The organism is Streptacidiphilus sp. EB103A, from assembly GCF_041261405.1.
In the GTDB taxonomy this organism is placed as follows: domain Bacteria; phylum Actinomycetota; class Actinomycetes; order Streptomycetales; family Streptomycetaceae; genus Streptacidiphilus.
Genome location: NZ_JBGCAQ010000001.1, coordinates 680,777 through 794,554, shown reverse-complemented (window position 1 = coordinate 794,554; position 113,778 = coordinate 680,777). Strand labels below are relative to the sequence as shown.

The window sequence follows — 113,778 nt, the reverse complement described above, 5'->3', positions numbered from 1 at the left end:
GCTACACCGGGGGGTTCGCCCTGCTCGCGGTCCTCTGCCTGGCCGCCTCGCTGACGGCCCTGCTGGTCCCGGCCCGCACCGTGGTACGGCAGGCCGCCGCCGAAATACAGCCCACTCTGGTGTCCGAGGTCGCTGGACGGTAACCGTCGTGCATGGCTTGTCGCGCAGTTCCCCGCGCCCCTACACGTTTGCAACTGAGCCAGTTGCAGACCCCTAGGGGCGCGGGGAACTGCGCGACAAGCCAGCTACGGCCCGCACTCAACCCCCGACACCAACCATGTCCTGCAACCCCACCACCCGCAGCAACTGCAGCCGCTCCGCGGCCTCACTGCCGGGCCGCGCCGTGTAGACGATCAGCCGCTGATCGTGGTTGGCGCTGAGCATCACCTCGCAGTCCAGTTCGAGCGCTCCCACCACCGGGTGAAGCACCGTCTTGGTGTCAGCGCGCCGCACGGCGACATCGTGCTCGGCCCACAGCGCCGCGAACTCCGGTGAGGCCGCCAGCAGCCGCCGTACCAGCGCCGCCGCTCGCGCGTCCTCCGGCCGGGCCGCGACCACCGAGCGCAGCTGCGCGGCGTGGACCCGGCCGAGGTGCTCGTGTTGGTCCGGGGCCAACCGGTCCCGCGAACCGGGGTCGGTGAACCAGCGCCAGACGATGTTGCGCTCGCCCGGCGGGCGGCCGCTGTTGTCCCCGAACACCGCCATCGCCAGCGGGTTCTGCGCCAGCACGTCGCCGATGTCGGAGGTCACCTGCGCGGGGGTGTCGTACAGCCGGTCCAGGATCAGCAGCAGTCCGGGACGGACGTGCCCGCCTCCCGCCGTCGCCCGCGGCGGGGCCTGTCCGGCCAGGTGGTACAGGTGGTCGCGCTCGTCGTCGCTCAGCCGCAGCGCCCGGGCCAGCGCAGCCAGCAGCTGCGCCGAGGGGTGCGGCCCGCGCTGCTGCTCCAGCCGGGTGTAGTAGTCCGCCGACATGCCCGCGAGCTGGGCGACCTCCTCGCGCCGCAGCCCCTGCGTGCGCCGCCGCGCCCCCGCGGGCAGTCCCACGTCGGCGGGGGTGAGCCGGTCGCGGGAACGGCGGAGGAAGTCGGCGAGCTGCGGGCGGTCCATGGATCCAGCATCCCCCGGCCGCCGCACGGTATCCAGGGATCGCCGATCCCCCGATCGACGGGTCTCTCCCGCTGCCCGCAGGCCGTCCGCATGCTGGAGTCAGCAACCCGGCGAGAGGACGAGAACGATGACGACGATTCTGGTGACCGGAGCGACCGGGCAGGTCGGCCGCCGACTGGTGCCCAGGCTGATCCAGTGGGCGGCCGAGGGCGAGCGGCTGCGGGTGCTGGTCCGCGGCGAGGCCGCGGCCGAACGCTTCACCGCGCTCGGCGCCGAGGCGGTCCTCGGCGACCTGCGCGAGGAGGGCGACCGGGCCAAGGCCCTGCAGGGCGTGGACGACGTGGTCAATGTCGCCGCCGCCTTCCGCGGCGTTCCGGACGAGGAGGCGCTGGCCGTCAACCGGGACGCGGCGATCGCGCTCGGCCGGCAGGCCTTGGACGCGGGCGTCCGCCGCTTCGTGCAGACCAGCACCAACCTGGTCCACGGCTTCGGCCACGGCCGCCCCGCCCGCGCGGACGACCCGCTGGAGCCCGTGCCCTGGGGCGTCTACCCGAGGTCCAAGGCCGAGGCCGACACCGCACTGGCCGAACTGCACACCGGGCACGGCCTGCCGCTGGTGACGGTACGGCTGGCGTACGTGTACGGCGAGGGCGACCCGCACCTGCGCGACGCGGCGGCCCGCTCCGCGGACTGGGCCGCGCACCAGCGGCTGCCGATGGTGCACCACGCGGACGTGGCCCAGGCCCTGCACCGGGCGCTGCGCACCCCCGGCATCGAGGGCCGGATCTACCACGCCACCGACGACGCCCCGGTCACCGCCTACGACATCCTCCGGCTGGCCGGGCTCCCGATCCCGCCGGAGGCCGCCGGAAAGCAGGACCCGCATCCCTGGATGGGCGTCACCGACAACCTCCCGCTCCGCGACGAGCTGGGCTGGCGCCCGCTCTACCCCTCGGTGTGGACGGCCCGCGACGCCGGAGCGCTGTGACGGCGGGCTCCATGACCCTCTGCGTCATCGCCCGGACGGCGGCTCGCCGTCCGGGCGATGACCCGTCACCCTGGACCCCATGGCACCAGGAGTGGCACCGGCCGTCCCGGCCGTCCCGGCCGACGAGGTAGCGGCGATCGTCGCCCGGCTGCGCACCCTGCTCGCCGCGCTGCCCCCGCAGGACGGTGTCGCGGCCTTCGCCACCGCCTATCTGACCGTCACCGAGTCCCTGGCCGCGCATCTGGCCGCGGGCGGCTTCTTCAAGAACCCCGTCGAGGTCGCCCGGCTCGACGTACTGTTCGCCGGACGCTTCCTGGACGCCCTCGCCGCCCGCCGCGCCCCGGCCTGCTGGCGGCCGCTGCTGCAACTGCGGCTGCACCCGGGCGTGCTGCCGGTGCAGTTCGCGCTGTGCGGGATGAACGCCCATATCGAGCACGACCTGCCGCTGGCGGTGGTGGACGCCTGCGTCGTGCTCGGCTGCTCCCCCGACGAGCTCTCCGGCGACTTCCACCGCGTCAACGACCTGCTGGCCCAGGTCGAGGAGCAGGTCAGGGACCGGCTGATGCCGGTCGTCGACGGTGAGCTGGCGGTGGCCGAGCCGCTGCTGCACCTGCTCAGCGCCTGGAGCATCGATCGGGCCCGCGACGCCGCCTGGGCCTCTGCGGTCACGCTCTGGGAGCTGCGCGACCGCCCCGAGGCCTACCGGGTCGCCGCCGACGCCCTGGACGACGCGACCGGCCTGGTCAGCCGCTGCCTGCTCACCCCGCTCGGCCCACACGGGAGCGGATGAGCAGGCAGCGGGTCAGAACTGACTACCAGCTGGCGTGCAGCGGCTTGCCCTCGGCGTAGCCGGAGGCGCTCTGCACGCCGACCACGGCGTTCTCGCGGAACTCCTCCAGCGAGTGCGCACCGGCGTAGGTGCAGGAGCTGCGGACGCCCGCGACGATCGAGTCGATCAGGTCCTCGACGCCGGGGCGGGCCGGGTCCAGGAACATCCGCGAGGTGGAGATGCCCTCCTCGAACAGCGCCTTGCGGGCCCGGTCGTAGGAGGACTCCTCGGAGGTCCGGTTGCGCACGGCGCGGGCCGAGGCCATCCCGAAGCTCTCCTTGTACTGGCGGCCGTCGGCGGTGGTCTGCAGGTCGCCGGGCGACTCGTAGGTGCCGGCGAACCAGGAGCCGACCATCACATTGGACGCGCCGGCGGCCAGCGCCATCGCCACGTCGCGCGGGTGCCGCACCCCGCCATCGGCCCAGACGTGCCTGCCCAGCCTGCGGGCCTCGGCGGCGCACTCCAGCACCGCGGAGAATTGCGGGCGGCCGACGCCGGTCATCATCCGGGTGGTGCACATGGCGCCGGGGCCGACACCGACCTTGAGGATGTCCGCGCCGGCCTCGACCAGGTCGCGCACACCGGCGGCGGCGACCACGTTCCCGGCCACGACCGGCACCTGCGGGTCCAGGGCGCGGACCGCCTTCAGCGCGCTGATCATGGACTCCTGGTGCCCGTGCGCGGTGTCGACGATGAGCACGTCGGCGCCGGCCCCCAGCAGCGCCTCCGCCTTGCCCGCGACGTCGCCGTTGATGCCCACGGTGGCGGCGATCCGCAGCCTGCCCTGGCTGTCGACGGCCGGGCTGTAGAGGGTGGCCCGCAGGGCGTTCTTGCGGGTCAGTATGCCGACCAGCTGTCCCTCGCCGTCCACGACCGGGGCCAGCTTGCGGTGCGCGTTGGTCAGCCGGTCGAAGGCCTCGCGGGGCGCGATGCCCTCCTCCAGCAGCAGCAGGTCGGCCGACATCACCGCGGACAGGCTGGTGAAGCGGTCCACCCCCTGGCAGTCGGACTCGGTGACCACGCCGACCGGCCGGCCCTCCGCCACGACCACCAGGGCGCCGTGGGCGCGCTTGGGCAGCAGCGACAGCGCGTCGGCGACGGTGGCGCCCGGGGCGAGGGTGAGCGCGGTGTCGTGCACCAGGTGGCGCCGCTTGACCCAGTCGATGACCTCGGAGACCACGTCCAGCGGGATGTCCTGCGGGATCGCCGCCAGGCCGCCGCGGCGGGCCACGGTCTCGGCCATCCGGCGTCCGGCGATGGCCGTCATGTTGGCCACCACCAGCGGAATGGTGGTGCCGGTGCCGTCCTCCGAGGAGAGGTCCACGGCCTGCCGGGAGCCCACCGAGGAACGGCTGGGCACCATGAACACGTCGTCGTAGGTCAGGTCGTACGGCGCCGAAGGGCGCTCGTCGTGGCTGCCGGTCTGGGGGTTCAAGAAGCGCATCTGGGTGCTCTCTGCTGCGGCGGGGGTAGACCTCGGGTGCGGCGGGGAGCGCGTCAGGGCGCCCTGCACCCAACGTTCGATTCTCGTACATCGGACGAGAAGGATCCAGCTCAGCGGTGTTTCCTGCGCTTCCGCACAGGCGTCGGCGGCGCGGCGGGAACGGGACTTGTAGTTTCCCACAAGCCCGGTCCGCATGCCTTCAGTGGCGGTGCACCCAGGGTGCGTTCTCAGTCGCCGCGGCGGCCTGCGCACGCAGCTTGCGGACGGCCTCGGCCGGGTCCTCCGCCCCGTACACGGCCGAGCCGGCCACGAAGACGTCCGCGCCGGCGTCCGCGCAGCGCTCGATGGTCTCGGCGGAGACCCCGCCGTCGATCTGCAGCCACAGCTGCAGGCCGTGCCGGTTGATCAGCTCCCGGGTGCGGCGGATCTTGGGCAGCATGATGTCCAGGAAGGACTGGCCGCCGAAGCCCGGCTCCACGGTCATGATCAGCAGCATGTCCAGCTCGGACAGCAGGTCCTCGTAGGGCTCGATCGGCGTGGCCGGCTTCAGCGCCATCGAGGCCCGCGCACCGAGCGAGCGGATCTCCCGGGCCAGCCGCACCGGCGCCGCGGCCGCCTCCACATGAAAGGTCACCGAACCGGCCCCGGCCTCCGCGTACTGCGGGGCCCAGCGGTCCGGGTCCTCGATCATCAGATGGCAGTCGATCGGGATGTCGGTGGCCTTGCGCAGCGACTCCACCACGGGCAGGCCCAGGGTCAGATTGGGCACGAAGTGGTTGTCCATGACATCGACGTGCAGCCAGTCGGCGCCGCGCACGGCCTCCGCCTCGTCGGCGAGCCGCGCGAAGTCCGCGGCCAGGATGCTGGGGCTGATCTGAGGGCTCATGGCGCCTAGTATCCCGTGCCTGTTCAGGGCTTCTTGCGCAGCAGCGCCAGATACATGGCGTCGGTGCCGTGCAGATGCGGCCACAGCTGGACGTCCGGCCCCTCGCCCAGGTCCGGGACGCCCGGCAGCAGCGGCCGGGCGTCGACCAGCTCGACGTCGGAACGCTTGCGCAGCACGTCCTGGACCACCATCCGGGTCTCGGCCAGGTGCGGGGAGCAGGTGGCGTAGCCGACGACTCCGCCGGGACGGGTGGCGTCGATCGCCGACTCCAGCAGGCCGCGCTGCAGCTGGCCGAAGTTGGCGACGTCCTCGGGCCGCCGCCGCCAGCGCGACTCGGGCCGGCGCCGCAGCGCGCCGAGCCCGCTGCAGGGGACGTCCACCAGCACCCGGTCGAAGCTCTCCGGACGCCACGCGGGCCGCAGGCCGTCCGCGGTGATCACGGCGTAGCGGCCCGGGTTGCCGTGCAGGGCCTTGGCGACCAGGGCCGCGCGGTGCGGCTGCGACTCCGAGGCGACCAGCGCCGCGCCGCGCCGCGCGGCCAGCGCGGCCAGCAGCGCGGCCTTGCCGCCGGGGCCGGCGCAGCCGTCCAGCCAGAGCTCGTCGCGGCCCTCGACCGGCGCCGCCGCCAGCGCGGCGGCGACCAGCTGGCTGCCCTCGTCCTGGACCCCGGCGCGGTTCTCCGCGACGGCCGGGACCACGGCGGGGTCGCCGCCCTCGACCAGCCGCACCGCGTAGGGGGACCAGCGCCCGGGCTCGCTCTCCTCCGCGGGCAGCGAGTCGCGCACCTCCTGCGCGGTGGAACGGCCCGGACGGGCCACCAGGGTCACCGCCGGGCGCTCGTTGTCGGCGGCCAGCAGCTCGGAGACGGCGGCGCGACCGCAGTGCTGCGGCTGCCAGACGCCCAGCGCGTCCCAGAGCGCGGCGACCACCCAGCGCGGATGGGAGTACAGCACCGCGAGGTGGTCCTCGGCGTCCTCCTCGTAGGGCGGCGCGACCTGCTCCAGCCAGGTGTCCAGGTCCTGGGTGCTGATCTTCCGCATCACCGCGTTGACGAACTTGGCGCGCCCGTCGCCGAGGACCACCCGGGCCAGCTCGACGGTGGCGGAGACCGCGGCGTGCGGGGGGATGCGGGTTCCCAGCAGCTGGTGCGCGCCCAGCGACAGCACGTCCAGCACATTGGGGTCGACCTTGCTCAGCGGCCGGTCGATGCAGGCGCCGATGATGGCGTCATAGCTGCCGCGCATCCGCAGCGTGCCGTAGACCAGCTCGGTGGCGAAGGCCGCGTCCCGGCGCTCGAAGCCCTCGTTCTTCTCCGCCTTGCGCAGCAGCGAGGGCAGGATCAGGTTGGCGTAGGCGTCGCGCTCGTCCACGGCCCGCAGCGCGGTGAAGGCGACCATCCGGGCCGGGTCCTTCTTGGGACGGCGGTGCGGACGGGGCGCGGACTTGCCGCCCGACTTGGGCGCGGACTTGGGTGCTGGACCGGTCATGTGGTGCCTCGCAAAGGTGCTGACGTTGGTTATGGGTCGTGCTGATGTTGCTGGAGAACCGCGGGCCTACTGGCCCAGGCGCTCGCCGGGCTCCAGGCGCGAGCCCCGCGCCCAGTCTCCCGCCGGCATCCGCTTCTTGCCCTGCGGCTGGACCTCGACCAGCTCGATCTCATGGCTGCCGGTGCCGACCCGCACGGTGTTCTTGTTCACCGCGATCTCCCCGGGCGCCAGCTCCGAGCGGCCGGCCGCGAGCCGTACCGGGCCCAGCTTGAGCCGCTCGCCGCGGAACAGCGTCCAGGCGCCGGGGGCCGGGGTGCAGCCGCGGACCACCCGGTCCACCCGCAGGGCGGGGGCGTTCCAGTCGACCCTGGCGTCCTCGACGCTGATCTTGGGGGCGAGGCTGACGCCGTCGGCGGGCTGGGGGCGCGGGCTGAGCCTCCCCTCCTCGATGCCGTCCATGGTCGCCACCAGCAGCCGCGCGCCGGAGCGGGACAGCCGCTCCAGCAGGTCGCCGCTGGTGTCACCGGGGCGCACCACCTCGGTGACCGTCCCGTAGACCGGTCCGGTGTCCAGTCCCTGCTCGATCTCGAACGTCGAGGCGCCGGTCACCTCGTCCCCGGCCAGCACCGCGTGCTGCACCGGGGCCGCGCCGCGCCAGGCCGGCAGCAGCGAGAAGTGCAGGTTGACCCAGCCGTGGCGCGGGATGTCCAGGGCCGCCTTGGGCAGCAGCGCACCGTAGGCGACCACCGGGCAGCAGTCCGGGGCGAGCTGCGCCAGCCGCTCCAGGAACTCGGGCTCGCGCGGGCGCCCCGGCTTGAGCACCTCGATCCCGTGCTGCTCGGCCAGCTGCGCCACCGGGCTCGCGACCAGCTTGCGGCCCCGGCCGGACGGCGCGTCCGGACGGGTGACCACGGCGGCCACCTCGTGCCGGGAGGCGATCAGCGCCTCCAGCGCGGGCAGGGCGGGCTCGGGCGTACCGGCGAATACCAGCTTCACTCAGCTTCTCCTCGGGATGTGTCTCGGACGTCAGAGCGCGCGGCCGAAGGTGCTGTGCGGGGAGACCTTGACCTGCGGGGCGGAGTCCCCCGCCCACTCGGCCTCGCGGACGGCCCGCAACGCGGCCTTGCGCTGCTCGCGGTCCAGCCGGTCGATGAAGATGATGCCGTCGAGGTGGTCGGTCTCGTGCTGGATGCAGCGCGCCAGCAGCTGGGTGCCCTCGATGGTGACCGGGTCGCCGTACTCGTTGAAGCCCTTGGCGACGACCCCGTAGGCCCGCTTGCAGTCGAAGGTGAGCCCGGGCAGCGACAGGCAGCCCTCCGGTCCGTCCTGCTCCTCCTCGGTGAGGTCCAGCCTCGGGTTGACCAGATGCCCGACCACGCCGTCCACGTGGTAGGTGAACACCCGCAGCGAGACGCCGATCTGGGGCGCGGCGAGGCCCCTGCCCGGGGCGTCCTTCATGGTCTCGGTGAGGTCGCCGACCAGCGTGCGCAGTTCCTTGTCGAACACCGTCACCGGTTGCGCCGCCAGCCGGAGCACGGGGTCGCCGAAGATGCGGATGGGCTGAATCGCCACGGAACGGGCTCCCGTCGTCAGGGTGGAGGCGTGCAGCAACAAGAAGTGCACAGACACGCCAGTCTACTGAGGTGTCGGAGACCTCGGCTCCCAGGTCGCACGCCCCACCCGCACGGCGTGCGCATGCCTCCGCACGCCCCCGCCGTGACCAGACGGGCACTTCGGCCGTTGGTCAAAGGAGATTGACCGCCGGTTCCGAGAGGCTCCCCACACCATGGCCGACCACGCCACCCACGACGCCCGGGCAAGGGCCAGTCTGCACCTGCTGGTGCGGGACATCGAGCGGGTGCGGCGCCAGGTCGACGCGCTGCGTACGCTCACCGCACAGCTCGGCAACGTCTACCGCCCGCGCCGCCCCACCACCGCCGCCGGATTCGTCGTCTACGGACGCGCCCCCGCGCCCACGGTACGGCTGGCGCAGGAGCTCAGGGACAGCGTGGAGGGACTGGTCGCCGCCGCGGTCGAGTTCGACCGTTCGCTCGGCTTCTCCTGGGACGCCGTCGGCTCCGCACTGGGCGTCACCAAGCAGGCCGTGCACCGCAGGTACGGCGTGCGCCGCAGCGCCGACGGCTCCGTGGGCGGCGTCCCCGAGCAGGGCGGCACCCGCAGCAGCACACCGGCCGAGGCCCTCGCCGAGGTGCTCGACGCCTCCGGCGGGGTGCAGATCCCTGGCGGCTTGTCCCGCGCCATCCCCGCCGCGCGGCGGGATCATGTCGCCCCTACCGAAGCGGCGGAGCAGGTGGAGGACGTCCGGCGCTGAGTACGGCATGTGCATGGTTGGTCGCGCGCGCTGTTAAATCAGGCGAGCCCCGCGCCCCTGAGCACGTGCAACTGGCCCAGTTGCAGACCCCCAGGGGCGCTGGGAACTGCGCGACCAACCATCTACGGTCCGCAGCTGAAGATCCGCCTCAGCCGATGTCCGGCGGGTCGATCCGCACGCGCACGGGCTCGGCCGACCGCCGGACCAGTTGCGCGACCTGAGCCGCCTTCAGCGCCGCCGCCAGCGCCGCCCCCCGGCCCGGCTCGACCCGCAGCAGCACCCGTTCCAGCGGCTCCGTCTCGACACCGCCCCGGCCACCCCCGCCCGGAGGGCGACCCCGTACCGGCACCGGCCCCAGCACGTCGCCGCCCTCCGGCAGCCGCAGCAGGCCCAGCAGATCCTCCACCGAGGCGGCGCTGCCGGTCACCGACGCCATCCGGGACACCGGCGGGAAGTGCAGCTCGGCCCGCTCGCCCAGCTCCTGCGCCGCGAACCCGGCCGGGTCCCACCGCACCAGGGCCTGCACCGGGCGCAGGGTCTCCTCCGCGACGATCACCACCGTGCCGCCCTCGTCGCGCGGACGCACCAGCCCCGCCGCGTTGGTCCAGCGCCGCAGCGCGTCCTCGCCGGCCCGGAGGTCGGCCCGCCCCAGCAGCGCCCAGCCGTCCAGCAGCAGCGCCGCCGCATAGCCGCCCTCGGCCACCGGCTCCGCCCCCGGCGTGGACACCACCAGCGCGGGCGAGTCCGGCACCGAGGCCAGCACCTCGGCCCGCCCCGAGGTCCGCACCGGGACCAGCGGGAAGGCCCGCCCCAGCTCCTCGGCGGTGCGCCCGGTCCCGACCACCTGTGCCCTGAGCCCGGTCCCGCCGCACTCCCGGCAGTGCCAGTCGGCCTCGGTCCGCCCGCACCAGGCGCAGGTCAGCACGCCGTCCGAGCCCGGCAGCGCCAGCGGTCCGGCGCAGTGCCCGCAGCGGGCGCTCTCCCGGCAACGGGTGCAGGCCAGCCTCGGCACATAGCCGCGCCGCGGCACCTGCACCAGCACCGGGCCGCGCTCCAGCGCCTCCCTGGCCACCCGCCAGGCGTGCGAGGGCAGCCGGGCCGCCCGCGCCGCCGCGTCGTCCGACTGGTCCCGGTCCGAGACCGTGCGGACCAGCGGGGCGCTGCGCCGCACCTGCTCCCGGTCGGCCGCCAACGGCCTGGCCCAGCCGGTGCGCAGCAGCTGCGCCGCCTCCACCGTCGTGGTCAGCCCGCCGATCAGCACCGCCGCGCCGACCTCGGCCGCCCGCAGCAGCAGCACGTCGCGGGCATGGGGATAGGGTGCGCGCTCGTCGCTGAGCCGGTCGTCCCCGTCGTCCCACACCGCCAGCAGCCCCAGGTCGCGCACCGGCGCGAACATCGCGGCCCGGGTGCCGACCACCGCGCGCACCGAGCCGCGGCTGACGGCCAGCCAGCGACGGTAACGCTCCTCGGCGCCGTGCTCGGCGGTCAGCGCCACATGGTGCCCGGAGCCCAGCAGCTCCAGCAGCGCCAGGTCCAGCTGCGCCACCGAGCGGCCGTCGGGCAGCACCACCAGGGCGCCCCGCCCCGAGGCCAGCGCCGCAGCGACCGCCACCGCCAGCTCCGCCGGCCAGCTCCCGCCGGGCAGCGCCGTCCACACCGCTCTCGGCGACCCGCCCTCCGCCAGCGCCGTCAGAAAGGCCGGACCCTGCGGATAGCGGGACCAGGAACCGGCGGCCGGCGGCCCGGGCGCGGGCAGCGGCTCCGGCGAGGGGGCCGCCTCGGCCCGGCCGTGCTTGGGCGGCACCGCCAGTTGCAGCACGTCCGCCAGCGTCCCGGCGTAGCGGTCCGCGACCGCCCGGCACAGCCGCAGCAGCTCCGGCGAGAGCACCGGCTCCGGAGACAGCACCTGACTGAGCGGCGCCAGCGGCCCCGCGTAGTCCGACGCCGCCAGCCGCTCCACCACGAAGCCGTCGATCAGTGTGCCGCCCTCGCGGCGACCCTTCACCACCCGTGCCCCGAACCGTACGCGCACCCGGACACCCGGTTGGGCGGCCTCGTCCAGATCCACCGGAACGGAGTAGTCGAAGTACTGGTCGATCACCAGCACACCCTTGTTGACGACCACTCGGGCGACCGGAAGCCGGTCGGTGGTCGCCTTGGGATTGGTCCTCGGCTTGGCCCTGGCCCTGGCCTTCTTCAGCTCGGCACGGACCAGCTCCAGCTGCTCCCCCGCCCCTTCGGAGGCGGGAGCGCTGTCGGGGGAGCCGGTGGTGCCGTTCATGCCCCAAGTCCTACCAGAGCCGACCGACACATCCCCATCCTGGGCCGACGGGTCCGCAGACGTCGACGGCCCCTCCGGATCACTCCGGAGGGGCCGTCAGCCGTTCTGGGCCGCTGTCAGCTCTCGACTGCGCGCTTCAGCGCCTCGGCGCGGTCGGTGCGCTCCCAGGTGAAGTCCGGCAGCTCGCGGCCGAAGTGGCCGTAGGCGGCGGTCTGGGAGTAGATCGGGCGCAGCAGGTCCAGGTCACGGATGATCGCGGCCGGACGCAGGTCGAAGACCTGGGTGACGGCCTCCTGGATCTTCAGCACCGGGGCGGTCTCGGTTCCGAAGGTCTCCACGAACAGACCCACCGGCTCGGCCTTGCCGATCGCGTAGGCGACCTGAACCTCGGCGCGGCGGGCCAGGCCCGCAGCGACGATGTTCTTGGCGACCCAGCGCATCGCGTACGCGGCGGAGCGGTCGACCTTGGACGGGTCCTTGCCGGAGAACGCGCCGCCACCGTGGCGGGCCATGCCGCCGTAGGTGTCAATGATGATCTTGCGGCCGGTCAGGCCGGCGTCGCCCATCGGGCCGCCGATCTCGAAGCGGCCGGTCGGGTTCACCAGCAGCCGGTAGCCCTCGGTGACCAGGGTGATGCCCTCGTCGGCCAGCGCCTTCAGCTCCGGCTCCACCACGAACTCGCGGATGTCGGGGGCGAGCAGCGAGTCCAGGTCGATGTCGGACGCGTGCTGCGAGGACACCACGACGGTGTCCAGGCGCACGGCCGTGTCGCCGTCGTACTCGATGGTGACCTGGGTCTTGCCGTCGGGACGCAGGTACGGGATGGTCCCGTTCTTGCGGACCTCGGACAGGCGCTTGGCCAGCCGGTGCGCCAGGGTGATCGGCAGCGGCATCAGCTCGGGCGTGTCGTCGCACGCGTACCCGAACATCAGGCCCTGGTCGCCGGCCCCCTGCTTGTCCAGCTCGTCGTCGTCGCCCTCGACCCGGTTCTCGTAGGCGTCGTCGACGCCCTGGGCGATGTCCGGCGACTGGGCGCCGATGGACACCGACACGCCGCAGGAGGCGCCGTCGAAGCCCTTCTTGGACGAGTCGTAGCCGATCTCCAGGATCTTCTCCCGGACCAGCTGGGCGATCGGCGCGTAGGCCTTGGTGGTGACCTCACCGGCGACGTGGACCTGGCCGGTGGTGATGAGCGTCTCCACGGCGACCCGCGAGGTGGGGTCGTCCTTGAGGAGGGCGTCGAGGATGGTGTCGCTGATCTGGTCAGCGATCTTGTCGGGGTGACCCTCGGTCACGGACTCCGAAGTGAACAGGCGGCGAGACACAGCGCTCCCTGAGTTGCAGCGGCTGCTGACTGAACCGCCGGGTCGGTGGGGACACCGGCGGTCCGGAAAGACTTATGGAGGACTACTGCGGGGAGTGTAACCAAAAGAATCCGCACAGGACCCCCAGGGTCTCATTCTTCGGCCAACCTGGTGGGCGTTCCCGGGGGCCCGGCGTGGTCAGCGCAGCCGCTGCGCGACCAGGTCCCACAGCAGATCCGCCAGTGCCGCCTTGGGTCCGAACGGCACCGCGGTCTCCGAACCTTCCCTCGAAAGGATGATCGCCTCGTTGTCGGCGCTGCCGAAGGCCAGGCCCCCGCCGACCTCGTTGACAACCAGCAGGTCACAGCCCTTGCGGGCCAGTTTGGCCCGGCCGTTGGCGAGCACGTCGTCGGTCTCGGCCGCGAAACCGACGACGACCTGGCCGGGGGCCTGCCGGTGCTGGGAGATCTCAGCGAGGACGTCGGCGTTGCGCACCAGCTCAACCGGCGCAGGCAGCTCGCCCTCCACCTTCTTGATCTTCACGTGGTTGTAATGGGCGGGGCGGAAGTCCGCCACGGCGGCCGCCATCACCACGGCGTCGGCGTCGGCCGCGGCGGCGAGCACCGCCTCCCGCAGCTCGGCCGCGGTGCCGACCCGGACCAGGTCCACCCCGGCCAGATCCGGCAGATCGGTGTTGGCCGCGACCAGGGTGACCCGCGCCCCCCGGGCGGCGGCGACCGCGGCCAGCGCGTAGCCCTGGCGCCCGGTGGAGAGGTTGCCCAGAAAACGCACCGGGTCCAGCGGCTCACGGGTGCCCCCGGCGGAGACCACCAGATGACGGCCGGCCAGGTCGGCCTGCCCGGCGTCCGCGCCACGGGTCAGCACCCGCCGGCACAGCTCGAAGATCGCGTCCGGGTCCGGGAAGCGGCCCTTGCCGGTGTCCACGCCGGTCAGCCGACCCACGGCGGGCTCGATCACCACGGCGCCCCGGCGGCGCAGCGTGGCGACGTTCTCCTGGGTGGCCGGGTGCTCCCACATCTCGGTGTGCATCGCCGGGGCGAAGACCACCGGACAGCGCGCCGTCAGCAGGGTGTTGGTCAGCAGGTCGTCGGCGATGCCGTGGGCGGCCTTGGCCATGATGTCGGCGGTGGCCGGCGCGATCACCAGCAGGTCGGCGTGCTGCCCGATCCGCACGTGCGGGACCTCGTGCACGCCCTCCCAGACCTCGGTGGAGACCGGCTTGCCCGACAGCGCCGCCCAGGTCGCGGCTCCGACGAAGTTCAGCGCGGACGCGGTCGGCACCACGCGCACCTCATGGCCGGACTCCGAGAAGCGCCGCAGCAGCTCGCACGCCTTGTAGGCGGCGATGCCCCCGCTGACACCCAGGACGACGTTCACCGTTGCACCACTCCCTGCTCAATCCAGTACGCGGGCACGCAAAAGCCGCGGCCCGAGCATGCTACGGGCCGCGGCGGCGAGCTGCTGTGCGAGGGGGGCGACCCTACTGGGCGTCGATCGCCTCGGCGGTCAGCATGCCGGCGTTGATCTCGCGCAGCGCGATCGACAGCGGCTTCTCGTGGACGTGGGTGTCGACCAGCGGGCCGACGTACTCCAGCAGGCCCTCGCCCAGCTGCGAGTAGTAGGCGTTGATCTGCCGCGCGCGCTTGGCCGCGTAGATCACCAGGCTGTACTTGGAGTCGGTGGCCTCGAGCAGCTCATCGATCGGCGGGTTGATGATGCCTTCGGGCGCTGTCATCGAAGAGGACACGCGTGAACCTTCCGGAGAAAATGATCAGACTACGTTGAGCAAGGCTAGCAGTTCGCCCGCTACACCCTCGACCGAGTGGTTGACCAGAGTGGTGTCGAACTCACTTTCAGCGGCGAGCTCCACCTTGGCCGTGCGCAGCCGCTCGTCGATGACCTCCTGCGGCTCGGTCCCGCGGCCGGTGAGCCGGCGGACCAGCTCCTCCCAGGAGGGCGGGGCCAGGAAGACGGACTGGGCCTCGGGCATGCTCTCCCGCACCTGGCGGGCGCCCTGCAGGTCGATCTCCAGCAGCACCGGCTCGCCGAGCGCCAGCTTGTCCAGGACCGGCCGGCGGGGCGTGCCGTAGTGGTTGCCGGCGAAGACCGCCCACTCCAGCAGCTCGCCGTTGGCGACCATCTTGGCGAACTGGTCCTCGTCGACGAAGTAGTACTGCACACCGTGCTTCTCGCCCGGCCGCGGCTTACGGGTGGTCGCCGATACGGAGAGCCATACTTCGGGATGCTTTGCTCGCATAAAGCTGACGACCGTGCTCTTGCCGACCCCTGAGGGACCGGAGAGCACGGTCAGCCGCGGACGTTCACTCATGTACCGATTATCCAGGAACCGGGACGGTTCTCGAACCATCGGCACGGATCAGGCCGGAGCACCGCCGAACTCGCGCTCCAGGGAAGCGATCTGGTTGGTACCGAGACCGCGGACCCGGCGGCTCTCGGAGATCCCGAGACGCTCCATGATCTGCTTGGCCCGGACCTTGCCGACGCCGGGAAGGCTCTCGAGCAGCGCCGAGACCTTCATCTTCCCGATGACGTCGTTCTCCTGGCCGGCCTTGATGACCTCGTGCAGCGAAGCCCCGGAGTGCTTGAGCCGGTTCTTGATCTCGGCGCGCTCCCGGCGAGCCTCAGCTGCCTTGGCGAGCGCAGCGGTGCGCTGCTCAGGGGTAAGGGGCGGAAGTGCCACGCCGTTCACCTCAGTGATTCGAACGAATAGGACAGGACTGGTTGTCAGCCGCTGAGGAACCTAGTAGCTCTGACCTGCAAGAGCAACGTGGAACACGCCCCTCAGTGGACTTACCGCCGGACACTACCCCTCTGCGCGGTCCACGTCAGGAAAAAGCACAGAAAAGTCCTGGTCAGACTCTGCTGATCAGGACTTTTCCGGACATAATCACCGCTTCGGAGAGGGCAATGCGCCGACCTGCCGCGCGACCTCGTCCCTGGGAGCTACCTTCCGATCAAATCCGCTGATCAGGAGCACACAAGGTGTTCACGAAAGCATCACACGAACGAGCGATCCTGCGATCGCTCAGCCGATCGCGCCACGCACCTCGTCCACGAATCGGGCGGACACCTCGCGCAGCGCCGCAACCGAGGGGCCGTGCTTCAGGACGTCCCGGCTGACGCTCGGCAGCACATTGGGCGCCGCCGCGCCGAACACCGCGGGGAGGTCGGCCGGGGTCGCGCCCTGGGCGCCGACGCCGGGGGCGAGCAGCGGGCCGTTGATGTCCAGGTCGGCGTCGATGTCCCGGAGGGTGGCGCCGACGACCGCGCCGAAGCTGCCCAGCGGGTGCGCGTCGGCGTTCTCCGCAGCGAGCTGACGCAGCACCGACTGGGCGACGGTGCGGCCGTCCTCCCCCACGGCGTGCTGGACCTCGTGCCCCTCGGGGTTGGAGGTCAGCGCCAGCGCGAAGACCCCGGAACCGCTCGCCCGCGCCGCGTCGAAGGCCGGGCGCAGCGAGCCGAAGCCGAGGTACGGGGACACCGTCACCGCGTCGGAGAACAGCGGACTGGTCAGCGCGAGGAAGGCGTCCGCGTACGCGGCCATGGTCGAGCCGATGTCGCCGCGCTTGGCGTCCATCAGCACCAGCGCGCCCGCCGACCGCGCGTCGGCGACGGCCTGCTCCAGCACCGCGATGCCCCTGCTGCCGAAGCGCTCGAAGAACGCGCTCTGCGGCTTCAGCACGGCCACCTCGCCCGCCAGCGCCTCCACCACGGTCCGCGTGAACCGCTCCAGCCCGGCGACGTCGTCGCCCAGCCCCCAGGCCTCCAGCAGCGCCGCGTGCGGGTCGATGCCCACGCAGAGCGGGCCACGCTTGTCCATGGCCTGGCGCAGCCGGGTGCCGAACGGGGATGTCATCGCTGAACTCCTTGTTGGTGGTGGGCGAAGCCGATGGCGTCGATGAACTTGGCGAAGCCGCGCTCGGCCAGGGCCTGGCGCAGCTCGGTGAGGACCCGCAGCGGGGCCGAGGGGTCGTTGAAGACGGCGGTGCCGACCGCGATCCCGGAGGCGCCGGCCAGGACGAACTCCAGGGCGTCCAGCCCGGTCCTGATGCCGCCCATGCCCAGGATCGGCACCACCGGTATCGTCCCGGACCGCATCGCGGCGTGCACCTGGTAGACGCAGCGCACCGCCACCGGGCGGACGGCGGGCCCGGAGAGGCCGCCGCTCAGCCCCGCGAGGGCCGGGCGCATGGTGGTGGTGTCGATGGCCATGCCCAGCAGCGTGTTGATCATCGACAGGCCGCCCGCACCGGCCCGGACGCAGGCCGCCGCTATCTCGGTGATCGAGGTGACGTCCGGGGTGAGCTTGGCGTAGACCGGCAGCGCGGGGTCGGTCACCTCGCGGATCGCCGCTATCACGTCGTACGAGGTGGCCGGGTTGACGGCGAAGACGAGGCCGCGGTTGGCGAGGTTGGGGCAGCTGAGGTTGGCCTCGATGCCGACCACCCCGGGCCGTCCGTTCAGCGCCTGCGCCGTCTCGGCGAACTCCTCGACCCGCTCCCCCGCGATGGACACCAGCACCCGCGCGCCGCGCTCGGCCAGCCAGGGCAGCTCGTGCTCGACGAAGTGCCCGATGCCCGAACCCGGCAGGCCGACGGAGTTGAGCATCCCGCTCGGCGTCTCGGCCAGCCGCGGGGTCGGCTGCCCCGCGCGGGAGTACGGCATGATCGTCTTGGTGGTGATCGATCCCAGCTCGGCCAGCGGCTGGAACCTGGCGAGCTCCCGGCCGTAGCCGGCGCAGCCGGAGGCCGTGGACACCGGATTGGGCAGGGTGCCGTTGCCGAACGGCGCGGTGAGGTCGACGTCATGCGCATCCACGGTTCAGTGCACTCCCATCGCTGCGGCACCGTCCAGGTCCGTGGGGATCGTACCGACGTCGGTCCAGCGGACCCTGGCCCCGTCGAAGCAGGGGCCGTCGACGCAGGAGCGGACGAAGCGGCTGATCCCGTCCTCGCCGACGACCGGCAGCACACAGCTCATGCAGGCCCCGACGCCGCAGGCCATGCCCTGCTCGACGGCGCAGAAGCTGCGCGCCCCCTCAGCCGTGGCCACCGCCGTGACAGCCTGCAGCATCTCCCGGGGACCGCAGGAGTAGACCGCCTCGGCCCCGATGGCCTTGATCGCCTCCGCCAGCGGCAGGGTGGCCCGGCCCTTTATCCCGGCCGAGCCGTCGTCGGTGGTGACCAGCACGTCCGCGGTGAGTGCGCGGGCCGCGTCGACGCCGAACAGATGCTCCGCGGTGGCTGCGCCGAGGATGAAGCCGACGGCCCCGCCCTGCGCCGCGATCAGCTCGGCCAGCGCGAACAACGGCGCGCTGCCGTAGCCGTCGGCCACGAACAGCGCCGTCATCGGCCCGGCCGGCTGCGGGAACGCCGTCCCGAGCGGCGCGACCAGGTCCACCGTCCCACCGACCCGGGTGCGCAGCAGCTCCCTGGTGCCGCGTCCGCGCTCGACGATCACCAGCGAGACGGTCTCGACCGCGGGGTCGGCCCGGTGGATCCAGAAGGCCCGCCGCCGCAGCATGGACGAGTCCTCGCCGCCCACCGCCAGCGCGGCGAAGTGCCCGGGACGCACCCGCGCGGCAACACCGGGCGCGCGCAGCAGCACCTGCTGATAGGCCCCGACCGATTGGACGGCGAGGACCTCCGCCCGGATCTGGAGGGGGTGCGCCATGCGATCACCTTCCGTTGGACGCGCCGACTGCTTCGCTCAGAGTGGCATGTCCGCTCGCGCGGAGTCGTGTTACCAGACCCTGGTGCAGCTTTCTGCACCAGAAGGGTCCTTCGTAAATGAAGGCACTGTAGCCCTGGATCAGCGTGGCACCCGCAGTGATGCGCTCCCAGGCGTCCTCGGCGGTCTCGATGCCGCCGACGGACACCAGCGTCAGCCGGCCGCCGGTACGGGCGTACAGGCGGCGCAGCACCTCCAGCGAGCGCGCCTTGAGCGGCGCGCCGGAGAGGCCGCCGGCCCCGGCCGCCTCGACCTTGGCGGGGTCGGCGCGGAGGCCCTCGCGGCCGATGGTGGTGTTGGTGGCGATGATGCCGTCCAGACCGAGTTCCAGCGCGAGGTCCGCGACCGCGTCGATGTCGGCGTCGGCGAGGTCGGGCGCGATCTTGACCAGCAGCGGGATGTGCCCCTGCGGGGACTTGGCGTCCAGCGTTTCGCGTACTGCGGTGAGCAGCGGGCGGAGCTGGTCCACGGCCTGGAGGTTGCGCAGCCCCGGGGTGTTGGGCGAGCTGACGTTGACGACGAAGTAGTCGGCGTGGCGGGCCAGCCGCTCGGTGCTGGTGACGTAGTCGGCAACCGCCTCCGCCTCCGGCACGACCTTGGTCTTGCCGATGTTGACGCCGACGATGGCCCGCGAGCCGGGCGGACGGGCCGCGAGCCGGGCCGCGACGGCGGCGGAGCCTTCGTTGTTGAAGCCCATCCGGTTGATCAGCGCCCGGTCCTCCACGAGGCGGAACAGCCGGGGGGTGGGGTTGCCCGGCTGCGGCTGGGCGGTGACGGTGCCGATCTCGACATAGTCGAACCCGAGCATCGACAGCCCGTCGATCCCCACCGCGTTCTTGTCGAACCCGGCCGCAAGCCCGAACGGACCGGGCAGGTCCAGCCCCAACGCCTTGGTCCGCAGGGCGGGGTGCTGCGGAGCGAGGACGCTCCGCACGAGCGTGCGGAGGCCCGGAATCGACGACGCAAGCCGGATCCAGAAGAACGCCAGGTGATGCGCGCGCTCCGGATCCAATCGCTTGAAGACGAGGTTGAAGAACAAGCGGTACAAAGCTTCGCCTTTCAGCGGACCTTGGCTCTTTAGGGGCGCGGGGAACTGCGCGACCAGCCCTCTACGGAGGTGCATGGTTGGCAGCGCAGTTCCCCGCGCCCCCAGGTGGTTTCTCGTCAGCGACTTGCGTTGAGCTGGGCGGCGTGTTCCTGCAGGGAACGGACGCCGATGTCGCCTCGGAGGAGGGAGTCGATCCCCTGCACCGCCGCGCCCATCGCCTGAACCGTCGTCAGGCACGGCACCGACCGCGCGACAGCCGCCGTGCGGATCTCGTAGCCGTCGAGCCTGCTGCCGGTGCCGTACGGGGTGTTGATGATGAGGTCGACCTCGCCGTCGTGGATCAGCTGCACGATGGTGCGCTCGCCGTCCGCTCCAGGACCTTCGCTGTGCTTGCGCACCACCGTCGCGTCGATCCCGTTGCGGCGCAGGATCTCCGCCGTGCCCGAGGTGGCCAGGATCTCGAAGCCGAGGCCGACCAGCGCCCGGGCCGGGAAGACCAGGTTGCGCTTGTCGCGGTTGGCGACCGAGACGAAGACCCGTCCGCTGGTCGGCAGCGCGCCGTACGCACCCGCCTGCGACTTGGCGTACGCGGTACCGAAGGTGGTGTCGATGCCCATCACCTCGCCGGTGGAGCGCATCTCCGGGCCGAGGACGGTGTCCACCCCGCGGCCGTGGATGTCGCGAAAGCGGCTCCAGGGCATGACCGCTTCCTTGACCGCGATCGGGGAGTCGATCGGCAGCGTGCCGCCGTCGCCCTCCTTGGGCAGCATGCCCTCGTCGCGCAGGTCGGCGATGGTCGCGCCGAGCGAGATCCGGGCCGCGGCCTTGGCCAGCGGCACCGCCGTCGCCTTGGACGTGAACGGCACGGTCCGGGACGCGCGCGGGTTGGCCTCCAGCACGTAGAGGATGTCCCCGGCCATCGCGAACTGGATGTTGATCAGCCCGCGCACGCCCACGCCCCGGGCGATGGCCTCGGTGGAGGTCCGCAGCCGCTTGATGTCGAAGCCGCCCAGGGTGATCGGCGGCAGCGCGCAGGCGGAGTCGCCGGAGTGGATGCCGGCCTCCTCGATGTGCTCCATCACGCCGCCGAGGTAGAGCTCCTCGCCGTCGAACAGGGCGTCGACGTCGATCTCGATGGCGTCGTCCAGGAAGCGGTCGATCAGCACCGGGTGCTCGGAGATCAGCCCGGCGTGGCGCTTGAGGTAGTCGGCCAGCGAGGGCTCGTCGTAGACGATCTCCATGCCGCGGCCGCCCAGCACGTACGAGGGGCGGGCCAGCACCGGGTAGCCGATCTCGTCGGCGATGGCCTTGGCCTCGTCGAAGGAGAAGGCGGTGCCGTGCTTCGGGGCGGGCAGTCCGGCCTCGCGCAGCACGCGGCCGAAGGCGCCGCGCTCCTCGGCGAGGTCGATGGCCTCGGGCTGGGTGCCGACGATCGGCACGCCGTTGTCCTTGAGCGCCTGCGCCAGCCCCAGCGGGGTCTGCCCGCCGAGCTGGACGATGACGCCCGCGACCGGCCCGGCCTGGGTCTCGGCGTGGACGATCTCCAGCACGTCCTCCAGGGTGAGCGGCTCGAAGTAGAGCCGGTCGGAGGTGTCGTAGTCGGTGGAGACGGTCTCCGGGTTGCAGTTGACCATCACGGTCTCGTAGCCGGCGTCGCTCAGTGCGAAGGAGGCGTGGACGCAGGAGTAGTCGAACTCGATGCCCTGGCCGATGCGGTTGGGGCCGGAGCCGAGGATCAGCACGGCCGGCTTGGTGCGCGGGGCGACCTCGCTCTCCTCGTCATAGGAGGAGTAGAAGTACGGGGTCTTCGCGGCGAACTCGGCGGCGCAGGTGTCCACGGTCTTGAACACCGGGCGGATACCGAGGGCGTGCCGTACCTCGCGGACCACGTCCGGGCTCAGCCCGCGGATCTCGCCGATCTGCAGGTCGGAGAAGCCGTGCCGCTTGGCGTGGCGCAGCAGTTCGGGGTCGAGCTTGTCGGCCTCGGCGAGCTCCTCGGCGATCTCGTGGATCAGGAAGAGCTGGTCCACGAACCAGGGGTCGATCTTCGTGGCGTCGAAGACCTCGCGCTGGGTGGCGCCGGCCCGAATGGCGTCCATGACGGTGTTGATCCGGCCGTCGGTGGGGATCTGAGCCTTCGCCAGCAGCTCGTCCTTCCCCCCCGGTTCACCGACGAAGGAGAACTGCGAGCCCTTCTTCTCCAGCGAGCGCAGCGCCTTGTTCAGCGCCTCGGGGAAGTTGCGGCCCAGGGCCATGGCCTCGCCGACCGACTTCATGGTGGTGGTGAGGGTGGCGTCGGCCGAGGGGAACTTCTCGAAGGCGAAGCGCGGGACCTTCACCACGACGTAGTCGAGGGTGGGCTCGAAGGAGGCCGGGGTCTTCTCGGTGATGTCGTTGGGGATCTCGTCCAGGGTGTAGCCGACGGCGAGCTTGGCGGCGATCTTGGCGATCGGGAAGCCGGTCGCCTTGGAGGCCAGCGCCGAGGAGCGGGAGACGCGCGGGTTCATCTCGATGACGATGACCCGGCCGTCCTCCGGGTTGATCGCGAACTGGATGTTGCAGCCGCCGGTGTCGACACCGACCTCGCGGATGATGGCGATGCCGATGTCACGCAGCCGCTGGTACTCGCGGTCGGTGAGGGTCATCGCCGGGGCGACGGTGATGGAGTCGCCGGTGTGGACGCCCATCGGGTCGAAGTTCTCGATGGAGCAGACGACCACGACGTTGTCGTTGCGGTCGCGCATCAGCTCCAGCTCGTACTCCTTCCAGCCGAGGATGGACTCCTCCAGGAGCACCTCGGTGGTCGGCGAGAGGGTCAGGCCCTGTCCGGCGATGCGGCGCAGGTCCTCCTCGTCGTGGGCGAAGCCGGAGCCGGCGCCGCCCATGGTGAAGGAGGGGCGGACCACGACCGGGTAGCCGCCGAGGGTCTCGACGCCGGCGAGGACGTCCTCCATGGAGTGGCAGATCACCGAGCGGGCGGACTCGCCGTAGCCGATCTTGGCCTTGACCGCGTCGACCACGCCCTTGAAGAGCTGGCGGTCCTCGCCCTTGTTGATGGCCTCGACATTGGCGCCGATGAGCTCGACGCCGTACTTCTGCAGGGTGCCGTCGGCGTGCAGCGAGATGGCGGTGTTGAGCGCGGTCTGGCCGCCCAGGGTGGGCAGCAGGACGTCGGGGCGCTCCTTGGCGATGATCTTCTCGACGTACTCGGGGGTGATCGGCTCGACGTAGGTGGCGTCGGCGATCTCCGGGTCGGTCATGATCGTGGCCGGGTTGGAGTTGACCAGGATGACCCGCAGGCCCTCGGCCTTGAGCACCCGGCAGGCCTGGGTTCCGGAGTAGTCGAACTCGGCCGCCTGGCCGATGACGATCGGGCCGGAACCGATGACCAGAACGGACTGGATGTCGGTGCGCTTAGGCACTCTGGCCCTCCATGAGCTCAGTGCTGTGCTGATTGTTGTCTCGCATGAGCTCGACAAACCGGTCGAACAGGTAGGCGGCGTCGTGAGGACCGGCCGCCGCCTCCGGGTGGTACTGGACGCTGAAGGCGGGCTGGTCGAGCAGCTGCAGGCCCTCCACCACGTTGTCGTTGAGGCAGACGTGGGAGACGATCGCGCGCCCGAAGGGGGTCTGCGACTCGCCGTCCAGCGGGGCGTCCACGGCGAAGCCGTGGTTGTGCGCGGTGACCTCGACCTTGCCGGTGGTGCGGTCCTGCACCGGCTGGTTGATGCCGCGGTGGCCGTACTTGAGCTTGTAGGTGCCGAAGCCCAGGGCGCGGCCGAGCAGCTGGTTGCCGAAGCAGATGCCGAAGAACGGGGTCTTCCGGCCCAGCACCTCGCGCAGCACGGCGACCTGCCCGTCGGCGGTGGCCGGGTCGCCGGGGCCGTTGGAGAAGAACACGCCGTCGGGGGCGACCGCGTAGACGTCCTCGGCGGTGGCGTTGGCGGGCAGGACGTGCACCTCGATGCCGCGCTGGGCCATCCGGTGCGGGGTCATCCCCTTGATGCCCAGGTCCAGGGCGGCCACGGTGAAGCGCTTGGTTCCTATGGCAGGGACGACATAGGACTCGTCCGTGGCGACCTCGCCGCACAGGTCGGCGCCCTCCATCTGCGGGGCCTGGCGGACCCGCTCCAGCAGGGTCGCGTCGTCGGCGATGGCCGGGCCGGAGAAGATGCCGCAGCGCATGGCGCCACGCTCGCGCAGGTGGCGGGTGAGCGCCCGGGTGTCGATACCGCTGATGCCGACGATCCCCTGCTTGACCAGCTCCTCGTCCAGCGAGCGACGCGAGCGCCAGTTGGAGGGCACCCGGGCGGGGTCGCGGACCACGTAGCCGGCCACCCAGATCCGGGACGACTCCGGGTCCTCGTCGTTGACACCGGTGTTGCCGATCTGCGGGGCCGTCATGGTGACGACCTGGCGGTGGTAGGAGGGGTCGGTCAGGGTCTCCTGATAGCCCGTCATACCGGTGTTGAAAACGGCCTCGCCGAAGGTCTCGCCGATGGCGCCGTATGCCTGGCCGCGGAAGATCCGTCCGTCCTCCAGGACGTAGACGGCGGGCTTCCTCTCCGTACGTGCGGTCATCATGCGCCTTCCTTCTGTGCTTCGTCCTGCTGTACCTCGGATGGGGATGCCACCTTCGCGTGCGCCTTGAGCAGCACCTCGACGGCGGTGACCCAGTTGTCGTGCTCGGCCGGGTGGTCGCCCCGGAACCCGGAGTCGAGCAGCTTGCCGCCGTGCTCCCAGGTGACCACCAGCAGACCGCCCTCGGGGACGACCTTCCCGGCGATGCCCTTGTCGGTGCGCGCCGCACGCAGCGCCGCGATCGGGATGAAGAAGCTCGCCGAGGCGGGGCGGACCACCTCCAGCCCGTCGGGCCGCAGGGTCAGCTCGGCCAGGCTGCGCTCACCGAGCCGGTGCGCCACCACCCGGTCCAGCCAGTCCCCGGCCGAGGTGGTGCCGAAGTAGCGGCCCTCCAGCTCCAGGACGGACTCGGTGGTCGCCTTCGGCGCGGCGGGCAGCGCGGGCAGGCCCGACTGCTGGGTCCTGCGCCAGTTCCAGCCCTGCCGCATCAGCCAGTACACCAGGCCGATCAACACGAGCAGCCCGATCGTCCAGCCGATCAGTTCGCTCACATGGGTGACCGGGGCGGAGTGGGGCGTTTCGGCCAACCTCAACGTCAGCGCCGGGCTCATACGAGATCACCGTCCAGTACGGTCGCGCGGCCCCGGAGGAAGGTGGCGACGACGCGTCCGGGCAGGTCACGGCCTCGGTACGGGGTGTTGCGGCTGCGGGTGGCGAAGCTGTCGGGGTTCACCGCTCCACGGTACGCGGGGTCGACCAGCACGAGGTTGGCCGGTTCGTCCACCGAGACGGGGCGGCCCTGCGCGGTGAGACCGCCGATGACGGCCGGGCGGGCGGACATCCGGTCGGCCACGTCGGACCAGCCCATCAGGCCGGTCTCCACCATGGTCTGCTGCACCACGGACAGCGCGGTCTCCAGGCCGACCATGCCCATCGCGGCCGCGGCCCACTCGCAGTCCTTGTCCTCGGACGGGTGCGGGGCGTGGTCGGTGGCGACGGCGTCGATGGTGCCGTCGGCCAGGGCCTCGCGCAGGGCGAGCACGTCGGCCTCGGTGCGCAGCGGCGGGTTGACCTTGTAGACCGGGTCGTAGGAGCGGACCAGCTCGTCGGTCAGCAGCAGGTGATGCGGGGTGACCTCGGCGGTGACGTCCCAGCCCTTGGACTTGGCCCAGCGGATGATCTCCACCGAGCCCGCCGTGGAGACATGGCAGACATGCAGCCGGGAGCCGACGTGGGCGGCGAGCAGCACGTCCCTGGCGATGATCGACTCCTCGGCCACGGCCGGCCAGCCGCGCAGGCCCAGCTCGCCGGAGACGGCGCCCTCGTTCATCTGGGCGCCCTCGGTGAGCCGGGGCTCCTGGGCGTGCTGGGCGATCACGCCGCCGAAGGCCTTCACGTACTCCAGCGCCCGCCGCATGATCACGGCGTCGTCCACGCACTTGCCGTCGTCGGAGAAGACCCGGACGGAGGCGGCGGAGTCGGCCATGGTGCCGAGCTCGGCGAGCTGCTTGCCCTCCAGGCCGATGGTGACCGCGCCGACCGGCTGGACATCGCAGTAGCCGGACTCCTTGCCCAGCCGCCAGACCTGTTCGACCACGCCGGCGGTGTCGGCCACCGGGAAGGTGTTCGCCATCGCGTGGACGGCGGTGAAGCCGCCCTTGGCGGCGGCGCGGGTGCCGGTGAGGACGGTCTCGGCGTCCTCCCGGCCGGGCTCGCGGAGGTGGGTGTGCAGGTCGACCAGGCCGGGCAGGGCGATCAGGCCCTCGGCGTCGACGACGGTGGCGCCGTCCTCGGCGAGACGGGTGCCGATTGCCGCGATGACGCCGTCCTTGAGGAGCAGGTCCTGCGGCTCCCCGCCGAGGATGCGGGCGTTCTTGATCAGGTAGCTGGTCACTTGGCGTGCTCCTCGGTGGTGCGGGGTTCGGCAGGACGTGCGGGGGAAAGCGCGGGCTCGGAGCCGCCGAGCAGGAGGTAGAGGACGGCCATCCGGATGGAGACGCCGTTGGTGACCTGCTCGACGATGGTGGAGCGGGCCGAGTCGGCGATCTCCGAGGCGATCTCCATGCCGCGGACCATCGGGCCCGGGTGCATCACGATGGCGTGCTCGGGCAGGGCCGCGGCGCGCTTGACGTCCAGCCCGTAGCGCAGCGAGTACTCGCGCTGGGTGGGGAAGAAGGCGGCGTTCATCCGCTCGCGCTGGACCCGGAGCATCATCACCGCGTCGCTCTTGGGCAGCACCGCGTCCAGGTCGTAGGAGACCGCGCAGGGCCAGCTCTCGACGCCGTAGGGCACCAGCGTCGGCGGGGCGACCAGGGTGACCTCGGCGCCGAGGGTGTGCAGCAGGTGGACGTTGGAGCGGGCCACCCGGCTGTGCAGCACGTCGCCGACGATGGTGATCCTGCGCCCGTTCAGGTCCCGGCCCAGGCCCGGGTTGAGGTGGCGGCGCATGGTGAAGGCGTCGAGCAGGGCCTGGGTGGGGTGCTCGTGGGTGCCGTCCCCGGCGTTGACCACGCTGCCGTGCATCCAGTCGGACTCGGCCAGGCGCTGCGGGGCGCCGGAGGCGCCGTGCCGGATCACGACCGCGTCGGCGCCCATGGCCTGGAGGGTGAGGGCGGTGTCCTTGAGGGTCTCGCCCTTGGAGACCGAGGAGCCCTTGGCGGAGAAGTTGATCACATCGGCGGACAGCCGCTTCTCGGCCACCTCGAAGGAGGTGCGGGTGCGGGTGGAGTCCTCGAAGAAGAGGTTGACCACGGTGCGACCGCGCAGCGTCGGCAGCTTCTTCACCGCGCGGGTGGAGACCTGGGCCATCTCCTCGGCGGTGTCCAGGATCAGCAGCGCGTCGTCGAGGGTGAGGTCGGCGGTGGAGATGAGGTGTCGCTTCACTGGGCGCTCCCCTTCGAGTCGCTGCCGTTCGAGTCACTGCCGTTGGCGTCGTCGCGGTCGCCGATGAGCACCGCGTCCAGGCCGTCCTCCTCGACCAGCTTCACCTTCACGGCTTCGCGCAGCGAGGTGGGCAGGTTCTTGCCGACGTAGTCGGCGCGGATCGGCAGTTCCCGGTGGCCGCGGTCGACCAGGACGGCGAGCTGGACGGCGCGGGGGCGGCCCAGGTCGCCGAGGGCGTCCAGGGCGGCGCGGACGGTGCGGCCGGAGAACAGCACGTCGTCGACCAGGACGACCAGCTTTCCGTCCAGGCCGCCGGGCGGGATCTCGGTGTGCTCCAGGGCGCGGGCCGGCTTCAGCCGCAGGTCGTCCCGGTACATGGTGATGTCCAGGGTCCCGAACGGGATCTCCCTGCCAGTGATCTGCGCCAGCCGGGTGTGCAGCCGACGGGCCAGCAGGATGCCGCGGGTGGGAATGCCGAGCAGGACGACGTCCTCCGCGCCCTTGGCGCGTTCCACGATCTCGTGGGCGATACGGGTCAGCGAACGGGCGATGTCGCTCTCGTCGAGGACCTGCCGGGCGTTGCCCGGGCTGTGCTTACTGCTGCTGTGCTCATTACTGCGGGCAGATGTGGTCATGCCGAAGCCGACCTCCTTCCCCGCCTCACCGGACGGGCCTTAAAGGATGTCTCTGGGACGGCCGCCGCCGGACGTGACAGTGGCCGTCGTCCACCCTACCAGGGCGATCATGCACCTCCGGCGACGGCGCAGGCGGGGCCGCAGGCGAGGTCGCGTCCGGGCATTCGCACGACTGCCCCATTCAGCTTGACCAATCCATATCACTCTGCGTAATCTCACAGTGAGTTACGGCCGGACGACGGAGGTCCACCAAAGCACCCTTCCGGTGCTCTCGGACGAGCCGTCGCAGGGCAGTCACAGTGTCACGCCACATCTCGTCCGGGGAGACCATTTGTCCAGCGACTACGCGAAGCAGCTTGGCGGCAAGCTGCGAGCGATCCGCACCCAGCAGGGCTTGTCACTGCACGGCGTCGAGGAGAAGTCCCAGGGCCGCTGGAAGGCCGTGGTCGTCGGCTCGTACGAGCGCGGGGACCGCGCCGTCACGGTGCAGCGCCTGGCCGAGCTGGCCGAGTTCTACGGGGTTCCGGTTCAGGAACTGCTGCCGGGAAGCACCCCGGGCGGCGCGGCCGAGCCGCCGCCGCGCCTGGTGCTCGACCTGGAGCGGCTGTCCCAGGTCCCGTCCGAGAAGGCCGGTCCGCTGCAGCGTTACGCGGCGACCATCCAGAGCCAGCGCGGCGACTACAACGGCAAGGTGCTGTCGATCCGCCAGGACGACCTGCGCACCCTCGCCGTGATCTACGACCAGCCGGCCTCGCTGCTCGTCGACCAGCTGATCAGCTGGGGCGTGCTCGACCCGGACGCGCGCCGCGCGGTGCGCGAGGACGACGCGATCTGAGGCCCCCCGGGGGAGCCTGAAGAAACGTCACAGCACAAGCACAGCAAAGGGTCGGCCGACTCCCCGAGGGGAGTCGGCCGGCCCTTTGCTCGTACTCACCCCACCAGATGGCGGTGCATCAGTGCCTCCACGCCGTCGAGGTCGCGGGTCAGCATCAGGTCGACCAGGCGCTCGTGCCCGGCGGCCTCCCCGCCGCAGTGCGCGCCGCGGCGCCGGAGCTCGTCGACCAGGGCGACCAGGTGCCGGTTGCCGGCCAGGGTGAGCAGCGCCTGGTGGAAGCCGGGGTCACCCCCGGCACGGGCCGGCCCGACCAGCGCCTCCAGCTGGGCCCGGCTGGCGCTGCGGGCCACCAGGACCGCGCTCGGGGCCTCCAGCAGGGCACGGATCTCCAGCAGTTCGGCCAGATCCCGCTCGGTGACCTCGATGACCCGGAAGCCCTTGTTGGGCACCGCCTCCACCAGGCCCTCCCTGACCAGGTCGAGCATCGCCTCGCGGACCGGGGTCGCCGAGACGCCGAACCGCGCCGCGAGCACCGGTGCCGAGTAGACGGCGCCGGGGGTCAGCTCGCCCGCCGTCAGCGCGGCCCGCAGCGCCTGGTTGACCTGGTCGCGCAGGATGCGGCGCTCCGGGGGCACGGCCCGGCCCTCAGCGCCGGTCGAGGCGGCGGCCGGCCTTGGAGGAGAGCCCGGCCAGCGCCTCCAGCGGCGCCTTGCGGGCGGCGGCGACCAGCGCCTTGTACCGGCGCGAGGGGATGCTGACGGTCCGTCCCCGGGCGAGGTCGCGCATCGCGTCGTCCACCACCCGGTCGGCGTCCAGCCACATCCACCCGCCGACGTCCTTCATGTCGACCTGGGCCCGCTGGTGGAACTCGGTGTGGGTGAAGCCGGGGCAGAGCGCCAGCACCCGCACCCCGGTGCCCGCCAGGTCACGGGAGACGGACTGGCTGAACTGAACCACCCAGGCCTTGCTGGCGCCGTACGTCCCGCGCGGCACGAAGGCCGCGACGGAGGCGACATTGATCACATAGCCGCGTCCGCGCTCGCGCATCCCGGGCAGGGCGGCGGTGGTGAGCCGCAGCACCGCCTCGATGTGCAGCTTGACCATCGCCAGCTCCTCGGCCAGCGGCACGACGAGGAAGCGGTCCTTGAAGCCGAACCCGGCGTTGTTGACCAGCAGGTCGACCGGGTGTTCGGCGTCCGCGAGCCTGGCCTCGACGGCGGCGATGCCCTCGTCGGTGGCCAGGTCGGCGACCAGCGTCTGCACGGCGACCCCGTACTGCTTGCTCAGCGCGGCAGCGCTCTCGTCCAACCGGGCGCCGTCGCGCGCGACCAGGACCAGGTCCAGACCGTCCTTGCCAAGACGCCGCGCGAACGCCGCGCCGATTCCGGCGGTGGCGCCGGTGATGAGTGCTGTGGGCATGATGCGAACCATACCGTTCTCACCCGGGCCGGCCTCGGGTCGTCGGGCCGCATCACCGGCTCCAACACACCGTCAGACCCCCGAGGGTGATGCAGGTCGGGTCGGTGGGCGCTGCGGACGAGGGCGACGCGGCAGGGGTGGACGGTGACGCTGACGTGGACGGTGACGCTGACGTGGTGGTCGGGGCGGGCGTGGGCGGGGCGGAGGTGGTCGCGACCACCGTGGGTGATGGCGACGCCGAGGGGCTGGTCGATGCCGGGGAGAGGGAGGGCGAAGGAGTCGTCAGGGCAGAGAGGGAGGGCGATGCCGTCGTCGGGGCAGAGGCCGCCGAGGTGGACGGGGTCGTCGCCGGCGTCGCTCTGGCTGTAGTGGGAGCGACGGTTGTGGGGACGGTGGTGGTGAACGTCTGGCTAGGGGCGGTGGTCGCCGCGCTGCTCGCCTGGGTCGGGGTGGTCACCGCCGCGGCAGCAACGCGGGCGGGAGTCCGGGCGGGAGCGGTGGACACGGGTGACGGCGTATGTGTCACGGACGACGCGGCTGCCACAGGCTGCGACGCGGGTGCGGTCCCGCCCTGCGCGGAGAGCGCGGTCGACTGGGTCGACGCGTGCGAGCCGCTCAGCGTGAAGGCCAGTGCTGCGACGGCGCCCGCGCCCGCGAGGACGAGGCCGCCCGCGACGCCCGCGACCGCGCCCGAACCCGCGGCGCTGGAGCCGGCATGCCCCGCTCGCCCCGCGCCGTGTGTCCGCGCCGCCGCTCGCGCGCCGGCCGCCGGGAGCAGATAGCGGGCCGCGCCGCCGCCGGCGAAGGCCAGCAGCAGCGCCGGGCCGACCAGCGCGGGCAGCCGGTGGTTGGCGCGCTCCAGCAGGGCCAGCCGGGCCCGGCAGTCGGGGCAGCCGTCGGCGTGGGCGCGCAGGGCACGGTCCTGGCGGGCCGAGCTGGTCCCCCGGACGTGTGCGGGCATCCGCTCCCAGTACTCGGCGCAGTCCGCCTCGCCGGGCGCACCCGGCTGCGCGCGCAGGAAGGCCTGGCGCAGCCCTTCGCGGGCACGGTGCAGCAGCACGGCCGTCGCGTTGCGGTTGGTGCCCAGGTCGTCGCCGACCGCTTCGAGGCTCCAGTCCTCCACCTCGGACAGCCACAGCGCCCGGACCCAGCGGTGCGGAAGCTGCTTCAGCGCGCCCGCCAGCATCACCGCGTACGCGCCCTCCTGCGGCACCGACACCGTGACCGTCTCCGCCGGCCGCAGCCGCTCCAGCTCGTCGCCCTGCGGCAGTTCCTTCGGCGCGTGGCCGAGGTCGACGGCGAGGTTGCGGATGGTCGCGGCCAGGTAGCCGGGTATGTGGTCGACCTGGTGGCCCGCGGAGATCCGGCGCCAGACGCGGAAGTGGGCCTCCGCGGTCAGGTCCTCGGCCAGCCAGGCGTCGCCGGTGAGCGTACGGGCGTAGGCGACCAGCCGGGAGTGGTGCTCCTGGTAGGTGCGGGTGTACGCCTCGATGGCCGTCTCTTCGCCGGGGCCGGGCGCGGCGGTCTCGCCGGTGGTGGTCACGGAAGCCCTTCATCAGTGCATGTGGCGGATACGACTAAATAGGGCAGAGCGTCGATTTGCCTATGGCGCAGGTCACAACGGATTCCTCGGATTCCGCGTAATCACGGCGGGGTCGACCCGGTCCTTCTCCTGTACACAGCGCATCGCAGTGAGGAGCCGACCCCATGGACACAGCCGTAGAGCAGGACGTCCGAGCCCGCATCGTCGCCACCGCCGGTCCGGGCCGCGACTTCGTCGCCCGCCTCGGCTACCGCCCCGAGGACCCCTTCGCCGTGCGGCTGACCTTCCCCCCGGAGGTCAGCCTGGACGGGACGGAGCGCACCTGGACCTTCGCCCGCGACCTGCTCGCCGAGGGGCTGCGCGGTCCCGCCGGCGTCGGCGACGTCCACATCTGGCCCTACGGGCCGCAGCTGACGGTGGTCGAGCTGCACAGCCCCGGGGGCGCGGCGATGATCCGGCTGCGCAGTGCCGGGGTACGGGCGTTCCTCGGCCGCAGCTACGCAGCCGTCCCCGAGGGGACCGAGGACGCCCGGGCCGACCTGGCGCTGCTGCTCGTCACCCTGGTCGGCGGGGCCTGACGGATGCCGACCACCCCGCACCTGAGCAGACCGGTACGCCACAGCGCCCTCTTCGCCGACCGCCTGCTGCAGCGGCCGCTGCGCCGCCTCGCCCTGCTGGGCGACGACTCGGCCGCGGCCCAGCAGACGGCCCTCTCGCCCCATCCGGTCAGCAACGCCACCGGCGCTGTCACCGCCGCCGTCGGCGCGCTCTCGGTCGCGGCCCGCTACCTGGCGGCGGACAGCGGCACCGGGATCGGCGGCGACTTCTACGCGGTGCAGGAGACCGCGCACGGGATCCGCCTGCTCATCGGCGACGTCCGCGGCAAGGGGCCGGGCGCGGGCGGGATCGCCGCGATCCTGCTGACCGCCTTCCGCCGGGCCGCCCGGCAGGCCGCCACCGTCGAGGAGGTCGCCGCCCGGCTCGACCGCACCATGGAACGGGCCACCACCCTGCGCTTCCGGGCGGACGCGGACGAGGACTTCGCCACCGCCCTGGTCCTGGAGATCAGCGCCGACCTGTCAGCGGTCCGCCTGGTCAACTGCGGACATGTGCCGCCACTGCTGCTGCTCGGCGGCCGGGCCCGGACCCTCCACCCCCGCCGCCGCCGACCGCCGCTGGGCCTGGCGGGGGCGCTCGGCACCACCACCGCCCCGGCCGACCAGGTCCGGCTGCCCCGGGGCGCCACCCTGCTGCTGCTCACGGACGGCGTGACCGAGGCACGCTCGCCCGGGGGCGAGTTCTACGACCCACTGTCGAGCCTCGCCGCCGCGCACCCGGGCAACAGCCCGGGCCTGCTGCTGGACACCCTCTGCCGCGACGTGCACCGCCACAGCGGCGGCCCGCCCCAGGACGACATCGCCATGCTCGCGGTCCACCGCCCGCCCGGGCCACCGTCTACGCGACCAGCGCGGTGAGTTTGCGCAGGGACTCGGTGAGGGCGGCCGTGGTGGCGTCCTTGACCCGGTTGGCCATCATGTTCACGGCCGCGCCCTTGAACTCGCTCTGCACCGTGATCAGGGTGCCCTCGCCCTCGGCGCTCAGCTGGTAGTGCTGGCGCAGGGTGATCCCCATCGGGGCCTTGCCCTCCAGCACCCAGGACTTGCCCGGCTCGACCTCCGCCACGGTCCAGGCCGCCTCGGTGGGCATCCCCATCAGGGTCATCTTCTCGGCGTACTGCGAACCGACGACGAGCTCGGCCGGGGCGCCGTTGGGGAAGGCGGTGTGGATGGTGTTCCACTCGCCGAACCGGTCGAAGTCGGTGATCACGGCCCACACCTTGTCCGCGGGGGCGGGCAGGGAAGCGCTGACGGAAACCTCGGGCATGACAGCTCCTCTCCGGCGCGGCCACACCAGGGGCGGCCGTTCGGACACCGGTTTCCGCGAGGCTAACCAGAATCTGACGAACCATCAATAAATGTGACGCAGCTGGGCCGGGGCGGTTTCCAGGGGCGCGCTGCCAGCTAACCTGTGGGGCGTGCAGATCACGACCGAAGAGCGCAGAGCCCGGCTGGCGACCCGTCATCTCCTCTCCCCCGCGGCGCGGGCCCGCACCCCCGAGGAGGTGGCCGACGCGGTGGTCGGCCTGCACGCCACCGATCCCGCGACGGTGTTCCTGGCGGTCGCCGCGCGGCTCGGCGCCGCCACCCCGGCCGTGCTGGAGCGCGCGCTCTACCAGGACCTGACGCTGCTGCGGATGCTGTGCATGCGCCGCACCATGTTCGTGGTGGGACGGGAGCTGGCGCCGGCGGTCGACTCGTCCACGGCCCGGGTGATCGCCGCCAGGGAGCGCGCCAAGCTCGTCGCCTTTCTGGCGGAGGGCGGCGGCTGGGACGAGACGTGGCTCGCGGCGGCGGAGCGGGCGGTCCTGGCCGAGCTGGAGGCGAGCGGGCCACTGGCGGGGTCCGAGCTGAGCGCGCGGGTGCCGGCGCTGCGCGAGCAGGTCACCGTCGCGGTCGGCAAGCCCTATGAGACCACCCAGGCCGTCGCCAGCCGGATCCTGCGGACCATGGCCGCCGAGAACCGGTTGCGCCGCGACCGCCCGCGCGGAAGCTGGGCGTCCAGCCAGTTCCGCTGGGTGCCCGGGGAGCCGCTGCCGCAGCTGCCGGCCGCCGAGGCCCGGGCCGAACTGGCGCGGCGCTGGCTCGCGGCGTACGGGCCGGGGACGGTGGCCGACCTGAAGTGGTGGACCGGCTGGAACCTGGGCGACGTACGCAAGGCACTGGCCGCGGCGGGGGCCGAGGAGGTGGCGCTGGAGCGGCAGGACCCCGGCTACGTCCTGCCCGGCGACACCGGCCCGACGGCCGCGGTCGCACCCTGGGCGGCGCTGCTGCCGGCCCTGGATCCCACCGGGATGGGCTGGGTGGAGCGCGACTGGTACCTGCCGCCGAAGCACACCGCCGAGCTGTTCGACCGGACCGGCAACATCGGGCCGACCGTCTGGTGGGACGGTCGGATCGTGGGGGGCTGGGCCCAGCGAGCCGACGGCGAGATCGTCTGGCGACTGCTCGACGACGTGGGCGGGGAGGCGAAGGCCGCGATCGCGGCCGAGGCCGAGCGGCTGGCGGCGTTCGTCGGCGAGCAGCGGATCACACCGCGGTTCCGCACGCCCCTTGAGCGGGGCCTCGCCGGGGCCTGAACTTTGGCTGCGGACCGTAAGTGGCTGGTCGCGCAGTTCCCCGCGCCCCTGATAGTGCAACTTCCTCACTGTGGGTCAGTTGCAGCTACATAGGGGCGCGGGGAACTGCGCGACCAGCCGCCTACGGTCCGCAGCCAAAAGCTAAGCGCGGCCCGCGGACTTCTGGGTGCGGCGGGACAGCGAGTCGATGATGACCGCGGCCAGCAGCACGCTGCCGGTGATCATGTACTGGACCGAGTTGGACAGGCCCAGCATGTAGAGGCCGGCGTTGATCGACTCGATCACCAGCATGCCGAGCATGGCCGACCAGACCATGCCGCGTCCACCGAAGAGGCTGGTGCCGCCGATGACCGCGGCGGCGATGGCCAGCATCAGGTTGTTCGGGTCGGAGCCGGCCTGGTTCGCCGAGGAGATCTGGCCGGCGATGGTCAGTCCGCCCAGCGCCGCGAAGAAACCGGAGATGGAGAAGACCGTGATCCGGACCATCGCCACGCTGACACCGGCCCGACGGCTGGCCTCGATGTTGCCGCCGACCGCGAACACCTTCCGGCCGTACGTGGTACGGCGGAGGACGAAGTTGGTGACGATCAGGGCGACCATGAACAGCACCATCGCGTTGGGCACACCGTGCTGCCGGTTGAGGATCATCGCCGCTCCGAAGGCCCCGACGGCCAGGACCACCGTGCGCACCGCCAGCTCGGTGGTGGGCCGGTACGGCACCCCGGCCTGCCGGCGGCGCCGCTGCAGGCCGAAGGCGCTGAAGAGGTACGCGGCCACGCCGAGCCCGGCGAGGATGTAGCCGCCGGCGATGTCGCCGCCCAGGAAGAAGGAGTTCCCGGACAGATAGCGCATCGGCCCGCTGTCGGTCGGCAGGTTGATGGTGCCGGTCGAGCCCAGCAGCCAGAGCATGAAGCCCTGCCAGCCCATGAATCCGGCCAGGGTGACCACGAAGGCCGGGACGCCGATCTTGGCGAAGACGAAGCCGTGCAGCGCGCCGATGGCCGCGCCGGTGAGCAGCGTGATCACCATGGTGAACCAGGGGTTGACGCCATGGCTCACCGAGAGCACCGCGAACACCGCGGCGGACAGGCCGCTGACCGAGCCGACCGACAGGTCGATCTCGCCCAGCAGCAGCACGAACACCAGGCCGATCGAGAGCAGCCCGATGCCCACCATGTAGTAAGCGATGTACTCGAAGTTGGCCGAGGTCAGGTAGTTGCTGTCCTGCAGGCTGAAGACGATCCAGATGATCACCAGCCCGACGATCACCGGCAGCGAGCCGAGGTCACCGCCGCGGATCTTGCGCTGGAACTCGGTCAGATAGCCCCTGAACCCCTCCTCGCGGACCAGCAGCCGAGGGTCGACGGGCGGCGGGACCGCCGGCGGCGGGGTGACGTTGGGGTCGATCTCGCTCATCTGTCGCCCTCCGCCGTCCGCGCCTGACGTCGGGTCACCGCATTGTCGGTGGCCCCGGTGATCGCGGCGATGATGGTCTCCTGGGTGGTCTGCCGCACCGTGAAGATTCCGTTGTTCTTGCCCAGCCGCAGCACCGCGACCCGGTCCGCGACCGCGCGGACGTCGGCCATGTTGTGGCTGATCAGGATGACGCCGAGGCCGCGCTCGCGCAGCCGCTCGACCAGGTCGAGGACCTGGGCGGTCTGCTCGACGCCGAGGGCGGCGGTGGGTTCGTCCAGGATCACCACCTTGGGGTCGCCGATCAGCGAGCGGGCGATGGCGACGACCTGGCGCTGGCCACCGGAGAGGCTGGCGACCGGAATGCGCACGCTGGGGATGCGGATCGCCAGCGTGGACAGCAGTTCCTGTGCCTTCTTCTCCATCGCGACCTCGTCCAGGAGCCCGCGCAGCTTCAGCTCACGGCCCAGGTAGAGGTTGCCGACCACGTCGAGGTTGTCGCACAGCGCGAGGTCCTGGTAGACGGTGGCGACGCCGAGGTGCTGGGCGTCCTGCGGCCGGTGGATGGTCACCGGCCTGCCCTCCCACTCGATGACGCCGTCGTCGATCGGGTGCACCCCGGCGATGGTCTTGACCAGGGTGGACTTACCGGCGCCGTTGTCGCCGACCAGGGCCATCACCTCGCCGGGCCGCACTTCCAGCTCGACGTCGGTGAGGGCCTGGACGGCGCCGAAGCGCTTGGAGATCCCGCGCAGTGCGAGTACGGGTTCACCGTCGGACGGGCTCGTCATGAGAGTCCATTGGTCTTGCATCCGGCGGCGTAGGCGGACGTGCAGATGTCGGCCACGGTGTAGAGGCCGTCCTTGACCACGGTGTCCTTCACGTTGTCCGCCTTGACCAGCACCGGCGTCAGCAGGTCGGAGGGCACCTTGTTGCCGGAGCCGTTGGTCTTGGTGGTCGTGGCCAGGCTGGAGATGCTGTTGCCGCTCATCAGGTCCACCGTGAGCTGGGCCGCGGCTTCGGCCTCGGGCTGGTAGGCCTTGTAGATGGTGAAGCTCTGGGTGCCCACCATGATCCGCTGGATGGCGTCGAGCTGGGCGTCCTGGCCGGTGAGGGGCAGGTTGGGGATGCCCGCGTTCTTCATCGAGGTGGCGATACCGGCGGCCATGCCGTCGTTGGCCGAGTAGAAGCCGGCGATGTTCTTGGCGCCCAGCTGGTTGATCGCGGCGGCGGCCTTCTGCGCGGCGACGTCCGACTTCCACAGCCCGGACGCGTCGTAGGCGAGGTCGACCTTGCCCTTCACGACGCCCTGGAAGCCCGACTTGAAGTCGGCGGCGTTGGGGTCGGCGGAGTCGCCGTCGATCTCGACGATCTTCGCGGTCGGGGTGGCCTTGGAACCGAGGACGTTGAGCAGCCCCTGGCCCTGCAGTTGGCCGACCTTGATGTTGTCGAAGGAGACATAGGCGTCGGCCGGCCCCTGGGAGAGCCGGTCGTAGGTGACCACCTTGATGCCCTTGGTGCTGGCGGCGACCACCGACGCCTTGATGGCGGCCGCGTCGACCGGGTCCACCACCAGCACCTTGACCCCGGCGTTGATCATGGTGGTGACCTGCTGGGCCTGGGTGGCGGCGCTGCCGGCCGCGTTCGCGTACTCCACGGTGACGTTGGGCGCGAGCGTCTTCATCTTCGCTTCGAAGAAGGGACGGTCGAACTTCTCGTACCGGGTGGTCTGGTTCTCCGGGAGGAGCAGTCCGATCTTGCCGGACAGGGTGCCCGCCGCCACGGAGCCGGAGGCCGAGGAGCCCGAGGAGGAGCTGCTGGTGCCGGCCTTTCCGCAGGCGGCGGCGGTCAGCGCCAGGGACATGGCAGCGGCCGAGACAAGAAGGGTGCGTGAGATCTGGCTCATGAGAGTTGGACGCCTTTCGTACAGGGACGCTGACGCAGCGCTCTCTCCATACGACAGGCAACGGCCGGATAAGGCCCGCCGGAATAGGCCAGCCAGGGGAATGGAATCACCCGCCTGAGCTGCTGGACCCCGCACAGGACTGTGACGGCGCCGCCCCGGAACGCGGGGCGGCGCCGTCACCGTCGTGCCGAGCGGGCGTCAGTTCAGGCTGATCTCGCCGAGGGCGAAGCCCGGGGCGGACTCGGCGCCGGGCAGGCAGACCGCGATCCAGGAGACCGCCGGGACGGACAGGTCCAGCAGCACGTCGGCCGCGTTGCGCGGCGCGAAGCCGCCGTCGTCCAGCTCCCAGCCCCAGGCCACCGAGCCGCGGGTGCGGCACATCCCGGAGAGCACCACCCCGCCCGGCATCGCCAGGGCGAAGCCGGTGCACAGCAGCGAGCAGAGCAGGTCCAGGTCGGCCTCCTCGATCCGCAGCACGGTGCCGCCGCCGTCAGCCTCCAGCAGCAGGTCCGCCCAGGCCTCCACCGGGCCCTCGGGCGTCCGCAGCGAGCAGACCAGCCGGAACCGGCCCTGGCCCGCGCCGATCAGGACCCGCCGCAGCGCGTCGGCGCCCTGGGTGTAGGCGGTCTGCAGCAGCTCCTCCGGGAACTCCCCGCCGGTCGCCGCCGCCTCCGCGGTCTCGGCGAGCATCGTGGCCAGCCGGCGGTGCACCAGGCCCCGCTCGCGGGCCCGCGCCAGCCGGGCGGTGAACTCCGCCAGCGGCTCGCCCTCGTAGAGCACCCACTCGTCCTCGGCGTCCGGGTCGGCGGTGTAGACGGTGTGGCTCTGCGGGTCCGCCAGTGAGAGGCCCTGGCGGCGGCAGAAGTCGACCAGGTCGGCGGGGTGGAAGGCCCGGCCCCGGACCACGCCGCCGGCCTCGCGCAGCCGTCCGAGCAGTTCCTCGATGTCCGCGAGGTACTCGGCGTAGCCGGTGTACTCGGTGCCGCCGTCCCGGCGCAGCTCCTCGAAGTCCGCACGGCAGGTGACGATGCCGAGCAGGGTGGGGGCCGGCGGCAGGGCCGCCGCGCTCCGGGTTCCGGGGCGGGTGAGGGCGCGGGCGCCTCCCCGGCAGGGCGCGGGCGCCGCGGTCCGGGCGGCGGACGGGCGGCGGGTGCGTGCGTGCCTGGCGGCCATGGGAACTCCTCGGGGGCGGAAGGGCTCGGCTGGTGCGGCCCCGTCGGCCGCTACCTGCGTCCTCCCCGACCACGGACGCCCCATGCGCACCCTGTGTCACAGAACTGTCACCAAAAGTGACGGAGAGCGATCGAACGAAGGCCCGGCGCCGCCCCGCACTGGGGTGGCGCCGGGCCTCCGGCGGATCGGTCCGTCAGTCGCGCGAGGCGCGCAGCGACGGCTTGAGCTCCAGCAGCCGGGCCAGCAGTCCGTTGACGAACGCCGGGGACTCGTCCGTGGAGAACTCCTTGGCGATCTCGACCGACTCGTCCAGGACGACCGCGTCCGGGACGCCGTCCTCCCAGATCAGCTCGTACGCGCCCAGGCGCAGCACATTGCGGTCCACGATCGGCATCCGGTCCAGGGTCCAGCCCACCGCGTAGGTGGCGAGCAGGTCGTCGATCCGGGCGGCGTGCTGGGTGTAGCCCTCGACCAGCTCCATCGTGTACTCGCTGACCTGCGGCGTTCCCTCGTCCGGGGTGCGCGCCCGGCGCACCCAGTCCGCGAGGACGGACTGCGGGGCGACGCCCCGGTGGTCGGCCTCGAAGAGGATCTGGAAGGCGCGCGTGCGGGCCTTGTTGCGTGCGGTTGACACGGTTAGGAGTTCACCCGGCCGAGGTAGTCGCCGGTGCGGGTGTCGACCTTGATCTTCTCGCCGGTGGTGATGAACAGCGGGACGCCGATCTCATGGCCGGTCTCCAGGCGCGCGGGCTTGGTCCCGCCGGTGGAGCGGTCGCCCTGGACGCCGGGCTCGGTGTACTCGATGACCAGCTCGACCGAGGCGGGCAGCTCGACGTACAGGGGAGCGCCCTGGTACATCGCCACGGTCGCCTCGTTGCCCTCCAGCAGGAAGTGGGCGTTGTCGCCGAGGACGGCCGGGCTGATCTGGATCTGGTCGTAGGTGTCCATGTCCATGAACACGAAGTCCTCGCCGTCCTTGTACGAGAACTGCATCCCGCGCTTGTCGACGCTGGCCGTCTCGACCTTCACGCCGGCGTTGAAGGTCTTGTCGACCACCTTGCCGGACAGCACGTGCTTCAGCTTGGTGCGCACGAAGGCCGGGCCCTTGCCGGGCTTGACGTGCTGGAACTCGACGACGGACCACAACTGGTCGTTGTCGAGCTTGAGCACCATGCCGTTCTTGAGGTCGTTGGTGGAAGCCACGGTCGCACTAACTCCTGAGATATCGCGGTATGTCAAGCATCAGAACCAAGCGGCGGTGTCCGCGGACCCGGGCGGGTCACAGGGCGAGGAGCTCCTTGGTCGTGATGGTGAGCAGCTCGGGACCGCCGTCCTCGGACGGACGGACCACGAGCGTGTCCTCGATCCGGACCCCGCCGCGACCCGGGATGCAGACCCCGACGCCGACGGTTACCGGCACACGGTTGTCAAGCTTACCCAACTCCAGAGGTCCGAGATGCGGCTCCTCCCCGATCTCCAGCCCCACGCCCGCCCCGACGCCCTCTCGCGCGGCCATCGCGGCGTCACCGGGGAGCGGCTGGCCGGCAGCGCCGAGTACGCGTTGTGCGGCGCGGTCCGCCTCGTCGTAGCCGCCGCCGACCGTCAGCGCCTCACGCGCGGCGCGCTGGGCTGCGAAGACCTGCCGGTGCAGCTCGGACTGCCAGTCGGCGGGGCTGAGCCCGACCACGAAGGTGCGGGTGGCCGAGGCTCGGTAGCCGCGGTAGCAGGCGCCCAGGGCGACGGTGAGGAAGTCGCCGTCCTCGACCCTGCGGTCCCCCGAACTGTGGTCGGCGCGTCCGGAGTGGTCGCCGGCGCCGACCCGGGGCGGGAAGGCCGCGGAGTCGGCGCCGTGGTCGACCATGCGGCGCTCCAGCTCCATCGCCAGGTGCCGTTCGGTACGGCCGATCAGGATCGACTCCAGCAGCTCGCCCAGCGCCTGGTCGGCGATCTCCCCGGCGATCCGCAGGCAGGAGATCTCCTCCTCGTCCTTGACCGTGCGCAGCTGCTCCACGGCGTGGCCCAGATCGCGGAGCTGCTCGACGGCAGCCGCCTCGGCGACGGCGCGGTGCCGGGCGACGGTGAGGTGGTGCTCCTCCACCCCGAGGGTGCGTCCCCGGCAGTGAGCGGCCAGCAGGACCGCCGGGTCGGTGCCGGCGGGCACAGTGAGCATCCTGCAGCCACCGTCGGACTCCGGGGCGCCAGTGGGGCCGGCCGTGGCCGCTTCGGCGCCGTCCCGGGTCAGCAGCAGTGCGGCGACGGTGTCGGATCCGGTGAGCCAGCGGACATTGGCGGGTTGGGTGACCAGCGCGGCGTCCAGCCCGGCGGCGCTGCAGCGCTCGCGCATCCGGTCGCGGCGTTCCGCGTGTGCTTCGCCCATGTCCTGAGCGTAGGCACAGGGGTGCTGGGGCGCTCGGCGGGCTGCGGCGTGTGCCTGGCTTGTCGCGCAGTTCCCCGCGCCCCTGGGGGTCTGCAACTGGCTCAGTTGCAATTGGTTAGGGGCGCGGGGAACTGCGCGACAAGCCAGCTACGGTCCGCACCCGAAAACCTACCGATGCACCACCCCGGCCAGCACCCGTTCGAGCGCGGCGACCGTCCCGGGAACATCCAGCTTGGAGTTGTCGATGATGGGCAGCCCGGAGCCGTACCAGCCGGCCATCCGGCCGTGGATCCGGGCGACCTCCTCGTCGTCCAGCCGCCGCACCCCGCTGCGCTGCGCGTTGCGCGCGAGCACCGCGTCGAGCCCGGGGAGCAGCACCACCGGCACCAGGTCGGGGCCGACATGCCGCTTCCAGCCCCCCAGGCCGATGGCCGGGCGGTCCGGGAAGACGGCGTCGTCGATGATGCAGGAGATGCCGTTGGCGAGGTAGTTGCGGGCGGCGAAGCCGCAGGTGCGGCGGGCCAGCCGGTACTGGGCCTCGGACTGGTCGTTCCAGCCCGACTGGGGATTGGCGAAGCCGGAGCGGACCCACTCCCGGACGTCGTCCAGGCTGATGTGCGCGGTCGGCGTGGCGCGGCTCTCGGCCCAGTGCCGGGCGACCGAGGTCTTGCCCGCCCCGGCGGGGCCGATCAGCAGCACCGCCACCGGGCCCTGCACATGCGGGTGGGCCGGCGCCGTCCCCGGCGGCAGACCCACCGGCATGACGAAGTGCCCGGTGGACGACTGCCCCGCGGCCGACTCCGGCACGGCGCGCAACTGCAGCGTCGCCCGCGGCGGTCCCGGCGTGGGCTCGGGCAGGCTGCCCTGGTAGTGCCCCTCGCTCACCGCTGCACCTCCTGCGTCACTCCCCTTCGGCCGGTGCGACGATACCGCGCCGCAGCCGCCCCCACAGCTGCGTCTTTCCGGCATGACACCGCGTCATGCCAACGACTGGCAACGGCCTTGGGTTTTGACCTACTGGAGCGGTCCGGCCAGCGAGCGCAGGGCCAGTTCGTAGGAGCCGATGCCGAAGCCGGCGATGGTGCCGGAGGCGACGGCGGAGATGACCGAGGTGTGCCGGAACTCCTCGCGGGCATGGGGGTTGGAGATGTGGACCTCGATCAGCGGGGCGGTGCGCTGGGAGGCGGCGTCGCGCATGCCGTAGGAGTAGTGGGTGAAGGCGCCGGGGTTGATGACCACCGGGTACTTGCCGTCGGCGGCCTCGTGCAGCCAGCGGATCATCTCGCCCTCGTCGTTGGTCTCGCGGACCTCGACGTCCAGGCCCAGCTCCTCGCCCAGCGCGGTGCAGCGCTCGACCAGGCCGGCGTAGGAGGTGGAGCCGTAGACGTCGGGCTCGCGGCTGCCCAGGCGGCCCAGGTTGGGGCCGTTGAGGACCAGGACTTTCTGGCTCACTTCCCCACCTCGGCGTAGGCGGCGACCAGCAGCGTCGGGTCCGGGGCCTCCAGCACCGTGGGCTTGGCCAGGCCGTCCAGGACGATGAAGCGCAGCATGTCCGCGCGGGACTTCTTGTCCAGCTTCATGGTCTCCAGCAGCTTGGGCCAGGCGTCCGCCTGGTAGGTCAGCGGCAGGCCGACCGAGGCCAGTACGGCGCGGTGGCGGTCGGCCGTGGCGTCGTCCAACCGCCCCGCCAGACGGCCGAGTTCGGCGGCGAAGACCATGCCGACACTGACCGCGGCGCCGTGCCGCCACTTGTAGCGCTCATTGCGCTCGATGGCGTGCGCCAGGGTGTGGCCGTAGTTGAGGATCTCGCGGCGGCCGGCCTCCTTGAGGTCGCCGGAGACCACCTCGGCCTTGACCTTGATGGAGCGCTCGATCAGCTCGGCGGTGTGCGGGCCCTGGGGGGTGGTCGCGGCCTGCGGGTCGGACTCCACCAGGTCCAGGATCACCGGGTCGGCGATGAAGCCGGTCTTGATGACCTCGGCCAGACCGCTGATGTAGTCGTTGCGCGGCAGCGACTCCAGGGTGGCCAGGTCCGCGAGCACCCCGGCCGGCGGGTGGAACGCGCCGACCAGGTTCTTGCCCTCGGCGATGTTGATGCCGGTCTTGCCGCCGACCGCAGCGTCGACCATGCCGAGCAGGGTGGTCGGCATGGCGATCCAGCGGATGCCACGCAGCCAGGAGGCGGCGACGAAACCGGCCAGGTCGGTGGTGGCCCCGCCGCCCACCGCCACGATCACATCGGTGCGGGTGAAACCGGTCTGCGCCAGCACCGACCAGCAGTACGCGGCGACCTCGACGCTCTTGGCCTCCTCGGCGTTGGGCACCTGCAGCGCGATGGCCTCGTAGCCCTGCGCCGCCAGGTCGTCCCGGATCGCTTCGCCAGTGGCAGCCAGCGCCTCGGGGTGCACCACGGCCACCCGTTGGGCCGCGGAGCCGATCAACCCGCCCAGCTCGCCCAGCAACTGACGGCCCAGCAGCACGTCGTAGGGCGCGTTGCCGGCGCTGCCGCCGACCCGAATCCGAACGGTTTCCTGATGATCCGTCATGCCTTCTCCAGCTGAAGCGCGTTGAGGACGGTCTCGGCCACCTGGTCGGGCGTCAGGCCTTCGGTGGCCACCACGGCGCGGGCGACCTCGGTGTACAGGGGGCGGCGCTGCTCCATCAGCTCGCGCCAGCGGGCCCGGGGGTTGCCGATCAGCAGCGGGCGCGGGCTGTCCAGACCGACCCGCTTGACCGCGTCGCGCAGGGTCACGTCGAGGAACACCACGGCATGGCCGCTGAGCAGCTGCCGGGTCTGCTCGCGCAGCACCGCGCCGCCGCCGAGCGCCAGCACGCCGTCGTGCTCGGCCAGCGCCACCCGCACCGCCTCCGCCTCCAACTCGCGGAAGTGCGCCTCGCCGTGGTCCACGAAGAGGTCGGCGATCGGCTGGCCGCTGGCGGCGACGATGTCGGCGTCGGTGTCGCGCAGGCTCACGCCCAGCCGCGCGGCCAGTGCCTCGCCGACGGTGGACTTGCCTGCTCCCGGCGGCCCGACCAGCACTACCAGCGGGGCGACCGTCGGGCCGCTCATCGGACGATCAGGTTGTCGAGGTACCCCTGGACGTTGCGCCGGGTCTCCTCGACGCTGTCCCCGCCGAACTTCTCGTCCACGGCGTCCGCCAGCACCAGCGCGACCATCGCCTCGGCGACGATCCCGGCCGCCGGGACGGCACAGACGTCGGAGCGCTGGTGGTGCGCCCTGGCCACCTGGCCGGTGCGGACGTCGATGGTGGCCAGCGCGCGCGGCACAGTGGCGATCGGCTTCATCGCGGCGCGGACCCGCAGCACCTCGCCGGTGGACATGCCGCCCTCGGTGCCGCCGGAGCGGCCGGTCGCCCGGCGCACCCCCTGCGGACCGGGCACGATCTCGTCGTGGGCCTGCGATCCGGGGATGCGGGCCAGCTCGAAGCCGTCGCCGACCTCGACGCCCTTGATGGCCTGGATGCCCATCAGCGCGGAGGCCAGCCTCGCGTCCAGGCGGCGGTCCCAGTGGACGTGCGAGCCCAGGCCCGGCGGCAGGCCGTAGGCCAGCACCTCGACGATGCCGCCGAGGGTGTCGCCGTCCTTGTGGGCCTGGTCGATCTCGGCGACCATCCGCTTCGCGGCGTCGGCGTCCAGGCAGCGCACCGGGTCCTCGTCGAGCCGGGCCTCGTCGGCCGGGACCGGGACGACGCCGGCCGGGGCCTTGGCCGCGCCCAGCTCCACCACATGGGAGACCAGCTCGATGCCGCAGACCTCCTTGAGGTACGAGCGGGCGACCGCGCCCAGCGCGACGCGGGCGGCGGTCTCCCGGGCGCTGGCGCGCTCCAGGACCGGCCGGGCCTCGTCCAGGTGGTACTTCTGCATGCCGACCAGGTCGGCATGGCCGGGGCGGGGGCGGGTCAGCGCCTCGTTGCGGGCCAGGCCCGCCAGGATCTCGGGGTCGACCGGGTCGGCCGACATCACCTGCTCCCACTTGGGCCATTCAGTGTTGCCGACCATGATCGCGACCGGGCTGCCCATGGTCAGGCCGTGCCGGACGCCGCCGAGGAAGGTGACCTCGTCCTGCTCGAACTTCATCCGGGCACCGCGGCCGTAGCCGAGGCGACGGCGCGCCAGCGCGTCCACGATCACCTCGGAGGTGACCGGGACACCGGCGGGCAGGCCCTCCAGCGTCGCCACGAGTGCGGGGCCGTGCGACTCCCCCGCCGTCAGCCAGCGCAAGGTACCCAACGGTGCTCCTCAAAGATCCGGACGTGCGTCGTCTCCGATCCTCCCACGACACCCGCGGGAGCTCAGAATCGGTCCAGCGTGCGGACCCGCCGCGGAGAGGGGCAGGACGGACGGATCCTGGGTGCGGGCTGTGCATGGTTGCTGTTCGCGCAGTTCCCCGCGCCCCCAGCAAGTGCAACTGAGCCAGTTGCAGACCCTCAGGGGCGCGGGGAACTGCGCGACAAGCCATGCACAGCCCGCAGCCAGGATCCCTCAGACACCACCCAGCGCCGCCTCGCCCGCGGCCCGCATCGCGGCCAGCGGCGCGGGGCTGATGCCGGTGAACAGCTCGCACTGCAGCACGGCCTGGTGGACCAGCAGGTCCAGCCCGCCGAGGACAGTGCCGCCGCGCTGCGACCAGGCGGCGGCGAGGGCGGTGGGCCAGGGGTGGTAGAGCACGTCGAACAGCATGCCCGGCGCCTGCGGCACCGCGGCGGCGAGGTGGTCGGTGGCGCCGGCCGGGGTGGTGGAGACGGTCAGCGGCGCGCCGAACGCCTCCGCCGCGCGCTCCCACTCCGCGGTCCGCACCTTCACCTGCAGCCGCTCCCCCAGCGCCAGCATCTGGGCGGCCCGCTCCGGGCCCCGGACATAGGCGGTGACCTCGCCGGTGCAGATCCGCGCCAGCGCGGCCAGCGTCGACGAGGCGGTGGCGCCGGCGCCCAGCACGGCGGCGGACCCGACCGAGGTCACCCCGCGCTCGCGCAGCGCCGCGACCAGGCCGGGGACGTCGGTGTTGTCGCCGGTGCGACGTCCCTCGGCGGTGAACACCACGGTGTTGACCGCGTCCACGGCCAGCGCCGTCTCGCTGATCTCGTCCAGCAGCGGTATCACCGCCCGTTTCAGCGGCATGGTCAGCGACAGCCCGGCCCAGCCCTCGCCCTCGACGTCCAGGGCGGCCAGGAATCCGGGCAGGCCGGCCTCGTCCACCTCGAAGCGGTCGTAGCGACGGTCGGTGAGCCCCAGCGCCGCATAGGCGGCGTTGTGCAGCACCGGGGAGAGCGAGTGCGCGATCGGGGAACCCAGCACCGCGGCGCGGGTGGCGGTCCGCATCAGTCGCACTGTCCGGTGACGGCGTTGAAGCCCTGGTTGTGGGCCGTGCAGTACTGCTTCACATAGACCTTGAACTCACTGAAGGTGGCCGCGAACTGGGTGTTGGTCGGGCTCATCGCGATGAAGTAGAGCCAGTTGCCCGGCGCCGGGCTGAGCACCGCGTTGATGGCGTCCGCGCCCGGGTTGCTGATCGGGCCGGGCGGCAGCCCCTTGACCAGGTAGGTGTTGTAGCCGCCCGCCTTGTCGCTGTCCTTCTCGGCGTTGGTGAACTTCGTCCTGCCCAGCGCGTACTGCAGCGTGGTGTCCAGTTGCAGCTCGCCCTGGGTCTCGCCGGCGGGCTCGTTGATGCGGTTGCTGAGCACCCGGGCGATCTTGCTGAAGTCGGCCGAGTTGTTGCCCTCGGCCTGCAGGATGCTGGCCTCGATCAGCACCTGGTAGCCGTTCTTGAGCTTGACCGCCGAGGCGCCGGAGTCCATGCCCAGGCCCTGGAACTGGGCCACCGCGTTGGCGACCATCTGCTTCAGCAGGTCGTCGACCTTCATGCCCTTGGTGACCGAGTAGCGGGTCGGCCAGAGGAAGCCCTCGATGTTGCCGTTGGCGTAGGCGGGCAGCCCCAGCTTGGCGACGTCGTCCTTGGCGGCCTTGGCGGCGGTGCCGGCCGGCAGGCCCAGCTTGGCGTCGATCTTCGGGTAGATGACGCTGGCGCGCAGGCCCTCAGGGATGATCAGCGCGTCGCCGCCGTTGGCGTCGATCAGGAAGGAGACCGCGTTGGCGCCCGACATCTCCCGCTTCATGGTGTAGGAGCCGGGCTGGATGGTGGTCGCCTTGGTGTTCTTGTTGTAGGCGTCGACGAACGCCTGGCCGCTCTTGACCACGTCGTCGGCCTTGAGGACGTTGGCCATGGCCCAGCCGTCGGCGCCGTTGGGGATGGTGACGGTCACCGAGCCGGTGCCGGCGCCCGTGAAGTCGGCCGGCGGGCCGAAGTGCGACTTGTAGAAGCCGTAGCCGTAGTAGCCGCCGGCCGCCACGCTGGCGACCAGCAGCAGCGACATGCCCAGACAGGCCACCCCGCTGCGCTTGCGCTGGGTGCGGCCGGCCTGCTTGCGCTTGCGCTCGCCGTGGCGGCTGTCGTCCTCCTCCGCGAGGAAGGGCTGGTAGTCGTCCTCGTCGTCGTAGCCCTCGGCGTGCTCGTCCTGGTAGTCCTCGGCGGGGTAGTCCTCGGCGAGCAACTCCTCCTCGGCCGGCAGCTCGTCGACCGGCGCCTGCTGCTGGGCGTCCAGGGCCGCGGCCTCGGCCTCCCAGTCGATGCCGTCCGGGCCGAGCACGGGCGCGGCGGGCTGCACCGGCTGGGGTGGCGGCGGCTGCCGGTAGGGCTGCTGCGGCTGCACCGGCGGGTAGCCGGGTTGCTGCTGCTGGTAGCCGGGCTGCTGTACGGGGTACTGCCCGGTGCCGTACGGGTCCTGTGCCTGCGGGTCGCCCCAGCCGCTCGGCTGCTGGGGGTAACCCACAGATCCGGCATAGGGGATGCCCTGGTTCGGGTCCCCGTGGCCCCACGGTGCGGCGCCGTAGCCCCGGCCCTGGTCGGTCATGCTTCCCCTTGGACGACGTGGCGACCGGCATCCTCTCCGGTCGGACGGGACCTCCCCGCCGACGATCGAACCGGCGTGCCAAAGCTCGCCGTGAAGCGGAACGTTACCCTAGGCGCTCAAGAGCGGGTGCCGCAGCATTGCTCATCATCTGCTGACGAATCGCCGTCAGGTCGTCCCCCACGCCGTTCATATGACCGTCTCACTCACTCGGAGCAGCGGTTTCGACCGGTTCCACCAGCTGTCCCGGCGGCCTTCCGCTCGTCTTCTCCCCCTCCAGCGCGCTCTGCAGGATCACCACGGCGGCCGCCTGGTCGATCACAGAGCGTCCCTTCTTCGACTTCACTCCCGAGGCCCGCAGCCCCTGCGCGGCGGTGACGGTGGACATCCGCTCGTCCACCAGCCGCACCGGCACCCCGGACGGGAGCAGCTTCGCCGCCAGCTCCCCGGCGTACCGGCGGACCTTGGCGGCGGCCGGGCCCTCGCCGCCGTTCAGCGAGCGCGGCAGCCCCAGCACCACCTCGACGGCCTGGTACTCCTCGGCGAGGGCGACCAGCCGGGCCTGCGAGGCAGGCCCGGCTGGGACGGTCTCGACCGGGGTGGCGAGCATCCCGTCGGGGTCGCTGGAGGCGACCCCGATCCGGGCGTCGCCGACGTCCACGCCGATCCGCCGCCCCCGCCGGAACGCACCGTCCGTCATGCGCCCTGGACCTCACGGCGCACCGCGGCGATGGCCTGGTCGACGGCGCCCGGGTCGGTGCCGCCGCCCTGGGCGACGTCGTCCTTGCCGCCGCCGCCCCCGCCGAGGGTCTTGGCCGCGACGCGCACCAGCGCACCGGCCTTGACCCCGCGCTCGCGGGCGGCCTCATTGGTGGCGATCACCGTCAGCGGGCGACCGCCGACGACGCTGAACACCGCGACTACGGCCGGGCGGCCGCCGCTCACACGGGCACGCACGTCCAGAACAAGCTTGCGCAGATCATCCGCTGTCGTCCCGTCAGGAACTCGGGCGGCGACCAGCGCCATCCCGTTGACGTCCTCGGCCCCGTCGGCCAGTCCGGCGGCGGCCTGGAGCACCTTCTCGGCGCGGAAGCGCTCGATCTCCTTCTCGGCGTCCTTGAGCTTGCCGAGCATGCCGGCGATCTTCTCCGGCAGCTCGTCCGGGCGGCCCTTGACCAGCTCGGTGAGCTGGGAGACCACGGTGTGCTCGCGGGCCAGGAAGCGGTAGGCGTCCACGCCGACCAGCGCCTCGACCCGACGCACCCCGGAGCCGATCGAGGACTCGCCGAGCAGCTTCACCAGGCCCAGCTGGGCGGTGTTGCCGACATGGGTGCCGCCGCACAGCTCCTTGGAGAAGTCGCCGATGGTGACCACCCGGACCCGCTCGCCGTACTTCTCGCCGAACTCGGCGATGGCGCCCTGCTTGCGGGCCTCGTCGATGCCCATGATCTCGGCGGTGACGTCCAGCTCCCTGGCCAGCACCTCGTTGATCTTCTGCTCCACGTCGGACAGCACCGTGCCGGGGACGGCGTTGGGCGAGCCGAAGTCGAAGCGGAAGCGGCCGGGCGAGTTCTCCGAGCCGGCCTGGGCGGCGGTGGGGCCGAGCGCGTCGCGCAGCGCCTGGTGGGTCAGGTGGGTGGCGCTGTGGGCGCGGGCGATGGCACGGCGCCGGGCCACGTCGATGACGGCGTGCACGGCGGCGCCGAGCACCACCTCGCCCACCATCACGCTGCCCTTGTGCACGTACACGCCGGGAACGGGCTGCTGCACGTCACGGACCTCGACCACGGCGCCCGAGTCCAGCCGCAGCCGGCCCTGGTCGGCGAGCTGGCCGCCGCCCTCGGCGTAGAAGGGGGTGCGGTCCAGCACGACCTCGACCTCGTCGCCCTCGTGGGCGGCCGGCGCCGGGACCCCGTCGACCAGCAGGCCGACCACGGTGGCCTCGGTCTCGTTCCTGGTGTAGCCGAGGAAGTCGGTGGCTCCGGCGCGGTCGGCGACCTCCCGGTAGGCCGAGACGTCGGCGTGGCCCATCTTCTTGGCCTTGGCGTCGGCCTTGGCCCGGTCCCGCTGCTCCTTCATCAGGCGGCGGAAGCCGTCCTCGTCCACCGAGACGCCCTGCTCGGCGGCCATCTCCAGGGTGAGGTCGATCGGGAAGCCGAAGGTGTCGTGCAGCTGGAAGGCCTTGTCCCCGGACAGCACGGCGCTGCCGGCCGCCTTGGTCTCGCCGACGGCGGTGTCCAGGATGTTGGTGCCGGCCCGCAGGGTCTTCAGGAAGGCGGCCTCCTCGGCGAGCGCGACGGTCTCGATGCGCTTGCGGTCGGTCTCCAGCTCCGGGTACTGCTCCGCCATGGTGCCGATCACGGTGTCGACCAGCCGGGCGACCACCGGCTCGGTGGCGCCCATCAGCCGCATGTTGCGGATGGCGCGGCGCATGATCCGGCGCAGCACGTAGCCGCGGCCCTCGTTGCCGGGGGTCACCCCGTCGCCGATGAGCATCACCGAGGTGCGCATGTGGTCGGCGACCACCCGCAGCGAGACGTCGGTGCCGTGGGCGGCGCCGTAGCGGACGCCGGTCAGCTCGGTGGCGGTGTCCATGACGACGCGGAGGGTGTCGGTCTCGTACATGTTCTGCACGCCCTGCAGGATCATCGCGAGGCGTTCCAGGCCGAGGCCGGTGTCGATGTTCTTGGCGGGGAGGTCGCCCAGGATCGGGAAGTCCTCCTTGCCCTCGCCGGCGCCGCGCTCGTACTGCATGAAGACCAGGTTCCAGATCTCCACGTAGCGCTCGTCGTTGACGGCCGGGCCGCCCTCGACGCCGAACTCCGGGCCGCGGTCGTAGTTGATCTCCGAGCAGGGGCCGCAGGGGCCGGGGACGCCCATCGACCAGAAGTTCGGTCCCATGCCCAGGCGCTGGATCCGCTCGGCGGGGACGCCGATCTTCTCCCGCCAGATCTGCTCCGCCTCGTCGTCCTCCTGGTAGACGGTGATCCACAGCCGCTCCGGGTCCAGCCCGTAGCCGCCGTCCTCCAGGGAGGAGGTCAGCAGCTCCCAGGCGTAGCGGATCGCCCCCTCCTTGAAGTAGTCGCCGAAGGAGAAGTTGCCGCACATCTGGAAGAAGGTGCCGTGCCGGGTGGTCTTGCCGACCTCCTCGATGTCCGGGGTGCGGACGCACTTCTGCACGCTGGTGGCGGTGGAGAAGGGCGGCTTGACCTCGCCGAGGAAGTACGGCTTGAACGGCACCATGCCGGCCGGGACGAGCAGCAGCGTCGGGTCGTCTGCGATCAGCGACGCCGAAGGCACGACGGTGTGGCCGCGCTCCTCGAAGAATCGCAGCCAGCGGCGGCGGATCTCAGCCGACTCCATCAGTGGTCCTCATTCCGGTTGTACGGGGCGATATCAGTAGTAGACGTTGCGGCGGGGGAAATCTCGAACGGTTTTGCACTGCTCGCCGTGCCGCGCAGGACGGGCTTCCCCGGCGGGCCCGGCAGGGCCAGCACGCTGCCGTCCAGGCCCAGCTGCCGGTTGAGCTCCAGTTCGCGCTGGAGCATCCCGGCGCGGACCTCCCCCGCGAAGGAGCGTACGGCCCCGCCGAGCTCCACCGCGCCCTGGGCCGCGGTATCGGCGAGGCTGCCGGGGGTGATGCTGCGGGCCAGGCGGTTGGCCTTGTTGACGGTCCACACGGTCGCGCCCGCGCCCACGGCCATCCAGAAGATCCGGCGCACCGGCCTCAACCTCTCCTGAGCATGCGTGCGAACACCCCGCGGCGGGCGGTCGCCGACCGCACCTCGGCCTTGACCATGCGGGCGATCAGCTCCCGCTCGGTCTGCTGCGGGACGTAGCGCTCCGGCTGCCCGGCCGAGCGCTGCCGGGCCACCGCGCTGCGCACGCCGTAGCTGAAGGCGGAGAGCTTCACCAGCGGACCGCCGAGGGTCGCCGCCATGGTGGAGGACAGCGCGTTGGCGTTGGCCGCGGCGTCCTGGACGTTGGCGGTGATCTCGTCCACCCGCACCAGCTGGTCGTTGGCGGCGCGCAGGGTCTCGGCCGCCTCGTCCAGCAGCGGTACGGTGCGTTCGGTGACGGCGGCGACCAGCACCGTGGCCTGCCGCAGCGCGCCGGCGAGTCGGACCAGGACCACGGCGAGCAGCGTCACCAGCACCGCCCAGAACACGGCGATGACGAGGCCCGCGACCTCTCCACCGGACACCTTGGCCGCTCCCTCGCTCAGTCGTCGCTCGTCCTACTGCGGGCGTGCTGGAAGCCTATCGCGCTCGACCTGGCACTCCCGACCGCGTGACCCCCGGCCCGTTCGGTCGTTGAACCAAACGGGGGAGCGCTCGCGCCACGCCCACCTGGGGGATCCGATGATCAGCAACACCGCGGGGAACCTCCCCGCCGAGACCACCGGCTTCGTCGGCCGGTCAGCCGAACTGGCGGAAGCCGTACGGTTGCTGACGCTTGCTCGGCTGGTCACCGTGGTCGGCCCCGGCGGCGTGGGCAAGAGCCGCCTCGCGCTGCGGGCCGCTGCGGCGGGCACGGCCACGCCGCCCCGCGACGGCGCCTGGGTGGTGGAGTGCTCACTCGTCAGAGATCCCGAACTGCTGGTCCACGCCGTCGCCGAGGCGTTGCGGGTGACCGACGGGACGGCCCGCCCCCCGGTCGACATCCTGACCGCGCACCTGCGCGAGCGCAGCCTGCTGCTGGTCCTCGACGGCTGCGAGCACCTGGTCGACGGCTGCGCGGCGCTGGTGGCCCGGCTGCTCGCCGCGGCCCCGGGGCTGCGGATCCTGGCCACCAGCAGACAGCCGCTGGGCGTCGGCGGGGAGCACCTGCTGCAGGTCCCGCCGCTGTCCACCGACGGTCCGGGCTCGGAGGCCGTCGAGCTCTTCGTCCAGCGGGCCGCCGCCGTAGTGCCCGGCTTCGCCCTCACCGACGCCAACCGGGAGGCGGTGACCGCGCTCTGCCACCGGCTCGACGGCATCCCGCTGGCGCTGGAACTGGCCGCGGGCCGGCTGCGGGTGCTCGGCGTCGAGCAGATCACCGAGCGGCTCAACGACCGCTTCCGGGTGCTCACCGGCGGCTCGCGCAGCTCCCTCCCCCGGCACCAGACCCTGCGCACCGCCATCGGCTGGAGCCATGAGCTGTGCACCCCGGCCGAACGGCTGCTCTGGGCCAGGGTCTCGGTCTTCGCCGGCGGCTTCGACCTCGACGCCGCCGAGTACGTCTGCGCGGGCGACGGGCTGCGCGCCGACGAGGTGCTCGACCTGCTCTCCGAACTGGTGGCCAAGTCGATCGTGCTGCGCGAGGAGGACGCCCCCGACCGGGACCCCTCCCGCGCGGCGCGCTACCGCCTGCTGGACACCCTGCGCGAGTACGGCGCCCGCTGGCTCAGGGACGCCGGCGCCGAGCCGCTGCTGCGGCGGCGCCACCGCGACTGGTACCTGGGGCTGGCCACCTGGGGCGAGATCGAGTGGTTCAGCGCCCGGCAGGTGCAGACCAGCGACCGCACCCACCTCGCCCAGGCCAACCTCCGCGCCGCACTGGACTACTGCCTCAACGAGCCCGGCGAGGAGCAGATCGCCCAGTTCCTCACCGGGACGCTGTGGTACTTCTGGGTCGGCTGCGGGCACCTCGGCGAGGGCCGGCACTGGCTGGAGCGCGCGCTGGCCCTGTCCGACGAGCCCACCGAGGCCCGGGCCAAGGCCCTGTGGGTCACCGGCTACATGGCGACGCTGCAGGGCGACCTCGGCGCGGCCCGTCCGCTGCTGGAGGAGTGCCACCGGCAGGCGCTGGCGACCGGCGACGACCGGGCGCTGGCCTACGCGGTGCACCGGCAGGGCTGCGCGGCGCTGATCGGCGACGACCTCACCCGCGCCGCCGAGCTGTTCGAGGAGGCGCTCTGGCACTACGAGAAGCTGGGCGAGCTCAACAGCAATGTCGTCATGGCGATGTTCGAACTGGGCCTCGCCCTGATCTTCCAGGGCGACGCGGCCGGCGGCGAGACCTGGATGGCCAAGGTCATGGACGTCTGCGAGGAGTTCGGCGAGCAGTGGGCCTACGCCTACGGGCTGTTCGCCTCGGCGTACTCGCAATGGCTGCTCGGCGATCTGCAGACGTCCCGGGAGCACGCCCGGACCTGCCTGCGGATCAACCACACCTTCCGCGATCTGGTGGGCGTGGCCCTGGGCATGGAAATGCTGGCCCTGCTCGCCACCGAACCGGACGAGGACGGCGCCCCGGGAGACCTGGCCGAGGCGCGGCTGCTCCAGGGCGCGGCGAACATGATCTGGCGCAAGGTCGGCATCCCGCTGTTCGGCTCGCGCAGCTTCAACGCGGCCCACGCGGCCTGCGAGGTGCGGGTCCTGGGCGCACTCAGCGAGGAGCAGTCCGCCGAGTCGTACCGCCAGGGCGCCCAACTCGACCTGGACAGCGCGGTGCGGCGCGCCCTGCGCGGCGGCTCCGACTCCGACGGGGGCGGTCCGCCCGGCGGCGAGGTCCCCGGCCCGCGCCCGGTGCCCACGACCCCGCGCAGTCCGGCGCCCGCGGACGCGTGAGCGCCGGGCCGGTCCCCCTTGCGGGAGGCCGGCCCGGCGCTCACTGGATGCCCTGCGGGTACTACCTGCGGATCAACGCGAGTAGTACTCGACGACCAACTGCTCGTCGCAGATGACCGGGACCTCGCGGCGCTGCGGCGCGCGGTCCAGACGGAAGGCCAGGGCCTTCAGGTTGACCTCGAGGTACTTCGGGGTCTGGCCCTCGCCCGCGTTGCCACCCTCACGGGCGACCAGGAACGGGGTCTTCTCCTTGGAGCGCTCGCGGACCGTCACCACGAAGCCGGGCTTCAGCTGGAACGACGGGCGGTTGACCTTGCCGCCGTTGACCTCGATGTGGCCGTGGACGACCATCTGGCGGGCCTGGTAGATGGTGCGGGCGATGCCCGAACGCAGCACCAGGGAGTCCAGACGGGTCTCCAGCTCGCTGATCAGCGCCTCGCCGGTCTTGCCCTCGACCTTGCGGGCACGGTCGAACGCGCGGGCCATCTGGGTCTCGCTCAGGTCGTACTGAGCGCGCAGACGCTGCTTCTCGACCAGACGGACCTTGTAGTCCGAGTTCTGCTTGCGGCCACGGCCGTGCTGGCCGGGCGGGTAGGGGCGCGCCTCGAAGTACTTGACGGACTTCGGGGTCAGCGGAATGCCCAGGGCACGGGCAATCTTGACCTTGGGACGCTTCTGGTTCGCCATGAACCAAACCTCATCTCACTGTGCGATCGGCTCACCACTGTTGAAGGAGGTCGCTTCTCGCGGTCCGGGACAGCCAGTCGCCGGAACCGGGCACAAAGTGCAGCACACGACAGGCCCACCATCCGTGAAGGCATAGTGGGCTGCACGCGACACCCGAAGGGTGCGCAACGCTCCTGGAGCCGCTCCTTGCGGAGTGGCTCCCTGTATGACGTCCCGCTGGTGACGCCGGGCTCTCACCCGGACCACGGGACATCTCGCTCGCGCCAGTCTAGCGGACCGGTACTGGTGCCCATGACCGGGGTGCTACTGACCAGCCAGCTTCTTGCGCACCCAGTCCGCCACGTCCGCGTAGCGCGCCTCGGCCCCGTGCCGACCGGGAACGTAGTAGTGCTTCCCGGCGATCGCGTCCGGTGCGTACTGCTGCGCGGCCACCCCGTCCGGCAGGTCGTGCGGATAGACATAGCCCTGGGCGTGGCCCAGCTTCTTCGCCCCCGCGTAGTGGCCGTCCCGCAGATGCGGCGGAACCGGACCCGCCAGACCCTTGCGGACGTCCTCCAGGGCGGCAGCGATGGCCGTGGTCGCGGAGTTGGACTTGGGCGCCAGGGCGAGGGCGATCACCGTGTGCGAGAGCGTGAGCGAGGCCTCCGGGAAGCCGATCATCGCCACCGCCTGGGCGGCGGCCACCGCGAGCGGCAGGGCGTTGGGGTCCGCCAGCCCGATGTCCTCGCTGGCCGAGATCATCAGCCGCCGGGCGATGAACCTGGGGTCCTCCCCCGCCTCGATCATCCGCGCCAGGTAGTGCAGCGCCGCATCGACGTCACTGCCCCGGATCGACTTGATCAGCGCGCTGGCCACGTCGTAGTGCTGGTCGCCGTCCCGGTCGTAGCGCACCGCCGCCTTGTCCACGGCCTGCTCGACCGTCTCCAGCCGGATCTCCGCCTCGCCGAGCGCCAGCGCCGTACCGGCCGCCGCCTCCAGTGCCGTCAGCGCCTTGCGGGCGTCGCCGCCGGCGATCCGCACCAGATGGTCCTCGGCGTCCCCGGCCAGCGCCAGCGCGCCGCCGAGCCCGCGCTCGTCGGTGACGGCCCGGTGCAGCAGCTCCCTGATGTCGTCGTCGGTCAGCGACTCCAGCGTCAGCAGCAGCGAGCGCGACAGCAGCGGTGAGATCACGGAGAAGAAGGGGTTCTCGGTGGTGGCCGCGATCAGCGTCACCCACTGGTTCTCGACGGCCGGCAGCAGGCTGTCCTGCTGGGCCTTGCTGAAGCGGTGGATCTCGTCGAGGAAGAGCACGGTCTCCCGCCCTGACATCCCCACCTCGCGCCGTGCCGACTCGATGACCGCGCGGACCTCCTTCACCCCCGCGGTGATCGCCGACAGCTCCACGAAGCGCTTCTCGGTGGCCTGGCTGATCACATACGCGAGCGTGGTCTTCCCGGTCCCCGGCGGCCCGTGCAGGATCACCGAGGAGGAGGCCGCGGGCCCGCCCGCCCGCTCCACCAGCCGCCGCAGCGGCGACCCCGGGTTCAGCAGCCGACGCTGTCCGGCCACCTCGTCCAGGCTGCGCGGCCGCATCCGCACGGCCAGCGGCGAGCGGCCGGGCTCGGCGGCTTTCCGCTCCTCGGCGGCGGCGGTGAACAGGTCTGGTTCCACGGTCCGACCCTACTGCCTGCCACTGACACCCCGGCCGACCCGGCCTGCTCAGCGGGGCCGGTAACACAGCTCCGGCCGCCCGACGTTGCCGTACTGCGGTTCGCGGACCACCCGGCCGGTCTCGACCAGGTACTCCAGATAGCGGCGCGCGGTGATCCGGGAGACCCCGGCCGCCGTGCCGACCGCGGCGGCCGCCAGCCCGACGTCCGACGCGCGCAGGACGGCGGCGACGGCCTCCAGGGTGGCGCCGGTCAGCCCCTTGGGGAGGGTGCTGCGGTCCGCCGAGCGCAGTTCGGCGAAGGCCTGGTCCACCTCGTCCTGACCGAGCGCCTCGCCCTCCCGGGCCAGCGAGGCCCGGTAGCGGGCGTAGCGCTCCAGGCGGCTACGCAGCGAGGCCGCGGCGAAGGGCTTCAGCAGGTACTGGACCACCCCGACCGAGACCGCCTGGCGCACCGTGGCCAGATCGCGGGCCGAGGTGACGGCGATGATGTCGGCGCCGTGGCCGCCGGCCCGCAGCCGCCGGCAGAGGTCCAGGCCGAAGCCGTCGGGCAGGTAAAGGTCGAGCAGCAGCAGCGCGACCGGGGCGCCCTCGGCACGCCGGCGCTCCAGGAAGCGCAGCGCCTCCGCGGCGCTGTGCGCGGTGCCGACGCAGCGGAACCCGGGGGTGCCGGAGACATAGAGCGCATGCGCGTCCGCGGCGACGGGATCGTCCTCGATCACCAGCACATCAATGGTCGGGGCGCCGGTCATCCGAGCACCCCCGCCGTGCGCTGCAGCGGGATCCGGACGGTCAGCACCGCGCCGGCCCCGGCCGGGCTCTCGGCCACCACCGTGCCGCCGTTGCGGCGCGCCGTCTGCGCGACCAGGGCCAGGCCGAGGCCGCGTCCCGAGTGCTTGGTGGACCAGCCGCGCCGGAACACCTTCTGCACCGCGTCCGGATCGATCCCGCGGCCGGTGTCGGCGACACGCAGCAGCAGCTCCCCGGAGCCGTTGCGGGCCGTGACGGTGACCTCGGGCGGCCGCGGGGACTCGGCCGCCCCCTCGATGGCGGCGTCCATGGCGTTGTCGATGAGGTTGCCCAGCAGGGTGACCAGATCCCGGGCGCCGACGGCGCCGGCGAGCGAGTCGTCGATCAGGCTGTCCTCGGTGAGGGTGAGCTCGACCCCCCGCTCGGCGGCCTGCGCGGCCTTCCCCAGCAGCAGCGCGGCCAGCACCGGTTCGCTGACGGCGCCGACGACCCGGTCGGTGAGCTGCTGCGCGAGTTCCAGCTCGGCGGTGGCGAACTCCACCGCCTGCCGGTGCCGGCCCAGTTCGATCAACGAGACCACGGCGTGCAGGCGGTTGGCCGCCTCGTGCGCCTGGGCCCCGAGCGCGTCGGCGAAGCCGCGGACCGAGTCGAGCTCGCCGGAGAGCGCCTGCAGCTCGGTGTGGTCGCGCAGGGTCACCACCGTGCCCAGGGCGGGCCCGGCGCCGATGGCTGACGTGTTGACGACGACCACCCGCTCGGCGGTGAGCTGCACCTCGTCACGCAGCGCGTCCTGGCCGGCGATGGCCGCGCACAGTGGCTCCGGCAGCCCCAGGTCCCCGAGCGGCCGGCCCTCCACCTCCCCGTCGAGGGCGAGGAGTTCACGGGCGGCGTCGTTGCACAGCAGCACCGTGCCGCCGCGGTCGAGCAGCAGCAGGCCCTCGCGTACGGAGTGCAGCGTGGCCTGGTGGTACTCGTAGAGGTGGCTGAGCTCGGCCGGACCCATCCCGTGGGTGTGCCGGCGCAGTCGCCGGTTGGCCAGCCAGCTGCCCAGCGCGCCCAGCAGCAGCGCGGATACCGCCACCAGCACGAGGGTGACGACCGGCCCGGTGAGCTGCTCGGAGATGGACTGCAGGGTCAGTCCCACGCTGACGACGGCGACGACCGTGCCGTGGTCGTCCAGGACCGGGGTGACCACCCTGACCGAGGGGCCGAGGGTGCCGGTGTAGGTCTCGGTGAAGGTGCGGCCGGCCAGGGCGGGGAGGTAGTGCCCGAGGAAGGGCTTGCCGATCTGGGCCGGGTCGCGGTGCGCCAGCCGGATGCCGTGGGTGTTCATGATGGTCACGAAGTCGACTCCGGAGTCCACCCGTACCCGCTCCGCGTAGGGCTGCAGCACGGCGGTGGGGTCGGCCGACAGCATCGCCTGGCGCGTGGTCGGCGCGTCGGCGACGGCCCGGGCGACGGAGGTGACCTGGCGTTCGGCCGAGGTCTCGGTGCGGTCGCTGATCAGCCAGTACGCCAGCACCGCGCCCGCGGCCACGACCAGCACCACGATCAGCACCTGGACCGCGAAGAGCTGCCCGGCGAGGCTCCGGGCGGGTCGGGGGCGCTGACGCGGTGGCGGGGACATGAACCAAAGTGTGCCTGCTCCCCGGCCGCCTGCGAACCCGGCCGCCGTGAACACTATGAACGCAAACGTGACGCACGCCACGCCCGCGCCGATAGTCGTCGCACCGGCCCACCACCTGGGGACGGCACCGTATGACCGGCAAAGGAGCCGCAGCATGACCTCCGAGGCAACCGCAGCAGCACCATCCGCGGGCAGACGTCCGGGCGGCCGTACCCACATCCTGTACCTGCTGGTGATCGCGGCTGTGATCGCCGGCATCGTGGTGGGCCTGACCGCGCCCTCGTTCGCCGTGCAGTTGAAGCCGATCGGCACCGGCTTCGTGAACCTGATCAAGATGATGATCAGCCCGATCATCTTCACCACGATCGTGCTGGGCATAGGTTCGGTGACCAAGGCCGCCAAGGTGGGCAAGGTCGGCGGCCTGGCCCTGGGGTACTTCCTGGTCATGTCGACGGTGGCGCTGACGCTGGGCCTGGTCGTCGGCAATCTGCTGACCCCCGGCAGCGGACTGCACCTGACCGCCGCACTGGCCAAGTCCGGCCATGCGCAGGCGGTCGTGGGCGCCGCCCAGGGCACCAGCGAGTTCCTGCTCGGCATCATCCCCACCACCCTGGTCTCCGCCCTGACCGGCGGTCAGGTGCTGCAGACGCTGCTGGTCGCCCTGCTGGTGGGCTTCGCCCTGCAGTCGCTGGGCCCGGTCGGCACGCCGGTGCTCACCGGCCTGGAACACCTCCAGCGGCTGATCTTCAAGATCATGTCGATGATCATGTGGGTGGCCCCGATCGGCGCGTTCGGCGCGATGGCCGCCGTGGTCGGCGCCACCGGTGTCGCCGCGCTGAAGAGCCTCGCCGTCATCATGCTGGGCTTCTACCTGACCTGCGCGATCTTCGTCCTGCTGGTGCTCGGCACGCTGCTGCGGCTGGCCGCCGGGGTCAACATCTTCCTGCTGCTGCGCTACCTGGGCCGGGAGTTCCTGCTGATCCTCTCCACCTCCTCCTCGGAGAGCGCGCTGCCCCGGCTGATATCCAAGATGGAGCACCTGGGCGTGAGCCGCCCGGTCGCCGGCATCACCGTGCCGGCCGGCTACAGCTTCAACCTGGACGGCACCGCGATCTACCTGACCATGGCCTCGATCTTCATCGCCGAGGCGATGGACAAGCCGCTCTCCCTGGGTGAGCAGATCTCGCTGCTGCTCTTCATGGTCATCGCCAGCAAGGGCGCCGCCGGCGTCACCGGCGCCGGCCTGGCCACCCTGGCCGGCGGCCTGCAGTCGCACCAGCCCGCCCTGGTGGACGGCGTCGGACTGATCGTGGGCATCGACCGCTTCATGTCCGAGGCCCGAGCCCTGACCAACTTCGCCGGCAACGCCGTGGCCACCGTCCTCATCGGCCACTGGACCAAGGAACTCGACCACGCCCGGCTCGACAAGGTACTCAGCGGCGCACTCCCCTTCGACGAGAGCACCCAGATGGCACAGCCCGAACCGGCGGACCAGCCGGCGCCGACGCTCGACCCTGCGCTGGTAAAGGCGAGTTGAGCACACAGGCCGTCAACGCCTGTGCCCCGCCCGGTCCTTGGACCGGGCGGGGCACAGGCGTCAGCTGTCAGGCCTCGGGCTGCTCGCTCTTGGGCTTGGCGTCGACGCCGGCCTCCTTGCGCTGCTGGGCGGTGATCGGGGTCGGGGCGCCGGTGAGGGGGTCACCGCCGGTGCTGGTCTTGGGGAAGGCCATCACGTCGCGGATGGTGTCGTAGCCGCCGAGCAGGGCGACCAGCCGGTCCAGGCCGAGGGCGATGCCGCCGTGCGGCGGGGGGCCGTAGTCGAAGGCGTTGAGCAGGAAGCCGAACTGGGACTGGGCCTCCTCCTCGCTCAGGCCGATCGCGTCGAAGGCGCGCTTCTGAACGTCCTTCTGGTGGATACGGATCGAGCCACCGCCGATCTCGCTGCCGTTGAGGACGAGGTCGTAGGCGTTGGAGAGGGCGTTGCCCGGGTCCTTGTCGAAGGTCTCCAGGGACTCGGCGGTGGGCGCGGTGAAGGGGTGGTGCACCGCGTGCCAGCCCTGGAACTCGCCCTTGTCGTCCTCGATCGGCTCGAACATCGGGAAGTCGACGACCCAGAGGAACGCCCACGCCGACTCGTCGATCAGGTCGCAGCGGCGGCCGATCTCCAGACGGGCGGCACCGAGCAGCTCCTGGGACGGGGTCTTCCTGCCCGCGGCGAAGAACACCGCGTCGCCGGGCTCGGCGCCGGCCGCGGCGGCCAGGCCGGACAGGTGGGCCTCGGAGAGGTTCTTGGCGACCGGGCCGCGGAGCGAGCCGTCCTGGTCCACCAGGATGTAGGCCAGGCCGCGGGCGCCCCGCGCCTTGGCCCAGTCCTGCCAGGCGTCCAGCTGCTTGCGCGGCTGCGAGGCGCCGCCGGGCATCACCACGGCGCCCACGTAGGGGGCCTGGAAGACGCGGAACTCGGTGCCGGAGAAGTACTCCGTCAGGTCGGTCAGCTCGTTGCCGAAGCGGACGTCGGGCTTGTCCGAGCCGTAGCGGGACATCGCCTCCGCGTAGGTCAGCCGGGGCAGCGGGGTGGGCACGTCGTAGCCGTGCACCTCGCCCCAGATCCGGGTGATCACCTTCTCGCCCAGCTCCAGGATGTCCTCCTGGTCCACGAACGAGGCCTCGACGTCGAGTTGGGTGAACTCCGGCTGGCGGTCCGCGCGGAAGTCCTCGTCCCGGAAGCAGCGGGCGATCTGGTAGTACCGCTCCATGCCGGCCACCATCAGCAACTGCTTGAACAGCTGCGGCGACTGTGGCAGGGCGTACCAGTGGCCGGGCTGCAGCCGGACCGGGACCAGGAAGTCGCGGGCGCCCTCGGGGGTGGAGCGGGTGAGGTACGGGGTCTCGATGTCGAGGTAGCCGTTCTCCTCCATCACCGTGCGGATCAGGTGCGTGGCGCGCGAGCGCAGCCGCAGCGCCCTGGCCGGGCCCTCGCGGCGCAGGTCGAGGTAGCGGTAGCGGAGCCGGACCTCCTCGTTGACCGAACCCGGCTCGTACTCGGCGACCTGGAACGGCAGCGGCGCGGCCTCGGAGAGCACGGTCAGCTCGCTGACCACGACCTCGATCTCACCGGTCGGGATCTCGGTGTTGGCGTTGCCCTCGGGGCGGATCCGGACGTCGCCGACCACCTTGACGCACCACTCGGAGCGCAGCTCGGACACCGCCTCCAGGTCACGGACCACGACCTGGACCGTGCCGGAGGCGTCACGCAGATCGATGAAGGCGACACCGCCGTGGTCGCGGCGGCGGGCGACCCAGCCTGCGAGGGTCACGGTGGTGCCGGCGTGCTCCGGGCGGAGCGTGCCGGCTTCATGGCTGCGGATCACGAGAGCTTCTCCTTGAGGGTGGTGACGAGAGCGTCCAGGGCGACCGGGGTCTGGTCACCGGTGGTGAGGTCCTTGAGCTGGACCAGGTCGTCGGCGAGATCCCGCTCCCCAGCGACCAGCGCGTAGCGCGCGCCGGAGCGGTCGGCGGCCTTCATCGCGGCCTTGAGTCCCTTGCCGCCGTAGGCGATGTCGGCGGAGAGTCCCTCGCGGCGCAGCTCGGTGACGGCCCGGAACAGCACGGCGCGGGCCTGCTCGCCGAGCGGCACCGCGAAGACGTCGGACGCGGCCGGGCTCGGCAGCTCGATGCCCTCGGCCTCCAGCGCGAGCACGGTGCGGTCCACACCCAGCGCCCAGCCGACGGAGGGCAGCGCCGGGCCGCCGATCATCTCGGACAACCCGTCGTAGCGCCCGCCGCCGCCGACGGCCGACTGGGAGCCCAGGCCGTCGTGCACGAACTCGAAGGTGGTGCGGGTGTAGTAGTCGAGCCCGCGCACCAGCTTGGTGTCGTCCTCGAAGGCGACGCCGGCGTCGGTGAGGATCGACCGGACCTGCTCGTGGTACGCCTTGCAGTCCTCGCACAGGTAGTCGACCAGCATCGGCGCGCTGACCAGCTGCTTCTGCACCTCGGGCCGCTTGTCGTCGAGCACCCGCAGCGGGTTGAGCTCGGCCCTGCGCACGGTGTCGGCGTCCAGGTCGAGCCCGCGCAGGAAGTCCTGCAGCGCGGCGCGGTAGACCGGGCGGCACTGCTTGTCGCCGAGGCTGTTCAGCAGGATCCGGAAGTCGCGCAGGCCCAGCGAGCGGTAGGCGTCGAAGGCCAGGATGATCAGCTCGGCGTCCAGCGCCGGGTCCTCCGCGCCGATGGCCTCGGCGCCGACCTGCCAGAACTGGCGGTAGCGGCCCTTCTGCGGCTTCTCGTAACGGTACTGGGAGCCGGAGTACCACAGCTTGACCGGCAGGTTGCCGGCCCGGTGCAGGTTGGCCTCCAGGGTGGCCCGCAGCACCGAGGCGGTTCCCTCGGGACGCAGCGCCAGGTTGTCGCCGCCCAGCGTGGTGAGGGTGAACATCTCCTTGCTGACGATGTCGGTGGACTCGCCGACGCCGCGCGAGAAGAGGTTGATGTCCTCGAACACCGGGGTCTCGATGTAGCCGTAACCGGCCCGGCGCAGCGGGGCCGCGATCGCCTCACGGACCGCCAGCACCGTGGCGGCGTCGGCGGGCAGGATGTCGTAGGTGCCCTTCGGGGCCTGGAAAGAGCTGCTCACGTCTCGTCTCGAATCAGATGCCCCGGCGCACTGCGCCAGGCTCGGCAGAGTCCGCGCCCGCCACCTGGAGCAGGTAGGGGTTGCTCGCGCGCTCGCGGCCGATGGTGGTCTGGGGGCCGTGTCCGGAGAGCACCACGGTCTCGTCCTGGAGCGGCAGGCACACGCGGGCCAGCGACTTCAGGAGGGCGTCGTGGTCGCCCCCGGGGAGATCGGTGCGTCCTACGGAGCCGGCGAAGAGCAGGTCGCCCGAGAACAGCACCGGGGGCAGCTCCGGTGCGGCGGGGGTCCTGAAGGTCACCGACCCCCCGGTATGGCCGGGGGCGTGGTCGACGGTGAGCCGGAGCCCGGCGAGCTCCAGCACGCTGCCGTCCTCCAGGATCCGCAGGTCGTCCGGCTCGCCGACGGTCAGCTCGCCCATCAGCTGCGCCCCGAAGGCCCGGCCGAGGGCCCGCTCCGGGTCGGCCAGCATGTAGCGGTCCTCCGGGTGGATCCAGGCCGGGATGCCCCTCGCCCCGCAGATCGGCATCACCGAGGCGACATGGTCGATGTGTCCGTGGGTGAGCACGACGGCGACCGGCTTGAGCCCGTGCTCGCGGACGGCCTCCTCGACCCCGGCGGTGGCCTGGTGGCCCGGGTCGACTATCACGCACTCCTCGCCGGGCCCGGGGGCGACCAGGTAGCAGTTGGTGCCCCAGGCCCCGGCGGGGAATCCGGCGATGAACACGTGAGTCCTTGATTGTCCTGGCTGTACACGGTGGAAGTCTGTGCGCAGCCTACCGGCGGGGCAGGGACGATCGCGAACCCGTTGTTCGCCGGGGGCCCGGGAGACCGCTTGTTGGGACCTGACATCCCGTTTAAAGAATCCATCCCTACACTGAGCGGCCAACGGGTACGAAGATCCCCCGCACGGGCTGCGGCGGAAGCGAAGGAGTGACGGTCGGTGGCACCCAACGACAGGCCAAGCAAGCCCCTGCCCAAGGACAAGGAGAAGCGGCGGCGGGAGCTGGAGCGGCTCAAGTACGAACGCCAGGTGGCGCGTCGTCGGGAGTCTGTGAAGCGGACCCGCAGGAACAGCGCGATCGTGGGCGCGTCGGTGCTCGTGGTGGCCGGGATCGCGGGCGGCGCCTGGGCGGCGAGCGGTGCGGGCGACAAGCCCAAGAAGGCAGCAGCAGCGGCCACGGCCTCGGCCGCCGCGACGGCGAGCGCCAGTGCGACGGCGGCCGCGGCCGGTTCCGCGCATGTCACCGGCTGCACCACCCCCGCCGCAGGCAAGGCCACCACCCAGCAGTGGAAGACCGAGCCGGCCCTGACCATCGACACCAAGTCGACCTACACCGCCACGATCGCCACCAACTGCGGCCCGATCACCATCAAGCTGGACGCCGCAGCCGCGCCGCACACCGTCAACTCCTTCGTGTACCTGGCGAGCCAGCACTTCTTCGACCATGTCACCTGCCACCGGCTGACCACCGCCGGCATCTACGTCCTGCAGTGCGGCGACCCGACCGGCACCGGCTCCGGCGGCCCCGGCTACAAGTTCAAGGACGAGAACCTGACCGCCTCCTCGATCAAGGGCGGCGTCTACCCGGCGGGTACCGTGGCGATGGCGAACTCCGGCGCCAACACCAACGGCAGCCAGTTCTTCCTGGTCTACAAGGACAGCACGCTGTCCGCGAGCTACACCCCGTTCGGCACCATCACCGGGGGCCTGAGCACCCTGCAGAAGATCGCCGCGGCGGGCACCAACAACGCCAACGGCACGGGCGACGGCGCCCCGCTGCAGACCGTCACGATGAACACCGTGACGACCGCGAAGAGCTGACGGCGCGCGGGACAGTTTTCGCCGCCGGGATACGGACAGCACCGGTGCCGGTCGCCTATGTTGGCGTCTTGTAGGGTGCGTGGTCCCGGCGGCGGACTGTTGGTTGATGGGCCGGCCGGGCAATGAACTGTGGACGGTGGCTCTCCCCCAGGGCGAAGGGCCACCATATGGAGGAGGCGCTGTGACCAGCGACCCGTGGGGCCGTGTCGACGACGAGGGGACCGTCTACGTGCGGACGGCCGATGGCGAACGCGTCGTCGGCTCGTGGCAGGCAGGCTCCCCCGACGAGGCTCTCGCCTACTTCACCCGGAAGTACGAGGGCATCGGCGTCGAGATCGGTCTGCTGGAGCGCCGGGTCCGCACGACGGACCTGGCGACCAAGGACGCCATGACCGCCATCGAGCACCTGCAGGCGCAGGTGGCCGAGGGTCACGCGGTCGGCGACCTGGATGCCCTCGCCAAGCGCCTGCAGGCGCTGGTCGGCGAGGTGGACAGCCGCCGCGAGGAGCGCAGGGCGGCCCGGGTGAAGGCCCAGGAGGAGGCCAGGACCGCCAAGGACGCCCTGGTCGCCGAGGCGGAGCAGCTGGCGGAGTCGACGCAGTGGCGTGACGCCGGGGACCGGCTGCGTGCGCTGGTGGACACCTGGAAGGGCCTGCCGCGGCTGGACCGCAAGTCCGACGACGAGCTGTGGCACCGCTTCTCGCACGCCCGCTCGACGTTCTCCAAGCGCCGCAAGGCCCACTTCGCGACGCTGGACCAGCAGCGGGACGAGGCCCGCCAGGTGAAGGAGAAGCTGGCGAAGGAGGCCGAGGCGCTGGCGTCCTCGACGGACTGGGGAGCGACGGCGGCCCGCTACCGCGAGCTGATGACGGAGTGGAAGGCGGCGGGGCGCGCCCAGCGCGAGGCCGAGGACGAGCTGTGGGGCCGGTTCCGGGGCGCGCAGGATGTCTTCTTCCAGGCCAGGTCGGCGGTGTTCGACGAGCGGGACGCGGGGGAGCGCGAGAATCTCGTGCTCAAGGAGGCGCTGGTGGTCGAGGCCGAGGCGCTGCTGCCGGTCGGCGACCTCAAGGCGGCCAAGGCGGCCTACCGGTCGGTGGCGGAGCGGTGGGAGGAGATCGGCCATGTGCCGCGCGACGCCCGGCCGAAGCTGGAGGGGCGGCTGCACACGGTGGAGCGGTCGATCCGCGAGGCCGAGGAGGCCGAGTGGCAGCGCAGCAACCCCGAGGCGAGGGCTCGTGCCGAGGGCATGACGGGTCTGCTGCAGGCCGCCGTCGACAAGCTGGAGCAGCAGATCGCCGCCGCGCAGGCCCGCAACGATGCTTCGCGGGTGGCCAAGCTGGAGAAGGAGCTCGAAGGCCGGCGTGAGCTGCTGGAGCAGGCACGCAAGGGCTTGCAGGAGTTCGGGGGCTAGCCTTCCGGCACGCGGCCCGGTTGCACTACCAGGGGCGCGGGGAACTGCGCGACCAGCCCTCTACGGAGGTGCACGGTTGCTCGCGCAGTTCCCCGCGCCCCTATCTGGTTGCAACTGAGCCGCTTGCCGAACCTAGCGCGACCTCGCCGAGGTGACCCGGTACACGTCGTACACGCCTTCCACCCCGCGGACGGCCTTGAGCACGTGGCCGAGGTGCTTGGGGTCGCCCATCTCGAAGGTGAAGCGGCTCATCGCCACCCGGTCGCGGGACGTCTGGACCGCCGCCGAGAGGATGTTGACGTGCTGGTCCGAGAGGACCCGGGTGACGTCGGAGAGGAGCCGGGACCGGTCCAGCGCCTCGACCTGGATCGCGACCAGGAAGACCGAGGACTGGGTGGGGGCCCACTCGACCTCGACCATGCGTTCCTGCTGCTGCGCCAGCGCGTCCACGTTGACGCAGTCGGCACGGTGCACCGAGACGCCGTTGCCGCGGGTGACGAAGCCGACGATGGGGTCGCCCGGAACGGGCGTACAGCAGCGGGAGAGCTTGACCCAGACGTCGGCGACGCCCTTGACGACCACGCCGGGGTCGGCCGCGCTGCGGCGGCTGCGGCGGCCGCTGCTGGGCGACGGCGTCGTGGTCTCGGCGATGTCCTCGGTCGCGCCCTCCTCCCCGCCCAGGGCCTGGACCAGCTTCTGCACGATGGTCTGCGCGGAGACATGGCCCTCGCCGATCGCGGCGTAGAGCGAGGAGATGTCCGGGTAGCGCATCTCGTGCGCCAGCGTGACCAGGGAGTCGCCGGTGAGGATGCGCTGCAGCGGCAGTCCCTGCTTGCGCATGGCCCGGGTGATGGCCTCCTTGCCCTGCTCGATGGCCTCCTCGCGGCGCTCCTTGGAGAACCAGGCGCGGATCTTGTTGCGGGCCCGCGGTGACTTGACGAAGCCCAGCCAGTCGCGCGACGGAGCGGCGTTGGCGGCCTTGGAGGTGAAGACCTCGACCAGGTCGCCGTTGTCCAGGGTGCTCTCCAGCGGGACCAGGCGGCCGTTGACGCGCGCGCCGATGGTCCGGTGGCCGACCTCGGTGTGGACGGCGTAAGCGAAGTCCACCGGGGTGGCGCCGGCGGGCAGCGCTATCACGTCGCCCTTGGGGGTGAAGACGAAGACCTCGTTGTTGGACAGGTCGAAGCGCAGCGACTCCAGGAACTCGCTGGGGTCCTCGGTCTCCTTCTGCCAGTCCAGCAGCTGCCGCAGCCAGGCCATCTCGTTGACGGTGTCGGCCTTGGCGCCCTTGCCGGTGGGGGTGTCGGTGCGGACCTTGGAGGTGCCGGCGACGGCCTGCTGCTTGTACTTCCAGTGCGCGGCGATGCCGTACTCGGCGCGGCGGTGCATGTCGAAGGTGCGGATCTGCAGCTCGACCGGCTTGCCGCCGGGGCCGATGACCGTGGTGTGCAGCGACTGGTACATGTTGAACTTGGGCATGGCGATGTAGTCCTTGAACCGCCCCGGCACCGGGTTCCACCGCGCGTGAATGGTGCCCAGCGCCGCGTAGCAGTCGCGGACGGAGTCGACCAGGACCCGGATGCCCACCAGGTCGTAGATCTCGGCGAAGTCGCGGCCGCGCACGATCATCTTCTGGTAGACGCTGTAGTAGTGCTTGGGGCGCCCGGTGACGGTGGCCTTGATGCGGGCGGCCCGGAAGTCGCCGATGACCTGGTCGGTGACGGTGGTCAGGTACTCGTCGCGCTTGGGCGCGCGTTCGGCGACCAGCCGGACGATCTCGTCGTACATCTTGGGGTAGAGGATCGCGAAGGCGAGGTCCTCCAGCTCCCACTTGATGGTGTTCATGCCCAGCCGGTGCGCCAGCGGGGCGTAGATCTCCAGGGTCTCCCGGGCCTTCTTCTCCTGCTTCTCCCGCTTGAGGTAGCGCATGGTGCGCATGTTGTGCAGCCGGTCGGCGAGCTTGATGACCAGGACGCGGGGGTCCTTGGCCATGGCGACGACCATCTTGCGGACCGTCTCGGCCTGGGCGGCCTCGCCGAACTTGACCTTGTCCAGCTTGGTGACGCCGTCGACCAGCATGGCGACGGTGTCGCCGAAGTCGCGGCGCAAGGTCTCCAGGCCGTAGTCGGTGTCCTCGACGGTGTCGTGCAGCAGCCCGGCCATCAGCGTCGGGGTGTCCATGCCCAGCTCGGCCAGGATGGTCGCGACGGCGAGCGGGTGGGTGATGTACGGGTCGCCGCTCTTGCGCTTCTGGCCGCGGTGCCAGCGCTCGGCGATCTGGTAGGCCCTCTCCAGAGTGACCAGGTCGGCCTTGGGGTCGTTGCCGCGGACGATCCGGAAGAGCGGTTCGAGGACCGGGTTCAGCGCGCTGCTGCGCTGCCCGCCGAGACGGGCCAGACGGGCCCGTACCCGGCTGGGAGAGGGCGCGCCGGGGCGCGGGCCCTGCTGCGCCTCCTTCGTCGCCTCTCGGACGGCTGGAGTGGGGGCGGGGGCACCGTCCTGCGCGCTGGCAGTGGTGGGCACGACCTCTTCCGGCAAGTGCACTCCTCGAGCATGGGCCCCACGCGTTCAGTGGCGGGGACTCCTCATGGTACCGAGCGCGGGCGGGCCACCGTTTGTTCCGGTGACCCGCCCGCATCGGTCCTGCTGTGTGCCGTCCACCACTAGAGAGTGATGATCGCGTCCAGGGGGGCTTCGCCCAGGTGGGGCAGCAGCCGCTCGCGGCCGCCGAGGAAGCCGAGCTCCATCAGCACCGCCACGCCGGCCAGCTCGCCCCCGGCCCGGCGGACCAGGTCCAGGGAGGCCTCGACGGTGCCGCCGGTGGCCAGCACGTCGTCGACCACCAGCACCCGCTCACCGGGGACGAAGGCGTCGCACTGGACCTCTATCACCGCCGAGCCGTACTCCAGGTCGTAGGCCTGGCTGAAGCACGGCCCAGGCAGTTTGCCCTCCTTGCGGACCGGGACGAAGCCCGCGCCCGCGGCGTAGGCGGCCGGGGCCGCCAGGATGAAGCCGCGCGCCTCGAGCCCGACGACCTTGGTCGCGCCCAGGGCCCGAGCCCGTGCCGCCAGGTGGTCGACCAGGGCGGCGAAAGCCACCGCGTCGTCCAGCAGCGGCGCGATGTCCTTGAAGACCACTCCGGGCTTGGGGTAGTCGGGGACGTCGCGGATCCGGGAGGCCAGCAGTGCGGCCAGGTCGTCGGTGCTCATCGGGTGCTACTTCCTCTTGCCGGGGGCCCGGCGGTCGTTGCGACTGCGGTTCACCGGCTGGCGCCGGGGACCCGTGACGCCGCCGCCACTGCCGCTGCTGACCGGCACGTTGTCCTGCTCGGCCTGATCGGCCTGGTCCAGGACGACGCCTTCCGCCGCGGCCTTGGCCTCGGCGGACCGGCGCTGCCGGACCTTCTTGGCCAGGGCGATGTTCTCCGGCTGCTTCTCCTTGAGCCAGGCCACCATCGGAGTGGCGACGCAGATCGAGGAGTAGGCGCCGGCGCTCAGACCGACGAACAGCGCCAGCGAGATGTCGTTCAGGGTGCCGGCGCCGAGCAGGCCGCCGCCGATGAACAGCAGCGACGCGACCGGCAGCAGCGCCAGCACGGTGGTGTTGATCGACCGGACCAGGGTGCTGTTCAGCGACTGGTTGGCCGCGTCGCTGTAGGTCAGCCTGGACTGGGTGCCCAGCTTCTTGGTGGCGTCCTTGAGGCCGTCGAAGACCACGACGGTGTCGTAGAGCGAGTAGCCGAGGACGGTCAGGAAGCCGATCACCGTGCCGGAGGTGACCGTGAAGCCCAGCAGGGCGTAGACACCGACCGTGATCACCATGTCGTGCACCAGCGCGACCAGGGCGCCGACTGCGAGCCGCCACTCGAAGGCGACGGCGAGGTACAGCGTCACCAGCACCATGAAGGCGATGATCCCGTAGAGCGCCTTCTTGCTGATGTCCTGGCCCCAGCTGGCACCGATCATCTGGGTGCTGATCTGGCTGGACGGGACGCCCAGCTGGGAGGTGATCTCCGTGATCGCCTTCTGCGTGGTGACGTTCTCGGCGGCGCTGATCTGGATGGTGATCTGCTTGCCGGAGCTGCTGCTGGAGGACTGGACCACGGAGGAGTTGTCGCCGGTGATCTTGTTGGCGACGGTCTGGGCCTGGCTGACGGTGACCCCGGGCTTGGAGATCGTGTAGATCTCGCCGCCCTTGAACTCGATGCCGAGGTTCAGGCCGCGCAGGCCGAGGCCGAGGATCGCCGCGAGCAGGATCACCCCGGAGAGGGTGACCCAGAGCTTGCGCCGGCCGACGAAGTCGAAGCTGAGCTCGCCGGTGAAGAGCCGGTGGCCGATGTTGCCGAAGCGGGACATCTGGTCAGGCCTCCTTGGTCTCGACGGGACGGCGGCCGCCGCGCAGCGGGGGCCTTACACCCAGCCGCTTGGGGTCGAGCCCGGACATGGGATGACCCTCGGCGAAGAACTTCCGGCGGGCCAGCAGGGTGATCAGCGGCTTGGTGAACAGGAAGATCACCACGACGTCGAGCAGGGTGGTCAGCCCCAGGGTGAACGCGAAGCCCTGGACCTTGCCCACCGTGAAGAAGTACAGCACCGCGGCGGCCAGGAACGACACGAAGTCGGCGACCAGGATGGTGCGCCGGGCCTTGGGCCAGGCCCGCTGCACTGCGGGGCGCAGCGAGGAGCCGTGCCGCAGTTCGTCGCGGATTCGCTCGAAGTAGACGACGAAGGAGTCCGCGGTGATACCGATGGCCACGATCGCGCCGCAGACCGCCGGCAGGTTCAGCGCGAACCCGATGGTCGCTCCGAGCAGGCACATGATCGCGTAGGTCAGCACGGCGGAGACCGCGAGGCCGGCGATGGCCACCAGGCCGAGGCCCCGGTAGTACAGCAGCGAGTAGAGGATCACCAGCGCCAGACCGATGGCGCCGGAGACCAGACCCGCGGTGAGCTGGCTGCTGCCGAGCTCGGGCGAGACCGTGGTGACGTCCTGCTTGCTGAAGTCCAGCGGGAGCGCACCGTAGCTCAGCACGTTGGCCAGGCTGGTCGCCTGCTGCTGGGTGAAGCTGCCGGTGATCTGCGCCTGACCACCGGTGATCGCCGTGGAGACGGAGGGGGCGGACTGCACCTTGCCGTCCAGGACGATCGCGAACTGGTTCGCCGGGGTCGTGTTCTTGGCCAGCTTGGTCGTGACGGCGGTGAACTTCGACCCTCCGCTGCCGGTGAAGCTCAGGTTGACCTGCCACTGCCCGTTCTGCGTGCTGATGCCGGCCGAAGCACTGCTGATGTCGGTGCCGGGGACGGCCACCGGGCCCAGCGCGTACTTGATGTAGTAGCCGGCGCCGGCGTCCGAGGAGCAGGCGACGGCGTCCTTGGTCTGGTCGGTCTGGTGGTCGACGCGCTGGTTCTGCTTCGAGCAGTCCAGGTTGGCGAACGCCGTCGTGAGGTCCGCCGGGACGGTGCCGGTGGTGAGGGAAGCGGCTGCCGCCGCTGCGGAACTCGACGCGGCAGCCGCGGCGGCGGCGCTGCTCGTGGCGGTGGCGGTCGACTTTGCCGTGGCGCTGGCGCCGGCCTTGGCGGTGGCGCTCGCCGACGGCGTCGCCTTGGTCAGGTCACCGGTGACCGCGTCGCCCTGGGTCTTGGTGGCGGACGGAGTCGCGGCGGCCGATCCCGAGGTGGCGGCCTTGGCCTGGGTGCTCGCCGCGGCACTGGCCGAGGCGGAGGCGGAGGCGGTTTTCGAAGCGCTGGCGCTGGCACTGGCCGAGGAGGAGACCGTGACGCCCGACGGAGCCTCGGCGAGGACCGGACGGAAGTACAGCTTCGCGGTCGTGCCGACCTCGTCCTCGATCTGCTGGGTGTTGTTCCCCTTGGGGATCGTCACCACGATCGTGTCGCTGCCCTCGGTCTGTACGGTGGCCTCGGAGACGCCCATCCCGTTGACGCGCTGCTGCAGGATCGAGACGGCCTCGCTCATGCTGGTGCTGTTGACAGCGCCGGGGTTGTTCTTGGGCGGAACCGCCTTGAGCGTGACAGTGGTGCCACCTGCAAGGTCGACGCCGAGGCGGGGGGTCGTGTTCCCGGTGGCGAACATGATGGCCACCAGGGCCAACGCCGCCGCCAGGATCAAGCCCATCGCGCGCCCCGGGTATCCGTCACGGGGACGGGATTTCGGTGATGCCACCTTCTCGTTTCTCTCTGTCCATGCCGTGGGTGGGTCGCGCCACCACCGCCGGGGGTCCGGCGGACAGGGGATGGCGCGGCCACGACGCAGCGGTCCGTTGGGGCCGTCCGGGGTGAGTGGCCCCGGCGTGTCTGCCGTAAGGGGCAGGCTACTTGGCGGCTACGCCCTTGTCAGCCGCGGGCTCTGCGTCTTCCTTCACCTCTGCCTCGGCCTTCTCCAGGGAAGGCGCCTTGTCCAGCTCGACCGGGGCCTCGTCGGCCACGACCACGGCCTGCGCGTCGCCCTCGATCTCGTCGACGCCGTCCTCGTCCGCCTCGTCCGCGAGCTCGTCACCGTGGACGATGCGGTTGTACTCAGCCCCGTCCATGACAACGGCAATGGCGTTCTTCGCGTAGATGGCGTGGACGCCGGGGGCGACCTCCAGCTCGACGGAGTCCTCGTTCACGGCCTTCACCAGGGCGTACATGCCGCCGATGGTGCGGATACCGGAACCGGGCTCCATCTTGTTGCGCATCTCCGCGGCCTGCGCCTGCTTCTTCTTGGCAGAGCGGGTCATCAGGAACATCGCGCCCATCATGACGACGATGATGACGAGGAATGAGGAATTCACGGCTGACAGGGTCCTTTGCGAGGCCGCAAGGGAAGCGGCCGGTCTTTTCGGTGGCGGGCCGTCCGAAAGGGAGCGGCAACGGCGGAGTCTAGGCGACCCGCCTTGGAGGGACAACGTCAAGCATGTCATCCCGGTTCCGACGAAAGCGAGTAGCAGGGCCCGCTTCCCTGTGAGTCAGCCCTCCGAAGCCCCTCCGAAGAGGTCCTGCTGGGCTGGCAGGGAGGTGTGCGGCGGGGCGGGCGGGGGCGTGAGGCCGAGGTGCTGCCAGGCGGCGGCGGTGGCGATCCGGCCCCTGGGGGTGCGGGCCAGCAGGCCCTCGCGCACCAGGAACGGCTCGGCGACCTCCTCCACCGTCTCGCTCTCCTCCCCCACCGCGACGGCCAGGGTCGACAGGCCCACCGGGCCGCCGCCGAAGAGTTTCAGCAGGGCGTGCAGCACGGCGCGGTCCAGCCGGTCGAGCCCGCGCTCGTCCACCTCGTACACCGCCAGGGCCGCCTCGGCGATCTCCTTGGTGATCTCGCCGTCATGCCTGACCTGCGCGAAGTCCCGGACCCGGCGCAGCAGCCGGTTGGCGATCCGGGGCGTGCCCCGGGAGCGCCCGGCGATCTCCGCCGCGCCCTCCGTGTCGATGCTGACGTCGAGCAGGCGTGCGGAGCGGTGTATGACGCGCTCCAGTTCGACCGGTGCGTAGAACTCCATGTGGCCGGTGAAGCCGAAGCGGTCCCGCAGCGGCGGGGGCAGCAGGCCGGCCCTGGTGGTGGCGCCGACCAGGGTGAACGGCGGCAGCTCCAGCGGGATGGCGGTGGCGCCGGGGCCCTTGCCGACGATGACGTCGACCCGGAAGTCCTCCATCGCCATGTAGAGCATCTCCTCGGCCGGACGGGACATCCGGTGGATCTCGTCCAGGAAGAGCACCTCGCCCTCGGTGAGCGAGGAGAGGATCGCGGCGAGGTCGCCGGCGTGCTGGATGGCCGGACCGGAGGTGATCCGGATCGGGGCGTTCATCTCCGCCGCGATGATCATCGAGAGGGTGGTCTTACCGAGGCCGGGAGGCCCGCTGAGCAGGACGTGGTCGGGGGTGGCCGCGCGGTGCCTGGCCGCCTGGAGCACCAGCGACAGCTGCTCGCGGACCCGCTCCTGACCGATGAACTCGCCCAGGTCCTTGGGGCGCAGCGCGGCCTCGACGGCGCGGTCCTCACCGTCGGCGGCGGAGGAGACGGCCGACGAGGTCTCGTCGTAGGGGCTCATGGGGGGCTGCTCCTCAGCGGGTGCGGTTGCGGGTACGGAGGGCGCTGCGGAGCAGGGCGGAGACGTCGGTCTTCTCCTGGGTCTCGGCCTCGGGGGCGACCGCGGCTACCGCGTCCTCGGCCTCGCGCGGGGCGAAGCCCAGGCCGACCAGGGCGGCGTGCAGCTGGTCCTGCCAGGGCGCCGGGCCGGAGGAGAGCACCGCGTGCTGCTGGGCCGGGACCGCGCCGGTGGGCGCGCCCAGCTTGTCCTTGAGCTCGATGAGCAGCTTCTGCGCACCCTTGGGGCCGATGCCGGGGACGGCGGTGAGAGTTTTGACGTCGCCGCGCTGGACCGCGATCCGCAGCGCGTCGGGCCGGTGCACCGCGAGCATGGCCTGGGCGACCTTGGGGCCGATGCCGCTGGCGGTCTGCAGCAGCTCGAAGGTGGTGCGCTCGTCGTCGTCGGCGAAGCCGTAGAGGGTGAGCGAGTCCTCCCGCACCACCAGGGAGGTGGCCAGCCGGCCGTGCTCGCCGACCTTCAGTCCGGCCAGCACCGCGGGTGCGCACTGGACCAGCATGCCGACGCCGCCGACCTCGATGACGGCCGAGGCCGGGCCGAGGGCGGCCACCGGGCCACTGACGAAGGCGATCATCGGCGGTACTCCTTGACTGAGGGTCGGGCGCGGGCAGTCGCGACGGCTGCGGCGATGCGGTCGGTGGCGGCTCCGCGCCAGATGTGACAGATGGCCAGGGCCAGGGCGTCGGCGGCGTCGGCCGGTTTGGGCGGCGCGTCCAGCCGCAGCAGCCGGGTGACCATGGCGCCGACCTGGGCCTTGTCGGCGCGGCCGTTGCCGCTGATCGCGGCCTTGACCTCGCTGGGGGTGTGCAGGGTGACCGGGATGCCGCGACGGGTGGCGCAGAGCATGGCCACCGCGCTGGCCTGGGCGGTGCCCATCACGGTGCGGACGTTGTGCTGGGCGAACACCCGCTCCACGGCCACGAGTTCGGGCTGGTGCTGGTCGAACCAGAGCTCCAGGCCCTCCTCGATCCGCAGCAGCCGGTGGGCGACGTCCAGCTCGGCCGGGGTACGGACGACGCCGCAGGCGACCATGTGCAGCGGACGCCCCGGCGCGCCGTCGACCACGCCCACCCCGCAGCGGGTCAGACCGGGGTCGACTCCGAGAACGCGCACAGCTGCTGTCCTTCGCCTCGAACGGATGGTTGCTGGTGAGGCTATCGGTAGCCACCGACAACACGAGCCCGGACATGCCGCCGCCCGGCTACCGCAGAGGCGCCGGGCGGCGGTGGCAGCTTCCGACGGGACTACTCGTCCTCGTCGAGCTCGGCGACGACCTCGGCGGAGAGGTCGAAGTTGGCGAAGACGTTCTGGACGTCGTCGCTGTCCTCCAGCGCGTCGATCAGCTTGAAGATCTTGCGGGCGCCGTCGGCGTCCAGCTCGACCTGGACGCTGGGGACGAAGTTGGCGTCGGCCGAGTCGTACTCGATGCCGGCGTCCTGCAGCGCGGTGCGGACCGCGACCATGTCGGTGGCCTCGCTGAGCACCTCGAAGGTGTCGCCCAGGTCGTTGACCTCCTCGGCGCCGGCGTCGAGGACGGCCTCCATCACGGTGTCCTCGTCGAGCTTGTCGCCCTTGGGGACGACCACGACGCCCTTGCGGTTGAACATGTACGACACCGAGCCCGGGTCGGCCATCGAGCCGCCGTTGCGGGTCATCGCCACGCGCACGTCGGAGGCGGCGCGGTTGCGGTTGTCGGTGAGGCACTCGATCAGCACGGCGACGCCGTTGGGGCCGTAGCCCTCGTACATGATGGTGGCGTAGTCGGCTCCGCCGGCCTCGGCGCCCGACCCGCGCTTGACGGCACGGTTGATGTTGTCGATCGGCACCGAGCTGCGCTTCGCCTTCTGGATGGCGTCGTAGAGCGTCGGGTTGCCGGCCGGGTCGCCGCCGCCGGTGCGGGCAGCCACCTCGATGTTCTTGATCATCTTCGCGAAGAGCTTGCCGCGCTTCGCGTCGATGGCGGCCTTCTTGTGCTTGGTGGTAGCCCACTTGGAGTGGCCGGACATCGAGTAGCTCCTTAAGACAACACCAGAGAAACGAACAACAGACGAGATCCTACCGTTACCCGGCGTCACGACCGGGGGTCCGGGGGTCGCCCCCCGAAGTGTTACAGCGGCTGGGCACGGACCATGTCCACGAAGTACCGGTGCACCCGGTGGTCGCCGGTCAGTTCCGGGTGGAACGAGGTGGCCAGCAGACTACCCTGACGCACCGCCACGATCCGCTCGCCGGCCAGCGCGGCGAGCACCTCGACGCCCTCGCCCACCGACTCGACCCAGGGCGCGCGGATGAACACGCCGTGCACAGGGCCGCCGTCCAGACCGCGCACCTCGATGGCCTGCTCGAAGGACTCGTTCTGCCGACCGAAGGCGTTGCGGCGCACCACCATGTCTATGCCGCCGACGGTCTCCTGGTCGTCCCGGCCGTCCAGGATCTTGTCGGCCAGCATGATCATGCCGGCGCAGGAGCCGTAGACCGGCATGCCGGCCGCGACCCGCTCCCGCAGCGGCTGCATCAGCCCGAACAGCAGCGCCAGTTTGGACATGGTGGTGGACTCGCCGCCGGGGATGACCAGGGCGTCGACCTCCGCCAGCTCCTCTGGGCGGCGGATCGGACGGGCCACCGCGTCCGCCTCGGCCAGGGCCATGGCGTGCTCGCGCACATCACCCTGGAGGGCGAGGACGCCGACTACGGGAGAACTGGTCACAGTGCAGAACCTCTTCGCGAAGGATGGGAAACCGAAGGGGGAGCGCTGGCCGTCAGGCCCGCGCTCCCCACCGAACCTGCCGACTACCAGCCGCGGTTGGCGTACCGCTCGGTCTCGGGCAGGGTGTCGCAGTTGATGCCGACCATGGCCTCGCCCAGGTTGCGGGAGGCGTCCGCGATGATCTTCGGGTCGTCGAAGAAGGTGGTGGCCTTGACGATCGCGGCGGCGCGCTTGGCCGGGTCGCCGGACTTGAAGATGCCGGAGCCGACGAAGACGCCCTCGGCGCCGAGCTGGCGCATCAGCGCGGCGTCGGCGGGGGTGGCCACGCCACCGGCGGAGAACAGCACCACCGGGAGCTTGCCGAGCTCGGCGACCTCCTTGACCAGCTCGTACGGGGCGCGCAGCTCCTTGGCGGCGGCGTAGAGCTCGTTGTTGTCGTAGCCGCGCAGCCGGGCGATCTCGTTCTTGATCTGGCGCAGGTGGCGGACGGCCTCGACCACGTTGCCGGTGCCGGCCTCGCCCTTGGAGCGGATCATCGCCGCGCCCTCGGCGATCCGGCGCAGCGCCTCACCGAGGTTGGTGGCGCCGCAGACGAAGGGGGTGGTGAAGGCGAACTTGTCGGAGTGGTTCACCTCGTCGGCCGGGGTGAGCACCTCGGACTCGTCGATGTAGTCGACGCCGAGCGCCTGCAGCACCTGGGCCTCGACGAAGTGACCGATCCGGGACTTGGCCATGACCGGGATGGAGACGGCCTCGATGATCTCCTCGATCATGTTGGGGTCGGACATCCGCGCGACGCCGCCGTCCTTGCGAATGTCGGCCGGGACCCGCTCCAGCGCCATCACCGCGACGGCACCGGCATCCTCGGCGATCTTCGCCTGCTCGGCGTTGACGACGTCCATGATCACGCCGCCCTTGAGCTGCTCGGCCATACCGCGCTTGACGCGGGCGGTGCCGACCGAGGGCTGGTCGGTGGGGGCGGGAGTGTTGGTGGACACGAAAGACCTCACTGAAGAAAGCGGAGCAGTGGTGCGACAAGCCCATGGTAGGCCCGCTTCGACCCTAACCGATTGCTCCACCGGGTCCATCGGACGCAGATCACACACTCCGTCGTGGCACCCGCACGGCACCCGCCTGGCACGCGATCAGGCCGGCGCGACCAGTACCTGGGGGGCCGCGTCGTCCATCTCGAAGGTCTGCGGGAAGGGGGCGTAGCCGGCCAGCCGGAAGATCCGCACGATCCGGTGCCGTCGCACCGCCCGGGCGGCGCGGACCGAGTCGTTGTGGAAGGTGCGGGCCATCGGGACCCGGCGCACCGACGAGCTGAGCTCGACCACGTACTCCGCGCCGCCGACCAGCGCGCGCAACTCCTTGACCTGCTCGGGCTCGGCGAAGACCGCCCGCAGCGCCTGGCTCAGCTCGCTCTCGGCGAGCTCCCGGCGCTCCTCAGGCGCGGTCCGCGCCGCGTGCGCCGCCTGGTAGAGCACCACGGAGGCGGCCGGGTCCAGCAGGGTGGAGGTCGAGAGCTCCAGCGTCGCCGAGGCGCGGCGCAGCAACTGCGCGTCGAGGCCGGCCCGCGCGGCGTCGATCCGCGCGTGCAGGCGGTCCAGCCGCCCCGCGGTCCAGCTGAGGTAGAGACCGACGAGGACAACGGCGAGGGCGACCCAGATCCAGATGCTCACGAAGGGTCACTTTAGAGGTTCCGCCGAGGGCTCTAGTCCCGCGCCAGCCCCAGTCGGGCCCGCCAGCCGCCGCCCGGGTCCTCGCTGACCATGGCGGCCGCTCCGGTGGTGACCGTCTCGTAGACGGAGAGGATGTCGGCCCCGACAGTCTCCCAGTCGAAGCGGCGCACATGCCGGGAGCCGGCCTCGCGCAGCTCGGCAAGCCGCTCCGGGTCGCCCAGCAGCCGGATCGCCGCGTCGGCGAGCGCCTCGGCGTTCTCCACCGGGAACAGCTCACCGGCCGCACCGCCGTCGAGCACCTGGCGGAACGCGTCCAGGTCGCTGGCCAGCACCGGGGCGCTCGCGGACATGGCCTCGACCAGGATGATGCCGAAGCTCTCGCCGCCGGTGTTGGGCGCGACATAGAGGTCGACGCTGCGCAGCAGCGCGGCCTTCTCCTCGTCGCTGACCATGCCGAGGAACTCGATCCTGGCCCGGACCTCGGCCGGAAGGCCCTTGACCGCCTCCTCCTCGTCGCCCCGGCCGGCCACCAGCAGCCGCACCCCGGGGCGGGCCGCGATGATCCGCGGCAGCGCCTCCAGCAGCGTCGGCAGGCCCTTGCGCGGCTCGTTGATCCGGCCGACGAAGCCGATGGTGCCGCCGTCGGCGACGTCCGCGCCGCTCCACTCCGGCCGGGGCTCGGCGCGGGCGAAGAAGCCGACGTCGACGCCGTTGGGGATGACCACGGCGTCCCCGCCGAAGTGCTCGACCAGGGTGCGCCGGGCGTACTCGCTGACCGCGATCCGGGCGCTGATCTTCTCCAGCGCGGGCTGCATGATCGGCTCGGCGGCGACCATGGCCCGGGAGCGCGGGTTGGAGGTGTGGAAGGTCGCCACGATCGGACCGCTGGCGGCCCAGCAGGTCAGCAGCGACAGGCTCGGGGTGACCGGCTCATGGATGTGCAGCACGTCGAAGGAGCCGTCGTGCAGCCAGCGGCGCACCCGCGCGGCGGAGAGGAACCCGAAGGTCAGCCGGGCCACCGAGCCGTTGTAGGGGACCGGGACGGCGCGTCCGGCCGGCACCACGTACGGCGGCACCGGGGTGTCGTCGTCGGCCGGGGCCAGCACCGAGACCTCGTGGCCCAGCCGGATCAGGTGCTCGGCCAGGTCCCTGACATGGAACTGCACCCCGCCGGGGACGTCCCAGGCGTAGGGGCAGACGATTCCGATCCTCACCGGGAAGCCTCCGCCGTCGGCTGCTCGACCGCGGCGGGGGCCCGGTCGGGGTCGAGGTCGGCCAGCCAGAAGCGCTGCAGCATGTGCCAGTCCTCCGGGTGCTCGCGCACGCCCTCGGACCACACGTCGGCGAGCGCCTGCGTCATCGCCGCGGCCTTCTCCCGCTTGCCGCCGTCCTCCGGGACCGGCACCTCCTCGTGCACCCGGCCCTTCATCACCGGGGTGCCGTCGTACCAGAGCGTCACCGGCAGCAGCGCCGCCCCGGTCTGCGCCGCCAGTACGGCGGGGCCGGCCGGCATCCGCGCCGCCTCGCCCATGAAGCTGACGTCGACGCCGGAGGCCGACAGATCCCGGTCGCCGACCAGGCACACCAGACCGCCGGAACGCAGCCGCTTCGCCAGCGTGGCCAGGGTGTTGGCGCCGCCGGTCAGTGGCAGCACCTCCATCCCCAGGCCCTCGCGGTAGGCCACGAAGCGGTCGAACAGCTTCTCCGGCTTCAACCGCTCGGCGACGGTACTGAACGGATAGCCGCGCACCACCACCCAGGCCCCGGCCAGGTCCCAGTTGCCCATGTGCGGCAGCGCCAGCACCGCACCGCGGCCGGACGCCATCGCCTCGTCCAGGCGCTCGATGAACTCGGGCTCGAACGAGGCGGCGATCCGCTCCCTGCTCCACACCGGCATCCGGAACGACTCGCACCAGTAGCGCAGGTAGTTGCGCATCCCGGCCCGGCCCAGCTCGGCGATCTCGGCCTCGGACGCCTCCGGCCGGACCCGGCGCAGATTGGACTCCAACCGCAGCACGCCCTTGCCGCGGCGCTTCCAGGCGAGGTCCGCGATCCGCCGGAACAGCCCGTTGGCCACCGACTCGGGCAGCCGCTTCACCGCCCCCCAGCCCGCCGCGTAGGCGCCGTAGGTCAGCTGGTCACCGAGTCCGCTCACAGTTGCCCTCCCCCGGCCGCGATCGCCTCGGCGGCCTCGCGGCGCACCGTCAGGATCCGCTGCAGTGCGGTGATCAGACTACCCACCGCGATCAGCCACAGCGCGATCGGCAGCAGCCAGTCGATGTAGGGCACGCCGAACCCGTGCAGTCCCGCCAGCCCGGCCGCGACCAGGGTCACCACCAGCCGCTCGGCCCGCTCGACCAGGCCCGAGACGTCGCACTTCAGGCCCAGGCTCTCGGCCCGCGCCTTGGTGTACGACACCACCTGGCCGCTGGCCAGGCAGAACAGCGCCACCGCGCACAGCACCAGATTGTCGCCGCTCCCCGCGTACCACATCGCGATGCCGCCGAAGACCGCCGAATCCGCGACCCGGTCCAGGGTGGAATCCAGGAACGCGCCCCATACGCTGGAGGTACCGGACTGGCGGGCCATGGTGCCGTCGACCAGGTCGGAGAAGACGAAGGCGGTGATCACGATGGTGCCCCAGAAGAAGCTGCCCTGGGGGAAGAACACCAGCGCACCGGCGACCACCCCGGCCGTCCCCACCAGGGTGACCATGTCCGGGCTGACACCGATGCGCAGCAGGTACGCCGCGAAGGGGGTGAGCACCCGCGTGAAGAAAGCTCGCGCGTATTTGTTGAGCATGGGCCTTCCGACCGCTCCGATCTGGCTCTGTTCCGGCACTGGTCCGACCGGGATCCGGCCGTCCCGGGGCGACTCTCTCACGGCGGCCACCGGCGGGCGGGCCCATGCTATCCGGGCGCGGTCCGCACGCCGGGCGCGGGCACGCCGCCCGTGCGGGAGCTATGGACCTCGGCCGGTTGCGGTGCCAAGCTCACCATCACCGCGGGTGACTTTCAGTCGACGCAACGCGATCTTCGCGGCAACAACGCAGCCTCCAGCGATAGGAGAGGACGATGGGTGACAGGACGACAGCAGCATCGGGAGGCCCCGGCAGGGGTCCGGCGGCCGACCAGTACCAGCGCAGCCGGCCGGATCTGATCCGTAACGTCGTGCTGGTCGGCCACAGTGGCGCAGGCAAGACCACCCTCACCGAGACCCTCGCGCTCGCCACCGGCGCGCTGACCCGGGCCGGACGCGTACAGGACGGCACCACCGTCTCCGACTACGACGAGATCGAGCACCGCCAGCAGCGCTCGGTCCAGCTCTCCCTGGTCCCGCTGGTCCACGCCGGCGTGCGGATCAACCTGCTGGACACCCCCGGCTACGCCGACTTCGTGGGCGAGCTGCGCGCCGGGCTGCGCGCCGCCGACGCCGCCCTGTTCGTCGTCCCCGCCACCGACGGCATCGAGGGCGCCACCCGGATGCTGTGGGAGGAGTGCGCCGCCGTCGCCATGCCCCGCGCCCTGGTCGTCACCAAGCTGGACGCCCCGCAGGCCGACTTCAACGCCACCGTCGAACTCTGCCGGGAGGCCTTCGGCGGGGACAACCCGGAAGCCGTGCTGCCGCTCTACCTGCCGCTGAACCGCGGCCCGGCCGGCCCCGACGGCACCCCCAGGATCTCCGGACTGCTCGGCCTGCTCAGCGGCAGCTGCTTCGACTACGGCAGCGGACAGCGCACCGAGCACACCCCCGACCAGGCCCTGGGCGAGGCCGCCGCCGCGGCCAGGGACCGGCTGATCGAGGCCGTCATCGCCGAGAGCGAGGACGAGGCCCTGATGGACCGCTACCTCTCCGGCGAGACCATCGACACCAAGACCCTCATCGACGACCTGGAACGCGCCGTCGCCCGGGGCGCCTTCCACCCGGTGCTGGCCTCCGCCCCACCCGCCGACGGCTCCAAGGCCGGCCTGGGCAGCGCCGAGCTGCTGGAACTCATCAGCTCCGCCTTCCCCTCCCCCGCCGAGCACCTGCCGCCGGCGGCCACCACCCCCGACGGCCGCCCCCGCCCGGCGCTGGCCTGCGACCCCGAAGGACCGCTGGCCGCCGAGGTGGTGAAGACCAGCGGCGACCCCTACGTCGGCAGGCTCAGCCTGGTCCGGGTCTTCTCCGGGACGCTGCGCCCCGACCAGCCGGTGCACGTCTCCGGCCACGGCATGGCCGACCGGGGCACGGACGACCACGACGCGGACGAGCGGATCGGCGCCCTCTCCTCGCCCTTCGGCCGCACCCAGCGCGGCGTCGACCAGGCCGTCGCCGGGGACATCGTCTGCATCGCCAAACTGGCCTCGGCGCAGACCGGCGACACCCTGTCCGCGCCCGCCGACCCGCTGCTGGTCGCCCCCTGGGCGATGCCCGACCCGCTGCTGCCGGTGGCCGTCGAGGCCCACAGCAAGGCCGACGAGGACAAGCTCTCGCAGAGCCTGGGCCGGATCACCGCCGAGGACCCCACCCTGCGCCTCGAACAGAACCCGGACACCCACCAGCTGGTGCTGTGGTGCCTCGGCGAGGCCCACGCCGACCTGCTGCTGGAGCGGCTGCGCAGCCGCCACGGCGTCCAGGTCGACCCCGTCCCCTACACCGTCCCGCTGCGGGAGACCTTCGCCGGGCCCGGCCACGGGCGCGGACGGCACGTCAAGCAGTCCGGCGGCCACGGCCAGTTCGCCATCTGCGAGATCGACGTGGAACCGCTGCCGCCGGGCAGCGGCTTCGAGTTCGTCGACCGGGTCGTCGGCGGCGCCGTGCCCCGGCAGTTCATCCCCTCCGTCGAGAAGGGCGTCCGGGCCCAACTGCTGCGCGGCGTCAGCGCCGGGTACCCGGTCGTGGACGTCAGGGTCACCCTGGTCGACGGCAAGGCCCACTCGGTGGACTCCTCCGACGCCGCCTTCCAGACCGCCGGAGCACTGGCCCTGCGCGAGGCCGCCGGCACCGCCGGCGTCCGGCTGCTGGAACCCGTGACCGAGGTCCGGGTGCTGGTGCCGGACGAGTACGTGGGCGCGGTGCTCAGCGACCTCTCCGGCCGCCGGGGCCGGGTCCAGGGCACCGAGCCGGTCGGCACCGGACGAACCCTGGTGCGGGCCGAGGTACCGGAGTTGGAGATCGTCCGCTACGCCGTGGACCTGCGCTCGCTCTCCCACGGCGCGGGCGACTTCACCCGCGCCTACGTCCGCCACGAGGCCATGCCGGAGGGGGTGGCGGCCAAGGCCCTGGCTGATACGCACGGGTGAGCGCGGGAGTGATCCGCAATGGGCTGACGGGCGATGATCGACGGCGATACGCTGGCAGCCAGGTCTTCTGACATGCGTTCAGCGGATGATCAGCCAGGCTTGGGGAACACTGTGTATACGGCTGTCGGGAGGGGACCACAGTGCCGGATGTCCCGCGCGAATCGCTCAACTTCGCAGCCACCGAGTCACTCGCCTCCCTCGCGTACCGGGACGGGCCGCTCACCGACCTCCTCGACAAGGTGGACGGCGTCACGCACAAGAAGGGACGGCACGGGCTCTTCATCCCCACCATGGGTGAAGCAGTGTGTCGTGCGGTGATCAAGCGCACCACCGGCAAGGGCCGCAAACCACTGGTCCCCTCCTACGGCGCCGACCCGCGGCGGGTGGTCGAGCATTGCCTGGAGGCGGAGAAGATCCGCCATGAACGGGACCGCAAGCTCACCGCGGTCGCGGTCGTGGCCGGCCTGCTCTTCCTCCCGGGCACGCTGATCTGGCTGGCCGCCTTCAAGATCCGCGACATCAGCGCCCCCGCGCGACGCTCCCTCTACGGCGGCGCCGCCCTCACCGTGGCGGGGCTGCTCGCGGTCCTGCTGGTATGGCGGCCGTTCGCCGCCGGCTGGGCCGGGCTCTATGTGCGCGTCATGATGCCGGCCCCGGTGCTGGGATGGTTCATCGCCTACCGGATCTGCCTGCGCACTGCGGAGCAGTTGCGGCTGCGCTGGAACGAAGTGCTGGACGGCAGCGGCCTGGGTCCGGTCATCCCGGAGATCGTGCCGATGGGCCCGCAGGACACCAGGGCCGAGGAGCTCAAGAAGGCGCTGGAGACCCTGGAGATGGAGCAGGAGACCAACATCCTGCACTACGCCGGGACCAAGGGCATACTCGGGCTGGGCAAGCGCTGGGGCTCCTGGCACCTCGCCGAGCAGATCGACCCGGCGGAAGGCATCGCCGATATACGGACCTTCCACCCCTGGGACGTGCTGCGACGGATCGAGGACCGGCTCAAGCAGTTGTCCAGGTCGACCATGCCGGCCGAGAACGGCATCCCGGACATGCGGGTCAGCCACTGGGTGGTCATGTCGATACCGGAAAGTGCCGACGAGATCAGCCGCCCCACCGGCGCCGTCATGGACGGCTATCGTTACCGCAACTCGGCCATGACCGAACTCGCCAACAAGCAGCAGTTCGGCCGCGGGCCCCGGCACTACCTGGGCGTCCAGTTCGTGCTGTGGGGCGGCCAGTTGGTGATAACCCTGCTGGTCACGGTCACCCTGCTGCACGACACCCTGCGGGTCGAGGTCACCGGCCACGCCCTGGGCCCGATGGCGCCGATGTTCAACAAGAAGGCCTCGCGGGCCGAGATCCAGGTGCCCCGGCCCGGCAGGCCCTGGGAGGAGCGCACCAAGCAACTGCCGATAGTCGCCGCCGACGAGGTCGTGCGGCTCACCCTGCGCGCTCCGTTCACCTGGCCGTGGGGTGAACCCATCCTCGACTGGCTCGGTGGCCCGCTCAAGCTCCCCGAACCCTTCGGCCTACGGCACGCCTGGGCGGTCCCGCCCTGGAGGGACCGGTTCATGGCCGACGACGCCCTCCGGGTCGCCACACCGGTGCTGCGCGCCGTGCACAAGGCGACGATGGAGTTCCTGGAGGAGCACGACATCGAGGTCGACCGCTTCAAGAACCGCTCCGGCGTGCTCGGGGCCGAGGTCCAGAGCACACGCGCCTCCAAGGCCGACGTCTACGACGCCGACTGAGCCGCCTGCCGGGTCAGGCCTCCGGCCAGGCGTCGGCGAGCATCTTCCGGGTCTCCGCGAGGAGCTGCGGCAGCACCCGGGTCTGGCCGATGACCGGCATGAAGTTGGTGTCCCCGCCCCAGCGGGGCACCACATGCTGGTGCAGATGCGCGGCGATGCCGGCGCCCGCCACCGAGCCCTGATTCATCCCGAGGTTGAAGCCCTGGGCGCCCGACACGGCCCGCAGCGCGGTCATCGCCTGCTTGGTGAGCGCGGCGACGTCGGCGGTCTCCTCCGGGGTGAGATCCGTGTAGTCGGCGACGTGCCGGTACGGGACGGCCATCAGATGCCCGGAGTTGTACGGGTACAGGTTCAGCACCGCATAGGCGTGGTCCAGCCGACGGAGGATCAGGCCGTCCTCGTCCGACATCGCCGGGATCGCGCAGAAGGGGCAGCCGTCGGTGGGCTCGGGGCCGGTCGGCTTGTTCTCACCCTTGATGTAGGCCATCCGGTGAGGGGTCCACAGGCGGCCGAAAGCGTCCGGCTCGCCCGCCCCGTTCTGCTGCTCCGGCTCCGTCGTCATAGCGATCAGCATAGGCGCTGACGCGCAGGCTCCGAGGGGCGGGCTCAGGTCCGAGCCCGCCCCTCGGCGTTACCTCACACCTGGATCCGGCGCTCCACCGCGTCGACGATCTCGGCCAGCGCCTCGGCACGCGGGATGCCGTTCTTCTGTTCGCCGTTGCGGTAGCGGAAGGAGACCGTGCCGGCGGCCATGTCGTCGTCGCCGACGATCACCATGAACGGGACCTTCAGCTTCTGCTGGTTCCTGATCTTCTTCTGCATCCGGTCGCTGGAGGCGTCGACCTCGACCCGCAGCCCCTTGGCCTTCGCCTCGGCGGCGAACTCCCTGAGGTAGTCCACGTGGGCGTCGCCGATCGGGATGCCGACGGCCTGGACCGGGGAGAGCCACGGCGGCATCGCGCCGGCGTAGTGCTCCAGCAGCACGGCGAAGAACCGCTCGATCGAACCGAACAGCGCCCGGTGGATCATGACCGGCCGCTGGCGTGAGCCGTCCGCGGCCGTGTACTGCAGGTCGAAGCGCTCCGGGAGGTTGAAGTCGACCTGGATGGTGGACATCTGCCAGCTGCGGCCGATGGCGTCCTTCACCTGGACGGAGATCTTGGGGCCGTAGAACGCCGCGCCGCCCGGGTCGGGGACCAGCGGGAGACCCTGCTTCTCGGCGGCCGTGCGGAGGATCTCGGTCGCCTCCTCCCAGACCTCGTCCGAGCCGACGAACTTCTCCGGGTCCTTGGTGGAGAGCTCCAGGAAGAAGTCGGTCAGGCCGTAGTCGCGCAGCAGGTCCAGGACGAAGGTGAGCAGGTTGTCCAGTTCCTCGCCCATCTGCTCCTTGGCGCAGTAGATGTGCGCGTCGTCCTGGGTGAAGCCGCGGGAACGGGTCAGGCCGTGCACCACGCCGGACTTCTCGTAGCGGTAGACCGTGCCGAACTCGAACAAGCGCAAAGGCAGTTCACGGTAGGAGCGGCCGCGGGCGTCGAAGATCAGGTTGTGCATCGGGCAGTTCATGGGCTTGAGGTAGTAGTCCACGCCCTCGTCGAGCTGCATGGGCGGGTACATGCCGTCGGCGTACCAGTCCAGGTGGCCGGACTTCTCGAACAGGGCGCCCTTGGTGGCGTGCGGGGTGTAGACGAACTCGTAGTTCGCCTCCTCGTGCCGCTTGCGCGAGTAGTCCTCCATGGCCCGGCGCATCACGCCGCCGCGCGGGTGGAACACGGCCAGGCCGGAACCGATCTCGTCCGGGTTGGAGAACAGGTCCAGCTCATGGCCCAGCTTGCGGTGGTCGCGCTTGGCGGCCTCCTCCAGGAAGTCCAGGTGCGCCTTGAGGTCGTCCTTGGTCGCCCAGGCGGTCCCGTAGATCCGTTGCAGCATGGGGTTCTTCTCGCTGCCGCGCCAGTACGCCGCCGCGTTGCGCATCAGCTTGAACGCCGGGATGCGGGTCGAGGGCAGGTGCGGGCCGCGGCAGAGGTCCTTCCAGCACAGCTCGCCGCTCTTGGGGTCCAGGTTGTCGTAGATGGTCAGCTCGCCGCCGCCCACCTCGACGTCGGAGCCGTCCTCGCTGCTGGCGCCGCCCTTGAGGCCGATCAGCTCCAGCTTGTAGGGCTCGTTCGCGAGTTCCTCGCGCGCCGCCTCGTCGGTGACCACCCGGCGGGAGAACTTCTGCCCCCGCTTGATGATCTCCTGCATCTTCTTCTCGACGGCCTTGAGGTCCTCGGGGGTGAACGGCTTGTCGACGTCGAAGTCGTAGTAGAAGCCGTCCTTGACCGGCGGGCCGATGCCGAGCTTGGCCTCGGGGAAGATCTCCTGCACGGCCTGGGCCATGACGTGGGCGGTGGAGTGGCGCAGGATCGACAGGCCGTCCGGGCTGTCGATGGTGACCGGCTCGACCTCGTCGCCGTCGGCCAGCACCTGGGCCAGGTCGCGCAGCTCGCCGCCGATGCGGGCGGCGATGACGGCGCGCTCGCCGGGGAACAGCTCCGCCGCCGTAGTGCCCGTCGTCACCACACGCTCTTCCCGATCGGGTTCGCGACTGATGACCACACGGACGTCCGACACCGGACTCTCCTGACTCTCGGCATTCTCCTGAGCAGCAGGTGCTGCGGTCATGATGGTACCGAGAGCGGGGAGCGGCTCGCGCAGCCGTCACCCGGCTTCGCCGCCCTCCCCCGCGGTCGGTCCGCCGACCCGCAGCCGCAGCGCCTTGAGCATCCGCTCGCGCTCGGCGGCGTCCAGTTCGACCGGCACCAGCCTGCTCGGCAGGGAGAGCTTGCGGAAGCCGCCCTTGCGCTCCAGGCGCCCGCGCAGCCGGACCGGGACGCCGGCGAGATGGGACTCGACCGCGGTGCGGTAGTCCTCCTCCCCCAGCCGTACCCGGACCTCGTCCACATCGGCCCCCGACAGCACCGCCAGCCTGGCCTGGCCCTCGCCGCCGGGGACCGGCCGTTTGAGGCGGACCACCGCGCCGGTGAGCTCCACGTCGACCGCGGGTTCGCTGTGTTCCAGCCGCTCGCCCGCGGCCTCCAGGGCGGGCAGGTCGCCGGGGCTGAACTCCAGGTGCAGCCGTCGGCTGGCGAAACCGCGCGGGGTGCCGACCGAGGCGGCCCAGTCCAGGGCGATCTCGATGCCCTCGCTGCCCCGGACCAGCTGCACCACCGAGGCGATCAGCTCGCGGCTGACGCCGAGCCGTACCCCGTCGTCGAAGGCCTCGGTCCGGCCGCTGACCCGCTGCAGGTCGATGGCGTCCCTCGTCGCCTCCAGGGCGCGGACCAGAGTGGTGGTGATGGACCGGTCCTCGGGGGCGGGCGCGTAGGCGGTGAGCAGCCCGGCGCCGGTGCCGGGGGCGACGACCAGCACCCGGTCCAGGAACTCGGCCGCATAGGCGTCGAGCCGGGCCCCGAAGTAGGCGGCACGCAGCAGTCCGGCCTTGGCGGCGGCGGAGAGCATGGCGGTGGCGCCGACGTGCAGATCCTCCTCCGACCCCCAGGTGACGGCGCCGCCCACGCCGGGGGTCTCCCGGCGCCAGTGGATCTCGTCGCCGGGGACCAGCAGCGCGGCGAGGATGGCCCTGGCCGAGGGGACGCCGGAGTGCGAGAGCGCCGCGATGGCCTCGTCCAGCAGGTCGATGCTGTCGTCGAAGCGGCGGTCGGCGGGGACCAGCAGGCTGGTGTCGGGCTCCAGGTCGTCGGGCGGGGTCCAGCGGGTGTAGCGGCCCTCGGACCCGCCGCGGCGGGTCCAGCCGTGGCGCGCGAGCAGGGTGCCCAGCACGGCGGGGTCGACCCTGGCCGGGTCGATGTGGACCGGGTCGGTGGGGGTACCGGCGCCGCCGGCCCGGACGGCGTCGCGCCCGGCAGCGTCCACTGCCTCTGGTCGGGTGTCGCGGCGCATCGCTGTCACGTTGTCCCTCCCGCGGGGGTCGATACCGCAGAGCCCTCGTTCAAGGACGCTCTCCCGCTCCCACACGGGCCATGATGGCGCAGAGAGCGCGGTCGTCGAAGACCTGGCCGGTCGGAATCCGGACATTCGTCCGCCGTTTTCCGGTGACCGGGTGCCCTGCCAGGTTGACCCAGTAGCAGCAGTGGCGCAGTTCCAGCCGGTCAGAACCGGCCACGAGCCACTGGTCGACCTCCCTGGGGACCAGCATGACGATCAGGATCTTGTGCACGGCGACCCGTGCATGGGCGAGTTTTCGCAGGTGCTCGTTGTCGAGGGTGAAACTGAACCACGGTCCTGCCGGGTTCGGCGGGATCTGGTAGGTGCACTTGAGCTGGACCTTGATGGTGGCCTCGTCGTCCTCGGTGTGCGCCGAACTGCCGTGACTCACATGCCAGTCGATCCCGTTGTCCGGGAACGGCGAGGACAGCGCGCAGCCCGACGCGGCCGCGACCGCATGCAGATAGCCCACCTGGAGGGTCTCCATGCAGGAGGTGACTGCGAGTTGGCCTCGCATCGGTTGTCCCGTTCCGATCCCGCCCCACTCCGGGTTCGGGTTGGCCGGTTCGGGTTGTGTCAGCGCCATCGCTGCCGTCTTCCCCGTTTTCCCCGTTGAGCGGCAGCCCGCCGTCCGGACCGGACGGGCCGTCACTTTCTGTTGTCTCCCTACTGACTACGGGTCAAACGGATCCGCAGTTCAAAGAGGGATTCACAACAAAGGTTGAATGCCGAGGGTCACCGGGTATCACCTCAGTGTCACCGTCGACGGGGGAGGCAGCCATGACGAACTGGTACGAGGGGCCGCTGGCTTCCTTCGACACCGAGACCACGGGCGTGGACGTGGAGCATGACCGGATTGTGACGGCGGCGCTGGTGGTCCAGGAGTCCCCGGGGGGCCCGGTGCGGCGGCGGGACTGGGCGGCGGACCCCGGCGTGCCGATCCCGGAGGGCGCCACCGCGGTGCACGGTCTGACCGACGGCTGGGCGCGCGAACACGGCCGTCCGGCGCCGGTGGTGGTGGAGGAGATCGGGCGGGCGCTGGCCGACACGGCCAGGGCCGGGCTGCCGCTGGTCATCATGAACGCTCCCTACGATCTCACCCTGCTGGACCGGGAGTTGGGCCGGCATCGGGGTGCGTCGCTGGGCGACTACGTGGCGAACGCGCCGCTGCTGGTGGTGGACCCCCGGGTGCTGGACAAGCATCTGGACCGCTACCGCAAGGGCCGCCGCACGCTGACCGACCTGTGCGCGCACTACGGCGTGGTGCTGAACGGTGCGCATGACGCGGCAGCCGACGCCACCGCGGCGATGCTGCTGGTTCGGGCGATCGGCGACCGCTTCGAGGATCGACTGGCCGCGCTGACCCCCGCGGAACTGCATCTGCGTCAGGCGGTCTGGCACGCGGCGCAGGCACGAGGTCTGCAGCAGTGGTTCAACCGCAGCGGCTCGCCCGAACCGGTGGACACTGCCTGGCCGCTGCGGCGCCGGGCGGAGGAGCAGGCGGCCTGAAGTTCCGTCAGAAGCAGCGAGGGCCCCTCGAATCGAGGGGCCCTCGCTGCTTCTGATGTGCAGTCAGACTGTGGTGCGCAATGCTGGGTTCGAACCAGCGACCTCTCCGGTGTGAACGGAGCGCTCTCCCACTGAGCTAATCGCGCCTGCCCGCCGTGGCGGCGACGGGATACTCCAACTTTCCGGGGAGCGACCCCCCGTACCCCCACGAAACTCCGCGGTGCCGGGGCTCCGCCGACCGGACCCCGTCGGTTGAAGCTGAGTGAACATTAGCATCACGACCGCCGGTGGCCTAAATGCCTTTTCCCGCTGCCGCTACTCGAACACCAGTGCTAAATTACCGCCATGACCTCCGCCCTTCTGCTCATCGACGTCCAGCGCACGATGCTGTTCCCGCCCGAGCCGCTCCCCGACGCGACCGAGGTCCTGGGAGCGCTCACCGAGCTCCTCGCCCGGGCGCGCCGGGCCGGTTCGGTGATCGTCCACGTCCGCAACACCGGGGACCCGGAGGTCGGCGATCCGGACGCGCCGGGCACCCCCGGCTGGGAGCTGGTGTTCGAGCCGCTGCCCGAGGAGTACGTGATCGACAAGCTCAGCGCGGACAGCTTCGACGGGACCGCGCTGGACCGGCTGCTCCCGCCGGAGTCGTCCCTCGTCATCGCGGGCATGCAGAGCGAGTACTGCGTCCGCGCCACCTCGCTCGCGGCGATCAGCCGCGGCCATACGGTGCTGCTGGCGAGCGGCGCGCACGCCACCTACCCGGACGACCAGCCGGCCGCGGAGATCTCGGCGGCGGTGGAGCTGGAGCTGGCAGCGGCCGGCGCGGTGATCACACCCTGGGACGGGATCGGCTTCTGAGCACCCGCACCGACAACGAAGGCCCCGCAGATCGCTGATCTGCGGGGCCTCGTCCTGCGGTGCGCAATGCTGGGTTCGAACCAGCGACCTCTCCGGTGTGAACGGAGCGCTCTCCCACTGAGCTAATCGCGCCTGCCCGTGCCGGGCGGTGCAGGGAAAACACTACCGTATCGGGCCGGGTGCTCCTGACCTGCCCGGCAACGGCGACCCGGGGCCCCGGTGACTGGATCTCGCCCCTGCGCTGTCATCACGGAGCGGGTTTGCAGCAGGCTGACGAAACGCCTGGGACTGGCGTGTCTGCTGAGCCGTAAGGGGTACCAGGTACGTACTAATCGGGACAGACGGGTTTACACCGGTCGCACAGGTGGGATGGTCCGTTCGCCGACGTGCGATCCCCGAGCGCACACTGAGCGAAAGGCCCTGGCGCTTATGAACACCACGGTCAGCTGCGAGCTGCACCTGCGCCTCATCGTGTCGAGCGAGTCATCACTGCCCGTCCCCGCGGGCCTGCGCTACGACACCGCCGACCCCTATGCCGTGCACGCCACCTTCCACACGGGCGCCGACGAAACCGTCGACTGGGTGTTCGCCCGCGACCTCCTTGCGGAGGGGCTGCACCGGCCTACCGGGACCGGTGACGTCCGTGTCTGGCCCTCCCGCAGCCACGGACAAGGAGTCGTCTGCATCGCCCTGAGCTCTCCGGAAGGAGAAGCCCTGTTGGAAGCCCCGGCCCGAGCGCTGGAGTCCTTCCTCAAGCGAACCGATGCCGCGGTGCCCCCGGGCACCGAGCACCGACACTTCGATCTCGACCGAGAGCTCTCCCACATCCTCGCGGAGAACTGAACCGCTTCATTCCTTCTACCGTGCGCAGCCGTGCTACTCGGGGGCACGGAACGCGCCACCGGCACCACCCGCTCCATCTGCTCCCCCGCTGGAAGGAAGTCGTCGCGGACCCGCAAGGGCCGCGGCGACTTCCGCGTTCACTGACAGCACGGCCCAGGGCAACGGCGGTAGAGTCGCCGCCAACCCGCCCGGACGCCCCAGGGAGTACCGACGTGCTGATCACCCATGACACGCAGTGCGCCCTCGATGTGCTGGTGGACCTGCTGAACACCGACCCGGACGCCGGCGGGCAGGAGGGTCTGCCCGATCTCGCCGCGCTGCGCGGTTTCGTCGTACGGCACGAGATCAGCGAGATCGGCACGCTGGGGACGGAGGACCTCGCGGCGGTGCGCCGGGTGCGCGGACAGTTCCGCCAGGTGTTCCTGGCCGACTCCACCCGCGCGGCGGCCGAGCTGGTGAACGCGTTGGTGGCCAGGGCAGGGTCGACGCCCCGGCTGACCGACCACGACGGCCACGACTGGCACATGCACTTCTTCGCGCCCAACGCGGCCCTCGCCGACCATCTCGCGGTGGAGGCGGGCATGGCGCTGGCCTTCATCGTGGTGGCCGGCGAGCGGGAGCGGCTGCGCCGCTGCGAGGCGCCGGACTGCGCCCGGGTGTTCGTCGACCTGTCGCGGAACCGTTCGCGCCGCTACTGCGACAGCCGGACCTGCGGCAACCGGCTGCATGTGGCCGCCTACCGGGCCCGGCAGCGGACCGCGACGGACACGCCGGACGCAATGACGCCGACACGGTGACCGGCGTCAGATCCCGCGGCGCTTGAGGATCTCCTCGACGTCGGAGAAGTCGCCCAGGTCGTCCGCGGCGGACTTCTGCCCGGCCGGCCTGGCGGTGACCGCGGGCACCGAGGAGGCGCCCTGCGCCGCCTTGGGCTGCTTGCCCGCCTTGACCGGCTTGGGCTCCGCGGTCCTGCGGCTCCGGCCGACGCCGGTGGCGAGCAGGAGCAGCACGGCCGCCCCCAGCATCGCCAGGCCGGTCCAGACCCGCGGGTCGAACACCAGGTGGGTGCCCCAGCTCGCCAGCGCGCTGCCGATCCGGCGGAACACGGTGATCAGGCCGGTGAGGTAGAGGCCGGTCGGCACCAGGGCGACCGCCAGCCAGCGGAACGCCGAACGGACCCGGCCGCGCAGTCCGGCCAGCGCGGCGATCACCACGCCCGCCGCGGAGAGCGCCATGCACACGATCGCAGTCATCGTCCTGCCTCCTGTGGTCGTCCTATCCCGGTCCTACCCGTCCATACATGACATCCTGCCCGTAATGGGAGACTGATGACCATGAGCGAAAGTTCCTTCCTCCAGGTCGACTACTGGTGCGAGCTGCAGTGCCCCGACTGCGCCGTCGCGCTGGACGATGTGCGCGCCCTGCGCGAGGTCTACGGCGCCCGGCTGGAGGTGGTGCTGCGGCACTTCCCGCTGGAGAAGCACAAGCACGCCTTCGCAGCGGCGCAGGCGGCCGAGGAGGCGTTCATCCAGGGCCGCGGCTGGCCCTATGTCGAGGCGGTCCTCGGCCGGGTCGACGAGCTGGCGCGACGCGGGGAGGAGCTGCTGGTCGAGGTCGCCCGGGAGCTGGGGCTGGACGCCGAGGAGCTGGACACCGCGCTGATCGACGGCCGGCACATCCTGGTGGTGGACACCGACCACGCCGAGGGCAAGGCCATCGGCGTCACGGGCACCCCCACCTATGTGGTGGCCGGGAAGCGGCTCGACGGAGGGAAGAGTCAGGCGGGGCTGCGGGAGCGGATCATGGAGCTGCTGGGGGCACCGTAGGGTCGGGTTTTTCGGGTGCGGCGTGTGCCTGGTCGGTCGCGCAGTTCCCCGCGCCCCCAACCAATTGCAACTGAGCCAGTTGCAGACCCTTAGGGGCACGGGGAACTGCGCGACCAGCCAGCTACGGTCCGCACCCGAAAATCCTAGAGCTGCTTGTACAGCAGGCTCCGGTAGGTGCGGTACCCCAGCGAGCGATAGAGAGACACCGCCGGCGTGTTCCCCGCGAACACATGCAGACCCAGCTCGCCGACGCCGCGAGCCACGCACTCCCGTTCGGCGAGCAGCATCAGCGAGCGCCCGTGGCCCCGGCCGCGGTGGGGTTCGTCCACCGCGACCATGAACACCCAGGCCGGAGGCTCACCGGTGTCCGGCATCCGGGTGTTCACCCAGACCGCGCCCACCGGCACTCCCCCGGACTCCAGCCGGCTGATCACCGCGCCCGGGGTGTCCAGCCCGGCCGGCAGCGCCGCGGCGTGGTCGGCCTCGGATCGAACCCTGGCCTGCTCGGGGGTCATCCCGATGGCGATCTGGGACGCCACATAGCCTTCCCGCTCCGCCGCGAGCCAGGGGCCGAACTCGTCCTCGCGCATCGGGCGGCCGGCGCTGCCCTCGGGCAGGGCGGGCGGTTCGGCCGGCAGCGTCTTGCGCATGTTGAGGCCGCGCGGGGTGTAGCCGAGGGTGGCGGCCAGGCCGAGCCCGGCCTGCTCGTCCGGTCCCTCGGGCACGGCGATGTCGGCCCGGACGCAGTCCCAGGAGCGCAGCACCTCCTCGGCGGCGAGCACCGCGACGGTGCCCCGGCCGCGCCGGCGGTCCGGCCGGTCGATGCTCAGCTCCCGGATGCCGCCGATCCGGGGACCGGGGCGGCCGGAGGCGAGGACCACCAGGCCGCCGACGGTCCGGCCGTTGACGCGGACCTCGAAGTTCCGCTCCCGGCCCCCGTCGGGCCTGCTCCGCTCGGATCCCAGCGGTCGGAGCGTGGTGGTCATGCTCAGGGCTCCAGGTCGGCGGCGGCGCGCTCGGCGAAGACGGCGATGGCCTTGGCGGTGACCGGGCCGGGGGCACCGGGCAGATCGCGGTCGTCGACCCGGGAGACGCCCTGGATGTCGCGCAGGGTGCCGGTGAGGAAGACCTCGTCGGCCTCCTCCAGCACGCTCAGCGGAAGGTCGGCCTCGGCCGCGTCGAGCCACTGCAGGGCCAGTGCCCGGGTGACCCCGGCCAGGCAGCCGGAGGTGAGCGGCGGGGTCAGGATCCGCCCGTCCAGGACGACGAAGACATTGGAGCCGGTGCCCTCGCAGAGCCGGCCCGCGGTGTTGCCGAAGATCGCCTCGGCGGCGCCGTACTCGTGCGCGCGGGCCAGGGCGACGACGTTCTCCGCGTAGGAGGTGGTCTTCAGGCCGGCCACGGCGCTGTGCTCGTTGCGGGTCCAGGGGACGGTGACGACCGCCGCGGCGTCCGGGCGGTAGGCCACCTCGCCGAGGGCGACGATCAGGCTGGGGCCGCTGTCGCCGCGGTCGGAGCCGAGCGGGCCGAGGCCGCCGGTGTAGGTGATCCGCAGCCGGGCGAGCTTCGCCGGGTTCGCGGCCAGCACCTCGGCGCAGGCGCGCCGGACGACCTCGCGCTCCGGCGCGGGCAGGCCGAGGCCGCGGGCCGAGCGCTCCAGCCGGTCGAGGTGGCGTCCGAGCGCGAAGGGCGCGCCGTCGACGGCCTTCACAGTCTCGAAGACGCCGTCGCCGACGGTCATGCCGTGGTCGAGGACCGACACACTGGCCTCGGTGGACTCGCGCAGCGCGCCGTTGACCCAGATCCGCACGATGGGCTCTCCCTCTCTGGATACCGCAGCCTCGGTCACTGCAGCGGTGGTGGATCAGACGCTATCGCGAGCAGCCGCGCCGCCTTCAGTTCGGTCTCGTCCCACTCCCGCTCCGGATCGGAGCCCCAGGTGATGCCGGCCCCGGTGCCGAAGCGGACCTGGGGGCCGGCCGGGTCGTCCCGGTCCAGCCAGAAGGTGCGGATGCCGACGGCGAGCCGCGCCTCGCGCCGGTCCGCGTCGACCCAGCCGACGGCGCCGCAGTAGGGACCGCGCGGGGCGGTCTCCAGGGCGTGGATGATGCGCAGCGCACTGGACTTGGGCGCGCCGGTGACCGACCCGGGCGGGAAGGTCGCGGCCATCGCCTCGGGCCAGCCGGCGCCGGGGCGCAGCCGTCCCTCCACCGTGGAGACGAGGTGGACCAGGCCGGGGTGCTTCTCGACGGCGCAGAGGTCGGGAACGGTGACGCTGCCGGTGGCGCAGACCCGGCCGAGATCGTTGCGGACCAGGTCGACGATCATCACGTTCTCGGCGAAGTCCTTCTCCAGCAGGTCGGACTCGGTGCGGCCGGTTCCCTTGATCGGACCGGAGCGGACGGTGTCGCCCTCGCGTTCGAGGAAGAGCTCCGGCGAGGCGGTCGCCACCTCGACGCCCTGGGCCGGGAGGCGAACCGTTCCGGCATAGGGGGCGGGGTTGCCGCGGGCCAGGCGGGCGGTGAGGGCGTCGACGTCGGCGCGCGCCGGGTCGGGCAGCGGGGCGGAGAGGATCCGGCAGAGGTTGGCCTGGTAGACCTCGCCCGCGGCGATCTCCGCGCGGATCCGGCGCACCCCGGCGAGATAGCCGGCCCGGTCGAGCGAACTGGTCCAGGCGGTGCGGGCAGGCCCGGTCCAGGCCCGCGCGGCCGCTCCCGGGTCGCCCGAACCCGGCCGGGCCCGGCGGACCTCGGCGAAGCGGGCGCAGGTGAGCCGGCCGTCGAAGTCAGCCACGACGGCCCAGAACCCGGAGCCGTCGAGAGCCGCCGGATCGTCGGTGACATCGAGCAGCCCGGTGGCGACCAGGCCGTCGAAACGGGCCATCGGCGGGAGGAGGGACTCGGTGGAGGTCACAGTTGGCTCGGGATTCTGTCCGGAAGGTGCGGGGTCCCCGCGCAGCCGAAGTCTAGATAGACGGTGGTCCGGATGCCTGTCCGCAGGTCATCGCGGGGAGCGGCACGGCACGCTGCGGGGATACGGAATTTGAGCTGGGCCCGTAATCCGCTAAAGTTCAACACGTCGCCAGGACGCGGACCGCAAAGAGGCAAGCGGGAAGCACATTGGAGATCATGCGGACGTGGCTCAGTTGGTAGAGCATCACCTTGCCAAGGTGAGGGTCGCGGGTTCGAATCCCGTCGTCCGCTCGGTTGAGGGTGCAGGTTGGCCCTTGCTCGGTGGAGTGGCCGAGAGGCGAGGCAACGGCCTGCAAAGCCGTCTACACGGGTTCAAATCCCGTCTCCACCTCAGCGAGGTTTTGAGTGGTCCGCCACTCGGGGTCTCATGCGCGATTAGCTCAGCGGGAGAGCGCTTCCCTGACACGGAAGAGGTCACTGGTTCAATCCCAGTATCGCGCACCAGCCCCCTCGGGGGTTCGCAGTACCGTTTGAAGCGTTACCGTTCGACGAGTGTCCCGCGCGATTAGCTCAGCGGGAGAGCGCTTCCCTGACACGGAAGAGGTCACTGGTTCAATCCCAGTATCGCGCACGAGTCCCTCCGGGGGCTTGGCAAGTACCATCCCGCGCGATTAGCTCAGCGGGAGAGCGCTTCCCTGACACGGAAGAGGTCACTGGTTCAATCCCAGTATCGCGCACAGCAGTTGAGGGCCCGTCCGGTAGCGGACGGGCCCTCTTCGTTGGTGTTGCTCGGGTGGTGCGCGGCGTCCGCGCCCGGGCTGCCCTCACCGACAGTCCGGACGCGGCGCCGCAGTCTGCGGGGCGCCGGGGTCGGCTCAGTGCTGGATGAGATGCAGCACGGAGGTGGCCTGCACGGTGAACTGGGACCAGCCGCCGAAGGCGAAAGCCAGCAGGGCGGCGACCGGGAGTGCGATCGCCAGCGCGACCAGGGGGTTCCGGGTCTCGCGCGGACGGACGCGATCGGACTGGCTACGGCGCCGTACTGATCCTCCCGTGTATACGGACATGGTTCCCACTCTCGTCGGCTGCTGCCACATCGTCGGCTGGTCGCGGTGGGCGGAGTACCTCGGGGGACGAGCTGCCCGCCCACCGCTGGTACCAACCTACGGTCGGCACCCCTGGCCGGGCGTCATGCCCCGGGACCGTCCCTGCGGCATCCGGAAGGAGGACGGTCCTCCCCGGGGACTACTACCGGAGGGGGAGGGCGGACGGCGGGGGTGTCAGGGTCACCCCTGACAGGGCCCCGGAGGGGACGGAAGAACCGCAGGTCGGAGCGGGGCGACCGGCCCCTCCCGGATACGGTCCCGGGGTACTGCGGGTGCAGTACCGGACGGGCCCGGGCGGAGCCGACCGGGGGAAATCCGACAATCCCACGGATCGTCACTGCGTTGCGTATCAGCACACCGCCCGACCCAGTCCGTAAGCTGTCGCCTGGCAGGGACAACAGCCCCCGCACGGGGACCTGACGGCGGGACGGAAATGTGGCGATGATGCGGCTCCGGCGGGAGGATCCGCGAGTCGTCGGCCCCTACCGCCTGCACCGGCGGCTCGGCACGGGCGGTATGGGTGTGGTCTACCTGGGCTCCGACCGCAAGGGGCAGAAGGTCGCGCTCAAGCTGATCCGCTCCGAGCTGGCCGAGGACCAGGAGTTCCGCACCCGCTTCGCCCGCGAGGTCGCCGCCGCCGCCCGGATCAGGGGCGGCTGCATCGCGCGGCTGGTCGCCTCCGACATCGACGTGGAACGGCCCTGGCTGGCGACCGCCTACGTCCCCGGCCCCTCGCTCTACAAGCGGGTCGGCGACGAGGGCCCGCTGCCCTGGCCCGAGGTGACCGCCATCGGCGCCGCCCTCGCCGACGGCCTGGTCCACGTCCACGAGGCCGGGGTGGTGCACCGCGACCTCAAGCCCTCGAACATCCTGCTGTCCCCCAAGGGACCCCGGATCATCGACTTCGGCATCGCCTGGTCCACCGGGGCCAGCACGCTGACCCATGTCGGCACGGCGGTCGGCTCGCCCGGCTTCCTGGCGCCCGAGCAGGTCCGCGGCATCGCGGTGACCAGCGCCACCGACGTGTTCGCGCTGGGCACCACGCTCGCCTACGCGGCGACCGGCGACTCCCCGTTCGGCTCGGGGACCTCCGAGGTGATGCTCTACCGGGTGGTCCACGAGGAGCCGGATCTCAGCGACGTTCCCAGCGCGCTGCTGCCGGTGATCCGGGCCTGCCTGGCCAAGGAGGCGTCCGACCGGCCGACCACCGCCCAACTGCACGACCGGCTCAAGGAGCTGACCGCGCGTGGGACGGCGATCGGGCTCAGCCAGGTGCCGCGGCCGCAGGCCCGGCAGAACCGTCCGGTCGAGGCGACGCAGCGGGCCCGGGGAGCGGTCCAGGGCGGGAGCCAGGCCGCGGCGCAGGGCGGTGGACGGCCGCCGGCGCGCCCGGTGCGGGCCCGGCCCATGCCGCCGACCATGCGCGAGCCGCAGCAGCTCCGCCAGGACGCCCAGCAGCACACCCGACGGGACGTCAGGCCGGAGCAGCGGCACGACTCGCGGCCGACGGCGGCCGCCCCGGCGCCCGCGGCCCGGCGCACGCCCCCGCCGACCGGATCGCAGCAGCGCCCGGCCGCCCGCCCCGGCGGCCCGTCCTCGCGGCGGCTGCTGCGGCAGCGGCTGATCGTCTTCATCACCGTGACGGTGGGTGTCGCCCTGGCCATCGCCGCTGCTCAGGGCTGTGAGAACCGGGACAGCCGGGGCCTGGGGACGGCCCCGAACCCCAGCACCGCGGCGGCGACCCACCCGGCGGCCGTCCCCGTCGCCGCCCCGTCCACCGCGGCGGACGGCCTGCAGGCCGCGGCCACCACGGACGCCGGCGGCGGCACCGGCGGCGTGGACTGGGCGGACCGCAGCTACCCCGACCCCAGCGACGGCTCCACGGTCGTCCTCAAGGACGGTCGGGGCTCCGCCGACGGCTCCTCACCGGTCGCGCTCACCAGCGTGCTGGCCGCGCGGTACCGCGACAACCCGGCCGCGGTCGTGGTGCTCACCCGCCGGGACGGCGGCGCCCCGGAGGACCTGATCGAGCTGTACCAGCTGCCCGGTGGTGCGTCCGGCTCCACTGCAGAACCGGTTCTGCTGGCCTCCCACGCCTCCACCGGCGACCCGCAGGCCACCGGCACCTGGCGGATCGCCGACGGCGCCGTCCTGCGCGAGGAGCACACCGCCGCCTCCGGCACCCGCCCGGCCAGCACCACCCGCTACGCGCCGCTGGGCAACGGAACGATGAGCGAGACCTGGCCGGGGACCGGCACCGTGGCCGGCCAGCAGGGCTGAACCGGTCTCAGCCTGTCGGCTGCTGGGAGAGCGCGTAGAAGCTCACCGCGGCGGCGGCGGCGATGTTGAGCGAGTCGACGTCGTGCGACATGGGGATGCGGACCCAGGCGTCGGCGGCGCGCAGGGCCTCGGTGCTGAGGCCGTGGCCCTCGGAGCCCAGCAGTACCGCGCAGCGCTCCAGCAGCTTGGGCGAGACCTCGGCCAGCGGGACCGAGTCGCCGTGCGGGGTGAGCGCGAGCAGCGAGAACCCGGCCTCGCGCAGCGTCTCCAGGGAGCGCGGCCAGGGGTCCAGCACGGCGTAGGGGACGGAGAAGACCGTCCCCATGGACACCTTGACGGCGCGTCGGTAGAGCGGGTCGGCGCAGTCGGGCGAGAGCAGGATCGCGTCCATGCCGAGCGCGGCGGCGCTGCGGTAGACGGCGCCGATGTTGGTGTGGTCGACGATGCCTTCGAGGACGGCGATCCGGCGGGCCCCGGCCAGCAGGTCGGCGGCGTCGGCGAGCGGCTTGCGCTGCATGGACGCCAGCGCGCCGCGGTGCACGTGGTAGCCGGTGACCTGCTCGGCCAGCTCCGGCGCCACCGCGTACACCGGCGCCGGGACCTCGTCGATGACGTCGCGCATCACGTCGATCCACTTGGCGGACAGCAGCATCGAACGCATCCGGTAGCCGGCCAGCCGGGCCCGGCGGATCACCTTCTCGCCCTCGGCGATGAACAGGCCCTCCTCGGGCTCGCGCCGCCGGCGCAACTCGACGTCGGTCAGGGCGACATAGTCGCCCAGACGCGGGTCCTGGGGATCGTCGATGGTGATGAGTTCGGCCACAGGTCGATCCTGCCCGCTCAGATCTGAGCTGCCAAGTTGTTGACGGCGACCACGTCGCCGATGACCACGACGGCCGGCGGGCGGATCTGTTCGGCGGCGACGACCTCGGCGACGGTGGCCAGGGTGGCGTCGACCCGGCGCTGCGCCGCGGTGGTGCCCTCCTGGACGACGGCGACCGGGGTCTGCGGGTCGCGGCCCCCGGCGATCAGCGCTTCGGCGATGGCGCCGATGCGTTCGACGGCCATCAGCAGCACCAGGGTGCCGCGCATCTTGGCGGCGGCGTCCCAGTTCACCAGGGAACGGGGGTCCTCGGGGGCGACATGGCCGGAGATGACGCTGAACTCATGGGTGACGCCGCGGTGGGTGACCGGGATGCCGGCGGCGGCGGGGACGCTGATGGAGCTGGAGATGCCCGGGACGACGGTGACCGGCACGCCGGCCTCGCGGCAGGCGAGCAGTTCCTCCATGCCCCGGCCGAAGACATAGGGGTCGCCGCCCTTGAGCCGGACCACGAACCTGCCCGCCCTGGCATGCTCGATCAGGGCGTTGTTGATGGCCTCCTGGGCCATGTAGCGGCCGTAGGGGATCTTGGCCGCGTCGATGACCTCGACATGGGGCGGGAGTTCGTCCAGGAGTTCGCGGGGGGCGAGGCGGTCGGCGACCACCACGTCGGCCTCGGCGAGGAGGCGGCGGCCGCGGACGGTGATCAGATCCGGGTCGCCGGGGCCGCCGCCGACCAGTGCCACGCCGGGGGTGCGGCCGCGGTGGTGCGCGGCGGCGAGGGTGCCGTCGCGCAGACCGGCGACGATGGCGTCCCTGAGCGCGGCGGAGCGGCGGGGGTCGCCGGAGAGGACGGCGACGGTGGTGCCGTCCTGGCGTCCGGCGGCCGGGGTCCACGCGGTGGCGGCGGAGGCGTCGTCGCTGCGCGAGCAGAAGGTGCGGTCGGCCTCGGCCTCGGCGGAGGCGGCGGCGTTGGCCGCCGGGTCGTCGGTGGCGGCCAGCACGTACCAGGCTCCGGCGAGGTCGCCTGCGGCGTAGCGGCGGGGGTGCCAGCTGAGCTCGCCGGCGTCGGCCATGGCCTGGACGGCGGGGGTGGTGCTCGGTGCGAACAGGTGCACGTCGGCACCGGCCGCGAGCAGCGCGGGCAGCCTGCGCTGGGCGACGGTGCCGCCGCCGAGGACGACGACGCGGCGGCCCTTGAGCAGGAGGCCCACGGGGTACGGCGTCGTGTCGTTCTCGGGCGGCATGGTGGCTCCAGGGCTTCGTGTGCAGGTTCTGATGAGCTGCATGGTGAGCTCAGTTTGATGGTGCGGCAGGGTGCATGGTTTGTCGCGCAGTTCCCCGCGCCCCTGAGGTGGTGCAACTGAGCGAGTTGCACTAGTTAGGGGCGCGGGGAACTGCGCGAACGGCAACCCTCGCGGAGGGTCAGTGCTTCTCCGTGACGCCCGCCGAGTCGAACGTTGCGACGTCGTGCATGGCGCGAGCCGCCGACTGGACCAGGGGCAGAGCCAGCAGGGCACCTGTACCTTCGCCGAGGCGGAGGTCGAGGTCGATCAGGGGACGCAACCCCAGCTTGGCGAGAGCCGCCTTGTGGCCGGGTTCGGCCGAGCGGTGGCCCGCGACGCACGCGGCGAGGACCTCCGGGGCGATCGCCTTGGCCACCAGCGCGGCGGAGCCGGCGATCACGCCGTCCAGGATGACCGGTGTGCGCAGGCTGGCCGCGCCCAGCATGAAGCCCGCCAGCGCCGCGTGCTCCAGGCCGCCGACCGCCGCGAGGACGCCGATGGGGTCGGCCGGGTCGGGGCGGTGCAGGGCCAGAGCCTCGCGGACCACCGCGATCTTGCGGGCATGGGTCTCGTCGTCGATGCCGGTGCCGCGCCCGGTCACCACGGAGGGGTCCTCCCCGGTGAAGACGCAGATCAGGGCTGCCGCGGCGGTGGTGTTGGCGATCCCCATGTCCCCGGTGACCAGGGCCTTGTTGCCCGCCGCGACCAGATCGCGGGCGGTCTCGATGCCGACCTCGAGGGCGCGCAGCGCCTCCTCGCGGGTCATGGCCGGTTCGACGGTCATGTCGGCCGTGCCGGGGCGCACCTTGCGCGGCAGCAGGCCGGTGGTGCGGCCGGAGTCGATCGCGGGGGGCAGCTCGGAGGCCACGCCGACGTCCACCACGCAGACCTCGGCGCCCAGCTGGGCCGCGAACGCGTTCACGACCGCGCCGCCGGCCAGGAAGTTCGCCACCATCTGCGCGGTGACCTCCTGCGGCCAGTGCGTGACGCCCTGGGCGTGCACACCGTGGTCGCCCGCGAAGATGGCCACGCACGCGGGCTCGGGGATCGGCGGCGGGCACTTGCGGGAGAGGCCGCACAGTTGCGCGGAGATTATCTCCAGCATGCCGAGCGAGCCGGCCGGCTTGGTCATCCGCTTCTGGCGGTCCCAGGCCTCACCGAGCGCCTTGGCGTCCAGCGGCCTGATGCCGCGCAGGGTCTCCTGCAGCACGCTGTGCGGTTCCTCGCCGGGCAGCGCACGGCGGCCGTAGGTCTCCTCGTGGACGACCCACGAGAGCGGGCGCTTCTTGGCCCAGCCGGCCTGCGCCAGTTCGGGCTCGGTCGGGAACTCGTTCACATAGCCGACGCAGAGGTAGGCCACGACGTCCAGGTGCTCGGGCAGGCCGAGCTCGCGGACCATCTCCTGCTCGTCGAAGAAGCTGACCCAGCCGACGCCGAGGCCCTCGGCGCGGGCGGCCAGCCAGAGGTTCTCCACGGCGAGGGCGGCCGAGTAGGGCGCCATCTGCGGCTGGGTGTGCCGGCCGAGGGTGTGCCGGCCCCCGCGGGTGCGGTCGGCGGTGACCACGATGTTCACCGGGGTCTCGACGATGGCCTCGATCTTCAGTTCCTTGAACTGTTTGGCCCGCCCCTTGGGCAGCGACTCCGCGTAGACCTCGCGCTGACGCTCCGCCAGTTCGTGCATCCGGGCCCGGGTCTTCGCGGAGCGGATCACCACGAAGTCCCAGGGCTGGGAGTAGCCGACGCTGGGGGCGGTGTGGGCGGCCTCCAGGACCCGGATCAGCACCTCGTGCGGGATCGGGTCGGGCCGGAAGCCGTTGCGGATGTCGCGGCGCTCGCGCATCACCCGGTGCACCGCGTCGCGCATCTCGTCGTCGTAGGCCGGGGCGGCCGGGGCCTCGGGGACGACGGGCAGCGGCGGCTCGGGCTCGACGAGGACGGGGGCGGCGGCAGCCGCGGATTCGGCTGCGAACGCCGACTCCGGTGCGGGCTGCCGCACCGTTTCGGCGGCCTCCACACCGCCGGAGGCGTCCACGGCGAGGACCCGCCGCTCGGGCTCGGGTGCCTGCTCCGGCACGGGGACAGCGGTCGACTGCTGGGAGAGTTCAGGCACAGGCTGCGCTTCCGCTGCGGGATGGACGGGGGACACTACCGGGTCCGACAGCGTCCCGGTGCCCTGAGCGGTGCTCTCCGAGGCGATGGGGGCGGGGGGCGTTTCGGTCAGGACCTCAGGCTCGGGCTCGGGCTCAAGTTCGGGTTCGGGCTCTGCGGCGACGGCTTCGACGGCCGGCTCCATGACGAACTGGCGCGGCGGCGGGGACATGAACGCGGAGATCCGGCTGCCGCCGGCCTCGGGCGAGGCGCCCTGGGAGGGGATGGCGGCGTCCGGCTGAGGGGTGGGCGCCACCGGCTCAGGCTCAGCCTCAATCTCAGGTAGAGGGTCAGCTTCGGCCGCCGGCGGCTCGGGCAGGGGTGCCGGTTCGGCGACGGGAGCCGGCGCGGCGGCCGGCTCCGGTGACGACTCGACCGCGACCGGTTCTACGGGGATCGGCTCGACCGGGATCGGCTCCACAGCGATCGGCTCGACGGGGATCGGGACGGCCACGATCGGGGCCGCGAATTCGACCGCCGGCGCCGGCTCGACCGGGACCACGGCCTCGGGCTGCGGCTCCGGGGCCGCGGCCGGTTCCACCACCGACGCGGGCGCGGGCTGGACCTGGTTGTTGGAGCCGAGGGTACTCTCCGGCGAGGGCATCTGCACCGGGACGCTCACCGCGACCGGCTCGGGCGCCTGCACGGCGGCCGCGACCGGTTCGGCCTGCGCCGGCGCGGTGTCCAGCGCCGGGGCGACGGCCACCGGCTGGTCCAGGTACTCGGGGCCCGAGTGCTGGCCGGCGGCCGGGGCCGCGGGCACGCCGTAGGGCGGGGTCGTCGGGCCGGCGACGGTGAACGGGGACTCCCCGCCCGCCGAGGGGCCGCGGTCGGCCAGCGAGCGCACCGGCACCTGACCGGTCATCAGCGAGGGGTCCGGGATCGGCGGCCCGGCGTGCAGCGGCCGACGCGGCGCGGCGACCACCGGCTGAGCCTGCTGCGGCTGCTCGGCGGCGGGTGCGGGTGCGGCGGGGGTCTCCGGCGCGGCCGGGACGACCGGGACCGTGGGCGGAGTCAGCGGCGGCCAGGACGGGGCCGGGACCGTGCCCTCGGCGGTCGGCGCCGCGACCGGCTCCGGCTGCGGAGCGGGGACCGCGGCCACCGGCACCTGGGCCTGGACCTGGACCTGGACCTGGACCTGCTCGGGCACGACGGCCTGCGGCTGGAAGGCGGGCTGCGGCTCCCGCAGGGCCACGGGCTCGCTCCAGGCGCTCTGCGGGCCGGGCATCAGCAGTTCGTCCTCGTCGTCCTCGTCGGGCAGGTCGAGGAAGGTGTACGGCGGTGGCGCGCCCTGGGAGCCGAGCGACTGCGGCAACGCCTGGTTGCGTCCCAGGGAGGCGTCGCTGCCGAAGGGGTCGCGGGCGGACTGCTCGCCGATCGGGGCGGGCGCCCCGATCGGGGCCTGCTCCGCGCCGTTCGTCGCGAGCGGTTGCTCGGTCGTCCCCCCGGTCGGGACGTGGCCGGTATCGCTCATGTCACTGGCTCCTTCCAGGGCCGCGTGGCGTCCTTGGCGGCGCGATCACGGACCGCAGCACCCATGTTTCCGGTCCTCGCCCCGCTGCGACGGACCGGCTGACACCGGTCTGCTCCCCAACAACAACGACTGAACCGGGGCAACCGGCACGATCGCCCCGGACGTACCGGCATTCTCCCCGTCCGTCCGCCCCGGGGGCGAACGAGCGCGCACAGTCGCCTTGTGGCCTGCGCCACGTTCGAAACGTCCGGCACGTACGGTCCGTGAGAACCAGGCGTCAGCCTACCGGCCGCCGGTGACAGCCCGGCCCGCAGTATCGAACAGTGGGCATCCGACGCCTGCTCAGATGGGGTTCGACGGTCAGCGACTGCCCCAGAGCACAAAGCGCGGCTCGACGGCGCCGAAGCCGCTGCCCTCCGCCAGCGGGGCGGCGTGCAGCAGCGCGCCGTCCACCGCGTAGTGGACGTCGGCGAAGGCCCTGCGGACCTCCTCGACCTGCTGGAGGGTCCTGGGCAGGGCGACGACGCGCTCGGGACGGCGGCCGAGACAGGCGCGCAGCACCTCCGCCCCGCCGCGCACCAGCACGACGTCGGGCTCGGGCAGGTCGGCGAGCACCGCCGGCGCGGTGCCGTGCACGGTCTGCAGTTCCACACCGTAGCGGCGGGCGCTGACATCCAGTCGGGCGCAGGCGTCGCCGTCCTGGTCGACGGCGATCACAGCTGCTCCGCTGCGGCCGGCGTCCAGGGCGACCACACCGGTACCGGCGCCCACGTCCCAGAGCAGGTCGCCGGGGCGCGGGCCGAGCCGGGCCAGCACCAGGGCGCGGACCGCGGCCGGGAGCCCGCCCGGCGCCCCGGTGTCCTCGGGCGGGGTCTCCTGCGCCCAGCCCCGGACCGGGCCGGGGAAGTCCAGCGGACGCCCGGCGAGCCAGCCGGAGGACGGCACCGGGCCCTGCGCGCTCGCGCCGACCACCAGGACGACGTTGGGGTCCCGCCACAGGTGGTCGGGGACCCGGTCGGAGGTGAGCACGGTCACGTTCTCGTCCGGGGTGCCCAGCGCCTCGCAGACCACGAAGGTCCGGTGCACGTCGCGCAGCAGCAGCGCCAGCTCGGAGGGCCCGGCGCCGGGCGAGGTCAGCACCGCCACCTTGGGGTGCGCCCGGCAGACGTTGGCGGCCCGGCGCAGGCCCCGGCCATGGGTGCTGACGACCTGTGCGTCGTCCCAGGGCATCCCGGCGCGGGCGAAGGCCGCGGCGACCGAGGAGACCGCCGGAAGGACCTCCAGCTCCAGGCCGTGCTCGGGACGGCGCAGGGTCCGCACCACGCCGAAGAACCCCGGATCGCCCTCGGCCACCACCACGGCGGCGCCGCGGTGGTGGGCCACCCGGCGGGCGACCAGCTCGACGCTGCCCAGGGCCATCCGGTCCGCCCCGGCCGGGATTCTGAGGTTCTGCAGCTGGTAGGTGCCGCCGGCGACGAGCGTCGCGGCGTCCAGCGCGGCCTGCGCGGCCTGGGAGAGCGGTGAGCCGTCCCAGCCGATCACTGTGACCCGGTCAGCCATTGCGGCCGGTCCCCCTCGGATGCTCTCGGATGCTCTCGGTGCGGTGGTGTGCCGCGTGCAGCGTAGTCGTTCCGATCAGCGGTGCGGAGTCACCAGTTCGGGTCGTCGTCCTCGGTGGCCCCGTCCAGGTCCTCCGGCAGCAGGCTCCAGAGGATCAGATCGCTGCGGGCCCGCCCGGCGCCTTCCCCGTCGCGGACGATCCAGGCGTTGCGGAGCACGCCCTCGCTGATGCAGCCGATCTTCTGGGCGACCTGCTGCGCGGCAGTGTTGCCGGCCGCAGTGCGCAGTTCGAGGCGCTCGAACTTCTGGTCCTCGAACAGCCAGTGGGCGACGCCGAGCAGCGCCTCCCCGGCGTAGCCCTCGCCCCGGGCCCAGGGTCCGGTGGCCACGGTCGCCTCGGCCGCCCGCAGCCGCCAGTCGGTGCGGCGCAGCCGGACCGAGCCGACCAGGCGCTGGGTGAGGAACTCATGGACGCCCAGCACGATGCCGCGTCCCAGGGTGCGTTCGGCGGGGGCACCGAGCGCGATCCAGTTCCTGGCGTCCTGCTCGGTGTACGAGAGCGGAACGGTGGTCCAGGTGCGCACCAGCTCGTCGCTCATCAGGTCGGTCAGGGCCGCAACGTCCTCCGGTTCGAAGGCTCGCAGCACCAGTCGATCGGTACTGATCGAGATTTCGGGAAAGGTGGACGTCATCACCGGGCTCCTGCCTGTAGCCCCTCATCGACGGGGCTGATGGAACGATCATGCTCCAGGAAGGGGGCCGCCGTCACCCTTTCGGCGTGGCGGGCCGGTGGCACGTCGGCGCCGGACAGCCGAATCGCCCCCGCCCGGCGGGGAGGTCACACCGGGCGGAGGCGACGCGGGGTCAGGCCGTGGCTGCGAGTTCGGTGAACGGCTGGGCGGCCGGCTTCTCCAGGCCTATGAAGCTGAGGCTGCGGGTCACCTCCTCCACCTGCGTCTGGCGGTAGCCCAGCCGCTGGTAGAGCCGGAGATTGCCGATGCTGCGGTGCCCGGTGAACAGCCGGTAGCTCTGCACCGGCCGGTCGCCCGAGGCGAGCAGCTGCTCCATGCCGCTGACCAGCCGGGTGCCCAGGCCGTGCCGCTGCATCCGGGGGTGCACGCAGAGGCGGCCTATCCGGCCCACCCCGTCGCTGTCCACCCAGCCGCGGACGCTGCCGACCACCTCGTCGCCGAGACGGGCGACCAGCACATGACGTTCCTTCAGCTCGGTCCGCAGGCTGTCCAGCGTCTGGGTCAGGGGCTCGATGGCCCAGTCCCCGTAGAGTTCGGCCTCGCTCTGGTAGCAGAGGTACTGGAGCTTGAGGATCCGCTCCGCCTCTTCCTCGGTGGCGATCGAGGTGGTCACGCTCATGCCCATGCGCGCATTCCTCCCTTTCTTGTGTACCCCGGCCGCGAGGATGAGGGGATGCGACCGGGTTGCCCTGACCGGAGGTGGGTCGGTCCCAACGGGTGACGTCGGGACCGGGCGTACGTTTAGAGCCCACTACCCATACCTCCACCCCTCTCAATCATCGATTTCCCGGCAGAATCGGCTGCTGACCGAGCAGCAGTCGGCGCAGGCAGGCGAGACAGCGCGAGCGGGTCGGTCCGATGCTGCCGCGCGGCATCGCGAGCTCCTCGGCCAGCTCCCGGTAGCTCATCGGCGGCAGTTCCAGCAGCGCCGCCAGCAGCGCCGGGCAGCGCGCGGGCAGCCGGGCGATCGCCGCCCGCAGCTCGCGGGCCTCCTCGGCGCCCAGGGCCCGCTGCTCGGGCGAGGCTGCCTCGGCCGCCGTACGGGCCGCCGCCAGACGCGCCACCGCCTCCAGCTCCCTGACGCGGCCGCGCGCCTCCTCCCGCGCGCGGCGGAACTCCTGGACCGTCAGCGCCCGCAGCCGCGACCGCGGATCGGACCGGGGCCGCTCGGCCGCGGCGCGCAGCCACACCTGCTGCTCCAGTTCCTCGGCGTCGAGCGCGTGCGCGGCAGCCAGGCTGCGGAGCAGGGCCAGGAAGGACTCGCGCAGTGCGGGGTCGGCTGCGGTCGGCTGCATCGGCGCTCCCGGGTCGGCTTCCGGTGGATCGTCAGCACCGACGCCGGAACGTCGCCCTCCGGATCCGCGTCCTGGCGCGATCCACCCGCACGGGTGATCCGCCATCCGGCCGTACGGACCGTGCGGACCGTGCGGCTCCGTAGTCGACGGATCGACAGAATGTAACGGAGCCCACGTCCCAGGGCGTTTCTCCCGGTAACCCGGAACCGATAGCGTCGTCACCATTCCGCGACGCCCGCCCCCTGGAGGACTGTGGTGTTCTACTGGCTGCTCAAATGGATCCTGATCGGGCCACTGGTACGTGTGCTCTACCGGCCCCGCGTCAGCGGCCTGGAGCACGTCCCCGCCCGTGGGGCCGCGATCATCGCGCCGAACCACCTGTCGTTCTGCGACTCGGTGTTCGTGCCGCTGCTCGCCCCGCAGCAGGTCCACTACGTGGCCAAGGCCGAGTACTTCACCGGGACCGGCCTCAAGGGGCGGCTGATGGCCTGGTTCTTCACCGGCGCCGGGGCCGTGCCGGTGGACCGCAGTGGCGGACGCGCCTCGGTGGCGGCGATCGACACCGGTCTGCGGACCCTGCGCGAGGGCAAGCTGTTCGGGATCTACCCGGAGGGCACCCGCTCCCCCGACGGCCGACTGCACCGCGGCCGCACCGGGGTCGCCCGACTGGCGCTGGCCAGCGGCGTCCCGGTGATCCCGGTGGGCCTGGTCGGCACCGACCGGGTCCAGCCCAACGGCCGGACCGGCTGGCGCCTGGGCCCGCGCCCCGAGGTGCGCTTCGGGCCGCCGCTGGACTTCTCCCGCTACGAGGGCCTGGGCGAGGACCGCTATGTACTGCGCGCGGTGACGGACGAGATCGTGTCGGCGATCCTGGACCTGTCCGGTCAGGAGTACGTCGACATGTACGCCACCAAGGCCAAGGCACTGGCGAACCGGGCGGCGGCCGCGGCGGCCGCCGCCGAGGAACTCCCCAAGGCGGCCTGACCGGCCGGGGATCAGCGCGCGGCGCCGGCCCACTCCTGCTGGGTCGCCAGGTCCGCCTTGATCTCGGCGAGTTGCACCGCCACCGCCGACGGCGCCGTGCCACCGCGTCCGTCGCGGGAGGCGATCGCGCCGTGGACCGTCAGCACCTCGCGCACCTCGGGCGTCAACGTCGGTGAGATCTCCGCGAACTGTTCGTCCGTCAGATCCGACAGCTCAAGACCCCGCGGCTCGCAGAACTTCACGCAGGCGCCGGCCACCTCGTGCGCGACCCGGAACGGCGTGCCCTGCTTGACCAGCCACTCGGCGATGTCCGTGGCCAGCGAGAACCCGGCCGGGGCCAGTTCCTCCAGGCGCTCGTCGTGGACGGTGAGGGTCGCCATCATCCCGGTGAAGGCCGGCAGCAGCACCTCCAGGGTGTCGCAGGAGTCGAAGACCGGCTCCTTGTCCTCCTGGAGGTCGCGGTTGTAGGCCAGCGGCAGGGCCTTCAGGGTGGCCAGCAGACCGGTCAGGTTGCCGATCAGTCGGCCCGACTTGCCGCGCGCCAGCTCCGCGATGTCCGGGTTCTTCTTCTGCGGCATGATCGAGGAGCCGGTGGAGAACGCGTCGTGCAGCGTGATGAAGCCGAACTCGCGGGTGTTCCAGATGATCACCTCCTCCGCGATCCGGGAGAGGTTGATGCCGATCATCGCGGTCACGAAGGCGAACTCGGCGACATAGTCGCGCGAGGCCGTGCCGTCGATGGAGTTGGCGGCGCTGCCGCCCTCGAAGCCCAGCTCGGCCGCGACGAACTGCGGGTCGAGACCCAGCGAGGACCCGGCCAGCGCGCCCGAGCCGTAGGCCGACACCGCGGTTCGGGTGTCCCACTGCCGCAGCCGCTCCGCGTCCCGTCCCAACGCCTGGACATGGGCCAGAACATGGTGGGCGAACAGCACCGGCTGCGCGTGCTGGAGGTGGGTCCGGCCCGGCATCGCCGTGTTCGGGTGCGCCTCGGCCAGCCCGACCAGGGCCTCCTGGAGGTCCAGCAGCAGTCCGCCGATGATCCGGGCGTGGTCCCGCAGGAACATCCGGCCCAGGGTGGCGATCTGGTCGTTGCGGGAGCGCCCGGCGCGGAGCTTGCCGCC

Annotated in this window: 103 protein-coding genes, 7 tRNA genes and 1 pseudogene (2 of these 111 only partly in view); 26 read left to right on the top strand and 85 right to left on the bottom strand. The window is 71.9% G+C overall.

Going from position 1 to position 113,778, the window contains the following annotated elements; genetic code table 11:
- On the top strand, nt 1-143 hold the 3' portion of the coding sequence (locus tag ABH941_RS03630; protein ID WP_370127047.1) for an MFS transporter. It extends 1,285 nt beyond the left edge of the window; only the last 143 of its 1,428 coding nucleotides appear in the window; its start codon lies beyond the left edge, outside the window; the stop codon is at nt 141-143.
- Between the two features lie 115 nt (nt 144-258).
- Here the strand turns inward: ABH941_RS03630 and ABH941_RS03625 are convergent, their stop codons facing one another.
- Nucleotides 259-1,107: a helix-turn-helix transcriptional regulator gene (locus ABH941_RS03625; protein ID WP_370127046.1), complete on the bottom strand. Its 849-nt coding sequence runs from the start codon at nt 1,105-1,107 to the stop codon at nt 259-261.
- 127 nt (nt 1,108-1,234) lie between these two features.
- Here ABH941_RS03625 and ABH941_RS03620 point away from each other — a divergent pair, with 127 nt between their 5' ends.
- Nucleotides 1,235-2,095: an NAD-dependent epimerase/dehydratase family protein gene (locus tag ABH941_RS03620; protein ID WP_370127045.1), complete on the top strand. Its 861-nt coding sequence runs from the start codon at nt 1,235-1,237 to the stop codon at nt 2,093-2,095.
- A 79-nt stretch (nt 2,096-2,174) separates the two neighbouring features.
- Nucleotides 2,175-2,885, top strand: a complete 711-nt coding sequence (locus tag ABH941_RS03615; RefSeq protein ID WP_370127044.1) for a DUF5995 family protein — start codon at nt 2,175-2,177, stop codon at nt 2,883-2,885.
- A 22-nt stretch (nt 2,886-2,907) separates the two neighbouring features.
- On the opposite strand, the gene ABH941_RS03610 is transcribed toward ABH941_RS03615, so the two are convergent.
- From ABH941_RS03610 to def, 5 genes are all read right to left on the bottom strand, one after another.
- Nucleotides 2,908-4,368 carry a GuaB1 family IMP dehydrogenase-related protein gene (locus tag ABH941_RS03610; protein WP_370127043.1) on the bottom strand — a complete coding sequence of 487 codons (1,461 nt, stop codon included), beginning with the start codon at nt 4,366-4,368 and terminating at the stop codon, nt 2,908-2,910.
- A gap of 199 nt (nt 4,369-4,567) precedes the next feature.
- A complete protein-coding gene (gene rpe / locus ABH941_RS03605) occupies nt 4,568-5,254 on the bottom strand; it encodes a ribulose-phosphate 3-epimerase (protein WP_370127042.1) in 687 nt (228 codons plus the stop codon).
- A gap of 23 nt (nt 5,255-5,277) precedes the next feature.
- Nucleotides 5,278-6,741, bottom strand: coding sequence for an RsmB/NOP family class I SAM-dependent RNA methyltransferase (locus tag ABH941_RS03600; protein ID WP_370127041.1), 1,464 nt, complete (start codon nt 6,739-6,741; stop codon nt 5,278-5,280).
- 66 nt (nt 6,742-6,807) lie between these two features.
- Entirely contained in the window at nt 6,808-7,737 is a 930-nt protein-coding gene (gene fmt / locus ABH941_RS03595; protein ID WP_370127040.1) for a methionyl-tRNA formyltransferase, read from the bottom strand.
- A 30-nt stretch (nt 7,738-7,767) separates the two neighbouring features.
- Entirely contained in the window at nt 7,768-8,313 is a 546-nt protein-coding gene (def, locus tag ABH941_RS03590; protein WP_370127039.1) for a peptide deformylase, read from the bottom strand.
- 214 nt (nt 8,314-8,527) lie between these two features.
- On the opposite strand from def, the gene ABH941_RS03585 reads away from it, so the two are divergent.
- Complete coding sequence (locus tag ABH941_RS03585; RefSeq protein ID WP_370127038.1) at nt 8,528-9,073, top strand: hypothetical protein; 546 nt, start codon at nt 8,528-8,530, stop codon at nt 9,071-9,073.
- 148 nt (nt 9,074-9,221) lie between these two features.
- Here ABH941_RS03585 and ABH941_RS03580 read toward each other — a convergent pair whose 3' ends face one another.
- The 16 genes from ABH941_RS03580 to pyrR all read right to left on the bottom strand — a co-directional run bounded on the left by ABH941_RS03580 (nt 9,222) and on the right by pyrR (nt 27,577).
- Nucleotides 9,222-11,354 (bottom strand): primosomal protein N', encoded by a 2,133-nt coding sequence (locus tag ABH941_RS03580; RefSeq protein WP_370127037.1) that lies wholly within the window; start codon nt 11,352-11,354, stop codon nt 9,222-9,224.
- A 116-nt stretch (nt 11,355-11,470) separates the two neighbouring features.
- Nucleotides 11,471-12,679: a methionine adenosyltransferase gene (metK, locus tag ABH941_RS03575; RefSeq protein ID WP_370127036.1), complete on the bottom strand. Its 1,209-nt coding sequence runs from the start codon at nt 12,677-12,679 to the stop codon at nt 11,471-11,473.
- 177 nt (nt 12,680-12,856) lie between these two features.
- Nucleotides 12,857-14,056, bottom strand: a complete 1,200-nt coding sequence (gene coaBC, locus ABH941_RS03570) for a bifunctional phosphopantothenoylcysteine decarboxylase/phosphopantothenate--cysteine ligase CoaBC (protein ID WP_370127035.1) — start codon at nt 14,054-14,056, stop codon at nt 12,857-12,859.
- A 103-nt stretch (nt 14,057-14,159) separates the two neighbouring features.
- Nucleotides 14,160-14,426, bottom strand: coding sequence for a DNA-directed RNA polymerase subunit omega (rpoZ, locus tag ABH941_RS03565; RefSeq protein ID WP_030248832.1), 267 nt, complete (start codon nt 14,424-14,426; stop codon nt 14,160-14,162).
- 24 nt (nt 14,427-14,450) lie between these two features.
- A complete protein-coding gene (gene gmk, locus ABH941_RS03560) occupies nt 14,451-15,008 on the bottom strand; it encodes a guanylate kinase (RefSeq protein ID WP_370127034.1) in 558 nt (185 codons plus the stop codon).
- Nucleotides 15,009-15,056: 48 nt separating this feature from the next.
- On the bottom strand, nt 15,057-15,380 hold the full coding sequence (locus ABH941_RS03555) for an integration host factor (protein WP_030248828.1): 324 nt from the start codon (nt 15,378-15,380) through the stop codon (nt 15,057-15,059).
- Nucleotides 15,381-15,725: 345 nt separating this feature from the next.
- Entirely contained in the window at nt 15,726-16,556 is an 831-nt protein-coding gene (gene pyrF, locus ABH941_RS03550) for an orotidine-5'-phosphate decarboxylase (protein WP_370127033.1), read from the bottom strand.
- On the bottom strand, nt 16,553-17,518 hold the full coding sequence (locus tag ABH941_RS03545) for a dihydroorotate dehydrogenase (RefSeq protein ID WP_370127032.1): 966 nt from the start codon (nt 17,516-17,518) through the stop codon (nt 16,553-16,555). The genes pyrF and ABH941_RS03545 overlap by 4 nt, the downstream gene beginning before the upstream one ends.
- A 3-nt stretch (nt 17,519-17,521) precedes the next feature.
- The gene (locus ABH941_RS03540) at nt 17,522-18,373 is read right to left on the bottom strand and encodes a dihydroorotate dehydrogenase electron transfer subunit (protein ID WP_370127031.1); all 852 of its coding nucleotides are present in this window, start codon (nt 18,371-18,373) and stop codon (nt 17,522-17,524) included.
- A gap of 4 nt (nt 18,374-18,377) precedes the next feature.
- Nucleotides 18,378-19,478, bottom strand: coding sequence for a quinone-dependent dihydroorotate dehydrogenase (locus ABH941_RS03535; protein ID WP_370127030.1), 1,101 nt, complete (start codon nt 19,476-19,478; stop codon nt 18,378-18,380).
- 116 nt (nt 19,479-19,594) lie between these two features.
- Complete coding sequence (gene carB / locus ABH941_RS03530; RefSeq protein ID WP_370127029.1) at nt 19,595-22,900, bottom strand: carbamoyl-phosphate synthase large subunit; 3,306 nt, start codon at nt 22,898-22,900, stop codon at nt 19,595-19,597.
- Nucleotides 22,893-24,062: a glutamine-hydrolyzing carbamoyl-phosphate synthase small subunit gene (carA, locus tag ABH941_RS03525; RefSeq protein WP_370127028.1), complete on the bottom strand. Its 1,170-nt coding sequence runs from the start codon at nt 24,060-24,062 to the stop codon at nt 22,893-22,895. Before carA ends, carB begins: the two co-directional genes overlap by 8 nt.
- Entirely contained in the window at nt 24,059-24,670 is a 612-nt protein-coding gene (locus ABH941_RS03520) for a hypothetical protein (RefSeq protein ID WP_370127027.1), read from the bottom strand. Before ABH941_RS03520 ends, carA begins: the two co-directional genes overlap by 4 nt.
- The gene (locus tag ABH941_RS03515; protein WP_370127026.1) at nt 24,667-25,953 is read right to left on the bottom strand and encodes a dihydroorotase; all 1,287 of its coding nucleotides are present in this window, start codon (nt 25,951-25,953) and stop codon (nt 24,667-24,669) included. Before ABH941_RS03515 ends, ABH941_RS03520 begins: the two co-directional genes overlap by 4 nt.
- On the bottom strand, nt 25,950-26,942 hold the full coding sequence (locus ABH941_RS03510) for an aspartate carbamoyltransferase catalytic subunit (protein WP_370127025.1): 993 nt from the start codon (nt 26,940-26,942) through the stop codon (nt 25,950-25,952). The genes ABH941_RS03515 and ABH941_RS03510 overlap by 4 nt, the downstream gene beginning before the upstream one ends.
- Nucleotides 26,939-27,577: a bifunctional pyr operon transcriptional regulator/uracil phosphoribosyltransferase PyrR gene (gene pyrR, locus ABH941_RS03505; protein ID WP_370127024.1), complete on the bottom strand. Its 639-nt coding sequence runs from the start codon at nt 27,575-27,577 to the stop codon at nt 26,939-26,941. Before pyrR ends, ABH941_RS03510 begins: the two co-directional genes overlap by 4 nt.
- A 331-nt stretch (nt 27,578-27,908) precedes the next feature.
- Here pyrR and ABH941_RS03500 point away from each other — a divergent pair, with 331 nt between their 5' ends.
- Nucleotides 27,909-28,412 carry a transcriptional regulator gene (locus ABH941_RS03500; RefSeq protein ID WP_030248810.1) on the top strand — a complete coding sequence of 168 codons (504 nt, stop codon included), beginning with the start codon at nt 27,909-27,911 and terminating at the stop codon, nt 28,410-28,412.
- A 95-nt stretch (nt 28,413-28,507) separates the two neighbouring features.
- On the opposite strand, the gene ABH941_RS03495 is transcribed toward ABH941_RS03500, so the two are convergent.
- The 3 genes from ABH941_RS03495 to ABH941_RS03485 are packed head-to-tail and all read right to left on the bottom strand — an operon-like array spanning nt 28,508 to nt 31,374.
- Entirely contained in the window at nt 28,508-29,047 is a 540-nt protein-coding gene (locus ABH941_RS03495) for a GntR family transcriptional regulator (RefSeq protein WP_370127023.1), read from the bottom strand.
- A 10-nt stretch (nt 29,048-29,057) separates the two neighbouring features.
- Nucleotides 29,058-29,831 carry an SDR family NAD(P)-dependent oxidoreductase gene (locus ABH941_RS03490; protein ID WP_370127022.1) on the bottom strand — a complete coding sequence of 258 codons (774 nt, stop codon included), beginning with the start codon at nt 29,829-29,831 and terminating at the stop codon, nt 29,058-29,060.
- Between the two features lie 52 nt (nt 29,832-29,883).
- On the bottom strand, nt 29,884-31,374 hold the full coding sequence (locus ABH941_RS03485) for a sigma factor (protein ID WP_370127021.1): 1,491 nt from the start codon (nt 31,372-31,374) through the stop codon (nt 29,884-29,886).
- 164 nt (nt 31,375-31,538) lie between these two features.
- Here ABH941_RS03485 and ABH941_RS03480 point away from each other — a divergent pair, with 164 nt between their 5' ends.
- A complete protein-coding gene (locus ABH941_RS03480; protein ID WP_370127020.1) occupies nt 31,539-31,952 on the top strand; it encodes an SsgA family sporulation/cell division regulator in 414 nt (137 codons plus the stop codon).
- A gap of 3 nt (nt 31,953-31,955) precedes the next feature.
- Complete coding sequence (locus ABH941_RS03475; protein WP_370127019.1) at nt 31,956-32,849, top strand: PP2C family protein-serine/threonine phosphatase; 894 nt, start codon at nt 31,956-31,958, stop codon at nt 32,847-32,849.
- Here ABH941_RS03475 and ABH941_RS03470 read toward each other — a convergent pair.
- Nucleotides 32,830-33,258: an SRPBCC family protein gene (locus ABH941_RS03470; protein WP_370127018.1), complete on the bottom strand. Its 429-nt coding sequence runs from the start codon at nt 33,256-33,258 to the stop codon at nt 32,830-32,832. The two genes, ABH941_RS03475 and ABH941_RS03470, sit on opposite strands and share 20 nt — an antisense overlap.
- Nucleotides 33,259-33,409: 151 nt before the next feature.
- Here ABH941_RS03470 and ABH941_RS03465 point away from each other — a divergent pair, with 151 nt between their 5' ends.
- Nucleotides 33,410-34,570 (top strand): winged helix DNA-binding domain-containing protein, encoded by a 1,161-nt coding sequence (locus ABH941_RS03465; protein WP_370127017.1) that lies wholly within the window; start codon nt 33,410-33,412, stop codon nt 34,568-34,570.
- 141 nt (nt 34,571-34,711) lie between these two features.
- On the opposite strand, the gene ABH941_RS03460 is transcribed toward ABH941_RS03465, so the two are convergent.
- The 18 genes from ABH941_RS03460 to ABH941_RS03375 all read right to left on the bottom strand — a co-directional run bounded on the left by ABH941_RS03460 (nt 34,712) and on the right by ABH941_RS03375 (nt 52,569).
- Nucleotides 34,712-35,986: a sugar ABC transporter permease gene (locus ABH941_RS03460; RefSeq protein WP_370127016.1), complete on the bottom strand. Its 1,275-nt coding sequence runs from the start codon at nt 35,984-35,986 to the stop codon at nt 34,712-34,714.
- A complete protein-coding gene (locus ABH941_RS03455) occupies nt 35,983-36,774 on the bottom strand; it encodes an ATP-binding cassette domain-containing protein (protein ID WP_370127015.1) in 792 nt (263 codons plus the stop codon). The genes ABH941_RS03460 and ABH941_RS03455 overlap by 4 nt, the downstream gene beginning before the upstream one ends.
- Entirely contained in the window at nt 36,771-37,889 is a 1,119-nt protein-coding gene (locus ABH941_RS03450; RefSeq protein WP_370127014.1) for a substrate-binding domain-containing protein, read from the bottom strand. Before ABH941_RS03450 ends, ABH941_RS03455 begins: the two co-directional genes overlap by 4 nt.
- A 198-nt stretch (nt 37,890-38,087) precedes the next feature.
- Nucleotides 38,088-39,062, bottom strand: coding sequence for a hypothetical protein (locus ABH941_RS03445; RefSeq protein WP_370127013.1), 975 nt, complete (start codon nt 39,060-39,062; stop codon nt 38,088-38,090).
- A gap of 193 nt (nt 39,063-39,255) precedes the next feature.
- Nucleotides 39,256-39,696 carry a transcription antitermination factor NusB gene (nusB, locus tag ABH941_RS03440; protein ID WP_370127012.1) on the bottom strand — a complete coding sequence of 147 codons (441 nt, stop codon included), beginning with the start codon at nt 39,694-39,696 and terminating at the stop codon, nt 39,256-39,258.
- 2 nt (nt 39,697-39,698) lie between these two features.
- Nucleotides 39,699-40,265 carry an elongation factor P gene (gene efp / locus ABH941_RS03435; protein WP_370127011.1) on the bottom strand — a complete coding sequence of 189 codons (567 nt, stop codon included), beginning with the start codon at nt 40,263-40,265 and terminating at the stop codon, nt 39,699-39,701.
- Nucleotides 40,266-40,341: 76 nt separating this feature from the next.
- Nucleotides 40,342-41,439, bottom strand: coding sequence for a M24 family metallopeptidase (locus ABH941_RS03430; protein ID WP_370127009.1), 1,098 nt, complete (start codon nt 41,437-41,439; stop codon nt 40,342-40,344).
- Between the two features lie 168 nt (nt 41,440-41,607).
- Complete coding sequence (locus ABH941_RS03425) at nt 41,608-42,324, bottom strand: AAA family ATPase (protein WP_370127008.1); 717 nt, start codon at nt 42,322-42,324, stop codon at nt 41,608-41,610.
- A gap of 129 nt (nt 42,325-42,453) precedes the next feature.
- Nucleotides 42,454-42,891 carry a type II 3-dehydroquinate dehydratase gene (gene aroQ / locus ABH941_RS03420; RefSeq protein WP_370127007.1) on the bottom strand — a complete coding sequence of 146 codons (438 nt, stop codon included), beginning with the start codon at nt 42,889-42,891 and terminating at the stop codon, nt 42,454-42,456.
- Complete coding sequence (gene aroB, locus ABH941_RS03415; protein WP_370127006.1) at nt 42,888-43,985, bottom strand: 3-dehydroquinate synthase; 1,098 nt, start codon at nt 43,983-43,985, stop codon at nt 42,888-42,890. The genes aroQ and aroB overlap by 4 nt, the downstream gene beginning before the upstream one ends.
- Nucleotides 43,982-44,509, bottom strand: coding sequence for a shikimate kinase (locus ABH941_RS03410; protein WP_370127005.1), 528 nt, complete (start codon nt 44,507-44,509; stop codon nt 43,982-43,984). The genes aroB and ABH941_RS03410 overlap by 4 nt, the downstream gene beginning before the upstream one ends.
- The gene (aroC, locus tag ABH941_RS03405; protein WP_370127004.1) at nt 44,506-45,690 is read right to left on the bottom strand and encodes a chorismate synthase; all 1,185 of its coding nucleotides are present in this window, start codon (nt 45,688-45,690) and stop codon (nt 44,506-44,508) included. The genes ABH941_RS03410 and aroC overlap by 4 nt, the downstream gene beginning before the upstream one ends.
- 252 nt (nt 45,691-45,942) lie before the next feature.
- Nucleotides 45,943-46,779, bottom strand: coding sequence for a shikimate dehydrogenase (locus tag ABH941_RS03400; protein ID WP_370127003.1), 837 nt, complete (start codon nt 46,777-46,779; stop codon nt 45,943-45,945).
- On the bottom strand, nt 46,779-48,368 hold the full coding sequence (gene mltG, locus ABH941_RS03395) for an endolytic transglycosylase MltG (RefSeq protein WP_370127002.1): 1,590 nt from the start codon (nt 48,366-48,368) through the stop codon (nt 46,779-46,781). The genes ABH941_RS03400 and mltG overlap by 1 nt, the downstream gene beginning before the upstream one ends.
- A 199-nt stretch (nt 48,369-48,567) precedes the next feature.
- On the bottom strand, nt 48,568-49,065 hold the full coding sequence (gene ruvX, locus ABH941_RS03390; protein WP_370127001.1) for a Holliday junction resolvase RuvX: 498 nt from the start codon (nt 49,063-49,065) through the stop codon (nt 48,568-48,570).
- Nucleotides 49,062-51,728, bottom strand: a complete 2,667-nt coding sequence (gene alaS, locus ABH941_RS03385) for an alanine--tRNA ligase (protein ID WP_370127000.1) — start codon at nt 51,726-51,728, stop codon at nt 49,062-49,064. The genes ruvX and alaS overlap by 4 nt, the downstream gene beginning before the upstream one ends.
- A complete protein-coding gene (locus ABH941_RS03380) occupies nt 51,728-52,087 on the bottom strand; it encodes a DUF6167 family protein (protein ID WP_370126999.1) in 360 nt (119 codons plus the stop codon). Before ABH941_RS03380 ends, alaS begins: the two co-directional genes overlap by 1 nt.
- A gap of 5 nt (nt 52,088-52,092) precedes the next feature.
- Entirely contained in the window at nt 52,093-52,569 is a 477-nt protein-coding gene (locus tag ABH941_RS03375; RefSeq protein WP_133997384.1) for a DUF948 domain-containing protein, read from the bottom strand.
- A 157-nt stretch (nt 52,570-52,726) separates the two neighbouring features.
- Between ABH941_RS03375 and ABH941_RS03370 the strand changes: the two genes are divergently transcribed.
- Entirely contained in the window at nt 52,727-54,916 is a 2,190-nt protein-coding gene (locus ABH941_RS03370) for a regulator (RefSeq protein ID WP_370126998.1), read from the top strand.
- A 72-nt stretch (nt 54,917-54,988) separates the two neighbouring features.
- Here the strand turns inward: ABH941_RS03370 and rpsD are convergent, their stop codons facing one another.
- The 4 genes from rpsD to ABH941_RS03350 form a co-directional block, all read right to left on the bottom strand.
- Nucleotides 54,989-55,603 carry a 30S ribosomal protein S4 gene (rpsD, locus tag ABH941_RS03365; RefSeq protein WP_030248757.1) on the bottom strand — a complete coding sequence of 205 codons (615 nt, stop codon included), beginning with the start codon at nt 55,601-55,603 and terminating at the stop codon, nt 54,989-54,991.
- 303 nt (nt 55,604-55,906) lie between these two features.
- A complete protein-coding gene (locus ABH941_RS03360) occupies nt 55,907-57,253 on the bottom strand; it encodes a replication-associated recombination protein A (RefSeq protein ID WP_370126997.1) in 1,347 nt (448 codons plus the stop codon).
- Nucleotides 57,254-57,301: 48 nt separating this feature from the next.
- Entirely contained in the window at nt 57,302-58,003 is a 702-nt protein-coding gene (locus ABH941_RS03355; protein ID WP_370126996.1) for a response regulator, read from the bottom strand.
- The gene (locus ABH941_RS03350) at nt 58,000-59,628 is read right to left on the bottom strand and encodes an ATP-binding protein (protein WP_370126995.1); all 1,629 of its coding nucleotides are present in this window, start codon (nt 59,626-59,628) and stop codon (nt 58,000-58,002) included. Before ABH941_RS03350 ends, ABH941_RS03355 begins: the two co-directional genes overlap by 4 nt.
- 154 nt (nt 59,629-59,782) lie before the next feature.
- Between ABH941_RS03350 and ABH941_RS03345 the strand changes: the two genes are divergently transcribed.
- Nucleotides 59,783-61,165, top strand: coding sequence for a cation:dicarboxylate symporter family transporter (locus ABH941_RS03345; protein ID WP_370126994.1), 1,383 nt, complete (start codon nt 59,783-59,785; stop codon nt 61,163-61,165).
- Nucleotides 61,166-61,232: 67 nt separating this feature from the next.
- Here the strand turns inward: ABH941_RS03345 and aspS are convergent, their stop codons facing one another.
- Genes aspS through ABH941_RS03330 form a run of 3 tightly spaced genes read right to left on the bottom strand, consistent with a single transcriptional unit; the run spans nt 61,233 to nt 64,985 of the window.
- Nucleotides 61,233-62,999 (bottom strand): aspartate--tRNA ligase, encoded by a 1,767-nt coding sequence (gene aspS, locus ABH941_RS03340; RefSeq protein WP_370126993.1) that lies wholly within the window; start codon nt 62,997-62,999, stop codon nt 61,233-61,235.
- The gene (gene hisS, locus ABH941_RS03335) at nt 62,996-64,261 is read right to left on the bottom strand and encodes a histidine--tRNA ligase (protein ID WP_370126992.1); all 1,266 of its coding nucleotides are present in this window, start codon (nt 64,259-64,261) and stop codon (nt 62,996-62,998) included. Before hisS ends, aspS begins: the two co-directional genes overlap by 4 nt.
- A 13-nt stretch (nt 64,262-64,274) precedes the next feature.
- Nucleotides 64,275-64,985 (bottom strand): MBL fold metallo-hydrolase, encoded by a 711-nt coding sequence (locus tag ABH941_RS03330; protein ID WP_370126991.1) that lies wholly within the window; start codon nt 64,983-64,985, stop codon nt 64,275-64,277.
- A 216-nt stretch (nt 64,986-65,201) separates the two neighbouring features.
- On the opposite strand from ABH941_RS03330, the gene ABH941_RS03325 reads away from it, so the two are divergent.
- Together ABH941_RS03325 and ABH941_RS03320 are read left to right on the top strand one after the other, a co-directional pair.
- Nucleotides 65,202-66,083 carry a peptidylprolyl isomerase gene (locus tag ABH941_RS03325; protein ID WP_370126990.1) on the top strand — a complete coding sequence of 294 codons (882 nt, stop codon included), beginning with the start codon at nt 65,202-65,204 and terminating at the stop codon, nt 66,081-66,083.
- A gap of 181 nt (nt 66,084-66,264) precedes the next feature.
- Nucleotides 66,265-67,494, top strand: a complete 1,230-nt coding sequence (locus ABH941_RS03320; protein ID WP_370126989.1) for a DUF349 domain-containing protein — start codon at nt 66,265-66,267, stop codon at nt 67,492-67,494.
- Nucleotides 67,495-67,626: 132 nt separating this feature from the next.
- Here ABH941_RS03320 and ABH941_RS03315 read toward each other — a convergent pair whose 3' ends face one another.
- From ABH941_RS03315 to pgsA, 15 genes are all read right to left on the bottom strand, one after another.
- On the bottom strand, nt 67,627-70,038 hold the full coding sequence (locus ABH941_RS03315) for a bifunctional (p)ppGpp synthetase/guanosine-3',5'-bis(diphosphate) 3'-pyrophosphohydrolase (RefSeq protein ID WP_370126988.1): 2,412 nt from the start codon (nt 70,036-70,038) through the stop codon (nt 67,627-67,629).
- Between the two features lie 119 nt (nt 70,039-70,157).
- A complete protein-coding gene (locus ABH941_RS03310; protein ID WP_370126987.1) occupies nt 70,158-70,703 on the bottom strand; it encodes an adenine phosphoribosyltransferase in 546 nt (181 codons plus the stop codon).
- 6 nt (nt 70,704-70,709) lie between these two features.
- Nucleotides 70,710-71,849 (bottom strand): protein translocase subunit SecF, encoded by a 1,140-nt coding sequence (secF, locus tag ABH941_RS03305; protein WP_370126986.1) that lies wholly within the window; start codon nt 71,847-71,849, stop codon nt 70,710-70,712.
- A 4-nt stretch (nt 71,850-71,853) separates the two neighbouring features.
- On the bottom strand, nt 71,854-73,626 hold the full coding sequence (gene secD / locus ABH941_RS03300; protein ID WP_370126985.1) for a protein translocase subunit SecD: 1,773 nt from the start codon (nt 73,624-73,626) through the stop codon (nt 71,854-71,856).
- A gap of 196 nt (nt 73,627-73,822) precedes the next feature.
- Nucleotides 73,823-74,251 (bottom strand): preprotein translocase subunit YajC, encoded by a 429-nt coding sequence (gene yajC, locus ABH941_RS03295; RefSeq protein ID WP_370127076.1) that lies wholly within the window; start codon nt 74,249-74,251, stop codon nt 73,823-73,825.
- Nucleotides 74,252-74,458: 207 nt separating this feature from the next.
- Nucleotides 74,459-75,532: a Holliday junction branch migration DNA helicase RuvB gene (ruvB, locus tag ABH941_RS03290; protein WP_370126983.1), complete on the bottom strand. Its 1,074-nt coding sequence runs from the start codon at nt 75,530-75,532 to the stop codon at nt 74,459-74,461.
- Nucleotides 75,533-75,545: 13 nt separating this feature from the next.
- Entirely contained in the window at nt 75,546-76,163 is a 618-nt protein-coding gene (ruvA, locus tag ABH941_RS03285) for a Holliday junction branch migration protein RuvA (protein ID WP_370126982.1), read from the bottom strand.
- Entirely contained in the window at nt 76,160-76,702 is a 543-nt protein-coding gene (ruvC, locus tag ABH941_RS03280) for a crossover junction endodeoxyribonuclease RuvC (RefSeq protein ID WP_370126981.1), read from the bottom strand. The genes ruvA and ruvC overlap by 4 nt, the downstream gene beginning before the upstream one ends.
- Nucleotides 76,703-76,833: 131 nt before the next feature.
- Nucleotides 76,834-77,595 carry a YebC/PmpR family DNA-binding transcriptional regulator gene (locus tag ABH941_RS03275; RefSeq protein WP_133997435.1) on the bottom strand — a complete coding sequence of 254 codons (762 nt, stop codon included), beginning with the start codon at nt 77,593-77,595 and terminating at the stop codon, nt 76,834-76,836.
- A gap of 101 nt (nt 77,596-77,696) precedes the next feature.
- Nucleotides 77,697-78,296, bottom strand: coding sequence for a pyridoxal 5'-phosphate synthase glutaminase subunit PdxT (gene pdxT / locus ABH941_RS03270; RefSeq protein WP_370126980.1), 600 nt, complete (start codon nt 78,294-78,296; stop codon nt 77,697-77,699).
- Nucleotides 78,297-78,379: 83 nt separating this feature from the next.
- Nucleotides 78,380-79,294, bottom strand: a complete 915-nt coding sequence (pdxS, locus tag ABH941_RS03265) for a pyridoxal 5'-phosphate synthase lyase subunit PdxS (RefSeq protein ID WP_133997441.1) — start codon at nt 79,292-79,294, stop codon at nt 78,380-78,382.
- A 147-nt stretch (nt 79,295-79,441) separates the two neighbouring features.
- Nucleotides 79,442-79,978, bottom strand: coding sequence for a hypothetical protein (locus tag ABH941_RS03260; RefSeq protein ID WP_133997444.1), 537 nt, complete (start codon nt 79,976-79,978; stop codon nt 79,442-79,444).
- A 32-nt stretch (nt 79,979-80,010) separates the two neighbouring features.
- Nucleotides 80,011-81,192 (bottom strand): glycosyltransferase family 4 protein, encoded by a 1,182-nt coding sequence (locus ABH941_RS03255; RefSeq protein ID WP_370126979.1) that lies wholly within the window; start codon nt 81,190-81,192, stop codon nt 80,011-80,013.
- Nucleotides 81,189-82,133, bottom strand: a complete 945-nt coding sequence (locus ABH941_RS03250; protein WP_370126978.1) for a phosphatidylinositol mannoside acyltransferase — start codon at nt 82,131-82,133, stop codon at nt 81,189-81,191. The genes ABH941_RS03255 and ABH941_RS03250 overlap by 4 nt, the downstream gene beginning before the upstream one ends.
- Nucleotides 82,130-82,780 (bottom strand): phosphatidylinositol phosphate synthase, encoded by a 651-nt coding sequence (gene pgsA, locus ABH941_RS03245; RefSeq protein ID WP_370126977.1) that lies wholly within the window; start codon nt 82,778-82,780, stop codon nt 82,130-82,132. Before pgsA ends, ABH941_RS03250 begins: the two co-directional genes overlap by 4 nt.
- A gap of 272 nt (nt 82,781-83,052) precedes the next feature.
- Between pgsA and ABH941_RS03240 the strand changes: the two genes are divergently transcribed.
- Nucleotides 83,053-85,263 carry an elongation factor G-like protein EF-G2 gene (locus ABH941_RS03240; RefSeq protein WP_370126976.1) on the top strand — a complete coding sequence of 737 codons (2,211 nt, stop codon included), beginning with the start codon at nt 83,053-83,055 and terminating at the stop codon, nt 85,261-85,263.
- Nucleotides 85,264-85,403: 140 nt separating this feature from the next.
- Nucleotides 85,404-87,017, top strand: coding sequence for a hypothetical protein (locus tag ABH941_RS03235; protein ID WP_370126975.1), 1,614 nt, complete (start codon nt 85,404-85,406; stop codon nt 87,015-87,017).
- Nucleotides 87,018-87,030: 13 nt separating this feature from the next.
- Here ABH941_RS03235 and ABH941_RS03230 read toward each other — a convergent pair whose 3' ends face one another.
- From ABH941_RS03230 to ABH941_RS03215, 4 genes are all read right to left on the bottom strand, one after another.
- Nucleotides 87,031-87,591 (bottom strand): HIT domain-containing protein, encoded by a 561-nt coding sequence (locus tag ABH941_RS03230; protein WP_370126974.1) that lies wholly within the window; start codon nt 87,589-87,591, stop codon nt 87,031-87,033.
- 62 nt (nt 87,592-87,653) lie between these two features.
- Nucleotides 87,654-89,627 carry a threonine--tRNA ligase gene (gene thrS / locus ABH941_RS03225; RefSeq protein ID WP_370126973.1) on the bottom strand — a complete coding sequence of 658 codons (1,974 nt, stop codon included), beginning with the start codon at nt 89,625-89,627 and terminating at the stop codon, nt 87,654-87,656.
- A gap of 87 nt (nt 89,628-89,714) precedes the next feature.
- Complete coding sequence (locus tag ABH941_RS03220) at nt 89,715-90,956, bottom strand: hypothetical protein (protein ID WP_370127075.1); 1,242 nt, start codon at nt 90,954-90,956, stop codon at nt 89,715-89,717.
- Between the two features lie 49 nt (nt 90,957-91,005).
- On the bottom strand, nt 91,006-91,587 hold the full coding sequence (locus ABH941_RS03215; protein ID WP_370126972.1) for a DUF4365 domain-containing protein: 582 nt from the start codon (nt 91,585-91,587) through the stop codon (nt 91,006-91,008).
- 194 nt (nt 91,588-91,781) lie between these two features.
- Between ABH941_RS03215 and ABH941_RS03210 the strand changes: the two genes are divergently transcribed.
- A complete protein-coding gene (locus ABH941_RS03210; protein WP_370126971.1) occupies nt 91,782-92,510 on the top strand; it encodes a 3'-5' exonuclease in 729 nt (242 codons plus the stop codon).
- 71 nt (nt 92,511-92,581) lie between these two features.
- Here ABH941_RS03210 and ABH941_RS03205 read toward each other — a convergent pair.
- Nucleotides 92,582-92,656, bottom strand: a tRNA-Val gene (locus ABH941_RS03205).
- A 199-nt stretch (nt 92,657-92,855) separates the two neighbouring features.
- Between ABH941_RS03205 and ABH941_RS03200 the strand changes: the two genes are divergently transcribed.
- Nucleotides 92,856-93,368: an isochorismatase family protein gene (locus ABH941_RS03200; protein ID WP_370126970.1), complete on the top strand. Its 513-nt coding sequence runs from the start codon at nt 92,856-92,858 to the stop codon at nt 93,366-93,368.
- A gap of 60 nt (nt 93,369-93,428) precedes the next feature.
- Here ABH941_RS03200 and ABH941_RS03195 read toward each other — a convergent pair.
- Nucleotides 93,429-93,500 (bottom strand) — tRNA-Val (locus ABH941_RS03195).
- Nucleotides 93,501-93,797: 297 nt separating this feature from the next.
- Between ABH941_RS03195 and ABH941_RS03190 the strand changes: the two genes are divergently transcribed.
- On the top strand, nt 93,798-94,211 hold the full coding sequence (locus tag ABH941_RS03190) for an SsgA family sporulation/cell division regulator (RefSeq protein ID WP_030248700.1): 414 nt from the start codon (nt 93,798-93,800) through the stop codon (nt 94,209-94,211).
- A gap of 212 nt (nt 94,212-94,423) precedes the next feature.
- A complete protein-coding gene (locus ABH941_RS03185; RefSeq protein ID WP_370126969.1) occupies nt 94,424-95,008 on the top strand; it encodes a CGNR zinc finger domain-containing protein in 585 nt (194 codons plus the stop codon).
- A gap of 6 nt (nt 95,009-95,014) precedes the next feature.
- On the opposite strand, the gene ABH941_RS03180 is transcribed toward ABH941_RS03185, so the two are convergent.
- Nucleotides 95,015-95,464, bottom strand: coding sequence for a hypothetical protein (locus ABH941_RS03180; protein ID WP_370126968.1), 450 nt, complete (start codon nt 95,462-95,464; stop codon nt 95,015-95,017).
- Between the two features lie 75 nt (nt 95,465-95,539).
- Here ABH941_RS03180 and ABH941_RS03175 point away from each other — a divergent pair, with 75 nt between their 5' ends.
- Nucleotides 95,540-96,037 (top strand): DsbA family protein, encoded by a 498-nt coding sequence (locus ABH941_RS03175; protein ID WP_370126967.1) that lies wholly within the window; start codon nt 95,540-95,542, stop codon nt 96,035-96,037.
- Nucleotides 96,038-96,180: 143 nt separating this feature from the next.
- On the opposite strand, the gene ABH941_RS03170 is transcribed toward ABH941_RS03175, so the two are convergent.
- The 3 genes from ABH941_RS03170 to ABH941_RS03160 are packed head-to-tail and all read right to left on the bottom strand — an operon-like array spanning nt 96,181 to nt 98,920.
- On the bottom strand, nt 96,181-97,023 hold the full coding sequence (locus tag ABH941_RS03170; RefSeq protein ID WP_370126966.1) for a GNAT family N-acetyltransferase: 843 nt from the start codon (nt 97,021-97,023) through the stop codon (nt 96,181-96,183).
- A 2-nt stretch (nt 97,024-97,025) separates the two neighbouring features.
- Entirely contained in the window at nt 97,026-97,847 is an 822-nt protein-coding gene (locus ABH941_RS03165) for an aminotransferase class IV (RefSeq protein WP_370126965.1), read from the bottom strand.
- A 35-nt stretch (nt 97,848-97,882) separates the two neighbouring features.
- Nucleotides 97,883-98,920, bottom strand: coding sequence for a chorismate-binding protein (locus ABH941_RS03160; protein ID WP_370127074.1), 1,038 nt, complete (start codon nt 98,918-98,920; stop codon nt 97,883-97,885).
- A 247-nt stretch (nt 98,921-99,167) separates the two neighbouring features.
- On the opposite strand from ABH941_RS03160, the gene ABH941_RS03155 reads away from it, so the two are divergent.
- The 5 genes from ABH941_RS03155 (at nt 99,168) to ABH941_RS03135 (ending at nt 99,686) form a co-directional block, all read left to right on the top strand.
- A tRNA-Gly gene (locus tag ABH941_RS03155) sits at nt 99,168-99,240 on the top strand.
- Nucleotides 99,241-99,269: 29 nt separating this feature from the next.
- Nucleotides 99,270-99,340, top strand: a tRNA-Cys gene (locus ABH941_RS03150).
- A gap of 38 nt (nt 99,341-99,378) precedes the next feature.
- Nucleotides 99,379-99,453, top strand: a tRNA-Val gene (locus ABH941_RS03145).
- Between the two features lie 55 nt (nt 99,454-99,508).
- Nucleotides 99,509-99,580 (top strand) — tRNA-Val (locus tag ABH941_RS03140).
- Nucleotides 99,581-99,614: 34 nt separating this feature from the next.
- A tRNA-Val gene (locus ABH941_RS03135) sits at nt 99,615-99,686 on the top strand.
- A 138-nt stretch (nt 99,687-99,824) separates the two neighbouring features.
- Here the strand turns inward: ABH941_RS03135 and ABH941_RS03130 are convergent.
- Nucleotides 99,825-100,016, bottom strand: a complete 192-nt coding sequence (locus ABH941_RS03130; protein WP_133997494.1) for a hypothetical protein — start codon at nt 100,014-100,016, stop codon at nt 99,825-99,827.
- A 474-nt stretch (nt 100,017-100,490) separates the two neighbouring features.
- Here ABH941_RS03130 and ABH941_RS03125 point away from each other — a divergent pair.
- Nucleotides 100,491-101,789 (top strand): annotated as a pseudogene (locus ABH941_RS03125) (serine/threonine-protein kinase); the annotation flags it as partial.
- 553 nt (nt 101,790-102,342) lie between these two features.
- Here ABH941_RS03125 and ABH941_RS03120 read toward each other — a convergent pair.
- The 7 genes from ABH941_RS03120 to ABH941_RS03090 form a co-directional block, all read right to left on the bottom strand.
- Nucleotides 102,343-103,158 carry a TrmH family RNA methyltransferase gene (locus tag ABH941_RS03120; RefSeq protein ID WP_370126964.1) on the bottom strand — a complete coding sequence of 272 codons (816 nt, stop codon included), beginning with the start codon at nt 103,156-103,158 and terminating at the stop codon, nt 102,343-102,345.
- Nucleotides 103,159-103,175: 17 nt separating this feature from the next.
- Nucleotides 103,176-104,405, bottom strand: coding sequence for a uroporphyrinogen-III C-methyltransferase (cobA, locus tag ABH941_RS03115; RefSeq protein ID WP_370126963.1), 1,230 nt, complete (start codon nt 104,403-104,405; stop codon nt 103,176-103,178).
- A 178-nt stretch (nt 104,406-104,583) separates the two neighbouring features.
- Nucleotides 104,584-108,066, bottom strand: coding sequence for a nicotinate-nucleotide--dimethylbenzimidazole phosphoribosyltransferase (gene cobT / locus ABH941_RS03110; protein ID WP_370126962.1), 3,483 nt, complete (start codon nt 108,064-108,066; stop codon nt 104,584-104,586).
- 360 nt (nt 108,067-108,426) lie between these two features.
- Nucleotides 108,427-109,626 (bottom strand): precorrin-6y C5,15-methyltransferase (decarboxylating) subunit CbiE, encoded by a 1,200-nt coding sequence (cbiE, locus tag ABH941_RS03105; RefSeq protein ID WP_370126961.1) that lies wholly within the window; start codon nt 109,624-109,626, stop codon nt 108,427-108,429.
- A gap of 89 nt (nt 109,627-109,715) precedes the next feature.
- Nucleotides 109,716-110,318, bottom strand: a complete 603-nt coding sequence (locus tag ABH941_RS03100) for a GNAT family N-acetyltransferase (protein WP_370126960.1) — start codon at nt 110,316-110,318, stop codon at nt 109,716-109,718.
- Between the two features lie 172 nt (nt 110,319-110,490).
- On the bottom strand, nt 110,491-111,003 hold the full coding sequence (locus ABH941_RS03095) for a GNAT family N-acetyltransferase (RefSeq protein ID WP_370126959.1): 513 nt from the start codon (nt 111,001-111,003) through the stop codon (nt 110,491-110,493).
- Nucleotides 111,004-111,154: 151 nt separating this feature from the next.
- On the bottom strand, nt 111,155-111,673 hold the full coding sequence (locus ABH941_RS03090; RefSeq protein ID WP_370126958.1) for a sigma-70 family RNA polymerase sigma factor: 519 nt from the start codon (nt 111,671-111,673) through the stop codon (nt 111,155-111,157).
- Nucleotides 111,674-111,928: 255 nt separating this feature from the next.
- On the opposite strand from ABH941_RS03090, the gene ABH941_RS03085 reads away from it, so the two are divergent.
- Nucleotides 111,929-112,657, top strand: coding sequence for a lysophospholipid acyltransferase family protein (locus tag ABH941_RS03085; protein WP_370126957.1), 729 nt, complete (start codon nt 111,929-111,931; stop codon nt 112,655-112,657).
- Nucleotides 112,658-112,668: 11 nt separating this feature from the next.
- Here ABH941_RS03085 and argH read toward each other — a convergent pair whose 3' ends face one another.
- Nucleotides 112,669-113,778, bottom strand: partial view of an argininosuccinate lyase gene (gene argH, locus ABH941_RS03080; RefSeq protein ID WP_370126956.1) — the 3' portion only. It continues 315 nt past the right edge of the window; 1,110 of the gene's 1,425 nt are visible here — the last part of the coding sequence; its start codon lies off the right edge, out of view — the gene reads right to left on this strand; the stop codon is at nt 112,669-112,671.

Excerpts from the sequence above, each read along its gene's own strand:
- ABH941_RS03625 (WP_370127046.1), bottom strand. The coding sequence starts at position 1,107 with ATGGACCGCCCGCAGCTCGCCGACTTCCTCCGCCGTTCCCGCGACCGG.
- ABH941_RS03620 (WP_370127045.1), top strand. The coding sequence starts at position 1,235 with ATGACGACGATTCTGGTGACCGGAGCGACCGGGCAGGTCGGCCGCCGA.
- ABH941_RS03615 (WP_370127044.1), top strand. The coding sequence starts at position 2,175 with ATGGCACCAGGAGTGGCACCGGCCGTCCCGGCCGTCCCGGCCGACGAG.
- ABH941_RS03610 (WP_370127043.1), bottom strand. The coding sequence starts at position 4,368 with ATGCGCTTCTTGAACCCCCAGACCGGCAGCCACGACGAGCGCCCTTCG.
- rpe (WP_370127042.1), bottom strand. The coding sequence starts at position 5,254 with ATGAGCCCTCAGATCAGCCCCAGCATCCTGGCCGCGGACTTCGCGCGG.
- ABH941_RS03600 (WP_370127041.1), bottom strand. The coding sequence starts at position 6,741 with ATGACCGGTCCAGCACCCAAGTCCGCGCCCAAGTCGGGCGGCAAGTCC.
- ABH941_RS03585 (WP_370127038.1), top strand. The coding sequence starts at position 8,528 with ATGGCCGACCACGCCACCCACGACGCCCGGGCAAGGGCCAGTCTGCAC.
- ABH941_RS03580 (WP_370127037.1), bottom strand. The coding sequence starts at position 11,354 with ATGAACGGCACCACCGGCTCCCCCGACAGCGCTCCCGCCTCCGAAGGG.
- gmk (WP_370127034.1), bottom strand. The coding sequence starts at position 15,008 with ATGAGTGAACGTCCGCGGCTGACCGTGCTCTCCGGTCCCTCAGGGGTC.
- pyrF (WP_370127033.1), bottom strand. The coding sequence starts at position 16,556 with ATGACATCCCCGTTCGGCACCCGGCTGCGCCAGGCCATGGACAAGCGT.
- ABH941_RS03540 (WP_370127031.1), bottom strand. The coding sequence starts at position 18,373 with ATGGCGCACCCCCTCCAGATCCGGGCGGAGGTCCTCGCCGTCCAATCG.
- carA (WP_370127028.1), bottom strand. The coding sequence starts at position 24,062 with ATGATGACCGCACGTACGGAGAGGAAGCCCGCCGTCTACGTCCTGGAG.
- ABH941_RS03520 (WP_370127027.1), bottom strand. The coding sequence starts at position 24,670 with ATGAGCCCGGCGCTGACGTTGAGGTTGGCCGAAACGCCCCACTCCGCC.
- pyrR (WP_370127024.1), bottom strand. The coding sequence starts at position 27,577 with ATGACCACATCTGCCCGCAGTAATGAGCACAGCAGCAGTAAGCACAGC.
- ABH941_RS03490 (WP_370127022.1), bottom strand. The coding sequence starts at position 29,831 with ATGCCCACAGCACTCATCACCGGCGCCACCGCCGGAATCGGCGCGGCG.
- ABH941_RS03480 (WP_370127020.1), top strand. The coding sequence starts at position 31,539 with ATGGACACAGCCGTAGAGCAGGACGTCCGAGCCCGCATCGTCGCCACC.
- ABH941_RS03475 (WP_370127019.1), top strand. The coding sequence starts at position 31,956 with ATGCCGACCACCCCGCACCTGAGCAGACCGGTACGCCACAGCGCCCTC.
- ABH941_RS03470 (WP_370127018.1), bottom strand. The coding sequence starts at position 33,258 with ATGCCCGAGGTTTCCGTCAGCGCTTCCCTGCCCGCCCCCGCGGACAAG.
- ABH941_RS03460 (WP_370127016.1), bottom strand. The coding sequence starts at position 35,986 with ATGAGCGAGATCGACCCCAACGTCACCCCGCCGCCGGCGGTCCCGCCG.
- ABH941_RS03455 (WP_370127015.1), bottom strand. The coding sequence starts at position 36,774 with ATGACGAGCCCGTCCGACGGTGAACCCGTACTCGCACTGCGCGGGATC.
- ABH941_RS03450 (WP_370127014.1), bottom strand. The coding sequence starts at position 37,889 with ATGAGCCAGATCTCACGCACCCTTCTTGTCTCGGCCGCTGCCATGTCC.
- ABH941_RS03445 (WP_370127013.1), bottom strand. The coding sequence starts at position 39,062 with ATGGCCGCCAGGCACGCACGCACCCGCCGCCCGTCCGCCGCCCGGACC.
- ABH941_RS03430 (WP_370127009.1), bottom strand. The coding sequence starts at position 41,439 with ATGGGCGAAGCACACGCGGAACGCCGCGACCGGATGCGCGAGCGCTGC.
- aroB (WP_370127006.1), bottom strand. The coding sequence starts at position 43,985 with ATGACGGATCATCAGGAAACCGTTCGGATTCGGGTCGGCGGCAGCGCC.
- ABH941_RS03410 (WP_370127005.1), bottom strand. The coding sequence starts at position 44,509 with ATGAGCGGCCCGACGGTCGCCCCGCTGGTAGTGCTGGTCGGGCCGCCG.
- ABH941_RS03400 (WP_370127003.1), bottom strand. The coding sequence starts at position 46,779 with ATGCGGACCGCCACCCGCGCCGCGGTGCTGGGTTCCCCGATCGCGCAC.
- mltG (WP_370127002.1), bottom strand. The coding sequence starts at position 48,368 with ATGACCGACCAGGGCCGGGGCTACGGCGCCGCACCGTGGGGCCACGGG.
- ruvX (WP_370127001.1), bottom strand. The coding sequence starts at position 49,065 with ATGACGGACGGTGCGTTCCGGCGGGGGCGGCGGATCGGCGTGGACGTC.
- alaS (WP_370127000.1), bottom strand. The coding sequence starts at position 51,728 with ATGGAGTCGGCTGAGATCCGCCGCCGCTGGCTGCGATTCTTCGAGGAG.
- ABH941_RS03370 (WP_370126998.1), top strand. The coding sequence starts at position 52,727 with ATGATCAGCAACACCGCGGGGAACCTCCCCGCCGAGACCACCGGCTTC.
- rpsD (WP_030248757.1), bottom strand. The coding sequence starts at position 55,603 with ATGGCGAACCAGAAGCGTCCCAAGGTCAAGATTGCCCGTGCCCTGGGC.
- ABH941_RS03355 (WP_370126996.1), bottom strand. The coding sequence starts at position 58,003 with ATGACCGGCGCCCCGACCATTGATGTGCTGGTGATCGAGGACGATCCC.
- ABH941_RS03350 (WP_370126995.1), bottom strand. The coding sequence starts at position 59,628 with ATGTCCCCGCCACCGCGTCAGCGCCCCCGACCCGCCCGGAGCCTCGCC.
- ABH941_RS03345 (WP_370126994.1), top strand. The coding sequence starts at position 59,783 with ATGACCTCCGAGGCAACCGCAGCAGCACCATCCGCGGGCAGACGTCCG.
- ABH941_RS03310 (WP_370126987.1), bottom strand. The coding sequence starts at position 70,703 with ATGAGCACCGACGACCTGGCCGCACTGCTGGCCTCCCGGATCCGCGAC.
- secF (WP_370126986.1), bottom strand. The coding sequence starts at position 71,849 with ATGTCCCGCTTCGGCAACATCGGCCACCGGCTCTTCACCGGCGAGCTC.
- secD (WP_370126985.1), bottom strand. The coding sequence starts at position 73,626 with ATGGGCTTGATCCTGGCGGCGGCGTTGGCCCTGGTGGCCATCATGTTC.
- yajC (WP_370127076.1), bottom strand. The coding sequence starts at position 74,251 with ATGATGGGCGCGATGTTCCTGATGACCCGCTCTGCCAAGAAGAAGCAG.
- ruvB (WP_370126983.1), bottom strand. The coding sequence starts at position 75,532 with ATGAGCCCCTACGACGAGACCTCGTCGGCCGTCTCCTCCGCCGCCGAC.
- ruvA (WP_370126982.1), bottom strand. The coding sequence starts at position 76,163 with ATGATCGCCTTCGTCAGTGGCCCGGTGGCCGCCCTCGGCCCGGCCTCG.
- ABH941_RS03275 (WP_133997435.1), bottom strand. The coding sequence starts at position 77,595 with ATGTCCGGCCACTCCAAGTGGGCTACCACCAAGCACAAGAAGGCCGCC.
- pgsA (WP_370126977.1), bottom strand. The coding sequence starts at position 82,780 with ATGCTCAACAAATACGCGCGAGCTTTCTTCACGCGGGTGCTCACCCCC.
- ABH941_RS03240 (WP_370126976.1), top strand. The coding sequence starts at position 83,053 with ATGGGTGACAGGACGACAGCAGCATCGGGAGGCCCCGGCAGGGGTCCG.
- ABH941_RS03230 (WP_370126974.1), bottom strand. The coding sequence starts at position 87,591 with ATGCTGATCGCTATGACGACGGAGCCGGAGCAGCAGAACGGGGCGGGC.
- ABH941_RS03220 (WP_370127075.1), bottom strand. The coding sequence starts at position 90,956 with ATGCGCCGCGACACCCGACCAGAGGCAGTGGACGCTGCCGGGCGCGAC.
- ABH941_RS03215 (WP_370126972.1), bottom strand. The coding sequence starts at position 91,587 with ATGGCGCTGACACAACCCGAACCGGCCAACCCGAACCCGGAGTGGGGC.
- ABH941_RS03210 (WP_370126971.1), top strand. The coding sequence starts at position 91,782 with ATGACGAACTGGTACGAGGGGCCGCTGGCTTCCTTCGACACCGAGACC.
- ABH941_RS03200 (WP_370126970.1), top strand. The coding sequence starts at position 92,856 with ATGACCTCCGCCCTTCTGCTCATCGACGTCCAGCGCACGATGCTGTTC.
- ABH941_RS03190 (WP_030248700.1), top strand. The coding sequence starts at position 93,798 with ATGAACACCACGGTCAGCTGCGAGCTGCACCTGCGCCTCATCGTGTCG.
- ABH941_RS03180 (WP_370126968.1), bottom strand. The coding sequence starts at position 95,464 with ATGACTGCGATCGTGTGCATGGCGCTCTCCGCGGCGGGCGTGGTGATC.
- ABH941_RS03175 (WP_370126967.1), top strand. The coding sequence starts at position 95,540 with ATGACCATGAGCGAAAGTTCCTTCCTCCAGGTCGACTACTGGTGCGAG.
- ABH941_RS03170 (WP_370126966.1), bottom strand. The coding sequence starts at position 97,023 with ATGACCACCACGCTCCGACCGCTGGGATCCGAGCGGAGCAGGCCCGAC.
- ABH941_RS03160 (WP_370127074.1), bottom strand. The coding sequence starts at position 98,920 with ATGGCCCGTTTCGACGGCCTGGTCGCCACCGGGCTGCTCGATGTCACC.
- ABH941_RS03130 (WP_133997494.1), bottom strand. The coding sequence starts at position 100,016 with ATGTCCGTATACACGGGAGGATCAGTACGGCGCCGTAGCCAGTCCGAT.
- cobA (WP_370126963.1), bottom strand. The coding sequence starts at position 104,405 with ATGCCGCCCGAGAACGACACGACGCCGTACCCCGTGGGCCTCCTGCTC.
- cobT (WP_370126962.1), bottom strand. The coding sequence starts at position 108,066 with ATGAGCGATACCGGCCACGTCCCGACCGGGGGGACGACCGAGCAACCG.
- cbiE (WP_370126961.1), bottom strand. The coding sequence starts at position 109,626 with ATGGCTGACCGGGTCACAGTGATCGGCTGGGACGGCTCACCGCTCTCC.
- ABH941_RS03100 (WP_370126960.1), bottom strand. The coding sequence starts at position 110,318 with ATGACGTCCACCTTTCCCGAAATCTCGATCAGTACCGATCGACTGGTG.
- ABH941_RS03095 (WP_370126959.1), bottom strand. The coding sequence starts at position 111,003 with ATGGGCATGAGCGTGACCACCTCGATCGCCACCGAGGAAGAGGCGGAG.
- ABH941_RS03090 (WP_370126958.1), bottom strand. The coding sequence starts at position 111,673 with ATGCAGCCGACCGCAGCCGACCCCGCACTGCGCGAGTCCTTCCTGGCC.